This window comes from Streptomyces sp. NPDC020965 (assembly GCF_044333555.1).
Classification (GTDB): Bacteria; Actinomycetota; Actinomycetes; order Streptomycetales; family Streptomycetaceae; genus Streptomyces.
Genome location: NZ_JBIRRE010000004.1, coordinates 500,298 through 613,302, shown reverse-complemented (window position 1 = coordinate 613,302; position 113,005 = coordinate 500,298). Strand labels below are relative to the sequence as shown.

Genomic DNA, 113,005 nt, shown 5'->3' with positions numbered 1-113,005 from the left:
CAGCCGGTCGGCGAGCAGCCGCGTCGAGGACGGTTCGCGCAGTCCACCGCTGACGATCACCAGTGTGGTCATCGCGGCCACCTCCTCACGGTGCTCCCGGTGTTCCCGAGGCTTGCCCGTCGTCGTGCTCCCGCCGCGCCCGCAGCAGCGACTGGTGCGTGGGCGCGGGCACGGCCTCGGGTGAGCGGCCGATCGCGAACTCCTTCCGCAGGACCGGCACCACCTCCTCGCCGAGGAGGTCGAGCTGTTCCAGCACCGTCTTCAGCGGCAGTCCCGCATGGTCGATCACGAAGAGCTGGCGCTGGTAGTCCCCGACGTACTCGCGGAAACCCAGCGTCTTCTCGATGACCTGCTGCGGTGATCCGACGGTCAGTGGTGTCAGCGAGGAGAACTCCTCCAGCGACGGACCGTGCCCGTACACCGGAGCATTGTCGAAGTAGGGCCGGAATTCCCGGACCGCCTGCTGGCTGTCGTGGCGTACGAAGACCTGGCCGCCGAGCCCGACGATGGCGGACGCCGCCGTTCCGTGGCCGTAGTGCTCGTACCGCTGCCGGTACAGCTCCACCATGCGCTGGGTGTGGGCGGGTGGCCAGAAGATGTGGTTCGCGAAGAAGCCGTCCCCGTGGTAGGCGGCCAACTCCGCTATCTCGGGAGTGCGGATGGAGCCGTGCCAGACGAAGGGCGGCACTCCGTCGAGGGGGCGCGGGGCGAGTGTGAACCCCTGGAGGGGGGAGCGCAGCTTGCCTTCCCAGTCGACGACCGTCTCACGCCACAGCCGCCGCAGCAGCCCGTAGTGCTCGATGGTCAGCGGGATGGCCTCGCGGATGTCCTGTCCGAACCAGGGATAGACGGGACCGGTGTTCCCGCGCCCCAGCATCACATCCGTCCGCCCGTCGGACAGGTGCTGGAGCACGCTGAAATCCTCCGCGATCTTCACCGGGTCGTTGGTGGTGATCAGTGTGGTGGAGGTCGACAGGATGATCCGCTCGGTCCGGGCGGCGATATAGCCGAGCAGCGTCGTGGGGGAGGACGGCACGAAGGGCGGGTTGTGGTGCTCGCCGGTGGCGAAGACGTCCAGTCCGACCTCCTCCACCTTCTCGGCGATGGTGAGGGTGGCCCGGATGCGCTCCGCCTCGCTGGGCGTGGCACCGGTGGTCGGATCGGTGGTGACGTCACCGATGGTGAAGATCCCGAACTGCATGTCACTCATCTCGTCCGCTCCCTTCCTGCCGCCGCTCGGGCGCAGGCCCCGCGCGCCGGGCGGATATGGCGGGGATATCGCACGCCCGGCGTCCCTGAGCGGGCCGTCACCTCCATGGAGGGCACGGCATCAGGCATTCGGCCTACTCTCACAGGTTCGAACCGAATGGCACCGTCCGCCACCCGGCCCGTCGATATCGGCGCGGAGACCGGATACCCCGGGGATTCCGTTACGGATACGGATACGGATACGGATACGGATACGGATACGGGCGCGGGGACGCGGGCTCTTGCATCCGCCAGTCAGGGCATTTCCACCGCCGCACCGGCGTTTCCCGCCTCCCTTTTCGCTATCCCGTGCATTTCTAGGACGGTCGCTTGATTAGTACGACAATCATCCCGGCTTGAAGGAGCCCGCATGCCCATCTCCGCCCTCGTCCGCCCCCGCAGCGCCCGCACGGGCGCCGCGGTAGCCGCCGCCCTCGTGGGCGGTCTCGCCCTGGCCGACGCTCCCGCCGCGTTCGCGGCCCCCGGGGACAGCGGTGACCTCACCGTCCTGTCGTCCGGCCCCTTGCACGGCAACAGCAACCGCGGGGGACCCGTCTGCAAGTTCAGGCTTGCCGCGGACAACTTCGACACGCTCCCCGCCATCCCGTGGACCATCACGTCCCGGCCACCCACGGTGCCTCCAGGAGACACCCTGACCGGGACCCTCCCGCTGTCGCAGGGCCGGGCCCGCAGCGCCGAGTACCGGCTTCCCGACGGCACCTACGAGCTCCAGTGGGTGGTCCCCGGCGGTGTGACGAAGCAGAAGACGTTCGTGGTCCGCTGCGACGAGGGCAAGAACCCCGGCCGGGCGGCCCACCACCGACCGTCCGGGCCCGTCCCCGCGGGCGGCGGCGGCGTCCCGACCACGGAGACCGTCGCGGCGTCCGGCGATTCCCACGCCGGAACCACCGCGGCGCTGGCGGTCGGTGCGGCCGGTATCGCCGGACTCCTCCTGGCCCGCAGGGCAGCACGCCGCCGCGCCCGTGGCGAGGCATAACGGACCCTGCCGGCCGCGGCGTCGGGGACCGAGCCGCGCATGTCGTCTCACCATGACGCTGTGCGCGGCCACGTCTCTGGTGGCGGGCGTCCTCTGGGCGGGCGGGGACTCGTCCGAGCAGGAGCCATCGGCCACCGTCGCCCGCAGCTCCGACGCTGCGGGCGGCGCGCCGCCGCCGTTTCGAAGGGCCCCGCAGGCGACGCCGGAGAACATTCCGGCGTCCCACGCACCGCTGTCGCCCTCCCGGGCCGTGAAGCTGGTCATCCCCGCCATCGTGATCGAGGCGCCGCTCATGGGCGTCGGACTGGACTCCCGAGGCCGCCTCGGCGCGCCGCCGCTGAACATGCCCAAGGTCGCGGGGTGGTACCAGGACGGACCCTCACCCGGCGAGGTCGGCACCTCCCTGATCGTCGGCCACCGGGACACCACGAAAGGGGTCGCCATCTTCCTCAACCTCAATGCCCTGCGACGCGGTGACACCGTGAAGGTCCGGCGCGCGGATCGGCAGACGGCGGTCTTCACCGTCGACGCCGTCAGAACCTACAAGAAGAGCGAATTCCCGGACGACAAGGTCTACGGGCCGGCAAAGCGACCGGAACTCCGGCTGCTGACCTGCGGCGGACGCTTCGACAAGAAGACCGGCTACTCCGCCAACGTCGTTGTCTTCGCCCACCTCACCGCCCTCAGGAAAGCGCTGTAGCACGCTCGACGAGACCCTCGGGCGACCCCACCACTCCTCAGAGCCAGCCCCGCCGCTTGAACACCACGTACAGACCGGTACACACCATGGCCATCAGCAGGACCGCGAAGGGATAGCCGAACGCCCAGCCCAGTTCCGGCATCCGCTCGAAGTTCATCCCGTACACCGTCCCCACCAGCGTCGGCGCGAAGAGGATCGCCGCCCAAGACGAGATCTTCTTGACCTCCTCGTTCTGCTCGAACCCCGCCTCCGCCAGCGCCCGCATCTCCGCGTTCTGCTGCTGGGTCACCAGCGTCGCGTTCACCGTCAGGATGTCCGCGAGGGCCTGGCGGAAGCCGTCGACCCGCTCGCTCGTATGCGTCACATGGTCGGCGACGTCCCGCAGGTACCGCTGGAGCTCGTCGTCCGTGTCGTACTTGGAGAACCCCGCCATCAGTCCGTGCAACATCCCCACCAGGGGCCGGGTCGCGCGCTGGAACTCGACCATCTCGCGGGACAGCTCATAGATCCGGCGCGGTACCGCGGGGTCCCCGCCGAAGACCTGGGTCTCGATCTCGTCGATGTCGTTCTGCACCCCGGCGACCACCGGTGCGTACCCGTCGACCACCGCGTCCAGGATCGCGTACAGCACCGCCTCCGGACCGAGCGCGAGTAGCTCCGGAGTCTCCTCCATCCGGTGGCGGACCGCCGACAGATCGGGGGCCGCGCCGTGGCGGACCGTGATCAGGAAGTCCTTGCCGATGAAGACATGCAGTTCGCCGAAGTCGACCTGCTCGCGGGCGTCGAGGTACCGCGCCGCCCGCAGGACGACGAAGAGCGTGTCGCCGTACCGCTCCAGCTTCGGGCGCTGGTGCGCCTCCATCGCATCCTCGACCGCCAGCTCATGGAGGTCGAACTCCGCCGCCAGCGAGAGCAGCTCCGCCTCCGTCGGGCGGTGCAGCCCGATCCACGCCATCCCGTCGGGGTACGCGCGCAGCTCGCGATAGGTCTCGGCGAGCGAATCGGGTACGGAGACCCGGCGCCCGTCGCGGTAGAGCGCCGCCTCGACCACACTCTCCTCGTCCCGGTGGTCGCGTTGGGCGAGCGGCGAGCGCGGTACGGGAGAGGGCGCGGCGGGTATGTCCTCCGGGGGTGGCGCGCCCCCGGGAGCCCGGTCGCGCTTCGGGTACAGCGGCATCGCTCATCTCACCTTTCCGAGGGCGGCGGGTCCGCCCGGGGCAGCGTATCCGGGGCGTGTGAACCCGGTACGACGAGCCGGCGAACGCTGTGAACACCCTGTGTCGCGGGTGTCACGCCCATCCCGCCCCGCCACCGCGCCCCTTCGGAGGAGTGTCCCCACACCGGGCCGGGAAGAGGACAGAAGTTGTCCGCGACTCTCCGTATCGTGTGCCCATGGCCACCAGAACGACACCTCCTGTGCTCGGCGCCCGCGCCCTGAACCGCGCCACGCTGGACCGTCAGCTCCTGCTGCGCCGCGCGCCCCGCGCCACCCTGTCGGTCCTGGCCGCCGTCGAACACGTCGTGGGCCTCCAGGCGCAGAACGTGAAGCCGCCCTACTTCGCGCTCGCCGCCCGGCTGGCGGCCTTCGACCCGGCGGAACTCTCCGGACTGATGGCCTCCCGCCAGGTCGCGCGGCTGGTCACCATGCGCTCCACCATCCACACCCACACCGCCGACGACTGCCTCACCCTCCGGCCCCTGATGCAGAGCGGCGGACCCGAACGCGAGTTGCGGGCGTTCCGCGCCGGGCTCGCCGGAGTCGACCTCGACCGGCTCCGGCGGACGACCCGCGAACTGGTCGAGGAGGAACCGCGGACCATGCGGCAGCTCCGGGACGCGCTGCTGCTCCAGTGGCCGGAGGCCGACCCCTTCTCGCTCTCCGTGGCCGCCCGCTGTGTCCTGCCCCTGGTGCAGGTCACCCCGCGCGGACTCTGGGGCGGCAGCGGACAGGTCGCGCTGACCACCGCCGAGCACTGGTTCGGCCGGGGACCGATGGCGGCGGCGACGGCCGACGCCGCCGTCCTGCGCTACCTCGCGGCGTTCGGTCCCGCCTCCGTCAAGGACATGCAGACGTGGTCCGGGCTGACCCGGATGCGGGAGGTCTTCGCCCGACTACGGCCCCAGCTCGCCGTGTTCCAGGACGACAGGGGCGGCGAACTCTTCGACCTCCCCGACGCCCCCCGGCCCGACGAGGACACCCCCGCCCCGCCCCGCTTCCTCCCTGAGTACGACAATCTGCTGCTCTCCCACGCCGACCGGCGCCGGGTCGTGGCCCGGGACGAACACCGGGCGCTCACCTGGCGCGGCAACCAGTCCTATCCCACCCTCCTGGTGGACGGATTCCTCGCCGGCATCTGGCGGCTGACCGATGAGGGGGAGCGGACGGCCCTGACCGTGCAGCCGTTCGGCGAACTGACCCCGGCGCAGCGGGACGAGGTCGCGGCGGAGGGAGAGCTGACGCTCACGGCGATGTCCGCGAACACCTCGTACGACATCCGCTTCGAGACCTTCCTCGACTGAGTCCTGGCCGGGCGGTCCCCCGGCCAGGACCCGGAGACCGCCCGTACCTGAGCCCCGGTGGTCGGATGCGGCTCAGAGACCGACGTCCCGGCCGCGGTGGTCGTCGAAGGTCTCTCGCCGCAGCAGCAGTCGGGACCGCCCCTCCGACACCGCCACCACCGGCGGCCGGCCCGTCATGTCGTACCCCGACGCCATCGACACGTGGTACGCGCCCGACGCCGGTACCGCCAGGACGTCTCCGGGCCGGACGTCCTCCGGTAGTTCCACCGACTCCGCGAGCACATCGCGCGCCTCGCCGTGCCTGCCGACGACCGTCGTCGCCCGCGCCGGTGCCGGCGACCGGCGGCCCACCAGCCGGGCCGTGTACCGCGCCCCGTACAGCGCGGGCCGGGGGTTGTCGCTCATCCCGCCGTCCACGGCGACCACGAGCCGCCCGGCCGTCCGCTTGACCGAGAGCACCCGGTAGAGGGCGATCCCGGCCGTCGCCATGATCGAGCGGCCCGGCTCCACCGTCAGCCGCGGCTGCGGGAAGTCGAACTCCGCGCAGCTCCGCACCAGTTCGTCATGGATGCGGCGCCCGTACGCGGCCGGGGACGGGGCCGGATCGCCCGGCAGATACGCCACGGCGAACCCGCCACCCAGATCGAGTTCGGGCAGGGTGACCCCGTACCGCTCCCGAATCCCCGCCATGAACGCGATCACCCGCCGTACGCTCCGCGCGTACGGTTCCGGGGAGGCGATCTGCGACCCCAGATGAATGTGCGGGCCGACCAGTTCGAGACAGGGCTGCCCCAGGATCCGGGCCACGGCGTCCGCCGCGTCCCCGTTGGCGATGGAGAGACCGAACCGCTGACCCGCCGCGCCGGTACGGCACCCCGCCGCGCTGCCCGCCATCACATCGGGCAGCACCCGCACCATCACCTGCTGCGGCTCGGGACCCGGCACCTGGGCCGCGATCCGGGCTATCTCGCAGTCCGAGTCGATGACGATCCGGCCGACGCCGAACCGCAGTGCGGTCCGCAGGTCACCGGGCGATTTGGCGTTGCCGTGCAGCACCATCCGCTCGGTGGGGAAGCCGCGGGTGGCCGCCAGCTCCAGCTCGCCCGCGGAGCGCACGTCGAGGCCGAGACCCTCCTGCGCCATCCAGTCCACGACGGCCCGGGAGAGGAACGCCTTGGCCGCGTACACCACATCGGCATCGGGCAGGGCGCGCCGCCAGGCGCGGGCACGGGCGCGGACCTCGCCCTCGTCGAGGACATAGGCGGGGGTCCCGTGCCGGTCGGCGATCTCGCTGAGCGGCACGCCGCCCACCGTCACATCCCCGTCCGCCGTCGGCACGGCGGATGCCGGCCACACCGACGGAGCGGCGAGGGCGGGTGTCGACACCGGGGCCACTGATACAACCGTCATCCGTACTCCCCTGTCCATGAGCCTGTTCCAGCCTGTCTGTCGGGGGCCGTCCGAGCCGGTCCGGACTCACACCGGGGCCCTGCCGAACCGGCTCCGGGCGCGTCCGGGCCCGTCCGAGCCTTTCCACCCGCCGAACGCTTCAGTCCCGAAAGGCGGCGGGCGTGATCGCCGCCCGCCCGCCGCCCGTCGCCTCCACCGCCGCGATCTACCCTTCGACGCCGCGCCGCGCGCACGGCTGTCCCGGCGCCGGGAACCCGCCCGCGGTGGGTACGGGGGCGGTGACCGAGCTGGCCGGGGGATCCACCGTCACCGTCGTCACGCCGAGCGGTTCGGCGAGGGTGCGCAGGGCGGGTTCGGCGAGCCTGATCCACGGCTGCCGGTCACCGAGCGCGGCGGTCAGCCGCGCGGCGCCGGTGAATCCGACGGCGGTTCGCACACCCAGCGGGGTTCGCATGAAGCGCAGGTGACACCCTCCGGCGGAGCCGAGCCGAACCGGCACGTAGAGCACCCCCGCCGGGCGGGGTTCGTCGGGGTCGGCGCTGTCCGCGCCTGCACGGGTGAGCGTTTCCATGGTGTCCTCCACCGGGGAGTCGAGCGTGGTGCTGACCATCCGAAGCTATGCCCCGGCCGGAGGGGGAGCGAGCCCTCCTGACGCGTCGTTTATCGTCCGGGGCAGGTCCTTGACGCGATCCTTGCGGGGTGCGGGGTGCGGGGTGCGGGGTGCGGGGTGCGGGGTGCGGGGTGCGGGGTGCGGGGTGCGGGGTGCGGGGTGCGGGGTGCGGGCCCTGGCTCGGTCAGGGTGGCCGGTCTCGCATGTACGACGACTGGTGTACGGGGGTCACGCGCGGCCGGCCGCGCGCGGCCCCCGTACCTCTGGGCGCTCCTGCGGGAGAAGGCCGACAGGGCCGACAGGGCCGCCTCGGCGGCGCCCAGTCCGTGCCCGTCGAGATCCGTATCACCGGCTGACGCATGCGGCGCACCAGGCTGGAGGCAGTGGCGGCGGCTTCGCCGTGTGGGGTCGGTGCGGCACCCCGGGGCGGGTCGCGCTACGGCAGCAGCCCCGCCCGCCGCGCCGCCACCACCGCCTCCAGCCTGGTGTGCGCGCCCAACTTCCGCATCGCCGCGCGCAGATACCCCTTCACCGTCTCCGGCCGCAGCCCCAGCCGCTCCGCGGCCCCCGCATTGGTCGAACCGGCCGCCACGCACGCCAGCACATCCACCTCGCGCGGCGCCAGCGCCACCGCCCCGCCCGCAGGGGCGCCCCGCACCGGCGCCCCGCCCCCCCCGGCCGCCGCCAGCCGGCCGCAGGCCGCGAGCAGTTGCTCCCGTAGGACCGGGTCGGTCACCCGGGGGGCGAGCGCCCGCAGCTCGCCGTGCACCTCGCGGACCTCCTCCCACGCCCCGGGGCCCGTCACCGGATCCCGCGCGATCGTCAGCAGGCCCTGCACCTCGTCCCGTACGACCAGTGCCTGTTCGACATCGCGCGCCGCCGCGACCGCCGCATCGAAGGTGCGGTCACCCAGCGGCACCGCGCGGCGCAGCGCCCCGTACAGCACCCCCCGCACCTTGCGTCGCACGACCACCGGCACGGCGAGCACCGAGCGCAGCCCTTCCCGCGAGACGGCCGCGTCGTACTCATGGCTGATGTGCCGCGCCTCCGGGTAGTTGGTCACCGCACAGGGTCGGGAGAGCGCGATCGATTTGCCGCCCAGTCCGTTCCCCGTGCAGATCGTCAGCCCGAAGAGCGCACTCGTCTGCGCCCCGCTGAGCTGGGCGATCCGCAGTCGCTGGGGGTCCTGGAGCAGCCCCCCGAAGGCGATGGGCACCCCGCTCGCCAGCCGGAGCCGCAGCAGCGCCGCCCGCATCTCCACCGCTTCGCCAGGCTCGGCCACGGCTGCACTCCCTCTGCTCTCCCGACCTGCGGGGGGCCACCCCCGAACGGGGGTGGTGAGACGTAGGTCACTGACTCCACGATGCTACTGAGCGAGGGCGGCAATGAGGAGGGCATATGACGGCAAGCGGCACGAACGAGGAGTTCCGGTCGGCGCGGGACTTCTTGCTGCGACACCGGGAGGAGTACGAACGCGCGTACGACGGGTTCGTCTGGCCCCGGCCGGAGTGGTTCAACTGGGCCCTCGACTGGTTCGACGTGATCGCCGACGGCAATGAACGGACCGCCCTCCACATCGTCGAGGAGGACGGATCCGAGCTGCGGCTCACCTTCGCCGAACTCGCCGCCCGTTCGAACAGGGTGGCCAACTACCTTCGTGACCAGGGCGTTCGCGCTGGTGACCGGATGATCGTCATGCTCGGCAATCAGCACGAGCTGTGGGAGATCGCCCTCGCCGCGATGAAGCTGCGCGCCGTCGTCATCCCCGCGACACCGCTGCTGCCACCCGCCGATCTGCGCGACCGGGTCGAGCGCGGCCGCGCGGCGCATGTGCTCGTACGTTCGACGGACACGGTCAAGTTCGCCGAGGTCCCCGGCGACTACACCCGGATCGCGGTGGGCGACGCGGTCGACGGCTGGCTCCGGTACGCCGACACCGGCACCGCCGACGCCCGCTTCCGGCCCGACGGCGTCACCCGATCCGACGACCCCCTGATGCTCTACTTCACCTCCGGCACCACCGATCGGCCCAAGCTCGTCGAGCACACCCACACCTCGTACCCCATCGGCCATCTCGCGACGATGTACTGGATCGGTCTCCAGCCCGGCGATGTGCACCTCAACATCTCCTCGCCCGGTTGGGCCAAGCACGCCTGGTCCAATCTCTTCGCCCCCTGGAACGCCGAGGCCACCGTCTTCGTCCTCAACTACGACCGGTTCGACGCCGGTCGGCTGATGGCGGAGATGGACCGGGTGGGCGTGACCAGCTTCTGCGCCCCGCCCACGGTGTGGCGGATGCTGATCCAGGCGGACCTCACCCAGCTCCGCACCCCACCGCGCGAGGTGGTCGCGGCGGGCGAGCCGCTCAATCCGGAGGTCATCGAGACCGTGCGCCGGGAGTGGGGCGTCACCATCCGGGACGGCTTCGGCCAGACCGAGACCGCCGTCCAGGTCGCCAACACTCCGGGCCAACTGCTGAAGGCCGGTTCGATGGGCCGCCCGAGCCCCGGATTCCGCGTCGAACTGCTCGACCCGGTCACCGGCGCGCCCGGCGCCGCGGAGGGGGAGATCGCGCTCGATCTGTCGGTCCGGCCGGTCGGGCTGATGACCGGCTACCAGGGCGATCCGGAGCGTACGGCCCTGTGCACGGCCGACGGCTACTACCGCACCGGAGACATCGGCTCCCGCGACGCCGACGGATACATCACCTATATCGGCAGGTCGGACGATGTCTTCAAGGCATCCGACTACAAGATCTCGCCGTTCGAGCTGGAGAGCGCGCTGCTGGAGCACGAGGCGGTGGCGGAGGCGGCGGTCGTCCCCGCCCCCGACCCGCTGCGGCTCGCCGTCCCGAAGGCGTACATCGTGCTGGCGGCGGGCTGGGAGCCCGGGCCGGACACCGCGAAGGTCCTCTTCGCGCACTCCCGTTCCGTCCTCGCCCCGTACAAACGCGTCCGCCGACTGGAGTTCGCCGAACTGCCCAAGACCGTCTCCGGCAAGATCCGTCGGGTCGAGCTGCGCGAGCGCGCGGCCTTGCCTCCGATGGGGTCCGGCACCGAGTACGACGAGGGAGAGCTGGGATGAGCCTTTCGTACGAACACGGCACCGGGGGCACGGCGCTGCTCGGCGACACCATCGGCCGCAACCTCGACCGGGCGGTCGCCGCGTACCCGGACCGGGAGGCACTGATCGACCTGGGCTCCGGCGACCGCTACACCTACGCCGCGTTCGGCGCCGCCGTCGACCGGCTCGCCCGGGGCTTCCTGGGCGTCGGTGTCGCCAAGGGCGACCGGGTCGGCGTCTGGGCCGTCAACCGGGCGGAGTGGGTGCTCACCCAGTACGCCACCGCCCGGATCGGCGCGATCCTGGTCAACATCAACCCGGCGTACCGCGCGCATGAACTGCGTTACGTCCTCGACCAGGCCGGGGTATCCGTGCTCTGTGCCTCCCAGCGCCACAAGACCAGCGATTACCGCGCCATGGTCGATGAGGTGCGGGCCGACTGCCCGTCGCTGCGGTCCGTGCACTACTTCGGGGACGAATCCTGGGAGCTGTTGCTGGCCGCCGCAGCCGGCGTCACCGGCGGCGAGCTGTCGGCGCGCGGGGCGGAGCTGTCGTGCGACGATCCGGTCAACATCCAGTACACCTCCGGCACCACGGGTTTCCCCAAGGGCGCCACCCTCTCGCACCACAACATCCTCAACAACGGCTACTTCGTGGGCGAGGCGCTCGGCTACACCGAACGCGACCGGATATGCATACCCGTGCCCTTCTACCACTGCTTCGGCATGGTGATGGGCAATCTCGCGGCCACCTCGCACGGCGCCTGCGTGGTCATCCCGGCGCCGTCGTTCGACCCGGTGGCGACCCTGCGCGCCGTCGCGGATGAGCGCTGCACCTCGCTCTACGGCGTGCCGACGATGTTCATCGCCGAACTGGGCCTGCCGGACTTCGCCTCGTACGACCTCGGCTCGCTCCGCACCGGCATCATGGCGGGCTCCCCCTGCCCGGTGGAGGTGATGAAGCGGGTCGTCGCCGAGATGCACATGGCGGAGGTGTCGATCTGCTACGGAATGACGGAGACCTCCCCCGTCTCCACCCAGACCCGCCGCGACGACGACGTGGAGCGGCGCACCGGCACGGTCGGCCGGGCGCTGCCGCATGTCGAGGTGAAGGTGGTGGACCCGGTCACCGGTGTGACGCTGCCCCGGGGTGAGCCCGGTGAACTGCGCACCCGTGGCTACGGGGTGATGCTCGGCTACTGGGGCGAGCCGGAGCGGACCGCCGAGGCCGTCGACGCCGGCCGCTGGATGCACACCGGCGACCTCGCGGAGATGCGCGACGACGGCTATGTGCGGATCGTCGGACGGATCAAGGACATGGTCATCAGGGGTGGCGAGAACGTCTATCCCCGCGAGATCGAGGAGTTCCTGTACGCCCACCCGAAGGTGCTGGACGTCCAGGTGGTCGGCGTCCCGGACCGGGTGTACGGGGAGGAGATCCTCGCCTGCGTCATTCCCCGCGACCCGGCCGACCCGCCGACGCTGGAGGACATCGCCGCCTTCTGCCGCGAACAGCTTGCGCACTACAAGATTCCACGCCGGTTGGAGATCCTGGACGGCTTTCCGATGACCGTGAGCGGCAAGGTGCGGAAGGTGGAGCTGCGGGAGCGGTACGGATCGTCCTGATCCGGGCGGCGGCGAGCGGGAGAGCGGGCGAGTGCGTACGGGAGCGGCGGCCGGAGCGGGGGCGGGCTCGGCAGCGAGCTCAGTAGGGGGGAACGGATCCGGAGCGGGGGCCCCGGCCGGTCGCGGTCACAGCTCCCGGCGCATACAGACCCGGGGCCAGTGGTCCAGGCCGATCTTCCCTTCCTGGCGTCTGATCTCCCGCAGACCCTCGGTGAGTTCGGCGTCGGCGAGGGTACGGAAACCCAGTCGGGCGTAGTACGGGGCGTTCCACGGGACCTCCGCGAACGTCGTCAGCGTGAGCGCCGGGAGCCCATCGGCGGCGGCGCGGACGGCGAGCTGGTCGATCAGTCTGCTGCCCAGTCGCCGGCGGGCGGCGGCCGGATGCACCGTGACCTGCTCGATGTGCGCGGCTCCGTCGACCTCTTCGTGGATCAGATAGGCGAGCGGCTGGCCGGCGCCGTCCACGGAGACCCAGACCTGGTCCGCACGGCGGTGGCGTTCCAGCAGATCGAGCGACGGCGGTTCGTCGTCGGCGACCGCCGCCATGCCGAGTGCACGGAACGGCTCCCCGGCCGCCCGCTCGATGTCCTGGAGGCGGGGCAGCTCGGCTGCGGTGGCGAGTCGCACAGTCATACGGGAAGTATCGCGCGGGGGCCGTGCGCGGTCCGGGCGGGGTGGGCCCCGAGCCGGGCGGGGCCACAGGGCCGGCTGGGGCTGGGGCTCGGTGGTTGCGGGCCGGGTGGGGCTACGGGCCGGTGGCGAACAGGTCCTCCGCCGGGCGGTTCACCGGCTGGGGCGTGCCCGTGAGGTCCATGACGAAGAGCGGGACACCCAGCTCGGCCGCGCGTGCCCTGGCGTCGTCGGAGTATCCGGCGAGGGAGAAGTGGACGGTCGGCACCGAGGCGCTCAGGCCGTTCAGCCAGAGGCATTCGATATCGCGCGGGGTCACCTGCCGGGTGGAGGGATCGACCTGGGCGATCAGTCCGGGCCCGCGCAGACTGACGGCGGACGTGTCCGGAGGTACGGCGGCTGCCAGCGGCCGTACCTCCGGCGGGTGGATCTCCCGCTGCACCACATCGCGGAAGCCGAGCCAGGTGAGGTAGAGCAGCGCGGTGGTGATGGCGTCCGCGGCCGTACGGATGGTGAGGGGGCGGAACGAGGGGCGCGGGGTGCTCGCGGTGCGGGGGAGCGGAATGCGTGGCTGCCGGAGCGGCGGCGCGTCCCCGGCGCCCGGTGTCTGTCCCGTACTCGTCGGGATCCCGCTGTCCAGGGCGTGTTCCGTACTCAACGCGTGTTCCGTGGCCGGTGTGTGTCCGCTGTCCGGTGTGAGTCCCGCGCCGGGCGGGTTCCCGGAGCCCGGAGCGTGTCCCCTACGGTCCGGGTGGCCCGTGCCCGGGGGGCGACCGGCGGCGGGGGCAGCGCCCGCGACCGCCTCATCCGGTGTGGCGCTTCCCGTGCGTTCGTCCGCCCGCCCGGTGGTACCGCTCGGTGCCGCGCCCGCCGAGCGCACGGGTATGCGCAGCAAGGTGCCGCACGGGCAGCCCAGTTCCGGCTGGGGCCAGTGGTCCCGTCGGCCGCACCTGAGGCAGCGGACCAGCACCCAGTCGTCGTCCCAGGTGCGGCGGACGAATCGCTCGGGCGGGGCGGTGAGCAGCGGCGGAGCCAGTGGCGCGCCGCAGGCGCAGGGATAGACCGGGGCGGCGTACAGGTGCTCGCGAAGGCAGGACGGACAGCGCACCGACACGGCTTCGGCCATCGCTCATCCCCTTCGGGCCCCTCGGGCGTGGATTCGCTCCCCATCGTCCACCACCGGCCGGGGGGTTGGCGAGGGAGTGTCCGTCATCCCTTGACGCCGTCCGACCCGACTCCTACATTGCTTCCATATAGCAGAACTAATATTCCACATTGCGGAATTGCTGCTCTGGAGTCCGGAGCCCGATCCGCCCGGTCGAAGCAGGAGCACCCATGGCTCGAATGACGGCTGCCCGAGCGGCGGTGGAGATCCTCCAGCGCGAGGGAGTCACCCAGGCGTTCGGCGTGCCCGGCGCGGCGATCAACCCCTTCTACAAGGCGCTGAAGGAAGGCGGCGGCATCGCGCACACGCTGGCCCGCCATGTCGAGGGCGCCTCACACATGGCCGAGGGCTACACCCGCGCCGCTCCGGGCAACATCGGAGTCTGCGTCGGCACATCGGGACCGGCCGGCACCGACATGATCACCGGCCTCTACTCGGCCATCGGCGACTCGATCCCGATCCTCTGCATCACCGGCCAGGCGCCGACCGCCGTCATACACAAGGAGGACTTCCAGGCCGTCGACATCGCCTCCATCGCACGGCCCGTCACCAAGGCCGCGACCACCGTCCTGGAGGCCGCGCAGGTCCCCGGCGTCTTCCAACAGGCGTTCCATCTGATGCGCTCCGGCCGCCCGGGGCCCGTACTGATCGATCTGCCGATCGACGTCCAGCTCACCGAGATCGAGTTCGACCCGGAGACCTACACCCCGCTGCCCGTCTACCGGCCGACGGCCAGCCGGGCCCAGATCGAGAAGGCGCTCTCCCTGCTGCTGGCGTCCGAGCGCCCGTTGATCGTGGCCGGGGGCGGGGTGGTCAACGCCGATGCCGCCGCGTCGCTGGTCGAGTTCGCCGAACTGACCGGGACCCCGGTCGTCCCCACCCTGATGGGCTGGGGCACCATCCCCGACGACCACGAGCTGAACGCGGGCATGGTCGGCCTCCAGACCTCGCACCGGTACGGCAACGCGACCTTCCTGGAGTCCGACTTCGTCCTCGGTATCGGCAACCGCTGGGCCAACCGGCACACCGGTGGCCTGGAGGTCTACACCCGGGGCCGTACCTTCGTCCACGTCGATATCGAGCCCACCCAGATCGGCAAGATCTTCGCCCCCGACTACGGCATCGCGTCCGACGCCGGCGCGGCCCTGGACCTCTTCGTGGAGGTCGCCAGGGAGCTGAAGGCGGCCGGCCGGCTCCCCGACCGTACGGCGTGGGCCGCGGCGGCACAGGAGCGCAGGGCCACGCTCCAGCGCCGTACCCACTTCGACCAGGTCCCGATGAAACCGCAGCGCGTGTACGAGGAGATGAACCGGGCCTTCGGTCCCGAGACGCGCTATGTCACCACCATCGGCCTCTCGCAGATCGCCGGCGCGCAGATGTTGAACGTCTACCGACCGCGCCACTGGATCAACTGCGGCCAGGCCGGGCCGCTCGGCTGGACCATCCCCGCCGCGCTCGGCGTCGCCACCGCCGATCCCGATTCCCCGGTCGTCGCGCTCTCGGGCGACTACGACTTCCAGTTCATGCTGGAGGAGTTGGCGGTCGGCGCGCAGCACCGGATTCCGTACATCCACGTCCTGGTGAACAACGCCTACCTCGGGCTGATCCGGCAGGCCCAGCGCCAGTTGGACATCGACTTCCAGGTCAATCTGGAGTTCGAGAACATCAACTCCCCGGAGCTGGGGGTCTACGGCGTCGACCATGTGAAGGTCGTCGAGGGTCTGGGCTGCAAGGCGATCCGGGTCACCGATCCGGACCAGCTCCTCCCGGCGTTCGATGAGGCGAAGAAACTGGCGGCCGAGTACCGGGTGCCGGTGGTCGTGGAGGCGATCCTGGAGCGGGTCACCCATATCTCCATGGGCGCGCAGATCGACGCGGTCAACGAGTGGGAGGACGTGGCGAGCGAGCCGGGCCACGCCCCGACGTCCATCAGGCCGCTGAGGGTCTGACCCGCGCTCTCCCACGACGGCCGCCGTCCCGAACCGGGTCCACCGGTACGGGACGGCGGCCGTCGGCGTCGTGCCCATGGGGTTCAGGGGTCCGGGGGTGGAGGCTGCCGGGGGCGGGGCGCGGGTCCGGGTCGGGGGCTGCCGGTGTCGGGTTCGCGGGTCCGGGGGCGGGGGGCGATGACGAGGGCGGGCCGGTGGCCGGGGCCGGCCGGATATGCCACAGGGGTGGGGTACGGAGGTTCCGTACCCCACCCCTGTGAGGGTGGTGCCCCGGACGGCGTCCACGCCTTGGCGCGACCGGAAGAGTCGGCGTGGACGCCGCCCGGAGAGTGGGGGCCGCTCAGACCTGCCGGCCGGCGAGGCGCTCGACGGACCGCAGCAGCGCGGAGTGGTCGAGCCCGCCGTCGCCCTGTGCGCGCAGGGACGCCACGAGTTGGGTGACGACCGCACCGACCGGCAGCGGGGCGCCGACCGCACGGGCGGCGTCGGTGACGATGCCCAGGTCCTTGTGGTGCAGATCGATGCGGAAGCCGGGGCCGAAGTCCCGGTTCAGAAAGTTGTCCTTCTTCCTGGTCAGCACCGTGGAGCCGGCCAGACCGCCGTTGAGGACGTCGAGCGCGGCCCGGAGGTCGACCCCGGACCGCTCCAGGAAGACGACGGCCTCCGCGCACGCCTGGATGTTGATGGCCACGATGAGCTGGTTGGCGGCCTTGACCGTCTGGCCGGAGCCGTGCGGACCACACCGGACGATCGTCCGGCCGACTGCCTCCAGCAGGGGCAACGCGCTGTCGAAGTCGGCCTGTTCGCCACCGACCATGATCGAGAGTGCGGCCTCGACGGCGCCCGCCTCACCGCCGGAGACGGGCGCGTCGAGTACCCGTAGCCCCTTCTCCAGCCCGGCCGCGGCCAGCTCGATCGAGGTCCGCGGGGTGATCGAGGACATATCGATGAGCAGGGTGCCGGGGCGGGCGTGCGCCAGAATGCCGTCGGGGCCGTAGGCGATGGCCTCGACCTGCGGGGACGCGGGCACCATCGTGATGACGACATCGGCGTCCCGGACCGCGTCGGCGATCGAGTCGGCGGCCCGGCCGCCGGCCGCCGTGAGCCGGTCCAATTTGGCCCGCTCCAGTGTGAATCCACTGACGGAATAGCCTGCTTTGAGCAGATTCTCGGCCATGGGGGAGCCCATGATGCCGAGCCCGATCCACGCGACTGTGGGAAGTGTGCTCATCAGGTGCCTTTCGTCATGGTGGTGCGGGGTGCGGGGTGCGGGGTGCGGGGCGGTGGCGGTCGGTACGGAGTGCGGGGGCGGCGGTGGTCGGTACGGAGTGGCGGGAGGCGTGCGTACGGGGAGGGGTGGCGGTACGGGTGGCCCCTCGGCGGTGCATCGGATCCGGCGCCCGGGGCCGTGGCGGCGCATCGCGGGCCTGGTGGATACCGGGTGCCGGATGCAGGCTTCCGGTCGTTCAGTGCGCCGGGCGGGGCGCGCGCGCCTCGGACGGGAGCCAGTCGAAGGCCGCCGCGCTCGGCCGGTCGCCCGGTTTGTACTCCAGACCGACCCAGCCCTCGTAACCCGCCGCCGTCAGCTCGTCCAGCAGCCGTTCCAGCGGGAGCGAACCGGTGCCGGGAGCGCCGCGGCCGGGGTTGTCGGCGATCTGGACGTGGCCGGTCGTCTCCGCGTGCTTCGCGATGATCCCGCTGACGTCCTCGCCGTTCATCGACAGGTGGTAGATGTCGAGCAGGAACCGCGCGTTGTCGAGGCCGGTCGCCTCGTTCACCCGGTGGACGACGTCGAGCGCGGCCGGGGCGCTCACCAGGGGGTAGCGCGGTGACTCCGGCTCATTGAGGGTCTCGATGAGCAGGGTCGCCCCGGCGTGGTCGGCGGCCCGCGCCGCCAGCGCCAGATTCTCCAGCGCCAGCGCGTCCTGGGTCATCGGATCGACGCCGTCGACGCGGTTTCCATACAGCGCGTTGAGCGCCCGACAGCCCACCGACGCCGCGAACTCCGCGGCCACCTCGACATTGGCGCGGAAGCGGTCGGACTCGGCGCCGGGGAGGGAGAGCGCGCCCCGGTCGGCGCCCGGCAGCCGGCCGGCGTAGAAGTTCAGCCCCACCAGGTGGGTGCCCGCGTCGTCGAGCGCCTTCTTGAGGTCGGTGAGTTCGGCCGGCGCCGGAGTGGGGGCCGCGATCCACGGCCACCACAGCTCGACCGCGCGGAACCCCGCCGCAGCGGCGGCGGCCGGGCGCTCCAGGAGGGGCAGCTCGGTGAAGAGGATCGAGAGATTCACATCGAAGCGCTGGTCGGTGTAGCCCATATGATGACTGCGTCCCTTCCGTATACCGGAAGTAAGTTTCTGCTTAGCGGAAGCCTGCTGGCAGGGCTTCGTACTTGTCAAGAGGCCGCCCCTCGATTCCGCTCGCCCCGATTCCGATCCCCCCGATTTCGGTCCCTTTGATCCCCGGCCGCACGCCCCGCCGCCCGATGGGCGTCCGGTCCGTACCGGGTCGACGGTCCGGTACGGATTGGATGCCCCAGTTGATACACAACCGACGCACGGCGGACGGATGCCCGTCGCACAGTGGGCACCCCCCGGGGCGCACCGGGACGACCGTGGCGGCCGGCCGGCCCCGCAGCAGGGAGAATCGATGGCGAACGTCGTACAGGTGGAAGGCGCCGGAGTGATCGCGGAACCGCAGGAGAACGGCGTGCCCGGCCACCAGGGCGGTGCGGAACCGCCCGATCGGGCCCCGGTGATCGTCCTGGTCGAGGACGACGAGGTGATCCGTACCGCCGTCTCCATCGCCCTGGGGCGCTACGGCTACCGGATGCGGTCGGCGGCCGACGGACTCACCGGGCTTGAGATGTTCCGGGAGCACGCCCCCGACCTGCTGCTGCTCGATGTGATGCTGCCGGAGCTGGACGGTATCGGCCTCTGCCGGAAGGTGCGGGAGACCAGCCAGGTCCCCATCCTGATGATGTCCGCCCGGGGCGATTCGCTGGACGTGGTGTTCGGGCTCGAAGCCGGCGCCGACGACTATGTGGTGAAACCCGTCGACACCCCCGTGCTGGTGGCCCGCATCCGTGCCCTGCTCCGCCGGACCACCTTCACCCCCGACCCGGCCGGCACGGACCGGGCGACCCCGGCACCGGATCGGGATCGGGACCGGGATCGGGACCGGCTCGTCTTCGGCGATCTGACGGTGGACACCCGCGGGCTCGACGTGTTCCGGGACGGTGAGCGGATCGCGCTCACCCCCACGGAGCTTCGGCTGCTGCTGGAGTTCGCGGCGAACCCCGGGATCGTCCTGGACCGGCAGACGCTGCTGCGCAACGTATGGGACTACGGCTGGGACGGCGACAGCCGGGTGGTCGACCTGTGCGTGCAGCGGCTCCGCCGGAAGATCGGCGCGGACCGCGTTGAAACGGTCCGCGGCTTCGGCTACAAACTGCGGCGCACCCCGTGACGGCCGCGCGCTCCACCTTCGCCACGGCGTGGCGGAGCCTGGGCAACTGGAGATCGCTGCGGTGGAAGATCGCCGCCCTGGTGGTCGCGGCGTCCTGCGCCGTGGCCGTGTCCGTGGGCGTCATCGTGCACCAGTCCACCGCCTACCAGCTCCAGGGAGACGCGGCGGGGCGGGCCCACCTGGAGCTGCAGTACGCCGTGGCCGACTACGAGACCGGCCGGGAGTCCAGGGGGGAGCCCGTGCTGGACCCGGAGATGATGCCGGCCGAACTGCTCCACCGCGTTGAGCGGGACGGGGAGTCCGTCTGGCTCGACACCGAGAGCAGAACCGGCCCGTGGATGTGGGCGGCCCAGCCTTACGACGGCGGCGTGTTCGCCGTCAAGATACATACATACCCGGAAGAGGCGCGGCTGGCCGCCCTGGACCGCACCATCGTGAAGGCATCGGCGGCGACCCTCCTGGTGATCGTCCCGCTCTCCCTCGCTGTCACCGCACTGCTCAACCGCCGGCTCCGCCGCGTCGCGCGGACCGCCCGGGTCATCGCGGACGGCGATCTCGACGCCCGTACCGGAGCGGACGGGCGGCGCGGGGACGAGATCACCGACATCGCCGGGGCGGTCGACTCGATGGCCAACTCCCTCCAGGAACGACTGCTCGGCGAACAGCGCTTCACCGCCGATGTCGCGCATGAACTGCGGACACCGCTGATGGGCCTGGTCACCTCCACCGAGCTGCTGCCCGACGGGCAGGCGACCGATCTCGTACGGAACCGGGTGCGCGTCCTGCGCGGACTGGTCGAGGACCTGCTGGAGATCTCCCGCCTCGACGCGGGGGCGGAGGCGGCCGACGCCCGATTCGTGCCGGTGGGCAGCGTCGTCGAGGCATCGGTGACCCGGACCGGGGAGCCGACCCGGACGGTGATCGTCCACAACCAGCAGATCTCGACCGACCCGCGCCGACTGGACCGCATCATCGCCAACCTGGTGCTCAACGCGCACCGCCACGGCCGTGAGCCCGTCGAGGTCCGGGTGGACGGCACGACCGTGACCGTACGCGACCACGGGCCCGGCTTCCCCGCCGCCCTGCTGGCCGACGGGCCGCAGCGGTTCCGCACCGGCGCGGCGGAACGCGGCCACGGCCACGGTCTGGGGCTGACCATCGCAGGGGGGCAGGCCCGGGTGATCGGGGCGACGCTCCACTTCGCCAACGCGGACGACGGCGGCGCGGTCGCCGTACTCCGGCTTCCCGAAGGGGACCAGGCCGGTGTACCCCGGCCTCCCGATGAGTGACCGGACCGCCGTCCGACGCACCCCTGCCCGACGCACCGCCGTCCAACGCACCCCTGCCCGACGCACCGCCGTTCGAACGTCGATATCCGATATGCACCGACACGTCGATTCACGTCGATACACGGCGGAGACACGGCCGCGCCGTGATCGACAACCCGCCTCCACGGTGTGGACACACCCGCCTCACAGAGTGGCTGACGTGCGCGATTCCCGCGTACTCGTCCTCCGGAGGCAGTCTTGTACGCGGATTCCCACCACGCCCCGACCCCTGATCCGCGGCCACGGCGTCGGGTGCCCGCACTCGTGCTCTGGGGCACGGTGGCGGCGCTGCTCCTCACCGTCCTGGGCGGCTGGGTCATCGGCACGGAGAGGGACCGGGCCGCGGCGGGGGAGCCGCCGCCGGTCACCGCCGGGGGGACCGGCACCCTGTCCCTGCCGTGGCCGAAGAGCGGCCAGGCGAGCGTGACCTACACGGGAAGCGGCAGGTCCGGATCGAGCGGTGCGCAGAAACCCGTCCCCATCGCCAGTGTCACCAAGGTCATGACCGCGCATGTGATCCTCGCGGACCATCCGCTCCGGGACGGGGAGACCGGACCGCTCATCACCGTCGACCAGCAGGCGGCGGACGAGTCCTTCTCCGGCGTGGAGTCGACCGTCCCCGTCGAGGCGGGCCGACAGCTCAGCCAGCGTCAGCTCCTGGAGATGCTGCTCCTTCCTTCCGGGAACAACGTCGCCCGACTGCTCGCCCGGTGGGACGCGGGCAGCGAGAGCGCCTTCGTCGCGAAGATGAACCGCGCCGCGGCCGACCTCGGCATGAAGAACACCACCTACAGCGACGCGAGCGGCTTCGCACCCACCACCACGAGCACCTCCGACGACCAGCTCCGGCTGGCCCGGCAGGTCATGCGCGACAAGGCATTCCGAGCGATCGTCGCCACCCGCGAGGTTGCCATCGGGGGTGTCACGGGCACCATCGCCAACACCAACAAGCTGCTCGGCACCTCCGGTGTCATCGGCGGCAAGACCGGATCGAGCACGCCGGCGGGCGGCGCCCTCATGTGGGCCGCCACGGACGGACAGGGCGCGAAGGCGGGGTTGATCCTCGGGGTCGTTCTGCACCAGAGGCCGAACACCACCCCCGCCGAGGGGCTGGGGGCCGCCTTCGATGCCACGGAGGTACTCGTCACCGCGGCACGGCGGGGTGGCCACTGATGACCACCGGCGACATGCTCCCCACGACCGGCGACCGCACGGAACAGCTCCCGGAGTGGCGCTCGGATGAGGGGACGAACCACACCCCGGACCCGAGCCCGGACGACGACCACCACCACTACCTGGTCCCGGACCAGGACCTCGACCACGCTCCGGACCAGGACCTGGACCCGGAATGGCGGACGGGGCGGTGGGCATCCGGTGGGGCACGGCGATGGGTCGGCCGGCGCGGTGGCGGCTGGATCGCCACGGCGGGCGCCCTCTATGCGGCGGCCCTGCTCGCCCACCCCCTCGTACCCAACGGCGCCAGAAACTCCGGCAGCCTCATCGAGACGTTCCTGCCCTGGTCGGCGCTGGCGATCCCGCCGCTGTTCCTCCTCGCGCTGTACCGGCGCTCGCTCCTGGCCGTCGCCGCCGCGCTGCTCCCCGCGCTGGTCTGGCTCGCCCTGTTCGGCGGTTCGCTCACCGACAAACGGAGTGGGGGCGGGGAGCTGATCGTGGTCAGTCACAATGTCGGCGCGGACAACCCCGACCCCGGGGGCACCGCCCGCGAGTTGGCCGACACCGGCGCCCAGGTGATCGCGGTCCAGGAACTCGCCGCCACGGCGAAGGACGCGTTCCACCGGGCACTGCCGCCCCGGTACCGACACCACACGGTCCAGGGCGGAGTGGGCCTGTGGAGCACGTACCCGATGTCCGCGCCCGAACCGGTGAACATCATGCCGTGGCCCCGGGCCCTGCGCGCCACGCTCACCACGCCGAAGGGCGAAGTCACCGTCTATGTGGCCCATTTGGCATCGGTCCGCGTCACCGCGGAATCCGGCTTCACCACCGACCGCCGTGACGCCGCCGCACGACTCCTCACCGAGGTCGTCGGCCGGGACTCTTCGGCGAAGACCCTCGTCGTCGGGGACTTCAACGGCACGACGGACGATCCCGGTCTGGACCCGCTGCTGCGCGGAATGACATCCGCGCAGGAGGTGGCGGGGGAAGGGTTCGGTTTCAGTTGGCCCGCCCCGTTCCCTCTGGCCCGCATCGACCACATCCTGGCGCGGGGAATCCAGCCGGTCTCCGCGCGGACGCTGCCCGCCACCGGAAGCGACCACCTGCCCGTGACCGCCTCCTTCAGGCTGTGAATCCGGGCGGCGAATCCGGGCCGTGAATCCGGGCTGTGGATCCAGGTTCTGGATCCGGGCCGTGAATCCAGGTCTTGAAGCCAGGCGCTGAATCCCCGCCGCGAACGATCGGAGGCGCGTGCTCCGCCGATCGCCGCCCGGGTGTCCACTAGGGTCGTGTCGGAGTCGACGTGATGGGGGCACCGTGCGGTTGAGAGTGGAATTCACGACCGAGCCCTTCAACCTGGACGAGGCACCCGCCCATGCGCTGGTCGGGCGCGAGGTCATACGAACCGCCGAGCTGGACGCCGTGGATGTCGGTCCGTTCGGCAACACGGCCGAAGGCGGTGCGGACGCCGTACTGGCCGCCGTCGAGGCACTGTTGCACCGCACCCTGGGTGCCGGTGCGACCCGGGTCACCCTCCAGATCAATGTGATCGAGGAGGCCGGCGAATGACCCCACCGGAGACGGGCCGGCCCGTGGACCATCCCCTCGCGCACGCGGTCGGGCCGCTGATCGAGGCGCTGGGTGCCGAGGTCATCGCTCCCGCACAGGCGGGGCCCGACGACGTGGTGCTCGCCTGGGAGGGGGAGAACGTCATCGCCGTACGGCTTCCGCAGCTCTCCGAGTCACTGGACCGCATACTTGCCGCGCTGGAGCGCCGCCACGGGATGCCGTTGTCCGCCCTGGACCGCAAGACGAAACAGCAGGTCGTGCGGGCCTTGGAGGCGCGTGGCGCGTTCTCCGTGCGGCATGGGGTGGAGACGGTCGCCGGGGCGTTGGGCGTCAGCCGGTTCACCGTCTACAACTATCTGAACAGGGCGAACGCGGCGAACGGCGGCTGAGGCGAGTCGGCAGGGCAGCAGCCCGTAACACGGATTCTTCAACAAACTGTTGACGCCGGGTTGGTCAGCGGGTTGGCTAGGCGTACCCGTCCCGACCCGCAGCCCGTCCGGACCCGCAGCCTTTCGCGGCGCGGTCCGTTCGACACACAGCGTTCGACACGCCGCGAGCGACACCACGGAGGCCGCCGTGACTTCGAGCCCGGAGAGCCTCTCAGACAAGCCATCCGACCCGGCCGGTACCCCGTACGACGTCCCCGGCACCTCCCGCGTCGCCACCGCCACCGGCTCCACCACTTCCCGTACGGAACCCGGCACCGGCCTCGACCGGTTCAACGGCTCCGCCGACAGTGCCGCCGTCGCCGCGCTCCACGAGGTGTGTGCCAGTGCGGCCTGGGGGCGTGAACTCCTCGCTCGGCGCCCCTATCCCACCGCCGAAGCTCTCCTTGCCACCAGCGACGCCGCCGTGGCACGGCTTACCGAAGAGGATCTGGCCGAGGCGGTGGCGGGTCACCCGCCCATCGGCCGGCCGAGGCCCGGGGACCCGACAGCCGCCCGTGAACAGCGCGGTATGGCCGCGGCTGACAGCGCGCTCAAGGCCGAGATGCTGGAGCTGAACCTCGCCTACCAGGCCAGATTCGGTCATGTCTTTCTGATCTGTGCCACCGGCCTCAGTGGTGCGCAGATGCGTGACGCGGTACGGGCCCGGCTCGCGAACCCGCCTCGACGGGAGCGCGCGATCGTCCGTACCGAGCTGGGCCGGATCAACCGCATCCGGCTGACCCGCCTCCTCGCCACCGAGACCACCGAGACCACCGAGACCACCGTCGTCACCGGGGTCACCGAGGTCATCCGGACCAACCAGGCCACCGAGTTCACAGGGGCCACCAGGGTCACCGAGGCCACCGAGGAGAGGCCCCGACCACCCCGACAGGAGTGAGCGCATGAGCACGGAACCGACCACCTCGGTGTCCACGCACGTCCTGGACACCGCCATCGGCCGCCCGGCCGGAGGAGTCACCGTCTCCCTGTCGGCCCGGGCCGGGACCGACGCCCCCTGGGTGCCGCTGGGCGACGCCACGACCGACCCGGACGGGCGGTGCGCGGAGCTGCCGGCGCTGCCCGACGGCACCACCCGGGCCCGGCTCGACTTCGGGACCGGGGCGTACCTCGCACCGGACCTGCACCCCGGGGACCGTCCGGTCGCCGGGACGGCACCCGACCCGGACGCGTTCTTCCCCGAGGTGTCGATCACATTCGCCGTCGTACCGGGTGAGCACTACCACGTACCGCTGCTGCTCAGCCCATTCGGATACTCCGTATACCGAGGGAGTTAGCAGAGCCCATGACAGCCGAAAGCCGCCCAGCCCCCACCGTGATCCTCGGTCAGAACCAGTACGGGAAAGCGGAGAACCGTGTCGTCCGGATCACCCGCGACGGCGCCACCCACCACATCAAGGACCTGAACGTCTCCATCGCCCTCTCCGGGGACATGGCCGAGGTCCATCATTCCGGTGCCAATACGAACGTCCTGCCGACCGACACCACCAAGAACACGGTGTACGCGTTCGCCAAGGAGTACGGAATCGAATCCGCCGAGCAGTTCGGCATTCGGCTGGCCCGGCACTTCGTCACCTCCCAGGAGTCGATTCACCGGGCCCGGATCCGTATCGAGGAGTACGCCTGGGATCGGATAGCGACCTCCGGAGGCACCGGTGGCGAGCACTCCTTCGTCCGCAAGGGGCGGGAGACCAGGGTCAGTGAGATCGACTACGACGGAGAGCGCTGGCAGATCATCTCCGGTCTCAAGGACCTCACGGTCCTGAACTCCACCGACTCCGAGTTCTGGGGCTATGCGAAGGACCGGTACACCACCCTCCAGGAGGCGTACGACCGTATCCTCGCCACCGACGTCAGCGCCCGCTGGCGGTACACCTGGAGTGCGGACGATATGCCCGCGCCCGCGTGGGACAGCGTCTGGGAACAGGCCAGGACGGCACTTATCGAGGCATTTGCCGACACCTATTCGCTCTCCCTCCAGCAGACCCTGTACCGCATGGGCGCACGGGTCGTCGAACGCGTCGATGAGATAGCGGAGATCCGGTTCGCGCTGCCGAACAACCATCATTTCCTGGTGGATCTCACGCCGTTCGGACTCACCAATGACAACGAGGTCTACCTCGCCGCCGACCGGCCCTACGGACTGATCGAAGCCACCGTTCTGCGGGACGGCGCGGATCAACGAATTCCGGCCGATCTGACCCTTCTCTGACGTTCGGTGCACCTTCCCTGAAATCCAGCGAACTCCGGTACCCCTGAAACGAGGTCCTCGCCATGGCGGCTTCGCGCATCGTCATCGAGAACTGCGCCATTGCGACCGTGGACGCGCACGACACCGAGTACCCCACCGGCCATGTGGTCGTCGCGGACCACCTCATCGAATCGGTCGGCCCCGGCCGCGCGCCGGCCGGACTGGCGGATGTGGTCCGCCGGATCGACGGCACCGGCCATCTCGCCACCCCCGGACTGGTCAACACCCATCACCACTTCTACCAGTGGATCACTCGGGGGCTCGCCACCGATCACCACCTCTTCGACTGGCTGGTGGCGCTCTATCCGACCTGGGCCCGGCTGGACGAACAGATGGTGCGCGCCGCGGCCCGGGGCTCCCTCGCCATGATGGCGCGCGGCGGAGTCACCACCGCGATGGACCACCACTACGTCTATCCGCGCGGATCCGGCGATCTGAGCGGCGCGATCATCGGCGCCGCTGGCGATATGGGCGTGCGGTTCACCCTCGCGCGCGGCTCCATGGACCGGGGGCGATCGGACGGCGGACTGCCACCGGACTTCGCCGTCGAGACCCTCGACGGCGCGCTCGCCGCCACCGAGGAGACCATCGACACGCACCACGACCCGTCGTTCGACGCGATGACACAGATCGCCGTCGCGCCCTGCTCCCCGTTCTCCGTCTCCACCCAACTGCTCCGGCAGGGAGCAGAACTGGCGCGCCGCAAAGGGGTGCGGCTCCACACGCACGGTTCGGAGACCGTCGAGGAGGAACAGTTCTGCCGAGAGCTGTTCGGCCTGGGGCCGACCGACTACCTGGAGTCCACCGGCTGGCTCGGGCCGGACGTGTGGATGGCGCACTGTATCCACATGGACGACGCCGACATCGCCGCCTTCGCCCGTACGGGCACGGGTGTCGCCCACTGCCCCTCCTCCAACGCCCGGCTCGGGGCCGGTATCGCCCGGGTCCCCGATCTGCTGGCGGCGGGCGTTCCGGTCGGCCTCGGGGTCGACGGGACCGCCTCCAACGAGGCCGGTGAACTCCACACCGAACTGCGGAACGCCCTGCTCGTCAACCGGCTGGGACCGCGTCGCGAGGCCGCTCTCACCGCACGGCAGGCACTGCGTCTCGGCACCTACGGCGGCGCCCAGGTCCTCGGGCGGGCCGATGGGATCGGTTCGCTGGAGGCCGGGAAGCTCGCCGATCTGGTGCTTTGGAGACTCGACACCCTCGCCCACGCCTCCATCGCCGACCCGGTGGCCGCGCTGGTGCTCGGCGCCGCGGCTCCCGTGACGCTCTCCCTGGTCAACGGCCGGCCGATCGTCGAGGACAACCGACTGACCACGGTGGACGAGGACGCCATCGCCCGCGAGACCCGAACCGAGGCACAGCGCTTGGCGCGGGCCGACTCCCGTACGTCGTGAGCCTGTTCCTCATCGTCGGATGACGCCTTAGCCGGCACCCATGACGGCGCCCTCCCCCGGCCCGGGGGAGGGGCGGCCTCCCCCTGACTGATGGGGTTTCCGGGTCCGGCTGCTTTCACGATCGCACAAGCGTTCAACGCGTTCACGCTTCGGGTGCCGCCCGTGGGCTTGCCGCGCCGTATCGCGGCAAGGCGCCTGTCACGAAGAACGGTCCCCGGGCCGGAAGCACCGGCCGGGCGGAGGGCGTCGACGGAGGAGGTCCGTCACGCCCCCCCCGCCAGGGGTGGCGGCGAACCGGCCTCGGGAGCGAGCGTTCCCATGGCCCGCGGACGACATCTCACGCCCCCACGTGCCCGATGGCACCTGTCCGACACCCGGCGTGCCTGCGCACACCGGGCCGGCGTCACCCGCTCCCCCGAGACCTTCACGGGCGGGAGCACGGGTCCCGGGGCCGGACGCGACACATGGGCGTGACACATGGACGTGACACATGGACGTGACACAGAGGCGTGCCACACAACAGTGAGGAGACGGCGATGGATTCCCAGTTCGACACGACGGTGGCGGCGTACGAGCGGAGCATGGAGGCGATGCCCTTCCGGGAGCACGTCGAGGCGCACAGCTTCCTGAACGCGGTCGGTGACATCGAGGGGCGTGATGTCCTCGACCTGGGGTGCGGCAGCGGGCTGTACGCCCGTCTGCTGCGCCGTGCGGGGGCGGCCCGGGTGGCGGGGATGGACGAGTCGGCCGCGATGGTGGACCACGCACGCCGGCGCGAGGCGCGCGAGGGGCTGGGCGTGGAGTATCTGGCCGCGGACCTTGCCGACCCGGCCGCGGGTGATCTGCCGGGCATCGCCGGTGCGTTCGACCTGGTCACGGCCGTGTACGTGCTGCCCTACGCCCCCAGCCGAGAGGCGTTGGAGGGGTTCTGTGCCACGGCGCGGCGGGCGTTGCGCCCGACCGGCGGGCGGTTCGTGGCCGCGGTCCTCAACCCCGAGTTCTGCACGGATCCGGAGTGGTACCGCGGCTACGGGATGCTCCTGAGTGCACGGCAGGCACCGGCGGAGGGCACCCCGGGGCACATGCGGGCCTGGGTCGGACCTGACGTGCTGGACCTGGACTTCTTCCGTTGGTCCGCGGCGGCGCATGAGCGGGCTCTGGAGTCGGCCGGCTTCGACCGCGTCTCGTGGATCCGGCCGACCGTCTCCGAGCAGGGCCGCGCCAGGTACGGGGACGAGTTCTGGGCGAACTACCTGAGCTGCCCGCACGCGCTGATCGTCGATGCGCAGGCCGGCCCCCGGGCGGAACTCGGCGACTGAGCACTTCCGGTGGAGTTTGCCGCCCCGCCCCGCCCGGGCCGGGCCCGATCCGCCCCGCCCCGGCCCGGAGGAGTGAGGCCCCCGCTCCGAATGAGCCGGCCCTCCGTACTTCCCGGCCCTCCGCACTTCCCGGCCCTCCGCACTTCCCGACCCCGTCGGACCGACCAGCAGAGAAATGAGGTCACTCCCATGAATCGAGTCACCACAGCCCACGCACCCGGCACCGACAGGAACGCCCCGCGCGACAGCGCCACGGCACGGGACCCCGTAGCGCCCAGCGGGTTCCGGGTGGAGGGGCTCGACCTCCACAGTCCCCGCCTGTCCGAGCGGTACGGCACCGTGGTGCTGGGCCTGTCACCGTTCAACTCCTTCTACTCCACGGAGACCGTGACCGCGTTGTGCCGCAGCGCCGCGGTGTCCTTCCGCGATGTGCACGTGGTCCTTCCGGGAGCACCCGAGTCGGCGTTGCGGCACATCTCCGCGGGTAAGGCGCCACGGCCCGCGGTCCAGCGGTCCAAGCGCGTCATCCACAACATGCGCAACGTGGCACGGCGCACCCTGGCCGACTGCGGGGTGCCCGATACGGACTCTCGCGTCCATGTGCTGACCCGCTTCGCCGCCCATCCGCGCTACCAGGAGGTCCGGGCACGCATCGAGACCGCATACCGCACACAGGCCCCGATGCGTGAGGCGGTGCGCGCTATGACGCGTACGGCCCTGGCCGCCTCCATCGACTCCGAGCCCACACCGGCCCAGATCGACGACAACACGCGCTACATCTTCGCCGAGTCCCCGCTGCTGCTGGATTCGACCGGAGTGCTCGCACGACCCCGCGCACTGTTCGTGTACCACCGCCGGGTGCCCGTCTACGACGTGGTGGCCGCCGGCCGGGTACCCGGCCTCACGGTCGGGGCCGGCCACGTCCTGTCCGTGCTCACAGACGAGAGGAACAACCGTGATGACGACGATTCCCGATGAACTGAGCTGGCCCGACTCCTTCCCCACCCGGGGGCACGGCCTGCCCCCGGAGATGTTCGACCTCTTGCGGCGCGAGCGGCCGGTGGCCCGGGTGGCGTTCCCCTCCGGCCACCAGGCGTGGCTCGTGACCCGACGTACCGACATCACCGCGATCGGATCGAGCCGCAGCTTCTCCCGCAACCTCACCTGCCCCGGTGGGCAGCGCATCGCCGGCGAGGACTTCAACAGCGTGCCCGGCGGCATCTTCAACCTCGATCCCCCCACGCACACTGTCGTGCGGCGCGTGGTCCAGCCGTTCTTCAATCCGGCCGCGGCGACCGCGCTCAAACCCGCGGTCGCGCTGGCCGCCGCCGATCTGGTGACGACGGTGCACGACGGCCCCAACCCCGCTGACCTGCACCGCTCATACGCGCACCCGCTCGCCGCGACACTGGCCTGCGACCTCATGCGCGTGGCACCCCGCCAACGCCGCAAGATCGTGCCCCGATTGCGCTCGCAGGTCGACTACACGACACCGGCCGCCAAGATCGATACTTCCACCCGGTGGATGCTCGACTTCGCCGACGAGGTCATCGACGCCAAGACGGCCGACCACGACGACGCACGCGAACCGCGCGACCCGGTCGAGGCGCTGATCCAGGCCCACCACCGCGGGACCATCACCCGGGAGCAGTTGCACGCGACGGTGATGTACCTGTTCGTCACCTCCGCCGAGCCGGTCACCGGCCCGGTCACCACCGGCGTCTACACCCTGCTGCGGCACGGCGACCAACTCGCCCGAATACTGCGCGACCCCAGTCTGTGGCCCACGGCGGTCGCCGAACTCCTGCGCCTGCACCACAACGGCATGACCTCCATGCCCCGGGTCGCGCTGACCGACACCGAACTGCACGGGGTGCTCATCCGGGCCGGTGACGCCGTCGTCACCCCCTGGGTCGCGGCGACCTGGGACCCGGAGCACTTCAAGCAGCCGGAGCGATTCCGCCTCGACCGCAGCGCACAGGAAGACCCGGCCCTCACCTTCGGCACCGGCCCCCATTTCTGCCTGGGCGTCAATATCGCCCGCATGTATCTGGAGACGGCGCTCTCGACCCTCTTCGAACACCTGCCGGAGCTGGCACTGGCGGCCAAACACGAGGACATCGCCTGGGAGCCGGACACCTACCTGTTCACCCGGCCGGTGGAGCTGCCCGTCACCTGGTCCCGCCAGTGAACGGCAAGAAGCGGATCACGTTCGGGACGCGCGCGCTCCGCGATCCGGCTGCCCGGCCATCGAGTGAAGCGGTGCGAACTCATCAGCGATCATGCTCGTCATGACGAGATCGTGCTACCGGCCGGCGAAGAACACATGATCGCGGAGGCGGCCGTCCTCGATGAAGCCGAGCCGACGGTGCAGGGCCAGTGATGCTTCGTTGTGCGCGAGGATCCGCGCCTGGCACTTGGCACAGCGGCGCTCGGCGAACACCCACCCCTGAACGTCCCGCCGTTGAGCTCGCACATCAACGCCGCCGAACAGGCCGAGGAGCGAACGCGGCTGCCGTCGCCGGATGTTAAACGACAAGCCAAAGCCGTTCACCGTCCGCCCGATGTCCCAGGCGGGATGTCAGACCCCCGTGCCATGCTCGGAAGCATGGATCTTGAACAGGCTTTCGCCGATCTGGACAGCGTGCGCTGGGCCGACCTGGAGCACGCCTACGGTGAGGCGGGAGACCTGCCGGGCATACTGCGCGCGCTGGCGGGCGACGAGCCCGCGGCGGCCGAGGCGTTCGACGAGCTGTGGGGCAGCATCCTCCACCAGGGCACGGTGTATTCGGCGACCGTGGCCGCCGTGCCCTTCCTCGCGCGCGCGGCGACGGCCGGGGTCCGGACGGTGGAGCTGCTGCTCCTGCTCGGCGGCATGGCCCAGAGCGAGGACGAGTACGGGATAGCGGAGCCAGGAGCCTGCCGGGCCGCGGTCGTCGCCGAACTACCCCTGATACTCCCGATGATGGACTCCGCCGATGGCGCGGTGCGCCAGGCCGCCGCGTGGGCGGCGGGGCGCTCCGGCGCCGCCGCCGCGCTGCCCTTCCTGCGCCGGCGGTGGGCGCGGGAGGGGGAGCCGAGCGTGCGGGCCGAGTTGCTCGCCGCGCTGGCCCACCTCGACGCGGCGGGCAGCGCCCCGACCGTGCTGGCCTCGATCTCCCCCGGCGAGCCCGCCGAACTACGCGTGGAAGCCCTGCTGGCCGGAGTGGACATCGGCCTGCCCTGGTCGCCCGCGCACCGGGACACCCTGCTGTCCCTCCTGCCCGCCGACCCCTATCTGGCGGACCGTTTCGACCAGGAGCGGACCGAGCCGCTGCGCTATGTCGTGGACGCGCTGCTCCGCCGCGACACGGACGCCGACCGCGCCTTCGCGTACGAGTTGATCGAGGCCGGACTGCGGCTGCGGGACCCCGAGGCGCGGGAAGAGGCGCTGTGGGCCGCCGAGCACGCGTGCGTGCTCTCGCGGAGCGCCCCGGCGCGGCTGGCGTCGGCGCTGCTCGCGCTGCTGGCCGAGCCGTCGTTCCCGCACACCGCTTCGCTGCTGCCGATCCTCGACCTGCTGGGCACACATGCCGCCCCGGCCGCGCCCGCCATCGCCCGCCTCGCGACCGACGGCGGCGAGCTGGCCGATCGGGCGCTCGAAGTGCTGGTCAGGGTGGCGCCGGAGCAGGCCGCCCCACTGCTCGCACGAGACCTGGGCCACCGGACCCGGGCGCTCGCCGCGGCGGTGGGCGGGCCGGGCGCCCGGCCCGCCCGACCGATCCCCTACGCGCCGGAGCTGCTGAACGCCATTCGCATCCGGCTCTCCGGCACCGGCGCCGACGAACTCACCGGCCCCGAGCCGTCGCAGCTCACCGGGCTGCTGACGGGCTGGGGCGGCCTGGCCGCGGCGGCCCTGCCCGAACTGACCGCCGCGCTGGACCGTTTCCCGACGCTCGTCCCGGCCGCGCTCACGGCCGTCTGTCCGGACGAGAGCCGGGAGGCGACGGCGGCGCTGCTGCGCCGGGCGGCGGGCCCCGCGGTGGCGCCCGACCCGTCCGAACCGCCGTCGGACACGGACGCCGACGCGTACACGGCAGCCGCCGAGTGTCGCTACGCGGCGGCTGAGGCGCTCCACGGACTGACCGGCGAAACCGGTCCGCTGGTCGACGCGGTGGCGGAGGCGCTGCTCGGGGACGTGTCCGCGGGGGTGCCCCGGACCGCCGGGGAGCTCGGCCCCGCCGGGGTGGTGCTCGTGCCCCGGTTGCGGGCCGCCCTGACCGCGCCGGGCGGGCGTCGTACCGTCCCCGAGATGAACACGGACATCCAGATAGCGGTGGCGCTCTGGCGGCTCACGGGTGACGCGGAGGAGCCGGTACGGGTGCTCCGCGGAGTCCTGGCGGAAGCCGCGGACGGCATGTGGACCAGTTGGCCCCTGCGGAACGTGGCCCGCGCGGCGGCCCGGCTCGGCCCCGTGGCGAGCCCGCTGGCCCCCGGGCTCCGGGCGCTGCTCGACGACCCGGACCAGGTTCCGACGGCGATCCCGGCCCTGCACTCCATGGAATGCGCGATCGACCGCTCCCTGGCGGTGGACCTGCTGCTCACCTCGGCCGAACGGAGTGCGGACCCCGAGGCGGCGCTCGCATCACTGGCCGCGCTGGGTTCGGAGGCCCTGACCCCGGAGACGCGTTCCCGGCTGACGGCGCTGGCGGAGCGTGATCTGCGGCTGGCGATCCCGGGTGTGGATCGGGAGACGGTCGCGGCGGACGAGCGGCTGCGGGGGATGGCGCGGGAGATCCTGCGCGGTTGAACCAGGGCTGGAGCCGGTCCGCCCCCTTGAATCCGGGGGATCGGCGGCGGGAGTGGTGGCAGGGCTGATCCCGGGCCCTTCCCTCGGTCCCGGGCCGCCGCTTCGATCCGGGCCGCTCCGGGGTTGAACCAGCGCGGCCCTCGGGTGGGGCCGGGGCCCCCTGCCGGCCAGCCGGCAGGGACGGTGCCCGCCGCCCCCGCCCGCCGTCCCCCGCCCCCGCCTCCGCCGACCGACATGCGGTCACCGCCCCCCTGTGATCCATTGTTTCCAGCCACGCACAGCGCACGGCGGACAGGGGTTCGACGATGGATTTGGCATCGAGGATCGACGGTGCGACGGGCGGTCTCCGCGCGGACCTGGAGCGGCTCGCCCGGATCCCCCCGATCGTCCTGCCGCGCGAGCCCGCCGCCGGGAGCTCGCCCACGGCCCGGGCCGACCTCCCGGTCCAAGCCGATCTCCCGGCCGGAGCCGATGCTGCCTTCCGGGCCACGCCCGCCTGGGGAGCCGTATGACGACGGCCGCACCGGAGCGGGCCCCCGAGGGGCCCCCGGCGAAGAAGGGCTTCACCTTCCCCAGCGCGCTGACGATCCTGGCGCTCGTCACCGTCGCGGTGTGGGCGCTGGCCTTCCTCATTCCCCCGGGGGAGTACGAGCGCAACGCCAACGGCGCGCCCCTACAGGGCACGTACCACCGCGTCGACAGCGGACAGAGCTTCGTCGACCGGCTCAACGATCTCTTCCTCGCCCCCGTGAACGGCCTCTACGGCATCCAGGACGTCAAGACCGGCACCGTCGGCCCCGAACTGGCCGGTGAGCTGTACGGCAGTGCGGGTGTCTTCCTCTTCGTCCTCGCGATCGGTGCCTTCATCACGGTCGTCTTCGCCACGGGCGCCCTGGACCGGGGGATCGCCCGCCTCGCCCACCGGCTGCGTGACCGGGGCGCACTGCTGATCGCGGGCGTGATGCTGGTCTTCGCCCTCCTCGGCACGGTGGAGGGCTTCGCCGAGGAGACGCTGGGCTTCTACGGTCTGATCGTGCCGCTCATGCTCGCCCTCGGCTACGACCGGATGGTGGCGACGGGCACGATCATCCTCGGTGCGGGTATCGGCGTGCTCTGCTCCACCGTCAATCCGTTCGCGACGGGCGTCGCCTCCTCCGCGGCCGATATCTCGCTCGGCGACGGCATCGCGCTGCGGGCGGTGATGTGGGTGGTGCTGACGACCGTGACCATCGCCTATGTCGTCCACTACGCGGGCCGGGTCCGGAAGAACCCGGCCCGCTCGATCTCGGGCTTCCTCCCCGGGGACCGCGACCACACCACGGCGGAGACCACCGACCCCCCGGAGCTGACCGGTCTGCACCGGACCGTCCTGATCCTGGTGACGCTCGTCTTCACCTTCATGATCTTCTCGGTCGTGCCCTGGTCGAGCGCGCTGACGGGCGACGCGGACGCCATTCCCTACGGGTTCGAACTCGGCTGGTCCTTCCCCGAGCTGGCGGCACTGTTCCTGGTCGCGGCGGTCCTGGTCGGGGTGGTGGCCCGCTTCGGCGAACAGCGGCTGAGCGCCACGATCATCCAGGGGGCCGCGGACTTCATCTCCCCGGCGCTGGTGATCGTGCTGGCCCGGGGCGTCACCGTGATCATGAACAACTCGCAGGTGACGGACACGGTTCTGCATGCCGTCGAGGGTGTGGTGCAGGGCACGTCGTCGGGCTTCTTCGCCATCAGCGTCTTCCTGGTGAACCTCCCCCTGGCGTTTCTGATCCCCTCCAGCTCGGGCCATGCCACCCTGGCGATGCCCATCCTGGCCCCGTTGGCGGACTTCGCCGGGGTCTCCCGCGCCGTGGTGGTGACGGCCTGGCAGTCGGCGAGCGGCTGGATGAACCTCTGGGTCCCCACCACGGCGGTCACCATCGGCGGCGTGGCACTGGCGAAGGTCGGCTACGACAAATACCTGCGGTTCGTATGGCCGTTGCTGGCGATTCTGGCGGTGCTGATCTGCGGCTTCCTGGCGGCGGGCGCGGCACTGACCTGAACACGCCCACGGAGCCACGGACAGAGCAGCGTGCAGAAATTACAGAAATGCTTGCAACTGTATGAATAGGTGTGCTATCGTCGGCTGCTCTCGAATGGATGAGGAGAGGTGGCTGGGGAAGATGGACATCAGGCTCGGCAAGGAGGCCGGCTCGCAGGTGGCGCTGCTGGCGAAGGCGTGGGGGGTGGATGGGGAGGAGGTGATCCTCCGGCTGCTCAGGCACTTCCAGGGCGAGGGCGGCACGGGAGCGCCGGAGGCGCGGCCCGAGGTGGCCCCCGGGCTGGTCCCGGTTCATGTGCGCTATGCGGGCCAGCGGATCGCGGGGATGTATGACCCGGGGGCGGAGAGCCTGACGATCTCTTCCGGGCCCGCCCAGGGGCACTACAAGTCGCCGAGCGGTGCCGCGACGGCCGTCCTCCAAGCGCTGCGGCCGGGGGTGGCGCCGCACCGGAACGGCTGGTCCTTCTGGGTCGTGGACGAGACCGGGAATCGGCTCCAGACCCTCCGCGACAAGCGCACCACCGGTCTGTAAGTATAGGGAAATGGAGGAGAATGAGAAGAATGAGCAATCCATCGGGGGGTCAGTCGGAGATCCAGTCGGAGAGTTCGAGTGACGACGGCCCGCTGATCAGTCAGCACGCGGCGATCGTCTTCCTCTTCGCCGTCGTCCTGGGCCTGGTCTTCGGGGGGCTGGCCCGCGCGGCGGGGAAGCCCTGGCCGGAGGCGGTGATGACGGGACTCGCCGCCGCGGGCGTCACCGTCGTCGCGCACCGGCTCATCGCCCGGTCATAGCCGTTCCGATATCCCCCCAACACCACTGGATACGGGTGGTCTTCCGCTCCCTCGACCTCTGGGGGCTTGAAGTCGACGTGCACACATGCAATACAGGTCTGGACCAATCCATCCGTTCGCGGAGGTTAGACCGTGCAACGTCCCCCCACATCCCTCGCGTTGGTCTGCGCGGCCGCACTCCTCCTCACCGCCTGCGGCGGAGAGGACAAGGACTCCGAGGCCCCCACCACTCCCACCGGAGTGACCGTGCAGACCAGCAGCGCCACTTCCGTACATGTCATGTGGAAACAGGCGTCCGACAATGAGGCGGTCACCGGCTACGAGGTGTACCAGAAGGGCACCAAGGTCAAGTCCGTGCCCGGCACCAAGAGCATGATCGACGTCGAGCAGCTCACCCCCAAGACCGCGTACAGCTTCACCGTCCGGGCCCGGGACGCCGAGGGCAATCTCTCCAAGCCCAGCCCCGCGATAACCGTCACCACCCCCGTGCCGACCCCTGACGACAAGAAGGCGCCCACCCGCCCGGCCGGTCTGCGGGGCAAGGTCGAGGGCGGCAAGGCCGTCAGCCTCAGTTGGCAGAAGTCCACCGACAACGTCGGCGTGACCTCCTACGACATCTACCAGGAGGACTCCCGTATCCACAGCGTCTCCGGCACCGAGACGGCCGCCCGGGTCACCGGACTGCGCCCCGGCACCGTCTACACCTTCACCGTGCGCGCCCGGGACGCCTCCGAGAACTCCTCACCGGACAGCACCGCCGTCGATCTGACCACCCCGGCCGCCGCCGGCGAGGGCGCCAGCACGGCCCCCACCGATCTGACGGCCAAGGCTCGTAAGGGCTTTGTCGATCTGAGCTGGACACCCCCGAAGGCGGACGGTGCGATCGAGACCCATGAGTTGTACGTCAACGGGAAGTTCGCCACCACCCTCGTCTGGAGCAATATGCCGGCGAAGAAGAGGATGACCTACGCGATGGAGGTCACCGATCCCGCGGGCACCCGCTACAGCCTGAAGATCCGGTCCAAGCTCCCGGACGGCAAGTGGGGCGACTTCTCGGCCCAGCGCACCGTCGTGCTGGTCGACTGAGCCCGGCGCACCATAGCCGCGCCCCCCGGAACCGTACGGTTCCGGGGGGCGCGGCGGCCGGAATCAGCCGGTCAGTCGTTCGTACGCGGGGAGCGTCAGGAAGTCCTCGTACGTCTCGTCCAGCGCCACCTTCAACAGCAGGTCGTGCGCCTCCCCCCAACTACCGGCCGCGAACGCCTCGTCGCCGACCTCCGCGCGGATCGCCGCGAGTTCGTCGGTGGCCAGGGAACGGACCAGTTCCGGAGTGGCGCGTTCGCCGTTCTCGAAGACCACCCCCGCGTTGATCCACTGCCAGATCTGGGAGCGGGATATCTCGGCCGTGGCCGCGTCCTCCATCAGATGGAAGATCGCGACCGCGCCGTGCCCGCGCAGCCACGCCTCGATGTAGCGGATGCCCACCTGTACGGCGTTGTGGATCCCGTCGTATGTCGGCCTGGCGTCCAGTGAGTCGACGGCGATCAGTTCGCCGGCCGTGACCGTGACGTCTTCCCGCAGCCGGTGCTTCTGGTGCGGGCGGGTGCCGAGGACCGCGTCGAAGGACGCCATCGCGATGGGCACCAGATCGGGGTGAGCCACCCAGGAGCCGTCGAAACCGTCGCCGGCCTCGCGGTCCTTGTCCGCCTTGACCTTCGCGAAGGCGGTCTCGTTGACCGCGGGGTCACGCCGGGAGGGGATGAAGGCCGCCATGCCGCCGATGGCGTGGGCGCCGCGTCGATGGCAGGTGCGGACCAGGAGTTCGGTGTACGCGCGCATGAAGGGCGCGGTCATCGTCACCGCGTTGCGGTCCGGGAGCACGAACTTCGCCCCGGCGTCCCGGAAGTTCTTGATGATGGAGAAGAGGTAGTCCCAGCGGCCGGCGTTGAGCCCGGACGCGTGGTCGCGGAGTTCGTAGAGGATCTCGTCCATCTCGTACGCGGCGGTGATCGTCTCGATCAGGACGGTGGCGCGGACGGTGCCGTGCGGGATGCCCAGATACTCCTGGGCGAAGACGAAGACGTCGTTCCAGAGGCGGGCCTCCAGATATGACTCCGTCTTCGGGAGGTAGAAGTAGGGGCCCTTGCCGAGGTCGAGCAGCCGGCGTGCGTTGTGGAAGAAGTAGAGGCCGAAGTCGACGAGGGCGCCGGGGACGGCGCTGCCGTCGGCGGCACGGAGATGGCGCTCCGTCAGATGCCAGCCGCGCGGGCGGGCCACGACCGTCGCCAGTTCCTCGGCGGGCCCGAGGGCGTAGGACTTCCCGGTGCGCTCGTCGGTGAAGTCGATACGGCGCGTGTAGGCGTCGATCAGATTGAGCTGCCCCAGAATGACGTTCTCCCAGGTGGGGGCCGACGCGTCTTCGAAGTCGGCCAGCCAGATCCGGGCGCCCGAGTTGAGGGCGTTGACCGTCATCTTGCGATCGGTCGGACCGGTGATCTCCACTCGACGGTCGTCGAGGGCCGGGGGAGCCGGCGCCACCCGCCAGGAGTCGTCCGCCCGTATCGCGGCGGTCTCCGGCGGGAAGTCGAGGGTGGCGGTACGGGCGATCTCGGCCCGTCGCTCGGCGCGGCGGCTGAGCAGCTCGTCCCGGCGTGGTGTGAAGCGCCGGTGCAGTTCGGCGAGGAAGACGAGGGCCGCCTCGGTGAGGACCTCGTCCTGCCGGGGCAGGGGCGCGGCTTCGACGATGGCCAGCGGGGACGGCGCTGGTGCGGACATCAGCTGTCACTTCCTTCAGCGGCGGTGCCTGGGTCTCAGAGGCTTCCGATCATGCTTCTGGTCGATGGATAGTAGTTTCCTCATCGTGGAAGTACAAGGTGTGTTGACGTCGAGACACCGATCAGTGGGGAGGGTGTCGGTCCAGGTGTACGAGATCCTCCGGGGTGTCGATGTCGTACCCCTCGGCGATGTCTCCGCACTCGACGAGTGTGAGCGCCGATGCGTGCCCGGCCAGATAGGCGCGGGCGCCCCGATCGCCCACCGCGCTCGCCGCCACGGCCCGCCAGTGGTCGGCACCGAGGAGGACGGGGTGCCCGCGCTCCCCGTCGTACGAGGCCGCGATCAGTGCAGCCGGGACCCCGTCGGTCGGGCCGGGGTCGCCCTCCCGGTCGTGCCGGCCTTCCCGCCCGGCCCATCCGTGGCGCTCGTACCGGCTCTCCCTGTCATATCGGGAGAGGAGGGTGGAGCGGATGCGCGCCACCGCGGGGGCGCCGATCCCCGGCTGGTCGACCAGGCAGACGAGCGCCGCGTCGGCCGCCGTCCCGGCCAGCGACTCCAGCCCCGCGCGCAGCGATGAGCCCATCCCGTCCGCCCAGTGGGGGTTGTCCACCAGTACGGCTCCGGGGAGATCGGCCTCCGTCCGGACCCGATCGGCGGCGGCGCCCAGGACGATGTGCACCGGGCCGCAGCCGCCCTCGTGGAGGGCGCGCAGGGCGTGCTCGATCAGGGGCCGCCCGTGATGGCTCAGCAGTGCCTTGGGCCTGCCGCCCAGCCGGCGCCCACCCCCGGCGGCCAGGAGGAGTCCGGCCACGATCGGTTCTGTCGTTGAATGCGTCATACGGCTTCCTGTCCCGGCCGCAATGTGACCGTTTGGCGCCATGTGATGGACGTCGTACAGCCATTGTCCTGAATTCGGTCATCTGAGTGGCGCGTATGGCACCCAGTGGCGTTAACTTGCCCGCAACTCAGGGTGGTTGAGCGTCGACTGACGGTCGTTGAATTCGGCCCGGGGTGAGTGTGAGGGGGAGTGCTTTGTTGCGCAGCGTGGGGCAGACGCCGGTGACAGGGAGCGGGAAGGACCCGAGGACGACGGCGCTCGGGGTGGCGGTATCCCGGTTACGCCGAGAACTGGCCGGGCATCCGGGGCACCTGCCCGATCAGGGCATCGCCGAGGACGAACTCTCGGTGCTGGCGGGGATGGTGGCGGCCGGGCGGCCCGAGGTGCCGCGCATGAGGCGCTCGCTACTGCTCATCGCGGGCGCGATCGGGTCGGTGAGCGCACTGGCTCCCGCCCTGATGCAGGTGCGCAATGCGGTGGATCTCTTCGGCGAGGTGCCCCGACAGCCGAGATGAGGCGCTCTGGGGGGCGGGGGCGGGGGCGGGGGCGGTCCAGGCGGTTGCGGCTCATCGCGGCTGTCGGGGCGCTCCGCCCGCCAGGGACGGCGCCCGCACCCGCTGCGGTGGCACGGCCGCCGGAGCCGTCTTAGCGTGAGGAGGAAAGTGTCGAAATCACCTTCGAGCGCTCAGAGGAAGTCACCATGGCCAGCAAGCCCGCAATCGTTCTGGTTCACGGATTCTGGGGCGGCGCCGCCCACTGGGGGAAGGTCATCCTCGAACTCCGGAGCCGTGGCTACGATTCTCTCCACGCGGTGGAGAACCCCCTGACCTCGCTGGCCGAGGACGCCGAACGCACCCGGAAGATGGTCAAGCAGATCGACGGGCCGGTCGTCCTGGTCGGTCACTCCTACGGTGGTGCGGTCATCACCGAGATGGGCGATCTGCCGAACGTCACCGGGCTCGTCTACATCGCGGCCTTCGCGCCGGACGCGGGGGAGAGTCCGGGGCAGATCAGCCAGGAGCTGGCGCCCGCCGCGTTCGAGAACCTGGCCCCCGACTCCGACGGGTTCCTCTGGATCAAGCAGGACAAATTCCAGTGGAGCTTCGGTCAGGACCTGGACGACGACGAAGCGCTGGTGATGGCCGTCACCCAGAAGGCCCCGCTCGCCTCGACGTTCGGGGACAACGTGACCGCTCCGGCCTGGCGGAACAAGCCCGTCTGGTACCAGGTGTCGAGCGACGACCGCATGATCCACCCGGACAACGAGCGGCGGATGGCGAAGCGGATGTCACCCCGCAACACCATCGAACTCGCCGCGAGCCACGCTTCGCTGGCGTCCCACCCGAAGGAAGTGACGGATCTGATCGAGGAGGCGGCGGGCGCGACCTCCTGACGACGTCCGGGAGCCGGGCACCCCGAGCCGACCGGCTCGGGGTGCCCGGCCCGCTGTCCCGGGTCGGGGAGCCGCGCCGCCGCCCGTCAGCCGTGTCCGCCCGTCGTGGCGAGAGCCGTCGAGAGCTGCTGGGCGACCTCCTGGAGGATCGGGACGATCCGCTCCGTCGCCACCTCGGTCACCCGCCCGGCCGGACCCGAGATCGAAATCGCCGCGGCCGTCGGTGAATTGGGGACCGGGACCGCCAGACAGCGCACCCCGATCTCCTGCTCGTTGTCGTCCACCGCGTAGCCGCTGAGCCGCACCTGCTCCAGCGCCGCCAGGAAACCGTCGGGCGTGGTGATCGTCTTCTCGGTGGCGGCGGGCATCCCGGTCCGCGCCAGCAGAGCCCGTACCTCGTCGGCGGGTGTGTTCGCCAGCAGTGCCTTGCCCACCCCGGTGGAGTGCGGCAGCACCCGCCGGCCGACCTCGGTGAACATCCGCATCGAGTGCTTGGACGGCACCTGGGCCACATAGACGATCTCGTCGCCGTCGAGCAGCGCCATGTTCGCCGTCTCGCCGGTCTCCTCGACCAGCCGGGCGAGATAGGGGCGCGCCCAGGTCCCGAGCAGCCGGGCGGCGGATTCGCCCAGACGGATCAGCCGGGGGCCGAGCGCATACCGGCGGTTGGGTTGCTGACGTACGTAGCCGCAGGCCACCAGGGTGCGCATCAGCCGGTGGATGGTGGGCAGCGGCAGTCCGCTGCTGGCGGACAGCTCACTCAGGCCGACCTCGCCCCCGGCGTCGGCCATTCTTTCGAGCAGGTCGAAGGCGCGCTCCAAGGACTGGACGCCACCGCTGTTCGCGGACTTGGCGGCCTCGGAGGTGCTGGCACTGGACGTCGGCACGCTGGCGGGTCCTTTCGGGCAGGCGGGCGAGTGTGCAGCCTACCGGGCGGTTGTCTTCGGTACGGGGGCGTCGGCCCGGAGTCAGCCCCGGTCAGAAGGGCTTCCTCCGGCCGCGGGCGGCGGGGGACCCGGGCGGAGCCTTGACGAGCCCGGCCGGCCGGGGGAAGACTCCTTCAACAGTTCGTTGAATCCATGCGACCGGGGAGGGGCAGGGGTGGTCGGCGACCGAGTGGATCTGGTGCTGCGCTCGACATGCGTGATCACTCCGCAGGGCGCGCGGCCCGCATCGGTCGCCGTCGCCGGGGGAGAGATCGCCGCGGTCCTCCCGTACGACCACGACCCCCCGCCGGGCGCCCGGATCGAGGACTTCGGCGACGACGCCGTACTCCCCGGCTTGGTCGACACCCATGTCCATGTGAACGATCCCGGACGCACGGAGTGGGAGGGCTTCCGCACCGCCACCCGCGCGGCGGCGGCCGGTGGCGTCACCACCCTCGTCGATATGCCCCTCAACTCCCTGCCCCCCACCACCACCGTCGCCCACCTCCGCACCAAACAAGAGGCGGCGCGGTCCGGTGTCCAGGTCGACACCGGCTTCTGGGGTGGGGCGGTCCCGGACAACGTCCGGGAGCTGCGACCGCTGCACGACGCCGGAGTCCTCGGTTTCAAGTGCTTCCTGTCGCCGTCGGGTGTCGAGGAGTTCCCGGAACTCGACCGGGAGCAGCTCGCCCGCTCGATGGCGGAGATCGCCGGCTTCGGCGGACTGCTGATCGTGCACGCGGAGGACCCGGCCGAACTGCTCCCCCAGCGGGCCGGTCCCGACTACGCGGACTTCCTCGCCTCCCGACCCCGGGGCGCCGAGAACGCCGCCGTGGCGGGGCTGATCACGCTGGCCCGAAGGCTGCACGCCCGGGTGCACGTGCTGCATCTCTCGTCCGGCGACGCGCTGCCGATGATCGCGGCGGCGAAGGCCGACGGCGTACGGATCACGGTCGAGACCTGTCCGCACTTCCTCACCCTCACCGCCGAGGAGATACCCGGCGGGGGGACCGAGTTCAAGTGCTGTCCCCCGATACGCGAGGCGGTGAACCGGGACGCGCTCTGGGCGGGCCTGGCGGACGGCACGATCGACTCCGTCGTCTCCGACCACTCGCCCTGCGCCACCGAGCTGAAGACCCCGGACTTCGCCACCGCGTGGGGCGGCATCTCCTCCCTCCAACTCGGCCTCCCGGTGGTCTGGACCGAGGCGCGTGCACGCGGGCGGACCCTGGCGGAGGTCGCCCACTGGATGGCCACCGCCCCCGCCCGGCTGGCCGGCCTCCACCGCAAGGGCGCGATCGAGGCCGGGCGCGACGCGGACTTCGCCGTCCTGGCGCCCGATGAGACCTTCACCGTCGACCCGGCCCGGCTCCACCACCGCAACCGGATCACCGCGTACGCGGGCCGGACGCTGTACGGCACGGTTCGTTCGACCTGGCTGCGCGGCCGTCGGATCGCGGTGGACGGCGTCCCCGGCGGCCGACTGATCGAAAGGGACGACTGAACATGCCGCACCCCTCCCGGCCCGGCTTCACCGGCCCCGCGCGCCCGTACGGCGGCGGCGACCCGTACGCCGACTACCGCACCGCCGACTTTCCCTTCGCCCACCACACCGACCTCGCCGACCGGCGCCTCGGCGCCGGTGTCATCGCCGCGAACGACGAGTTCTTCGCTGAGCGCGAGAATCTGCTGAAGCGGGAGCGCGCCGTGTTCGACCCGGAGCGCTTCGGCCACAAGGGCAAGATCATGGACGGCTGGGAGACCCGCCGCCGCCGAGGTGCGTCGGACGAACGGCCGCATCCGGCCGGGGACGACCACGACTGGGCGCTGATCCGGCTCGGTGCCCCCGGGATCGTGTACGGAATCGTCGTCGACACCGCGCACTTCCGCGGCAACCACCCCCGGGCGGTGTCGATCGAGGCCACCCATGCGGCCGGCACTCCCTCGCCGGAGGAACTCCTCACGGACGGGATGGCCTGGACGACACTCGTCCCGCCCACGGAGATCGGCGGCCACGCGGCGAACGGCTTCACGGTCGACGCCGAACGACGCTTCACCCATCTGCGGGTGAACCAGCATCCCGACGGGGGCATCGCCCGGCTCCGGGTGCACGGAGAGGTCGTACCCGACCCCGGCTGGCTCGGCGCGCTGGGCACCTTCGACGTCGTCGCCCTGGCGAACGGCGGGCAAGTGGTGGACGCGTCCGACCGCTTCTACTCCCCGGCGACCAACACCATCCAGCCGGGCAGCTCCCAGCGGATGGACGAGGGCTGGGAGACCCGCCGCCGACGGGACCAGGGCCACGACTGGATCCGGTACCGGCTGGTGGAACGGTCGGAGATCCGGGCGGTGGAGATCGACACGGCCTGTCTGAAGGGGAACAGTGCGGGTTGGGCGACGCTGTCCGTACGGGACGGGGCGGCCGGGGAGTGGGTGGAGACCCTGCCCCGCACCCGGCTGCAACCGGACACCAATCACCGGTTCGCGCTGGCCGCGGGCGTGGTGGCGAGCGAGGCACGGATCGATATCCATCCGGACGGCGGGATCTCACGGCTGCGGCTGTTCGGCGGGCTGACGGCGGACGGGGAGAGCCGGCTGCGGGCGCGGTACGAGCGCTTGGGCGGCTGAGGCCCGCGCCCTCCCGCGTGCGGCCCGCGCTCTCCCGCGTGCGGTGCGTGCGGTGACTTCGCCCGAGCCGCCGTCGGGTGACCATCGGCGAGCGACCGTACGGCGTGGGGCCCGTACGACCTGCTCGTACGGCGAGGGTACGGGTGCGGTCGGGGCGTACGGTCCGCTGACCCGGTTCGTCGCCCGGTCCGGCCCCCCGCCGCGCCGTCGGCGGGGGGGCAGCCCGTCACACCAGCCGGGCCGGTTGATCAGCGCATGAGCCGGGACGACGGATCGACCGGGACGGCGGATCAACCGACTGGTGGATCAACCGGCTGGCGGATCAGTCGGGCTGGTGGATCGCGCACTCACCCACCGTCAGGGGTTTGGCGTCGCCCGCGACCCTGCTGCACACCACCCGCGACCGCGAAGCCCCGTCGGGTGAGCGCCGGACCTCCTTGAGGGCGATGCTGTGACCGGTCCGGTCGGCGTACATCGGGGCGTCCTTGAAGTCGATCGTGCCCGTGGCCATGCCCCCGAGCTTCACCATCCTGAGGTTCACCCAGGTCGCGGCCCGGGTCTGGGCCCCGCCCCGGGTGGCGGCCGAGTACAGCGCCTGGGTCGCGTCATGCGCCAGGGCCGACTGGCCACTCGCTATGGCCGGCGTGTCGAAGGAGAGCCGCCGTCCTGCCATGCCCGGCAGATGTTCTTCGGCGTCCCGGTAGAACTTCGTCAGCACCGCCGCCTTCTCCAACTCCGCCAGGGCGGAGTGGTAGAGCGTGACCTTCGGCGGCACCCCGTGTCCGTTGTCGGCGAAGTTGGCCTTGGACAGATCGTCGCCGGTGATGATGGAGATCCGCCGCTGCGCGCAGCCCGGTTCCGTGCCGAGATGCGCCATCAGCGCGGGGATGTGCTCGACCCGCCCGGCGAAGTAGATCACTGACGGCACGCTGCCGCCCTGACACATCTCCTCCGTGTGCTGCCGGAATTCGGGCTTCCCCCCTCTGATCCTGTACTTCCGCTGGGGGAGGGTGCGGAAGCCGCGCTGTCCGAGCATCCGCTGCCCGTACTTCGCCTGCTCCGTGGTGTAGAGGTCGCGGGTCTCGCCCGCGTCGCCCGCCTCGCCGGTGTCGCCCTTCGCACCGGTGTCGCGGGCGAGGACCAGCGCGTGCTGCACGGTGCCCGGCTTCCGGAGCTGTGCGGCGATCAGCCCCAACTGGTCGACCTGCCATTCGTCGGTCGAGGCCAGCCCGAACCAGTTGGCGAACTGGCGCGGCAGATAGGTGGCGGAGTTCGTCCCGGAGACCACGGGCAGTCCCGCCCTCCGCAGGATCTCCGTCGTCCTGGCGCTGGAGCTGAGATCGCGCCCCATGCCGACCACGCCGACCACCGTCCGGTCGTGGGCGGCGTACTCGGCGACGGCCTCGGCCATCGCCACCTGGTGGAGCATGTCCGCGCCGCCGTTGGCCAGCATGACGCGGAGCCGCACCGAGGAGATGTCGTTGATGACGGACTGCGCCAGATAGACGCCCGCCAACTCCTCGATGCCCTTCAGCGGCGACGGCCCTTCGCTGGGGGTGGCGCTGAGCGGACCGGCGTAGATCACGGTGACGTACTTCTCCCCGCTGTCCAGCACCTCCTCGTTCTCCGTATGGACGCGCTCCTCCAACTGGCGTACGGTCCAGGCCGGTTTCCGGCCCCGGTCGGACGGCTTTCCGTCGCCGGGCCAATCGGCGAACCGCACATCGCCGGTGGCGATCCCTATGCACTCCGTCCCCCCTTCCGATGCGTCCCTGCGTTGGGTGTCCCGGTTGGCCGTCAGCACCGAGGCCGAGCAATAGCGGTCGCTGAGGTCGTCGGCGCGCATTCCGACGCCGACGGCGAGCAGCGCCAGCACCAGGACCAGGGAGTGCAGGGACCACAGCACCCGGACGGGGGTCCGGCGGGTGGTGGCCTTCACACAGCGCGGCTGCCCGTCCGCGTGCTCCACCAGCCTGCGGCCGGGCAGCGGCACCTTCAGCACCCAGGGCAGCTCGGCCAGCTCACGGCTGGGCGACTGCCCGGCCCGCAGATTCCGCGCCCACTCCTGATACCAGATCCACGGCGTCCCGCCGGGGGCCTGGATCCGGCTGCCGCGCTGCAACCGGCCCATATCGGCGATCCGGACCGCGGCGATGATGAGCAGCGGATCGAGTTCGCTGCGCCGGCTGCGGACATCGCTGACCGCTTTGATCAGTTCGATGCCGCCGTTCTCCGCGCCCGCGTACGGGAGGAAGAGGACGGGGGGCCGGGGCCGTTTGAAGCCGCGCAGATCCCAGCTCCAGCGGCGGTGGTTGTCGCGCAGATCCTCCAGCAGCGCCAGTACGTAGAGCTGGAGCTGGAAGTCGTCGCCGGTCTTCAGCGTCTCCGCCACGTCGTAAGCGCGCGCCGCGATGGCGTTCCAGGAGCGCGCCGGGCGCAGCAGGGAGACATCCGTCGGTCGGCCGCGCGAAGCCGCCCGCAGGAAGGTCGTGGTCATGAACCATCGGCTCTCCCGGCGCAGCCAGAGAAAGATCGGCGCCCGGCCGGGCAGCACATTGTCGAGGAGGACCAGCAGCAGCAGGAAGCCGACACCGGCGGCCAGCGCCACCGACCAGTGACTGCGCGCGAGCAGCGCGGCGAGCCCGGCGACCAGACTCGCCGGGAGGACGTGGGCCATGTCGAAGAGGGGCAGTCCGCTGTTCCAGCGGGCGGTGCCCTTCGGGCGCCAGCGCTGTTGCGCCAACTGGTCGAGGAGTCGCTGGGCGGGGTCCCGGGTGCCCGCCGCGGGCGTGGCCCGGGGCCAGTCGGGGCCCAGTTCGCTGACGGCGTCCTCGATGGCGCGGACCAGCCGCAGCCGGGGGAAGGCGTAGCGCCGGTAGATCGAGCGCCGTCCGTCCCACCGTTTCGGGTCGCCCAGATCGCGCACGAGTCCGGCGGCCCGCCGTATCTCCGTCGTCGCCTCCTGCCGCTCCGGGGCGACGGCGCAGCGGGTGCCGTGTGCGTCCTGTCCGGTGTGCAGTTCGTGGACGAGATCGACGACCGCGCGGTCGTCGGCTTCGGCGTCGTCGTCGGCGTGCAGCACGACGACGGGCATGGGTGGATTGCTGGTGCCGAAGTCCCGGATCAGCACTTCGAGCCGGCGCTGGACATCGGCGCCGGCTCCGGTCGACATGCCGGGGTGCCCTCCGGGGCAGTCCGGCGGTTCGTGATCGCCGTAGCGCATGGCCAACCCCCGTTCTCCTTGGCCTGGTTTATGACGCTAGCGGGCCGGGGCGTGTGGAGCGCGGCTTCTACGGCGATTGATTGTCCGGTGTCGCGGGGTGGCCGGAAGCCGACGGTGGCACGGGGGGCGTGGGGGGTGTGAGGGTCTCGATCGGGGCGGGCTCGGCGGATCTGGCGGTGAATGGACAACGAGTCCAGCCGTGTGTCCCCAGCCCGCCTGGGGGGCGGGGGCCGGGAGGTGTCGCCGGGAAACGCGGCTGGCGGCGTGGTATGCAGGAAGCGGTAGCCAGGAGTGGGACCCGTGCCTGTGGCCTGGTCCGGACGGCCGGGTCGGGCCGGGGAAGCCCCAGCCGGACGGGAAGCCGTAGCCGGATGGGACGCGAGGCCCCGGACGGGACGTGCGGCTCCGGACAGGAAGCGTGCTCCCGGCCGCGCACCGATGAGTTCCGGCCGCGCGCCGGGTCGGAACTGATGACCACCGCACCCTGCCCGTCGGGCATCTCCCAGGAAGTAGGCACTTCTCATGGCTCAGCTCTCGATCACCAGCTTCGTCACGCTGGACGGCGTGATGCAGGCCCCCGGAGGCCCGGACGAGGACCCCAGCGGCGGGTTCGACCAGGGCGGCTGGTCCGTTCCGTACGGGGACGAGGACTTCGGCCGGTTCGTCACCGAGGTGTTCGACCGCGCCGGCGCCTTTCTGCTCGGTCGCCGGACGTACGACATCTTCGCCGGGTACTGGCCGGAGAAGGGCGACCCCGCCGATCCGATCGCCTCACGGCTCAACTCACTGCCGAAGTACGTCGCCTCGACCACCCTGAAGACCGCCGACTGGGCGGGCACCACGATCATCGGCGGCGATCTCGTCCAGGAGGTGACCGCGATCAAGGCGCGTACCGACGGGGAGGTGCAGATCCACGGCAGTGGCCGACTCGCCCAGTCCCTCATGGCGCACGATCTGATCGATACCTTCCACCTGCTGGTCTTCCCCGTCGTGCTCGGCAAGGGGCTGCGGCTGTTCGCTGACGGCGCGGTGCCCACCGCCTACCGGCACACGGCGGGCCGCACCACCGGAACCGGCGTGGCGATCCACACATACGAGCGCGCGGGCCGTCCCGAGTACGGCAGCTACTAGACCGGCAGGGCCCCACGGGCCCCCACGGGCCGTGGTCGTGCGGGGGTGGCTCACCGGTGCTGTCTGAGGTTCTCGCCGATCATCACCAGCGCGAAGCCCACCACCGTGATCACGATGTTCGTGAAGAGCGCGCGCTCCTCCAGGAAGCCCACGTGCTCCGTGAGCAGCCGGGTGGCAGCCATGAAGTCGAACCAGCCCGTCAGCTCGCGGAGCACCCCGACCCCGCCCAGAAACACCATCAGCCCGCCGAGGGACTCCAGAATCTTCTTCATCCGCTGATCCTGATCCCACGCCCGCGCGGCCCGCGTCGGTCCTCGGGATGCGCCGCCGCACCGAAAGTCTGCGACACCGCGACTTTGGTAGCTTCCCGGCGGTCGCGGGGCCACCGGGTGCTCACGTCGGCCTAGGTTGGTGAACATGACGCGTACGGAATATCCCTGGCTGCTCCCCTCGGCCATGGCGGACCCCGTCGACCCGGACCTCCCGGTCGACGGCACGGGGGCGGAGGACCCCGATGGCCGGCCCGCCAGCTCCCGTACCCCTGACGGTCGGTCCGCCCGCTTCCGTGACAGCTTCCGTAACATCCGTAACAGAGGGAAAAGGCCCAGCAGGACCGTACGGGACTGGGGCGTCGACACCCTCGTCTTCGTCTTCGCCGCCTTCATCGGACTGGCCGCCGCGGACACCAGCGACCAGCTCAACAACTCCGAGACGGTCGTCCTGGCCGACCAGCTCATCGGTGCCGCCGCTTGCTGCGCGATCTGGCTGCGCCGCCGCTGGCCGGTCCAGCTCGCGGCGGCCCTGGCCGTCGTCACCCTCATCTCACCGGTGACCGCCGGGGCGTTCCTGGTGAGCCTGTTCAGCCTCGCCGTGCACCGGCCGTTCCGGCCCGTCGCCCTCGTCGGACTGCTCTCCGCGGCCGTCGCCGTCGCCCAGCCCTTCCTCCGCCCCGACCCCACCCTCCATGTGCTGGGCTCGATCACCATCGGAGAGGTCTTCGTCCTGCTGGCGACCGGCTGGGGGATGCTCGTCCGCTCGCGGCGGCAGCTCGTCGTGGTCCTGCGCGAACGCGCCCACCGGGCGGAGGCCGAGGCGGAGCTCCGCGCCGAACAGGCGCAGCGGCTCGCCCGGGAGGCCATCGCCCGCGAGATGCACGATGTGCTCGCCCACCGGCTGACCCTGCTCAGCGTCCACGCGGGCGCGCTGGAGTTCCGGCCGGACGCGCCCCCCGAAGTGGTCGCGCGGGCCGCCGGCGTCATCCGGGACAGCGCCCATGAGGCGCTCCAGGACCTCCGGCAGATCATCGGGGTGCTGCGCGCACCGGATGACGGCGAGTACGGCGACCGGCCCCAGCCGACCCTGGCCTCGCTGGACGCGCTGGTCAGCGAGTCCCGGGCGGCCGGTATGCGGGTCACCCTCGACAACCGGGTCGGTGATCCGGCCGATGTCCCCGCGATCCTCGGCCGTACGGTCTACCGCATCGCGCAGGAGGGGCTCACCAACGCCCGGAAGCACGCGCCCGGCGCCGGGGTCACCCTCGCCGTCCACGGCGGGCCGGACGCCGGGGTCACCATCGAGATCGACAATCCGGCCCCCGTCGGTGAGGTCCCGAAGGTGCCCAGCTCCGGCCAGGGCCTGATCGGGCTGACCGAGCGCGCCACCCTCGCTGGCGGCAGGCTCCAGCACGGGCGCACGGGCGCCGGCGGATTCCATGTACGGGCCTGGCTACCGTGGACCGTATGACTATCCGGCTGCTCGTCGTCGACGACGATCCCCTCGTACGCGCGGGACTCTCCTTCATGCTCGGTGGTGCCGACGATCTGGAGATCGTGGCGGAGGGCGCGGACGGCTCCGAGGTCCCGGCGCTGGTGGACCGGTTCCGCCCGGACGTGGTGTTGATGGACATCCGGATGCCGACCGTGGACGGGCTCACCGCCACCGAGGAGTTGCGCCGCCGACCGGATGCGCCCGAGATCGTCGTCCTCACCACCTTCCACGCCGACGAACAGGTCTTGCGGGCGCTGCGCGCGGGTGCGGCGGGGTTCGTCCTCAAGGACACCCCGCCCGCCGAGATCGTCGCCGCCGTCCGTCGGGTCGCGGCGGGCGATCCCGTGCTCTCGCCGGCCGTGACGCGGCAGTTGATGACCCATGTCGCCGATCCGGTCCACGACCGCGCCGCCGATCCGCGCAGACGTACGGCGGTGGCCCGGATCGCCTCGCTCGCGGAGCGGGAGCGGGAGGTCGCGGTCGCCCTCGGCCACGGCCGGTCCAACGCGGAGATCGCCGCGACGCTCTATATGAGCGTCCCGACGGTGAAGACCCATGTCTCCCGCATTCTGGCCAAACTCGATCTCAACAACCGGGTGCAGATCGCCCTGTTGGCCCATGACGCCGGTCTGCTGGACGGGGAATCGTAGCCGGCCCGGAGGAGCGCGGGGCAGGGCCGGGGAATCGTAGGCGGGCCCGGGGGAGCGCGGGGCAGGGCCGGTGAGGCCGGTGGGTCGCGCCGCCGAGGCACTGCCCGCAGCGGGTGCCGCGGTCCGTGTCCCCGGTCGTCGGCCCGGTCGGTGTCCCCGGCCGTCGGATCAGTCGGTGGCGATCTCCGCCGTCCGCACCGGTCGGCGCTCCCGGCGGGACAGTTCGCACGCCTCCGCGATCCGCAGCGCCGCCAGCGCCTCGCGGCCGTCACAGGGGTTCTCCGCCTCCCCCCGCACCACCTGGAGGAAGACGTCCAGCTCCGCCTCGTACGCGGGGGCGAACCGCTCCAGGAAGCCGGTCCACGGCTTATCGGCGGACGGCGGGCCCTGCGGCTCGGTCGAGCCGATCGGCGTACGGTCGTCCAGGCCGACCGCGACCTGGTCCAGCTCGCCCGCCAGTTCCATCCGGACGTCGTACCCCGCGCCGTTGCAGCGCGTCGCCGTCGCCGTCGCCAGCGTGCCGTCGTCCAGGGTGAGCACCGCCGCCGCCGTGTCCACGTCGCCCGCCTCGCGGAACATCGCGCCGCCCGCGTCCGAGCCGGTCGCGTACACCTCCACGACCTCCCGTCCGGTCACCCAGCGCAGGATGTCGAAGTCATGGACCAGACAGTCCCGGTAGAGCCCGCCGGAGAGCGGTAGATACGCGGCGGGCGGCGGCGCCGGGTCCGATGTGATCGCCCGTACGGTGTGGAGCCGGCCCAGCCGGCCCGAGCGCACCAGCTCCCGGGCGGCCGTGTACCCCGCGTCGAACCGGCGCATGAAGCCGAGCTGGAGCAGGGTGCCGGCCGAATCGACCTCGCGCAGTGCGCCGAGCGTCCGCGGCAGATCCACCGCGATCGGCTTCTCACAGAACACCGGGAGTCCCGCGCGGGCCGCCCGGCCGATGAGCTCGGCGTGCGATGCGGTGGCCGAGGCGATCACCACGGCGTCCACGCCCCAGCTGAAGATCTCGTGCACGCTGGGCGCCGCGGTGGACCCCGTACGGTCGGCGACCGCTGCCGCGCGGGCCGGATCGACGTCCGCCACCACCAGGGAACCGACCTCACGGTGGCGGCTGAGCACGCCCGCGTGAAAGGTGCCGATACGTCCCGTCCCGATGAGTCCGATGCGCATGGCCCAAAAATGACCCGGCCCCGCCACCCTGTCAAGACTTTGTCCTGACAACCGAACTTCACGACTTCCCGCCACCATGAGCGGCGACTACGCTCGCCACGTGCCCAAGCAGCCCAGACCAGTGACGGCCTCGTCCCTGTCTCTCCAGCTGAGTGTGGACCGCACCAGTCCGGTTCCGCTCTATTACCAGCTCTCCCAGCAGCTTGAGGCGGCCATCGAGAGAGGGGCGCTCACCCCCGGCAGTCTGCTCGGCAACGAGATAGAGCTGGCAGGGCGGCTCGGGCTGTCCCGTCCCACCGTGCGCCAGGCCATCCAGTCCCTCGTCGACAAGGGCCTGCTGGTCCGCCGCCGCGGCGTCGGCACCCAGGTCGTCCACAGCCAGGTCAAGCGCCCACTGGAGCTGAGCAGCCTCTACGACGATCTGGAGGCGGCCGGTCAGCGCCCCGCCACGGTCGTCCTCCACAATGACGTCGCAACGGCGGACGCGCGGGTCGCCGCCGCCCTCGGGGTCGCTGAGGGCACCGAGGTCCGACTGGTCCAGCGGTTGCGGTACGCCCACGGCGAGCCGATGGCCCTGCTGACCAACCATCTACCGACCGGGCTGTTCGACTGCGACACCACGCGACTGGAGGCCACCGGCCTCTACCGGATGATGCGGGCGGCGGGGATCACCCTGCACAGCGCCCGGCAGTCGGTCGGGGCGCGCGCCGCCGACGCCACCGAGGCCGATCTGCTCGGGGAACCAGTGGGCGGGCCGGTGCTGACCATGGCGCGCACCACCTTCGATGACACGGGACGCGCCGTCGAGTACGGCTCGCACCTCTACCGGGCCTCGCGGTACGCCTTCGAGTTCCAGCTCCTCGTCCGCCCCTGACCGCACTCGCCGCGCCGGCCGCATCGGGCCGCCCCGCACAGGCGTCCGCCGGGGTAAGAATGTTCGGACAAAGTCTTGACGGGGTCCCGTGGCCGTCGTAAACACTCTCCCAGCCGCAACCGGGCGGCCGGGAGAGAAGGCGGAACCACCATGCGTACCCACCGCACGGCAGCGGCGCTGCTCGCCGCGTGTGCCCTGGCCGTCGTCCACAAGGTCGGCGGGACCGCCGTCCCGCCGACCGGGCCCGGGGCGCCCGGCGACACCGTCAAGAAGGCCGCGGCGGACGGCACCGCCGACACCGGGTCCACCACTGCCGGCACCCGCCGATGACCGCGCGCGACCTCCCGGCGTCGGACACCCCGTACCGTCGGACGGGCGCACCGGAGCACCCGGTCCCGGACACCCGGGACCACCCGGCGACGGCGCCCCGGACCTGCCCGGAGTACCCGATGCCGACCCGCCGACCTGCCGTGACTCATACTTGGGCGGCCGGGGCAGGTCGATTCGCCCCCCGGTCGCACCGAGAAGTAGTACGGCAAGAAGGGCACCACGTCGTGGCAAGGACAAGGACAGGGGTACGCGCGCTGGGCGCGTTGCTTGCGGTGGTGCTCGGGGTCTCCGTGGCGGGATGCAGCAGCACCGGCGGCAAGCGGGCCGAGGACGCCCGCAAGGCCGAGGCCGCCGCCGGGAAGGCCGCGGTGAACACGCCCCGCTGGACCTTCGCGATGGTCACCCACTCCGGCGACGGCGACACCTTCTGGGACATCGTCCAGAACGGCGCCGAGCAGGCCGCCGCCAAGGACAACATCAACTTCCTCTACTCCAAGAGCGACGAGGGCCAGCAGCAGGCGCAGCTCGTCCAGGCCGCCATCGACAAGAAGGTCGACGGCCTGATCGTCACGCTCGCCAAGCCGGATGCGATGAAGGCCGTGGTCAAGAAGGCCGTCGCGGCCGGCATCCCGGTGATCACCGTGAACTCGGGCTCCGCGCAGTCCAAGGCGTACGGCGCGCTCACCCACATCGGCCAGGACGAGACCGTCGCCGGTGAGGCCGTCGGCGACGAGCTGGACAAGCGTGGCAAGAAGAAGGCCCTGTGCGTCCTGCACGAGCAGGGCAACGTCGGCCACGAGCAGCGCTGCGCCGGTGCGAAGAAGACCTTCGACGGCACGATGCAGAATCTGTACGTGGACGGCACGAACATGCCCGATGTGCAGGCGTCCATCGAGGCGAAGCTCCAGGCCGACCGCTCCATCGACTCCGTGGTCACCCTCGGCGCGCCCTTCGCGGCCACCGCCGTCAAGGCGAAGAAGAGCGCCGGGAGCAAGGCAGAGATCGACACCTTCGACCTCAATGCCGAGGTCGCGGGCGCGCTCAAGACGGGGACGCTCGGCTTCGCCGTCGACCAGCAGCCCTACCTCCAGGGGTACGAGGCCGTCGACCTGCTCTGGCTGTACCGCTACAACGCCGATGTCCTTGGCGGCGGGCAGCCCGTACTCACCGGACCGCAGATCATCACCCGGGACATGGCCGCCGCGCTGGAGGACTACACCGAGCGGGGTACCCGATGAGCGTCAGTGCCCCACCGGCCGGCTCCCGGCAGCCCGGCGCGTCCGACGAGCGGCTGCTGCGCACCTCGCCGCTGAAGCGGCTGCTGGGCCGGCCCGAGCTGGGCTCGGTCGTCGGCGCCGTCGCCGTCTTCATCTTCTTCTCGATCGTCGCCGATTCGTTCCTCCAGGCGACGAGCTTCTCCACGGTGCTGTACGCGGCGTCCACGATCGGGATCATGGCCGTCCCGGTCGCGCTGCTGATGATCGGCGGCGAGTTCGACCTCTCGGCCGGTGTGCTGGTCACCAGCTCCGCGCTGGTCTCCTCGATGGTCAGCTACCAGCTCACGGCCAATGTCTGGGTCGGCGTGCTGGTGTCCCTGCTGGCCACGCTGGCGGTCGGCGCCTTCAACGGACTGCTGCTCACCCGGACGAAACTGCCGAGCTTCATCATCACGCTCGGCACGTTCCTGATGCTGACCGGACTCAATCTCGGTTTCACCAAACTGATCAGCGGCACGGTCTCCACCAAGTCCATCAGTGACATGGCGGGGTTCGAGTCGGCGCGGAAGGTCTTCGCCTCCGAGCTGACGATCGGCGATGTCACGCTCAAGGTGACGATCCTGTGGTGGTTCGTCCTCATCGCGCTGGCCACCTGGATCCTGCTGCGGACCCGGTTCGGTAACTGGATCTTCGCCGTCGGCGGGGGCATGGACGCCGCCAGGGCGATCGGCGTCCCGGTCGTCAAGACGAAGATCGGCCTTTATCTGGGCGTCGGGTTCGCCGCCTGGATCGCCGGACAGCATCTGCTCTTCTCGTTCGACGTGGTGCAGTCCGGCGAGGGCGTCGGCAATGAGCTGATCTACATCATCGCGGCCGTCATCGGCGGCTGTCTGATCACCGGCGGCTACGGTTCGGCCATCGGTTCGGCGGTCGGCGCGTTCATCTTCGGCATGACCAGCAAGGGCATCGTCTACGCGGAGTGGAACCCCGACTGGTTCAAGTTCTTCCTCGGAGCCATGCTCCTTCTGGCCACCCTGCTCAACGCATGGGTCCGCAAGCGCGCGGAGGCGACACGATGACGGAAGAAGCGACTGCTCTGGTCGAGCTGGACGAGGTCAGTAAGTACTACGGGAACATCCGTGCGCTGGAGGCCGTCTCGCTGGTCGTCCACGCCGGGGAGATCACCTGTGTGCTCGGCGACAACGGCGCCGGCAAATCCACCCTCATCAAGATCATCTCAGGGCTGCACCAGCACGACGCCGGCACCTTCTCGATCGAGGGGGAGGAGACCCGGCTGGCGAACCCCAGGGCGGCGCTGGACCGGGGCATCGCCACGGTCTACCAGGACCTGGCGGTCGTCCCGCTGATGCCGGTCTGGCGGAACTTCTTCCTCGGCTCCGAGCCGACGAAGGGCAAGGGTCCGCTGCGCCGTCTCGATGTCCGGCGGATGCGCGAGACGACCCGGTCCGAGCTGCTGCGGATGGGGATCGACCTGCGCGACGTCGACCAGCCGATCGGCACCCTGTCGGGCGGTGAACGCCAGTGCGTGGCGATCGCGCGGGCCGTCTACTTCGGGGCGAAGGTCCTGGTGCTGGACGAGCCGACGGCGGCGCTCGGCGTCAAGCAGTCGGGCGTCGTGCTGAAGTACGTGGCGGCGGCGCGGGACGCGGGGCTCGGCGTGGTGCTGATCACGCACAACCCGCACCACGCGTACCTCGTGGGGGATCGCTTCGTCCTCCTGAAGCGGGGGACGATGTCGGCGAGCCACACCAAGGACTCCGTGTCGCTGGACGAGCTGACGCGTCAGATGGCGGGTGGCAGCGAGCTGGACGACCTCCGGCATGAACTCGACCGCGCGCCGGCTCCGAAGGGCCTCGGGGGCGCGGAGTAGCCCTGCGGGTGGGGGTGCGTCTGGTGTGTGGGGCGCCCGGTGTCTGAGCTCGTCCTCAAGCGCCGGACGGGCTGGAGTTCTCGGCCTGCTCGGTGTTTGGGGTTGTCCTCAAGCGCCGGACGGGCTGGAGTTCTCGGCCTGCTCGGTGTCTGAGCTCGTCCTCAAGTGCCGGACGGGCTGGAGTTCTCGGCCCGCTCGGTCTCTGGGGTTGTCCTCAGGCGTGGGGCGGGCTGGGATCTCAGGTCGCTCGGTGCCTGCGGTGTCCGAGCGTGTCCTCGATCCTCGGACGGGCTGGAGAATTCAGGCCACCGGAGGGGTCGGCGGAGATTGAGGCGTGGGGCACGGTCAGGCCGGGAGGCGTGCGCCGTGGGCGGGTCGGTGTGGGGTGAGCCGGGGCCCGGGGCGCACGCGCGGGCGCGGCCCCCCGGCATGGATGGCAGAATCAAGGGCCCCCGGACGCGGCCAGCGCCCAGGCCCCCCCGCCCCCGAGACCCCGCAGGGACATGAGCACCTACCGCGACTTCGCGCACCGCGGCTCCGCCCGCGCCACCGTCCTGCGTACCGTCGGCACCCGTGAGCGCCGTTCGCACCTCACCGCCCCCCGTGTCCCCACCGTCGGTATCGACATCGGCGGTACGAAGGTCATGGCCGGTGTCGTGGACGCCGACGGGGTCATCCTGGAGAAGATCCGGGCCGAGACCCCCGACAAGTCCAAGAGCCCCAAGGTCGTCGAGGACACCATCTGTGAGCTGGTGCTCGACCTCTCCGACCGGCACGATGTGCACGCCGTCGGCATCGGCGCGGCGGGCTGGGTGGACGCCGACCGCTCCACGGTCCTCTTCGCGCCCCATCTCGCCTGGCGCAATGAACCCCTCCGGGACGCACTCTCGGCCCGCCTCGCCGTCCCGGTGCTGGTGGACAACGACGCCAACACCGCCGCCTGGGCGGAGTGGCGCTTCGGCGCCGGCCGGGGTGAGGACCATCTGGTGATGATCACCCTCGGCACCGGTATCGGCGGCGCGATCCTGGAGGACGGCCGCGTCAAGCGGGGCAAGTACGGGGTGGCCGGTGAGTTCGGCCATATGCAGGTCGTGCCCGGTGGCCACCGCTGCCCCTGCGGCAACCGCGGCTGCTGGGAGCAGTACAGCTCGGGCAATGCCCTCGTCCGGGAGGCGCGGGAGCTGGCCGCCGCCGAGTCCCCGGTCGCGCACGGCCTGATCGACCGGGTCGGCGGCAGCGTCGGCGACATCACCGGACCGCTGATCACCGAGCTGGCCCGTGAGGGCGACGCGATGTGCGTCGAGCTGTTCCAGGACATCGGGCAGTGGCTCGGCGTCGGTATCGCCAATCTCGCCGCCGCGCTCGACCCCTCGTGCTTCGTGATCGGCGGTGGCGTCAGCGCCGCCGACGATCTCCTGATCGGCCCGGCCCGGGACGCCTTCCGCCGCCATCTCACCGGCCGGGGCTACCGCCCGGAGGCCAGGATCGTCAAGGCCGAGCTGGGGCCGGAGGCCGGTATGGTCGGCGCCGCTGATCTGGCGCGACTGGTGGCCCGCCGCTTCCGCCGGACCAATCGGCGCCGGGTGGAGCGCCACGAGCGGTACGAGCGCTACGCGCAGGCCCTGCGCAACACCACCTCGCCCCGCCCCGCCCAGGAGCCGTAGCCCCCGCCCGGGAGCCGTGGCCCCGCCCGGGAGGTAGCCCCGCCCTGGACCTTGGCCGCCGGGGGGAGCCGTCGCCCCACCGGCAGCGCACCCGGCCCGTACGGGACCCCCGGGGCGGGGCCCCCTCCCGGCCGTCCCGCCCGCGTCCGCCCCGGAACCGTAGACTTCAGTTCCGACCACACCCCCCAGGAACCCCAGCCCCTCCCAGGAACTGCAGTCAATGACCGTGCCCCGCCAGTCCGCGTCCCCGGACGAGAGTTTCCGTCCCCCCGAGGGCCGGCGCCACATGATCTTCCGTCGCTGGCTGACGGCGATCACCATCGTGCTGCTCGTCGGCATCCCGGCCGGCTATCTCGTGATCTCCGCCGAGCAGAGCCGGGAGAGCGGTCGCCACAAGGCGGCCGAGGCGTCCGCCAGCGGGCTGCGCGATAGCTGGCCGTCCCAGATGAAGCGCCGGGTCTTCGAGGTACCGATTCCGGCCAAGTCCAAGGACGTCGCCTACTTCGAGACCAGCAACTGGAAGACCAGCAGGCTGTACGTGCAGTTCCGGACCACCCCCAAGGGCCTCGACCGCTTCCTGAAGGGCGTCGGCACCAGCCGGAACGCCCTGCGGGACGACGCGGTGACGATCGGGGCGCGCGAGGCCCGCACCGTCGGCTGGGACTTCACCGAGCCGCGCGACTGGGCCGGGACCACCCATTCCCAGAAGCACCCCCGGCCGACCCAGGACATCACCGTCGATCTGACCGATACGGACCGCCCTGTGGTGTATGTGGTGTCGGTCGTCAACCCCTGACGGGACCAAGTCGGACCAAGTCGAGGGGGGCCCGCCCACGCGCACCCCGTCGTCAGTACCGTGGAGCGGGTGAGTGAGACGCAGACGCCCCCCACGCAGACGCCCCCCGAGACCCCGCTGGCCGCGCGGGATCCGCAGACTCTTCAGTACCGTGTGGACGGCCCGGACGACGCACCCGTACTCGTCCTCGGACCCTCCCTCGGCACGACCTGGCACATGTGGGACCGGCAGATCGCCGATCTGTCCCCCGAGTGGCGGATAGTCCGCTACGACCTGCCGGGCCACGGCGGCGCCCCGGCCCACCCCGCCGCCTCGGTCGGTGAACTCGCCGACCGGTTGCTGGCCACCCTGGACGAGCTGGGCATCCAGCGCTTCGGCTACGCGGGCTGCTCGATAGCCGGCGCGGTCGGTGTCGAGCTGGCCCTGCGCCATCCGCACCGGCTGGCCTCGCTGGCGCTGGTCGCCGCCTCGCCCCGGTTCGGGACCGCCGACGAGTTCCGGCAGCGCGGCGTGATCGTCCGGACGAACGGCCTCGAACCGGTGGCCCGCAGCGCCCCGGAGCACTGGTTCACCCAGGGCTTCGCCGCCACCCAGCCCGCCATCGTCGAATGGGCGGTCCAGATGGTGCGCACCACCGACCCGGGCTGCTACATCGCCGCCTGCGAGGCGCTCGCGGCCTTCGACGTCCGGGCGGACCTCGGCAGCGTCGGCGTGCCCACACTGGTGCTCGTGGGCTCCGACGACCAGGTCACCGGACCGGCCGAGGCCCGTACCCTCGTCGCCGGCATCCCGGACGCCCGGCTCGCGCTGGTGCCCGGCGCCTCCCACCTCGCCCCCGTCGAACAGCCGGCCGCCGTCACCGATCTGCTCGTACGCCACTTCGCGGGTGTCGCGCAGGACACCCAGTCGGCGATACCCGCCCCACCGGCCCTCCAGGCCCCCCAGGCCGCGCAGACCCCGCCGGTGCCCGCGATCTCCGCGCCGGTGACCCCGATCGCCGAGATCGCCCCCATGGCGCCCGAGCCCGCAGCGCCGGGGCGACCCGATCCGTACGAGGCGGGGATGAAGCTCCGCCGCGAGGTGCTCGGCGACGCGCACATGGACCGGGTGACGGCCGCCGCCGACGGATTCACCACCGACTTCCAGGAGCTGGTCACCCGCTACGCCTGGGGCGAGGTCTGGTCCAGGGAGGGCCTCGACCGGCGCACCCGCAGCGTGGTCACGCTGACCGCGCTGGTCGCCGGCGGCCACCGGGAGGAGCTGGCGACGCACACCCGGGCCGCGCTGCGCAACGGCCTCACCCCCGACGAGATCGGCGAGGTCCTGATCCACACGGCCGTGTACTGCGGCGTTCCGGCCGTGAACGCGGCCTTCGAGGTGGTGCGGGCCGTCGTCCGGGAGGAGACCACGCCCCGCTCGTAGCAGGATGGGGGGATGAGGCTCACCAAGAAGCGGCACGCCTGCGTCCGGCTGGAGAAGGACGGGGCCGTCCTGGTCGTCGATCCCGGTGGATTCAGCGAGGAGGACGCGGCCGTCGGCGCGGACGCCGTCCTCGTCACCCATGAGCACCCGGACCACTACGACGAGGGCAGGTTGCGCGCCGCCCTGGCCGCCGGTGCCGAGGTGTGGGCCCCGCGGAGCGTCGCCGAGCAGATCTCGGCGGCGTTCCCGGGCCGGGTTCACACGGTGGGGCACGGTGACACCTTCGCGGCGGCCGGTTTCGGGGTCCAGGTCCACGGCGAACTGCACGCGGTGATACATCCGGACCTGCCCCGCGTCACCAACGTCGGATTCCTCGTGGACGGTTCGGTCTTCCACCCGGGCGACGCCCTCACCGTGCCGGGCGCGCCGGTCGACACCCTGCTGCTGCCGGTGCAGGCGCCGTGGAGCAAGATCTCCGAGGTCATCGACTATGTGCGCGAGGTGGCGCCGCGGCGGGCCATCGATGTCCACGACGCCCTGCTCACCGATCTCGCCCGGCCGATCTACGACACGCATCTGGGCAATCTCGGCGGCGCGGAGCACCTCCGGCTGGCCCCGGGCGAGAGCGCCGATCGGTGACTGTCGTACCCCGGCATTAGGCTTCTCCCCATGCGTATCGCGACGTGGAACGTCAACTCGATCACCGCCCGGCTGCCCCGGCTGCTGGCCTGGCTGGAGGCCAGCGGCACCGACGTGCTCTGCGTCCAGGAGACCAAGTGCACCGAGGAGCAGTTCCCCGCCGCCGAGCTGCGGGAGATCGGTTACGAGTCCGCGATCCACGCCGACGGCCGGTGGAACGGCGTGGCGCTGATCTCCCGTGTGGGCCTGGCCGACGTGGTCAAGGGACTGCCCGGCGGCCCGGAGTACGGGGGAGTGCAGGAGCCCCGGTCGATCGCCGCGACCTGCGGCCCGGTCCGCGTCTGGTCGGTCTACGTGCCCAACGGCCGGGAGATCACCCACGATCACTACGCCTACAAGCTGGGCTGGCTCGGCGCGCTGCGGACGGCAGTCGCCGATGACGCGGCCGGCGGCCGTCCGTTCGCGGTGCTCGGCGACTACAACATCGCACCGACCGACGACGATGTGTGGGACCGTTCCCTCTTCGAGGGCAGCACCCATGTCACCGAGCCCGAGCGGGCGGCGCTGGCGGCGCTGCGGGAGACGGGCCTGACCGATGTGGTGCCGCGCCCGCTGAAGTACGATCACCCGTTCACCTACTGGGACTACCGTCAGCTCGGTTTCCCGAAGAACCGTGGGATGCGCATCGATCTCGTCTACGGCAACGCCCCGTTCGCCGCGGCGGTCAAGGACAGTTATGTCGACCGCGAGGAGCGCAAGGGGAAGGGCGCGTCGGACCACGCCCCGGTCGTCGTGGACCTGGACATCTGATGTGTGTCGGCGCGTGCCGTGTGGTGGGTCCGCCCACCAGGATGTGAGGCTGAGTGGTATGAACATCCCGTTCTTGGACAACTGGCTCAAGCGGCACGCCGACCAGGAGGCGGCCGACCCGGCAGCCGAGACCGATCCGGAGCGCGCGGCGGGCATCGCCGAACTGCTGTCGGAGTGCGAGCTGTTGCGCGTCCGGGCGTCGCGCCTCGGGCTCGAACTGGACGACACCCCGGAGTCCCTGGCGGCCCTGGACCAGTTGCCGCCGCGCTGGCGCGACGACCCGGAGGAGCTGCCCTGGGTGGGCAATGACGCGGGCCTCTACCTCGGCACGGTGATCGTACGGACGGTGCCGGGCGCGGTCTGGCACATCTGGCCGGGGGGTCACCCGGTGGTGAGGCTTCCCTCCGGTCGGGAGATCGGTGTGGTGGACGCCGGTCTGGAGTGGGCGGTCAACGGCGCGCCGGAACTCTCCCAGGTCTACGCGGAGGCGGCCGAAGCCTGAGCCGCCGCCGCGCAGCCGCCTCCGTACCCCTCCGGCTCCCTTCCTGCTGCCCCCGCCCCGGGCTCCGTCGTCCCCGCCCGCCCGACGGCTTCGCGCCGCCCGTGCCGTGCCGCGGCGCTCCGTGCCGCGCCGCTCCGTGCCGCGCCGCTCTCTGCCGGGGGCGTGATCCGGGGATGCGCCGGAGTTAGTAAATACGGCTTATGCCCCATTTATGCGTGTCGTGTGTGAAGTGCCTTATCGGACTGGATAGTTTGCGCTGACCGCGACACAGCGATGAGTGGGTAGGGCAGCGTATGGCCGTCGTCGATCCGTTGATCGAGCTGCGGGACGTCAACAAGTTCTACGGACAGTTGCACGTTCTCCAGGACATCAATCTCTCCGTGGGGCGCGGGGAGGTGGTGGTGGTCATCGGGCCGTCCGGCTCGGGGAAATCGACCCTCTGCCGGACGATGAACCGGCTGGAGACCATCGAATCGGGCACGATCACCATCGATGGCGAGCCGCTGCCCGAGGAGGGCAAGGGCCTGGCCCGGCTCCGCGCCGATGTCGGCATGGTCTTCCAGTCCTTCAACCTCTTCGCCCATAAGACCGTGCTGGCCAACGTCTCGCTGGCGCCGGTCAAGGTCCGCGGCCGCAAGAAGGACGACGCGGCGCGGCGCTCCCGCGAGCTGCTCGACCGGGTGGGCCTCGCCTCACAGGCCGACAAATACCCCGCCCAGCTCTCCGGAGGCCAGCAGCAGCGGGTGGCCATCGCCCGCGCACTCGCCATGGAACCCAAGGTCATGCTCTTCGACGAGCCGACATCGGCCCTCGACCCCGAGATGATCAACGAGGTCCTGGAGGTGATGCAGCAGCTCGCCCGGGACGGGATGACCATGGTCGTCGTCACCCACGAGATGGGGTTCGCCCGCTCCGCCGCGAACCGGGTCGTCTTCATGGCCGACGGCCGCTGTATCGAGGACCGCGCCCCCGAGGACTTCTTCACCCACCCGGAGAGCGACCGCGCCAAGGACTTCCTCTCCAAGATCCTCAAGCACTGACGGGGGGCGGCACCGATGTCACGTACGACACCACCCGGGTCATCCGGTCCGGCCGCACCCGGGGCGTCGGCGCCCCGGACCCGGCGCGCCGGTACCGCGCTGGCGCTCGCCCTCGCCGCCGTCGCCCTGGCGGCCTGCGGCAAGGAGGGCAGCCCGCCCGTCAAGGGCCCCCAGCCCGAGGAACTCCCGCACTACCAGGTCGCCACCGGCTTCCGGCTGAACGATTCGCCGACCTGGCGCAAGGCGGCGAAACGCGGCCACTTCGTCGTCGGCGCCAAGGAGGACCAGCCCTATCTCGGCGAGAAGGACCCCGCCACCGGCCTCTACTCGGGCTTCGACATCGAGATCGCCCGGATGGTCTCCGCCTCGCTCGGCCTCGACCCCGACGGCATCGTCTTCAAGACGATCGCGTCGGCGAACCGCGAAACCGCCCTGCAGAACGGCCAGATCGACTACTACGTCGGCACCTACACCATCAACGACAACCGCAAGAAGCTCGTCGGCTTCGCCGGCCCCTACTTCCTCGCCGGCCAGGCCCTGCTGGTGCGGGCCGACGACGATGACATCAAGGGGCCCCAGGACCTCGCGGGCAAACGCGTCTGCTCCGCCTCCGGCTCGACCCCGTACCAGCGCATCCAGCAGGACTACCCGAAGGCCGATCTCGTCGGGTACGACACCTACTCGATCTGTGTCGACAACCTCCTCACCTATCAGGTCGACGCCGTCACCACCGACAACGCCATCCTCACCGGCTACGCGGCGAAGGCCCCCGACGAGCTGAAGGTGGTCGGCAAACCCTTCTCCGAGGAGCCGTACGGCATCGGGGTGCCGCGCTCCGACAACGCCCTGCGCTTCGCCATCGACGACGCACTGGAGGCCAATGAGAAGAACGGCGACTGGAAGAAGGCGTACGACGCGACCCTCGGCCTCTCCGGCGTCCCGGCGCCGCAGCCGCCCCCGATCGACCGCTACCCGGCGAGCTGAGGAGTGACGAGGCGGACATGGACGTACTGACCGACAACTTCTCCCTCTACGGCGAGGGCTTCCTCGGCACCGTCGAACTGACGGTCTACTCCTCGCTGCTCGCGCTGGTGCTCGGCTTCCTGATGGCCTCCTTCCGGGTCGCGCCCATCGGCTCCCTCCGGGCGATCGGCACGGTCTGGGTGACCGTGCTCCGCAACACCCCGCTCACCCTGCTGTTCTTCGCCGTCCTGCTGGGACTGCCCCGGTTCGGACTGGTGCTGCCCTTCAAGGTCTTCGCCGTGCTCGCGCTCGGCTGCTACACCTCCGCCTTCATCTGCGAGGCGCTGCGCTCCGGCATCAACACCGTGCCCCGGGGACAGGGCGAGGCGGCCCGCAGCCTCGGGATGACGTTCGGCCAGACGCTGAGCACGGTGGTGCTGCCCCAGGCGTTCCGTACCGTGATCCCCCCGGTCGGCTCCACGATCATCGCGCTGGCCAAGAACTCCGCCATCGCCGGCGCGTTCAGCGTCACCGAGCTGCTGGGGACGTACAAGACCCTGAGCGAGCTGGGTTACAACATCATCTGGACCTTCGTCTGGATCGCCGTCGGCTATCTGATCATCACCCTGACCATCAGTGCGCTGTTCCACGTACTGGAGAAGCACTATGGAGTCGCCCGATGACCGATTCCACAGCCCTCTACGACATCCCGGGCCCCCGCACCCGCCAGCGGCACCGGCTGTACGGGATCATCACCACCCTGGCCATCGTGGCGGTACTCGGCTGGATCCTCTATCTGCTCTTCGACACCGGGCAGTTCACCGCCGCCAAATGGACGCCCTTCGAGTACCAGGGCATCCAGGAGCTGCTGCTGCGCGGCCTGGGCAACACCCTCAAGGCGTTCGCCTACGCCGCGGTGCTCTCCCTGGTGCTCGGCGGAATCCTCGCCTGCGGCCGGCTCTCCGAACACCGGCCGGTGCGTTGGGTGTCGACGCTGCTGGTGGAGTTCTTCCGGGCGATGCCCGTACTGGTGATGATCTTCTTCATCTTCGTGGCGCTGAAGGTCCAACCACTGCCCGCCCTGGTGGCCGGGCTCACCCTCTACAACGGCTCGGTGCTCGCTGAGGTCTTCCGCGCCGGGGTCAACTCCGTGGACCCCGGGCAGCGGGAGGCCGCCTACGCCCTCGGCATGGGCAAGACGCAGGTCATGACCCATGTCCTGGTGCCGCAGGCGGTCCGCGCCATGCTGCCCACGATCATCAGCCAACTGGTGGTCGCCCTGAAGGACACCTCACTCGGCTATCTCATCACCTACGAGGAATTCCTCCACGCCGGCAAGCTCATCGCGTCGAACCTCGACTACGATTTGCCGTTCATCCCCGTGGTGATGGTGATCTCGCCGATCTACATCGGGATGTGCATGTTGCTCTCCTGGTTCGCCAACTGGATCGCCAGAAGACAGCGCCGCAATCCGAAGACCGAGGCCGCGGACATCGCCCCGGCCGAACCAGGGACGCTGCTGCCAGGCGCCCCCACCGTCCCCCGGAGGGGGTAGGGCGCGGGGCAGCAGTTCATGGGGCACGACCCGACTCCAGCGGCGGGGCAGCCGGTGATCACTTCTGGCGCAGCGGGACCGACAGGGTAGGACGAGTCGGTCGCTGTCGAGGAGAAGGTCAGCTCCCCGCCGAACGGGTTGTGCCCGATGGAGAGCGGGTCGACGGTGTCGACCACCACGGCGAGGCGGCGGCCCCCCCGGCGGGGGGACGTCGACGCCGGTGGAGTTCAGCTCCAGGTCGACGACGGACGGCCGGCCCGGCGTCCTGTCGTGGAAGGTGTACGGCGCGTCGCTGACCGGCTTGCCGAGGCCGAGCGGGGCCCCCGTCGCAGAGATGGGCGACGAGGGTGCCGCTCTCCTTGGTGCCGGTGCCGGTGCCGGTGCCGGTGCCGGCCGGTGACCTGGCGGAGTGTCCAGCGGGCTAGCCATTCGCCCGGTGGGAGACGGTCGCCGCGGGCCGTGGCGAGCGTGCCGCGTCGGTCACATCGGCGACCACCTCGACCACATCGGGACCGTACGCCCGCGAATTGACGACCTTCAGCAGCAGGCAGAACGAGTTGGAGCCGTGCTTACGGGCCAGTTGCCGGTGGTTGCGGGCGAGATAGCGGGTGGCCGCCTGGTTGGTGATGGCGCGCTGGCCGCAGAAGAGGAAGACCGGACGGGAGTCCCGTCCGGTCGTGAGCCGGGCCAGCAAGGCATATTCGGCCACCCCTGGCTCCAGCCGGTACCGTTCCGCGCCGATCCGGAAGGAGCCCTGGTCGGGGCCGCGCTCCGGGTCCGTGTTGATCTGACAGCCCGGCAGCATGGAGTGCAGATGGGCGGCCATCCGGCGGTTGGAGAACGGCCCTCCGACGCAGAACTCCGCCCGGTCCCCGATGCCCTGTTGAGCCGTGTCGTGCCAGACGATCTGAGCGTGTGCCCCGCAGTCCTGGATCAAGGCCGAGAGCTCCAGCAGGGCGAAGACGTCGAAGCGGTGCACCGAGCCGTCCCGACCCGCCTCACGGTTGACGACCAGCAGCGATTCCGACCCGGGCGGCAGACCGAAGAACGCCCGTTTGCGGCGCAGCGCACGCCGCCAGAGGTAGGTGCGGGCCACCCAGCCGAGCGCGGCGCTGATGCCCGCCGCCGCCACGCCGAGGACGAGGTTGCGTATGTCGTCGTTCATGGGCGCGCATCGTAGCGGTGTCGTCGGCAGGATGTCCGAGGTGGCCCTGACGGCGGGGACGCGCTGAAGTTACAGTGCGCGGACGTATGTTGACTGGAGGTACGGATGCGTAGTTCAACCGCGCGGAAGGCGTCGGTGCTGGCCGTCGCCGCGGCCATGGTCGCGGTCGGCGCGGCGGCCCCGTCGCCCGCCCATGTCCCACTGCCCGCCGCACCGGCCAAGGTGCCGGGGAAGGTGCCGGTCGCGGTCGGACACGGTGGCGCGGTCGCCAGCGTCGACGCCGACGCATCGGCGGCCGGTATCGAGGTGCTGCGCGACGGCGGCAACGCCGTGGACGCAGCCGTCGCGACCGCCGCCGCCCTGGGCGTGACCGAGCCCTACTCGGCGGGCATCGGCGGTGGCGGATTCTTCGTCCACTACGACGCCAAATCCCGTACGGTGCGCACCATCGACGGCCGGGAGACCGCACCCCGGACCGCCGGCCCCGGGCTCTTCCTGGAGAAGGGCAAGCCGATCCCGTTCAGCGAGGCCCAGACCAGCGGCCTCGGTGTCGGCACCCCCGGCACCCCCGCGACCTGGGAGGCGGCGCTCGACAGTTGGGGCACCAGACCCCTCGGTGAACTCCTCGCGCCGGCCGAACGGCTCGCGAGGAAGGGCTTCACCGTCGATGCCACCTTCCGCGCCCAGACGGAGTCCAACCGGGAGCGGTTCCAGGACTTCCCCGATTCGGCCGAGCTGTTCCTGCCCGACGGCCGGCTGCCGGTCGTCGGTTCCGTCTTCAAGAACCCGGATCTGGCCCGTACGTACAAGCAGATCGGACGCGAGGGGACCGACGCCCTCTACCGGGGCGAGATCGCCCAGGACATCGTCCGTACCGTCCGCACACCGCCGGTGGGCGACGACGTCGACCGCAAGGTACGGGCCGGTGACCTGTCCACCCGGGACCTGCGGTCGTACGAGACGGTACGGCGGGCCCCGACGAAGATCGGCTACCGGGGCCTGGACATCTACGGCATGGCCCCCGCCTCGTCGGGCGGCACCGGCGTGGGCGAGGCGCTGAACATCCTGGAACGCACCGATCTGTCGAAGGCCAGTCAGAAGCGCTATCTGCACCGCTTCATCGAGGCCAGCCGGATCACCTTCGCGGACCGGGGACGCTGGGTGGGCGACCCGGCGTTCGAGGACGTTCCGGTCAAGGGACTGCTCTCGCAGCGGTTCGCCGACTCGCGGGCCTGCCTGATCAAGGACAACGCGGTGCTCACCAGCCCGCTGGCACCGGGGGACCCGCTCAACCCCGTGCCCTGCCGCACCAAGGGGAAGGCCGCCCCGACGACGTACGAGGGCGAGCACACCACCCATCTGACGACCGCCGACAAATGGGGCAACATCGTTGCTTACACCCTGACGATCGAGTCCACCGGGGGCAGCGGGATGACCGTGCCGGGGCGCGGGTTCCTGCTCAACAACGAGCTGACGGACTTCTCCTTCGCGCCGGCCAACCCCGCCGTCCGCGACCCGAACCTGCCGGGTCCCGTCAAGCGGCCCCGCTCGTCCATCACACCGACGATCGTGCTCGACGACGGACGTCCGGTGCTGGCGGTGGGTTCGCCCGGTGGCTCGACCATCATCACCACCGTCCTCCAGGTCCTGACGGGCCGGCTGGATCGTGGTCTGTCCCTGGCGGAGGCCATCGCGGCGCCGCGCGCCAGCCAGCGCAACCAGGCGACCACGGAGCTGGAACCGGGCCTGTGGAACAGCCCGCTCCGGGCCGAACTGGAGAAGATCGGCCATGCCTTCCGGCAGAACCCGGAGATCGGCGCGGCGACCGGCATCGAGCGGCTGGCCGACGGGCGGTGGCTCGCGGCGGCCGAGAAGGTCCGCAGGGGCGGGGGTTCGGCGATGGTCGTACGTCCCAGCGACAAGAAATAGCCCAGGGGCAAGACGTCGTCCGGCGACGAGATGTGGTCCGGCGAAGTGAACTCTTCCGGCGAAGTGGATTCGTCCGGCGACAGGAAGTAGTCCCAGCGGCGAGGAACCGGGGGTTGACGGGCGTACTCCGTCCGGCCCCGTAGGACCGTGGCCCGTCCGGCGTGAAGTGCCGGGCGGGCCACGGTCGTTGTCAGCGGGCCGCGCGGCGCGGCGTGTCGAGGAGCGCGAGGTGGACTTAAGGGAGTAAAGACGCTCTTCCATGCAGAAAGGCGTAAATCACCATGAACCCTCGCACTCTCGTGCTTGCCACGCTCTCCGGCGCGGCCCTCCTCGCCGCCGCCGCGCTCCCCGCGACGGCGACCACGGCCCAGCGCGTCATGGCGCCCGGCGCCGCCTCCGGGAGGGAAGGAACGGTGAGCGCGGACGAACTACTGGCCGAGGTGACGAGCTGTTCCCGCATCTCCAACGGCAGCTACCGCAAGGACGCGGGGGGCTCGGCCACCATCCCGGTCTGCGGAAAGAACGGCGCGGTGTTCTGGCAGGCCGATATGGACATCGACTGCGACGGCCAGGTCACCACCGCGTGCAACGCCACCACCGACCGGACCTTCCTGCCGGACACCTCGTTCCACCAGTCCGACGGCAAACCGCTGAACGCCGAGAGACTGCCGTACGTGGTGGTGCCGATCCCCAGCACCATCTGGAAGTACGCCGACCACGGGATCAGGGGCGGCGGTGTGGTCGCCGTCGTCTACGACGGCAAGGTCCGGTACGGGGTCGTCGGCGACACCGGGCCCGCGGCGATCATCGGTGAGGCGTCCTACGGGATGGCGAAGGCGCTCGGCATCGACCCGAACCCGTCCACCGGAGGGGTGTCGTCGGGGGTGACCTACATCCTCTTCAAGAACTCCAAGGTCACCCCGATCGAGAGCCATAGCGCGGCGGTCGCGCTCGGGGACTCCCTGGCGCGGAAGTTCCTGGACGAGAACTGACGCGCGGGCTGGCGCGGGAGAGCCGGCCCGGGCGGGGCGTGGGCGGGGGCGCCACCGGCCGGACGCGCCGGTGGCACCCCCGCCCACACCCGCCGTGCGGTCAGAGCGCGGTGAGGATGCGGGGCCCGTCGTCCGTGATCGCCACCGTGTGCTCCGCGTGCGCGGCCCGGCTGCCGTCGACCGTCCGGACGGTCCAACCGTCCCGCGCCGTGTAGTGGTCGTCCGAGCCGCTGGCGATCACCATCGGCTCGATGGCCAGCACCATGCCGTGGCGCAGCGCCATACCCCGCCCCGGGCGTCCCTCATTGGGGACGCCCGGGTCCTCGTGCATGCTGCGGCCGATGCCATGGCCGCCGAAGCCGTCCGGGAGGCCGTACCCCGCCGAGCGGCACACCCGCCCGACCGCATGGGCGATATCGCCGATCCGGTTGCCGACGACAGCCGCCGCGATGCCCGCCTCCAGCGCCCGTTCGGCGGTGTCGATCAGTCGGGTGTCCTCCGGGCGGGCGCGCCCCACCGTGAAGCTGACGGCCGCGTCGCCGGCCCAGCCGTTCCGGATCGCGCCGCAGTCCAGGCTGAGCAGATCGCCGTCCCGGAGTCGGTAGTCGTCCGGGATGCCGTGCACGATCGCGTCATTGACGGAGGCGCACAGGACGGCGGGGAACGGGATCGGCGCCCAGTCCGGGTGGTAGTCGAGGAAGGGCGAGCCGGCGCCCGCCTCGTCGAGGACCGCACGGGCGATCCGGTCCAGCTCCCGCAGGCTGACGCCGACGGACGCGGCTTCGCGGGCGGCGGTGAGCGCCTGGGCCACGAGTCGGCCCGCCTCGCGCATCGCCTCTATCGATATATCGGTCTTGATCTCCACCATGCCAATTACTATACCGGTCCAGCCGTTATTCTCATACCGGTCCTGGCGGGATTAGAATAACGGCATGGTGCGCACCCCTCTCACCCCAGAAGAGCGTGAACGCGGCGAACGACTCGGCCGGCTGCTCCGCGTGGCCCGCGGCGAACGCAGCATGGTGGAGGTCGCCGCTGCCGCCGGTCTCTCCGCCGAGACCCTGCGCAAGATCGAGACGGGCCGGGCCCCGACGCCCGCCTTCTTCACCGTGGCCGCGCTCGCCGGCGCCCTCGGGCTCTCCATGGACGAACTCCTGGTGAGCTGCGCCCCGGCGCCCGTGGCCTGACCGGCGCCAGCCGGCAGCAGCGACGGTCGGCGTCGGAGGACGACAGCGACCATTGGCGTCAGTGGGCCACCGCGAGCTGGATGCGGTGGTGGCGCGGTCGCTCGATCTCGTCCAGCAGCGCGACCGCGAGATCCGCGTGCGCGATCCGGCCGCCGCCGTCGATGAGCCGCCCCGGCGCCGTGCGGTAGCGGCCCGTACGCGGCACATCGGCGCCCAGTTCCATCGGCGGGCAGACCATCAGCCAGTCCAGCGGCCCCGCGGTCTCCCGCAGCGTCTCCCATTCCGCCGCGTGCCCCTGCGAGAAGAGCCGGTGGGGCGCCGGGAAGTCCGGCGCGTCCATCACCCGTACCCCGGGGGAGGTCTCCAGCGTCGCGGCGATACCCACGGCGATCAGGCGCGGTACGCCCGCCTCCGTGAGCCCGGCGACCAGGGCCCGCGCCGCCGCGACGAAGAATTCCTCGGACGCCATGTCGAGCCGGGCCGTCGCGTTGATCGCGGCACGGGCACCGACGGCCACCGCGGCGACCGACGCCCGGTCGGTCACATCACCCCGTACGACCGTCACGCCGTCCCCGCCGAGCCGCGGATGCGCCGCCGGGTCGCGCACCACCGCCGTCACCGTGTGGCCGCGTGCCACCGCCTCGGCCACGGCAGCTCTGCCGACCCGTCCACCCGCTCCGAAAATCACGATGTCGTCCATGCCCGGGACGGTACGACGGGCGGTGCCGGTTACCGCAAAGGTACTGGGCGGCCTTCAGGGAGCGGCCGGGGAGAATGGCCGGCATGGAGACCACGCGCGAGCCGCTACGGGCGGATATGTTCGGCCATTCCGACTGTGCGGCGGGGGTGCAGCCGTTCCGCTTCGGCGACAAGTGGTCCGGAAGGGTGCTGCGCTGTCTGGAGCAGGGGCCGCGTCGCTTCTCCGAGCTGCGGATCCCGCTGCACACGGTCACTCCGAAGGTGCTCACCGAGACGCTCCGCGCGATGGAGCGGAAGGGCTTTGTGAGCCGCACCGCGTACGACGAGAACCCGCCACGCGTCGAGTACCGGCTCACCGCGCTCGGCCGGTCGGCGATCGAGCCGATGAATGCGGCGTGCGCGTGGACGGCCGAACATCTGCCCGAGCTGCTGGCGGCGCGCGAGGGGGCCGGAGGGGCTGAGGGGCCCTGAGGTGTCCGGGGCTTACGGGGGTGCGTGAGACGCCCGGGGCCTACCGGGCTTCCAGGGCAGTGGAAGCGGAGCAGGTGACCGGGGCGGGTGAGACGGGTGGTTCCGGTGGGGCGGTCGCAGTGGCCCGGCCGGACACCTCCCACCCGGCCGACGGCACGGCGTAGTCTCGCCCCGTGACCGCCGAGGATTTCGCCACCGCCAAGTACATCAGCCTGACCACCTTCCGGAAGGACGGGACGGGTGTCGCCACGCCCCTGTGGTTCGCCGAGGACGGCGGCAGGCTCTACGCCTGGACCCGTACCGACTCCTGGAAGGTCAAGCGGCTGCGCAAGGACAGCCGGGTGCTGGTGACCGTCTGCGATATGCGCGGCAGGGTCGCCCCCGGCGCGCCGAGCGTGGCGGGCACGGCCGAACTCCTGGCCGACCCGGCCCCCGTCCGCAAGCTGCTGGCCCGCAAGTACACCTGGCAGTTCTGGCTGCTGGACTGGCCGGCCACGGTGGCGCGGCGCGGCAAGCGCCCGCACACCGCCATCGCCGTGACCTTCTGATCCGGGGCGGCGCGGCCCCCCGGCCCGCCGCCCCGTCCGACACCCACGAGCACCGCCCCGCCCGCGCCCTGCGCGTCGCGGGGCGCCTCTCGTGGGGGGTGCGTCGACCGCCCGGGTGAATCAAGATCGACTCAGCGGGTTCACGGCGATGGTCTTGCACCGGTCTGTGGCGGGGCTTACGTTCTCCCTCTACGTACCGCGTCTACGTGCGTAGAGGCTCGCTGACGCCCGGTCGAAGGAGCAGCCATGGCCACTGTCGTACGCGCCGCACTTGTCCAGGCGACCTGGACCGGCGACACCGAATCGATGATCGCCAAACACGAGGAACACGCGCGCGCGGCGGCCCGTCAGGGCGCCAAGGTCATCGGCTTCCAGGAAGTCTTCAACGCGCCCTACTTCTGCCAGGTCCAGGACGCCGAGCACTACCGCTGGGCCGAGCCCGTCCCGGACGGGCCCACCGTGGGCCGGATGCGGGATCTCGCCCGGGAGACCGGCATGGTGATCGTGGTGCCCGTCTTCGAGATCGACGGTGCCGGCTTCTACTACAACACCGCCGCCGTGATCGACGCCGACGGCTCCTACCTCGGCAAGTACCGCAAGCACCACATCCCCCAGGTCAAGGGATTCTGGGAGAAGTTCTACTTCAGGCCGGGCAACGCGGGCTGGCCCGTCTTCGACACGGCCGTCGGCCGGGTCGGCGTCTACATCTGCTACGACCGCCACTTCCCCGAGGGGTGGCGCCAACTCGGTCTCCAGGGAGCCCAGTTGGTCTACAACCCCTCGGCCACCTCGCGGGGCCTCTCCGCCCACCTCTGGCAGTTGGAGCAGCCCGCCGCCGCCGTCGCCAACGAGTACTTCGTCGCCGCCATCAACCGCGTCGGCCAGGAGGAGTACGGCGACAACGACTTCTACGGCACCAGCTACTTCGTCGACCCCCGGGGCCAGTTCGTCGGCGAGGTCGCCAGCGACACGGCGGAGGAACTCGTCGTCCGGGACCTCGACTTCGACCTCATCGACACGGTGCGGCAGCAGTGGGCGTTCTACCGGGACCGACGCCCCGACGCCTACGAGGGGCTGGTGCGACCGTGACCCTGTACGACCGGCACCGGGCCGTCGTCCCCGACTGGGTGACGCTCTACTACCGGTCGCCCATCGAACTCACCCACGGCGAGGGCCGCCATGTGTGGGACGCGGACGGCAACCGCTATCTCGACTTCTTCGGCGGCATCCTCACCACCATGACCGCCCACGCCCTCCCGGAGGTCACCCGGGCCGTCGCCGAGCAGGCCGGGCGGATCGTCCACTCGTCCACGCTCTACCTCAACCGTCCCATGATCGAACTGGCCGAGCGGGTCGCGGTCCTCTCCGGCATCCCCGACGCCCGGGTCTTCTTCACCACCTCGGGCACCGAGGCCAATGACACCGCCCTGCTGCTGGCGACCGGCCACCGCCGCACCCATCAGATACTGGCGATGCGCAACAGCTACCACGGCCGGTCCTTCTCGACCGTCGCCATCACCGGCAACCGGGCCTGGTCGCCCAGTACGCTGTCGCCGCTCCAGACGCTGTACGTGCACGGCGGGGTCCGCACCCGCGGCCCGTACGCCGAGCTCTCCGACGGCGAGTACATCGCGGCCTGCGTCGCCGATCTGGAGGACCTGCTCGGACACACTCGCGATGTCGCCGCACTGATCGCCGAACCGATCCAGGGCGTCGGCGGCTTCACCTCGCCGCCGGACGGTCTGTACGCCGCGTTCCGTGAAGTCCTGAACCGGCACGGCATCCTCTGGATCTCCGACGAGGTGCAGACCGGCTGGGGCCGCACCGGCGACCACTTCTGGGGCTGGCAGGCCCATGCCGGAAACGGGCCGCCGGACATCCTCACCTTCGCCAAGGGCATCGGCAACGGCATGTCCATCGGCGGCGTCGTCGCCCCCGCCGAGATCATGAACTCGCTGGACGCCAACTCCATCTCCACCTTCGGCGGCTCCCCGGTCACCATGGCCGCGGGCCTCGCCAACCTCACGTACCTGCTGGAGCACGACCTCCAGGGCAATGCCCGCCGCGTCGGTGGGCTGCTGCTGGAACGGCTGCGGGCGATCGGCGAGCGAGTGCCCGCCGTACGGGAAGTACGCGGCCGGGGGCTGATGATCGGGATCGAACTGACCTGGCCGGGCACCGACGAGGCCGATCCGGCGGCGGCGTCCGCCGTGCTGGAGGCCGCCCGGGAGGGTGGACTGCTGCTCGGCAAGGGCGGCGGCCACAACACGAGCGCCCTGCGCGTGGCCCCACCGCTCTCGCTGACGGTCGCGGAGGCGGAGGAGGGCGCGGCGATCCTGGAACGGGCGCTGCGGAGCCTTCCGTAGCGCGGAGCCCGCCAGCACGGGCGGAAAGCCGATACCCGACACGCAAGGGAGCGCATCAGCGATGAGCACCACCCGCACCCTGATCCGCGGCGGTCTGGTCGTCACCGCGGCGGACGAGATCCACGCGGACGTACTGATCGAGGACGGCAGGATCGTCGCGCTCGCCGCGCATGACACCGCCGTCGCCGAGTCGTGGACCGCCGGGCACGTCATCGACGCGACGGGCAAGTACGTCATCCCCGGCGGCGTCGACGCCCACACGCATATGGAACTGCCGTTCGGCGGCACCTTCGCCTCCGACACCTTCGAGACCGGAACCCGGGCCGCCGCCTGGGGCGGCACCACCACCATCATCGACTTCGCCGTGCAGAGCATCGGCCAGAGCCCGCGCGAGGGGCTCGCCGCCTGGTACGCCAAGGCGGACGGCAACTGCGTGATCGACTACGCCTTCCACATGATCCTCTCCGATGTCAACGAGTCGTCGCTGCGGCAACTGGATCTGCTGGTGGAGGAGGGAATCACCTCCTTCAAGCTCTTCATGGCGTACCCCGGCGTCTTCTACAGCGACGACGGCCAGATCCTGCGCGCCATGCAGCGCTCCGCCACCAACGGCGGGCTGATCATGATGCACGCCGAGAACGGGATCGCCATCGACGTCCTGGTGGAGCAGGCGCTCGCCGAGGGCCGGACCGATCCGCGCTACCACGGGGAGGTGCGCCGGGCGCTGCTGGAGGCCGAGGCCACGCACCGGGCGATCCAGCTCGCGCGGGTCGCGGGCGCGCCGCTCTACGTCGTCCATGTCTCGGCGGCGGAGGCGCTCGCCGAGCTCGTCACCGCCCGCGACAACGGGCTGCCGGTCTTCGGCGAGACCTGTCCGCAGTACCTCTTCCTCTCCACCGACAACCTCGCCGAGCCGGACTTCGAGGGCGCGAAGTACGTGTGCAGTACGCCCCTTCGGCCCAAGGAGCACCAGGAGGCGCTCTGGCGGGGGCTGCGGACCAATGACCTCCAGGTGGTCTCCACCGACCACTGTCCGTTCTGTTTCACCGGTCAGAAGGAGCTGGGCCGGGGCGACTTCTCCAAGATCCCCAACGGTATGCCGGGTGTGGAGCACCGGATGGACCTGCTGCACCAGGGTGTTGTGGAGGGCCGGATCAGTCGCCGCCGCTGGATCGAGATCGCCTGTGCGACCCCCGCCCGGATGTTCGGTCTCTATCCGCAGAAGGGCACCATCGCCCCGGGCGCGGACGCCGACGTCGTCATCTACGACCCGCACGCCGAACAGGTCCTGTCGGTCGAGACCCACCATATGAACGTGGACTACTCGGCGTACGAGGGGAAGCGGGTCACCGGCCGGGTGGAGACCGTCCTCTCGCGCGGCGAGGTCGTCATCGACCGGGGCACCTTCACCGGCCGGGCCGGACACGGGCGGTACACCCCGCGCGGCATCTGTCAGTACCTCGGCTGAGCGTCCCCGAACTCGAACCTTTGATCACTCGGATCACGGATCACGGAGTGGAGCGGCTCATGGACTTCGGACTCGTCCTCCAGACGGACCCGCCGGCCTCCGCCGTCGTCGAACTGATGCGGCGCGCGGAACGCAACGGCTTCCGTTACGGCTGGACCTTCGACTCGGCGGTGCTCTGGCAGGAGCCCTTCGTCATCTACAGCCAGATCCTGGCCAACACGGAGAAGCTCACCGTGGGCCCGATGGTGACCAACCCCGGCACCAGGACCTGGGAGGTCACCGCCTCCACCTTCGCCACCCTCAACGACATGTACGGCAACCGCACGGTCTGCGGCATCGGGCGAGGCGACTCGGCGATGCGGGTCGCCGGCCGCGCGCCCAACACCCTCGCCCGGCTCGGCGAGGCGATGGACGTCATCCGCGACCTCGCGGAGGGCCGGGAGGCCGAGGTCGGGGGAGTGCCGCTGCGGATCCCCTGGATCAACGACGGGAAGCTGCCGGTGTGGATGGCGGCGTACGGGCCGAAGGCCCTGGCTCTGACCGGGCAGAAGGCGGACGGGTTCATCCTCCAGCTCGCCGACCCGTATCTGACGGAGTCGATGGTCACGGCGGTGCGCACCGCCGCGTCGGACGCCGGACGCGACCCGGACGCGATCACCATCTGTGTCGCGGCCCCCGCCTATGTGGGCGACGATCTCACCCACGCCCGGAACCAGTGCCGTTGGTTCGGCGGCATGGTCGGCAACCACGTCGCCGACCTCGTGAGCCGCTACGGCGAGCACTCCACGGCCGTACCGGAGGCCCTCACCTCGTACATCAAGGCCCGCGACGGTTATGACTACAGCCACCACGGGCGGGCCGGGAATCCGTCGGCGGACTTCGTGCCGGACGACATCGTGGACCGCTTCTGTCTGCTCGGGCCCGCGTCGGCGCACATCGAGAAGCTCATGGCCCTGCGGGAGGTGGGCGTCGACCAGTTCGCGCTCTATGCAATGCACGACGCCAAGGAGACGACGATCGACGCGTACGGCTCCGAGATCATCCCGCCGCTGACCCGCTGACCCGCTGACCCGCTGACCCGCTGACCCGCTGACCCGCTGACCCGCTGACCCGCTGACCCGCTGACCCGCTCCGCCTTGGGCACGCACCGGCCCGGCCGACTCCGGCCGGGGGGCACGCGCACCGGCCAGGGACGGCTCGGCCAGGTCCGGTGCGTCCGCTACGGCACCCGCGCGGTCCACTCATGCGTACCGAACTTCCGCTCGGCCAACTCCCGGGCCCGTGCCATCTCCTGGTCCGTGATCTCGCCGTCCGAGAGCCCGTAGCGGCCGCGGAACGAGTCGATCATCCGCTCGATGACCGCCTCCCGGGGCAGCCCCGTCTGCCGCCGCAGCGGGTCCACCCGCTTCTTCGCGCTCTTGGTGCCCTTGTCGGACAGCTTCTCCCGCCCGATGCGCAGCACATCGAGCATCTTGTCCGCGTCGATGTCGTACGCCATCGTCACGTGGTGCAGCACGGCCCCCCGCCCCTGGCCGACCATCCGCTTCTGCGCCGCGCCCGCGATCTTCCCGGCGTCCGTCGCGATGTCGTTGAGCGGCTGGTACCACGCCTTGACACCCATATCACCGAGCGCACCGAGCACCCAGTCGTCCAGATAGGCGTAGCTGTCGGTGAAGGAGAGCCCCGAGACCAGCGCGTCAGGGACCGAGAGGGAGTACGTGATGGTGTTACCGGGTTCGATGAACATGGCGCCGCCGCCGCTGATCCGGCGGACCACCTGGATGCCGTGGCGCTCGGCGCCCTCCAGATCCACCTCATTGCGCAGCGACTGGAAGCTCCCGATCACGACGGCCGGCGCGCCCCACTCCCACACCCGCAGCGTCGGCGGCCGGACACCGGCCGCCACCTCGGCGGTGATGACCTCGTCCAGCGCCATGTGCAGCTCCGGCGACTGCGGACCCTCGTGGACGAGCTGCCAGTCGTAGTCGGTCCAGTCGGTGGCGTGGGCCAGTGCCCGGCGCACGGCCACCCCGATGCCCTCGGAGGTCAGCCCGAACATCTCGGTGCCCGGCGGCAGGGCCGCATCGATACGGGCGGCGAGGCCCGAGGCGTCCGTGTCCACCGGAGCACCCTCCAGCGCGCCGTCGATCGCCTCGATCGCCTCGTCCGGCTCCAGGAAGAAATCACCCGCGACCCGGACATCGCGCAGCACGCCGTCCGCCGTGTCGAGATCGACGACCACGAGCTTGCCGCCCGGGACCTTGTACTCACCGTGCATCCTGGAGCCTCCGGTTCGACCTGCCCGCATACCTGCGGTGAACAGGCAAATCGTACTCCCGAGCGATGGGGAACGGCGTCCGGCGCCCGGCTCCGCGCGACCGCGCGGGGGGTCCAGTGGCCACCATCGTCCAGGGGGCACGCGGCCCCGGCAGTGACCCGGCGGTCTCCTGTCACCGGCCCGTGCTTAGCTGGTCATATGATCGAAGACTTTCTGGCCGGCGACCTGTCCAACGTCGCGGAGGCGATCCGCAAGGCCGCAGCCGCCGAGATCCTGCCCCGGCACCGTCAGCTCGCCGCGCACGAGATCGTCGAGAAGACCGGCCCGCACGATCTGGTGACGACGGCCGACCGCCTCGCCGAGGAACACCTCACCGCGTCCCTCACCGCGCTGCTGCCCGGGTCGGTCGTGGTCGGCGAGGAAGCGGTGCACGCGGACCCCTCGGTCTGCGAGGCGCTGCGTGGGCGGGCGCCCGTCTGGATCGTCGACCCCGTGGACGGGACCCGACAGTTCGTCCGGGGCGAGGACGGCTTCTGCACGCTGGTCGCCCTCGCCCTCGAAGGGGAGGTGCTGGCGTCCTGGACCTACGCGCCGGTCCACGACCAGATGGCGACGGCGATCCGCGGCCGGGGTGCCTGGCTCGAAGGCGAGCGGCTGCTCGCGGGGGAGCCGGCGCCCGGAGCCGAGCTGCGGGTGGCCACGTCCCACCCCGACTACACGACCCCCGAGCAGAAGCACGCCCTGCTCGGTCTGAACACGGAGGGCGTGCGCGCCCGGCCGTGTGGTTCGGCGGGCCTGGAGTACCTGGCCGTGGCGCGCGGTGAGTTGGACGCGGTGGCGTTCTCCTGGGAGGCGGCCTGGGACCACGCGGCCGGTCTGCTACTGGTGACGGAGGCCGGGGGAGCGCACACGACGGTGGCGGGGGACGGGTTCCGGATCGCCGGTGACAACGCCCTGCCGTTCACGGCGGCGCGGTCGGCCACGACAGCCGAACGAATCCGGGGTTTGCTTACCTAGCCCAGTCATCACCTCGGCGCGCGGGGGTCGGATTCGGTCCCCGGGGCCGTGGTGTCGGTGGCCGGGAATATCCTGGAGACCTTGGCCGTCGGCTGACGAAGGAGTCCAAGGTGCCGTCGATGCTCGATGCCGTCGTCGTGGGGGCGGGCCCCAACGGACTGACCGCCGCCGTCGAACTCGCCCGCAGGGGCTTCTCCGTCGAGGTCTTCGAGGCCAAGGAGACCATCGGTGGCGGCGCGCGGACCGAGGAGTTGACGCTCCCCGGCTTCCGCCACGACCCGTGTGCCGCCGTGCATCCGCTCGGTATCGGCTCTCCCGCCTTCGGTCAGATGCCGCTCGACCGGTACGGACTGGAGTGGCTGCACCCCGAGCTGCCGATGGCGCACCCCTTCGACGACGGCACGGCGGCGGTGCTCTCCCGCTCGGTCGCCGAGACCGCCGCGTCACTCGGCGCGCGCGACGCGGGCACCTACCGCCGTCTCCTCGCCCCTTACCTCGGTTCCTGGGACGTCCTGGTGCGGGACTTCATGTCCCTGCCGCTGACGGCCCTGCCGCGTGACCCCGTGGGCCTCGCCCGGTTCGGGAGCGTCGGCCTCCCCCCGTACAACTGGATGATGCGGCGGTTCCGCGACGACCGGGCGCGGGCCATGATCGCTGGGCTGGTGGGGCATGTCATGGCGCCGCTGAGCGGCATCGCCACCAGCGGTGTCGGCCTGCTCTTCGCCCTCGCCGCGCACGAGAAGGGCTGGCCCCTGCCGCGCGGCGGATCGCAGTCGATCTCGGACGCCCTGGCCGCGTACCTACGGGAGCTCGGCGGGGTGGTGCACACCGGCTTCGAGGTCAAGCGGCTCGACGACCTCCCCCCGGCGCGCGCGTATGTCTTCGACACCTCGCCCACCGCGCTCGCCCGGATCGCCGGCCTCGGCCGCGCGTACGAGCACTACCGTTACGGTGCCGCCGCCTTCAAGATCGATTACGCCCTGGACGGGCCGGTGCCGTGGACGGCGAAGGAGCCCCAGGTCGCGGGCACGGTCCAGATCGGCCCCTCCAGTCAGGAGATCGGCACCGCACTGAGCCAGGCGGCGGGCGGCACCGCACCCGACACCCCCTTCCTGATCACCGCCCAGCCCAGCCTGGTCGATCCCTCCCGGGCGCCGGAGGGCAAGCACGTCTTCTGGGCCTACGGCCATGTGCCCAACGGCTGGGACGGCGATCTCACCGATGCCGTCGAACGACAGATCGAGCGCTTCGCGCCCGGCTTCCGTGACCGGGTGCTGGCCCGGGCCATCGCCGGACCGGCGCAGCTCGCCGCCCGTAACGCCAACTACGTCGGCGGCGACATCGCATGCGGCGCGGCCAGCGGGCTCCAACTGCTGCTCCGGCCCCGGATCTCCCTCTTCCCCTACACGACCCGGCATCCTTCGGTCTTCCTCTGCTCGTCCGCCGCCTGGCCCGGGCCCGGTGTCCATGGCATGTCGGGCCACAATGCGGCGAAGGCGGTCTGGCGGTCGCTGCGCCGGGCCGATCGGCGGTGAACAGCACTGAACGGCGCTGACCTGCGGAAACTCATGACGGATGGCGCGGGCTGATCCTCGAAGATCGCCCGGACGGTCCTGAGCCGCGCACGTTCCGCCGACCCGGCCGCAGCGGCGGGGGAATATGCCATACCGGTGCCATGTTGTTGTTTGCGCAACGAACAGTAACTCTGGAGAGGCTCCGTCATGGCCTTTGAACTCGGCATCTACCACTTCGGTGAGCTCACGCCGGACCCGACCACCGGGCAGCCACCCGCCCCGGGCGCCCGGCTGCGGGAGCTGGTCGAACAGGCGACGGCGGCGGACGAGGCGGGCCTCGACATTTTCGCGGTCGGCGAGCACCACCGTACGGACTTCGCCGTCTCCACCCCCGCCGTCCTGCTCGCCGCGATGGCGGAGCAGACCCGGGACATCAAGCTCTCCAGCGCCGTCACCGTCCTCAGCTCGGACGACCCGGTACGGGTGTTCCAGCAGTTCGCCACCCTCGATCTGCTCTCCGGCGGCCGGGCGGAGATCATCGCGGGCCGTGGCTCGTACATCGAGTCGTTCCCGGTCTTCGGCTACGACCTCAACGACTACGCCGGGCTGTTCGCCGAGAAGCTCGACCTGCTGCTCAAGCTGCGCGCGGAGAACCCGATCAACTGGCAGGGTTCGCTGCGGCCGTCGTTGACCGACGGCGACATCACTCCGCGCCCCGACCGCGAACTCCCGGTCTGGGTCGCCGTCGGCGGTACCCCTGCCTCGGTCGTACGGGCCGGCCGGCTCGGGCTGCCGCTCTCACTGGCGATCATCGGGGGTGGCTACCGTCAGTTCGCCCCGTTCGTGGACCTCTACCGGCAGGCCGGGGCCGAGGCGGGGCACGCGCCCGAGAAGCTGAAGGTGTCGATCAACTCGCCGGGCTTCGTCGCTGCCACTCACGAGGAGGCCATCGAGGTCTCGCACCCGTACTTCCAGGCGGGCTGGATGGCCAACCACCACCAGCGCGGCCAGGGCGTCCCGATGCCCCGGCGTGCCTATGAGGCCCAGGCCACCCCCGGGGGCGCCTTCTTCCTCGGTAGTCCCCAGGAGATCATCGACAAGATCATGGCGCAGTACCGGCTCTTCGGGCACGACCGGATGATGATCCAGCTCGGCTTCGGCAATGTGCCCCAGCGGGAGGCGATGAAGGCCATCGAACTCCTCGGTACCGAGGTCGCGCCCGTCGTCCGCGCGGAGATCGCCGCCCTGGCCGCGACGGAGGTGACCGCATGACCGGGCCCCTGCGCGTGGTGGCGGTGGTCGGCAGCGTCCGGGCCCCGTCAAAGACCACGGCCCTGGTGGAGCTCATGCTCCAGACCCTGGCGGCGCGCACCGAGACCGACGCGCGACTCATCGAACTGCACACCCTGGGCCCCGCCTTCGCCGGCGTCGCGGAGCGCGACCAGGTCGGCGCCGAGGTCGAAGACGCGCTGCGCGCCGTGGCGGAGGCCGACCTCGTGATCGCGGCGACCCCGGTGTTCCGGGGTTCTTACACCGGTCTGTTCAAGCACTTCTTCGACCTGGTCGACCAGTACGGACTGGCCGCCAAGCCGGTACTGCTGGCGGCCACCGGGGGCAGTGACCGGCACGCCCTGGTGATCGACCACGCGATGCGTCCGCTCTTCGCGTTCCTCCAGGCGTGGACCGCACCGGCCGGGATCTATCTCAGCTCGGGCGACTTCGACGGCACCACGATCCTCAACCCAGAGGTGTATGAACGGGTGGAGATGGCGGTGGGGGATGTCGTACCGGTGGCACTCGCGCTGAGCGCCGCGCGACGGGTGCCCGTGGCGTCCTGAACCCGTCCTGTCCCGCCCGGTGGCGGCTACTTGAACGCGCACCCGCTCCATGCGGTGGCGGCCGCCTGAACTCGGCTCTGTCGCACCGGGTGGCCGCTTAGCCCATCCGGTGCCCGCCGCCGGGGGGTGCGGCGGGCACCTCCGGGGGCACCGTTCAGAGCCAGCCCGGTGCGACGAAGAGCAGCCAGGTCACCGGGGGTGCGATGGCGGCCATGCTGAGCCCCCAGACCATGAGTCGCCGGAAGACCGCGTCCCGTTGCTCCTCCGGCGCGTTGGCGGTGACCAGGGCGCCGCTGGTGGAGATGGGTGAGGAGTCCACCACCGACGCCGAGATCGCCAGGGCGATGACCAGGCCGACCGCACCGATCTCCCCACCGAGCAGGAAGGGCACGGCGAGCGGGATGAGCGCGCCGAGGATGCCCGTGGTCGAGGCGAACGCGGAGACCACCGAGCCGATGAGGCAGATCAGCAGCGCGCCGAGCAAGGGCGCGCCGATGTCGGCCACGCTGGTCCCGAGGTAGTCGATGGTACCGATGCGCTCCATCATGCCGACGAAGGTCACGATCCCGCAGACCAGCAGGACCGTGGACCAGGCGCAGCGGTCCACGGCCCCCTTCGCCGACTCCGGGGAGAGGAGGGAGAGCACGACGGTCACGGTGAGCGCCAGCAGACCGACGTTGAGGTCGAAGAAGAGCGCGCCGACGACGAGACTGAGCAGTCCCAACAGGGTGAGCAGCCGAACCCGGTTGAGGCGCAGCGGCGGTGCGTCGGCGGGGTCGACGTCAGCCGGGGGCGTCGGTCCGGGCGCGGGGCCGGTGAGTGTCGATGCGGCCGTACGGCCGGGGGAGTGCACCGCCACCCCGCCGCCACCCGACGGGGACGGTACGGAGCCGCCGAGTCCACCGCCCGAGCGTCCGCCGTGGCCCTTCGCTCGCTCCGGGGGTGTCGTGGTGCCGCCCAGATCGTCGGCGCGCCGCCCGATCAACTGTCGTCCGCCGAAGAGAAAGAAGACGACGACGCTGATCGCGACATTGAAGACGAAGGAAGTGGTGAAGAGCAGGGTGGGGTTGCCCGGCAGGTCGTTGCGGGCGACCACGCCATTGGTGATGCTGCCGAAGACGCTGATCGGCGAGAATCCTCCGGCACTGGCTCCGTTGATGATGAAGAGCCCCAGCAGGACGGGGTTGATCCGATAGCGTGCGGCGAACCCCATGCCGATGGGCGCGATGATGGCCACGGCTGCCGGGACGACCGCCCCGACAGCCGTGAGTACCGCGGTGACCAGGAACATCACCCAGGGGATGAGGGCGATCCTGCCGCGTACGGCCCGTGTTGACGCGTGGACCAGCCAGTCCACCGTTCCGTTGTTCTTGGCGATGGCGAAGAGAAAGGTGACCCCGACGAGGACGACGAACAGGTCGCCGGGGAATCCACCGAAGATGTCGTCCGCCGTCTGGTCGACGAACACGGTGCCGACGACGAAGGCGGCGACGATGGCCAGCGCTCCCATATGGACGGCTGTGAAGGTGGCGATGGTGAACACCAACACCAGTGCGATGATCGAAATGACATGATCTGACACGAGGCTTCCTCGCCTTCGGTCGATGGTCAGTCAGGCGTGCGTACCGGCGCCGACCACTCTCGCGCCGTCCACCCCGGAGAGCCCGGTGCGGTGGACGGCGCACTGCTGTCCGGCGTGGCGAGGGATACGACCCTCGGCGCAATTGTTTCCGCCATGCGAAATTTGGATTTCGCAATGGGGAGTATGGAAGCCTCGGGGGAGTGAACTCGTCAAGGGTCGCGACATGATTGACGTGTCGGCCGATTGGGAAGTCGGGCCGGGAGCCCGGGTTGTCCGCCGGGAGGTCAGGCGCCGCCCGCCCGCCCCAGCGCCTCGCCGACCGTCCGCGCCGCCTCGCACACCGCGATTCCGTACGCCGACCGGGACTCATCGGTCAGCCGGCTGGTCGGGACGTTGATGCTGATGCTCGCGACCGGTGAGCCGCCGAGCGGGGTCACCGCGGCGGCGACCGCCGAGACGTCCGGCCGCCACTCGCCCGAGTTGGTGGCGTAACCGCGGGCCCGGATCTCGGCCAGCTCGGCCCGGAGCAGGTCCGGGTCGGTGATCGAGGCGTCGGTGAACCGCGCGAGCCCCTCGGTGAGATAGTGCTCGACGGTCTCGGCGGGGCTCGCCGCGAGCACCGCCTTGCCGTTCGCCGAGGCGTGCGGGGGCAGGTTCTGGCCGAGCGGCAGGATGATCCGGACCGCCTTGCTCGTCTCCAGCCGTTCGATCAGCACGATCTTGCCGGCCTCGGGCACCGCGAGATGGACCGTCTCGTCCGTCCGTCGCCGCAACTCCTCCATCACCGGCACCGCGATATCGCGCAGCCCCAGCTCACCGGTGGCCGCCCGACCCACATGCAGCGCCTTGGTGGTGACCAGCCATCGGGTGGGGGCCTGCGCGGTGGGGCGGATCCATCCGGCCTCGTGCAGCGTGACCAGCGAGCGCTGCACCGAACTCTTCGGCAGATCCATGGCGCGGGCGAGGTCGGCGACCCCGATCGGCTGCCGTGCCGCGACCTCTTCGAGCGCGCGCAGCGCATTGAGGACGTTCTGCATCCATTGACTCCCTCGCTCAGCGCTGTCTATGCTCCGCCGTGCCATCTTACGGTACATCGTGCCGTGTCACGGCACAACACTCCGGAGGAGCCCGTCCATGACGTCCCGCACCGGCCGCCACTTCCTTCAGATACCCGGCCCCACCAACGTCCCCGACCAGGTGCTGCGCGCCATGTCCGCGCCGACCATCGACCACCGCGGACCGGAGTTCGCCGCACTGACGGTCCGTCTCCTCGACCTGATCAAGCCCGTCTTCGCCACCTCGGGCCCGGTCGTGATCTACCCCGCCTCCGGTACCGGCGCCTGGGAGGCGGCCCTCGTCAACACCCTCAGCCCGGGGGACCGGGTGCTGGCCTTCGAGACCGGGCACTTCGCCACGCTCTGGCGGGAGATGGCCGGCGCCCTCGGTCTGAAGGTCGACTTCGTGCCGGGCGACTGGCGCCACGGCGCCGACCCCGAAGAGCTGGCGCGGCGCCTCGCGGCGGACACCAAGCGGGTGATCAAGGCGGTCTGTGTGGTCCACAACGAGACCTCCACCGGTGTCACCAGCCGTATCGCCGACATCCGCCGGGCCATCGACGCGGCCGACCACCCGGCCCTGCTGCTCGTCGACACGATCTCCTCGCTCGGCTCCATCGACTACCGCCACGACGAGTGGGGCGTCGATGTCACCGTCGCCGGATCGCAGAAGGGTCTGATGCTGCCGCCCGGTCTGAGCTTCAACGCGGTCAGCGAGAAGGCGCTCGTCGCGTCGAAGAGCGCCCGACTGAAGAAATCCTTCTGGGACTGGGCACCGATCATCGAGGCCAACAAGCGCGGCTTCTTCCCCTACACCCCCGCCACCAACCTGCTCTACGGCCTCTCCGAAGCGCTGGAGATGCTCTACGCCGAAGGGCTCCCCGAGGTGTACGCCCGGCACACGCGGCACTCCGCCGCCACCCGCGCCGCCGTCGTCGGCTGGGGTCTCGAAGTCCTCTGCGCCGACGAGCGCGAACACTCCGGATCGCTCACCGCGGTCCTGCTGCCCGACGGCCACGACGCCGACCACGTCCGGAAGATCATTCTGGAGCGGTTCGACATGTCGCTGGGCGCGGGGCTCGGCCGGCTCAGTGGGCGGATCTTCCGCATCGGGCATCTGGGCCACTTCAACGATCTCACCCTCGCGGGCACCCTCGCGGGGGTGCGGATGGGGCTCGATCTCGCCGGGGTGCGGGTCGAGCCGGGCGGGCTCGGGGCGGCGCTGGAGGTGCTGCGGGACGCCTGACATCTGGCACGCGCCTGAATCCGGCACCCCGGCACCCCGGCACCCCGGCACCCCGGCACCTGACGGGTCGACAGCCGGGCCGTGGGCCCCTGTCGAGTCCGGCTTCCAGGGCTGGAGGGTCCGTCCTCAAACGCCGGACGGGCTGAATTTTCCGGCCCTTGGTCTGGGCTGGTCCGTCCTCAAACGCCGGACGGGCTGGAATTTCCGCACCCCCGTCAGCACACCCGCACCCTTGGAGTCCGCGCCCATGACAGCGTTCAGCAGCGAAGCCCCCGCCGTCGGCGGGTCGGCCGACCGCGATCTGGAGCGACGCCTCCGCCGTGATCTCGACGGCGAGGTCGCTTTCGACGACTACACCCGCCATCTCTTCTCCCGCGACGCCAGCATGTACGCGATCACCCCGCGCGGCGTCGTCTTCCCCCGTCACGCCGACGACGTCCGGGCCGCCGTGGCCGCCGCGATCGAGTACGGGATCCCGCTGCTGCCGCGCGGCGCGGGCACCAGCCTCGCCGGTCAGACCGTCGGCCCCGGGCTCGTCCTGGATCTCTCCCGCCATATGAACCGCATCCTGGAGCTGGACCCCGACGGCCGTACGGCGCTGGTGGAGACCGGTGTCGTACAGGACCAGCTCAACCAAGCGGCGGCCCCCTTCGGGCTGATGTTCGGCCCGGACACCTCCACCAGCAACCGGGCCACCGTCGGCGGAATGATCGGCAACAACTCGGCCGGCAGCGGATCACTGCGGTACGGAATGACCATCGACCATGTCCGCGCGCTCGATGTGGTCCTCTCCGACGCCAGCGCGGTCCGGCTGGAGCCGGTCGACGAGGCCGAACGGAAGCGCCGGGCCGATCTGCCGACCCTGGAGGGCCGGCTCTACCGGGACCTCCCCCTGATCGTCCGCTCCAACACCGAGGCCATCGCCGACGGCTTCCCCGAGTTCTGGCGCCGCGCCTGCGGCTACCGCCTGGACCGGCTGGCCCGCGACGACACCCCCTTCGACCTGGCGAAGTTCGTCGTCGGTTCCGAAGGCACCCTGGTCATCGCCACCCGGGCGCTGGTCGATCTGGTGCCCAAGCCCAGCCGTACGGTCATCGCCGTCGGCCACTTCTCCTCCGTCGCCGGGGCCATCGAGGCCACCGAGACCGCCCTGTCCTGCGACCCCGCCGCCGTCGAACTCATGGACCGGACGATCCTCGACCTCTCCCGGCAGAAGATCGAGTACGCCTCGCTCGGCACCATCCTCCAGGGCGACCCGGAGGCACTGCTCTTCGTCTCCTTCACCGGCGACGACCAGGACGACCTCATCGAACGGCTGAACCGGCTGACGGACCTGTGGAAGCGGCACCACCACGGCTACCACACCCTCCGCGCCATCACCCCGGCCCAACAGTCGTCCCTGCTCAAGGTCCGCAAGTCCAGTCTCGGGCTGCTGATGGCCGCGGGAGAGGGCACCCGCCGCCCGCTCGCCTTCGTGGAGGACACCGCGGTCGACCCCGTCCACCTCGCCGAATACACCCGCCGCTTCAAGGGCGTGCTGGACCGGCACGGACTCGAAGCGGGCTTCTACGGGCACTGCTCCGTCGGCTGTCTGCACATCCGGCCCTTCGTCGATCTGACCGACCCCGGGCAGGTCGCCACCATGCGGACCGTCGCCGAGGAGATCAAGGACCTCGTCACCGAGTACGGCGGGGTCAACTCCAGCGAGCACGGTGACGGACTGGCCCGCAGCGAGTTCAACCGGGAGATCTTCGGGGACGAGCTGTACGAGGCGATGCGCGCGGTCAAGGGCGTCTTCGACCCCCACGACCGGATGAACCCCGGCAAGATCGTGGACGCGCCCGCCATGACCGAGAACCTCCGGGACGTGGCCCTGACCCCGGCTCCCGAACTCCGCACCCGGCTGGACTTCGAGGTGATCGGCGGAATGCGGGCCGCCGCCGACCGCTGTATGAACATCGGGCTCTGCCGCAAGAGCGGCACCGGCGCCATGTGCCCGTCCTACATGGCCACCCGCAATGAACAGGACTCCACCCGCGGCCGGGCCAACGCCCTGGTCAAGGCGTTGTCGGAGCCCGACCCGCGGGCGGCGCTCGGGGACGAGAAGCTCCATGAGGTCCTCGACCTCTGTCTGATGTGCAAGGCGTGCAAGAGCGAGTGCCCGCTCGGGGTGGACATGGCGACCCTCAAGGCCGAGGCGCTCTCCCACCACCATGACCAGCACGGCATCCCCTTCCGGTCGCGGATCTTCGGTTCGATCCGCTTCCTCAACCGGCTCGGCTCGGCCACCGCGCCGCTCTCCAACCTCCCCGGCCGCATCGGACCGCTGCGCGGACTGCTGCGCCGCTGGCCGGGGATCGCCCGGGAACGGCCGCTGCCCCGTTTCACCCGCGGCAATCTGGTCCGCTGGTTCCGGGGCCACTCCAAGGAGCTGCGGAAGAACGCCGTCCGGCCCGCGAGCCAGGGCACGCTGACCTACCTCGCCGACTCGTTCACCACCTACACCGAGCCCGCGATCGGCCGGGCCGCCATCGAACTCCTCGAACACGCCGGCTGGGAGGTGCGACTGGAGAGCCGGGGCTGCTGCGGCCGGTCCAGCCTCTCCAAGGGCATGGTGGACGACGCCACCGACAAGGCGTTCAAACTGGCCCATCTGCTGAGCGAGACCACCCCGCCCGACTCGCCGATCGTCGGCTGCGAACCCTCCTGCCTGATGACCCTGCGGGACGAGCACCGGGCGATGCTGCCCGATGACACGGCGGTCAAGGACATCTCCGGACGCGTCCGCCAGGTGGAGGAACTCCTGGTGGAGGCCATCGACGACGGACGGCTGAAGCTGCGCGACGACGCCTGGCCGGCCGGCAAGCGACTCCTCTACCACGGTCACTGCCACCAGAAGGCGGAAGTGGGCACCGCGGCCACCATCGCCCTGCTGAAGCGCATCCCGGGCGCCGACGTGGTGGAGCTGGACGCGGGCTGCTGCGGGATGGCCGGCTCCTTCGGCTTCGAGGCGGAGCACTACGACGTCTCGATGACGGTGGGGGAGGACCGGCTCTTCCCCGCGGTCAGGGCCGAGTCCGCCGAGACCGTGATCGTCGCCACCGGGGTCTCCTGCCGGCAGCAGATCTTCCACGGCACGGAGCGGGACGCCTGGCACCCGGTCCAACTGATCCGAGAGGCGTACACACAGTCCTGACGGGAGCAGGCGGAGTGGAGGGTGAGAGAGGGGGCTACTGGCAGCGGAAGGCTGATGTCGTTTTCTCGCCAGCCCGCACCCCGTCGGTGCACGATGCTTGAACCATGCACACCGACACCGAGCGCTGCGTACGCGCCGTCCAGTCGAAGGACGCCCGATTCGACGGCTGGTTCTTCACGGCCGTGCTGACCACGCGGATCTACTGCCGCCCGAGCTGCCCGGTCGTGCCCCCGAAGGTCCAGAACATGACCTTCTACCCGAGTGCGGCGGCCTGCCAGCAGGCCGGCTTCCGCGCCTGCAAACGCTGCCGCCCCGACACCAGCCCCGGCTCCCCCGAGTGGAACGCGCGCGCCGACACCGTCGCCCGCGCCATGCGGCTGATCAGCGACGGAGTCGTCGACCGGGAAGGCGTCCCCGGCCTCGCCGGCCGCCTCGGCTACTCCACCCGTCAGATCGAGCGCCAGCTCCTCGCCGAGCTGGGCGCGGGCCCCCTGGCCCTGGCCCGCGCCCAGCGCGCGCAGACCGCGCGGCTCCTCATCGAGACGACCGCCCTGCCGATGGCGGAGATCGCCTTCGCCGCCGGCTTCTCCTCCATCCGCACTTTCAACGACACCGTCCGCGAGGTCTTCGCCCTCGCCCCCGGCGAACTGCGCAGCCGGGCCGCCAGGGGCGCCGGCGCCCCCGTACTGACCCCCGGTGTGATCGCCCTGCGCCTGCCGTACCGCGCACCGCTCAACCCGAGCAACCTCTTCGGTCATCTCGCCGCGACCGGCGTCCCCGGCGTCGAGGAGTGGCGGGACGGCGCCTACCGGCGCACCCTCACCCTCCCGCACGGCCACGGCATCGCCGCCCTCTCGCCCCGCCCCGACCACATCGCCTGCCGGCTCTCCCTCACCGACCCGCGCGATCTCACCATCGCCATCAGCCGCTGCCGCTGGCTGCTCGACCTGGACGCCGACCCTGTCGCGATCGACGACCGGCTCCGTACGGACCCGTCCCTGCGTCCCCATGTCGACATCGCCCCCGGCCGCCGGGTGCCGCGCACGGTCGACGCCGCCGAATTCGCCGTACGGGCGGTCCTGGGCCAGCAGGTCTCCACCGCCGCCGCGCGCACCCACGCGGCCCGACTGGTCACCGCGCACGGAACACCGGTCGAGGACCCCGAGGGCGGCCTCACCCATCTCTTCCCCACCCCCGAGGCGCTCGCGGGTCTCGACCCCGAGGCGCTGGCCCTGCCCCGCAGCCGCCGCACCACCCTGACGACCCTGGTCACCGCGCTCGCCGACGGCTCCCTGCGCCTCGGCATCGACAGCGACTGGGAGGACGCCCGTGCCCGGCTCGGCGCACTGCCCGGCTTCGGCCCCTGGACGATCGAGGTCATCGCCATGCGCGCGCTCGGCGACCCCGACGCCTTCCTCCCGACCGACCTCGGCATCCGCCGCGCCGCCGCCGCACTCGGCCTGCCCGCCACCCCGGCCGCGCTGACCGCCCACGCGGCGGCCTGGCGCCCCTGGCGGGCCTATGCGGTCCAGTACCTCTGGGCCACCGACGAGCACCCCATCAACCACATCCCGGGATAAGGACCACCACCATGACCAGGCAGTACACCGTCGTCGACAGCCCCTACGGCGCGCTGACGCTCGTCGCGACGGACGGCGTCCTGAGCGGCCTCTACATGACCGACCAGCGCCACCGCCCGGACGAGGAGACCTTCGGCGTCCCCGACACCACCCCGTTCACCGAGACGGTCCGGCAACTGACCGCCTACTTCGCCCGCGAACTCACCGCGTTCGACGTGCCGATGAGCCTGGCGGGCACGGCCTTCCAGCGGAGCGTGTGGGAGCGGCTGCTCGCCATCCCGTACGGCGAGACGCGGACGTACGGAGAGCTCGCGGAGGAACTCGGCAACCCGAACGCCTCCCGCGCGGTCGGCCTCGCCAACGGCAAGAACCCGGTGTCGATCATCGTCCCGTGCCACCGGGTGATCGGCTCGACCGGCAGCCTGATCGGGTACGGGGGCGGCCTCGACCGCAAACAGCGGCTGCTGGCGTTCGAGTCGGGCGCCGGCCCGGACCAGGCGCTGTTCTGAGCCCCCGGACGAGGCGGACCAGGCGCTGTTCTGAGCCCCCGGACGAGGCGGACCAGGCGCTGTTCTGAGCCTCCCCGGCGGGGGGAGCGCGTTACAGCTCGGCCAGCAGGGCCGGCAGCGCCGTGCCGATCGGCTCGCGGACCACCGTGTCCGCGAGTTCGTCGTACGGCGTCGGCTCCGCGTTCACGATCGCCAGCCGGGCCCCGTGCTCCGCCGCCAGCCCGGCCAGCGACGCGGCCGGCTGCACCCGCAGGCTCGTCCCCACCGCGATGAACACCTCGCTCGCCCGCGCCACGGCCACCGCCTCCGCCAACACCACCGGGTCCAGCGGCTGCCCGAACATCACCGTCGCCGATTTGAGGATCCCGCCGCACACCCGGCACGGCGGATCCTCCTCACCCGCGTCGACCCGGGCCAGCGCCGCCGCCATCGAGGACCGTGCGTCACACCCCGTACAGACGACCGCGCGGGCCGTGCCGTGCAGTTCGAGCACCTTGCGCGCGGGCATCCCCGCGAGCTGGTGCAGACCGTCCACATTCTGGGTGATCACCCGGAGGGCGACCCCGGGACGCCGTTCCAGCTCGGCGACGGCGCGATGGGCCGCGTTCGGCTCGGCGCCCCAGGTCGAGCTGGTGCGCCGCATCCGCCAGGAACGGCGGCGGATCTCCGGATCGTTCATGTAGTAGTCGTAGGTGACGAGCTTCTCGGCCTCCGGGTCCCGCCGCCACAGGCCGTTCGGGCCCCGGTAGTCGGGAATGCCGGAGTCCGTGGAGATACCGGCGCCGCTGAGGATCGAGACGAGGGTCATACCGCCGGGAGCCTATCCAGCCTCTCCGGTCCCCGCGAACGGAATTTCACCCGGTGGGCAGCCCGTCCACCAGCTCCACCGGCCCCGTACCCGCGTCCAGCGCGTCGTACGCCGCGGTGATCCGGTGCCCGAGCGACCCCAGCAGATACCCGCACAGCTCGTCGCGCGCCACCAGCCGCCAGGACAGCAGTTCCTCCTCCTGGAGCCGGATCGCCGCGAACGCGCTCTCCGGCAGCACCCCGCCGTCGTACACATAGGCGGCGATCGGCGGGCGCTCCGGCCCACGCACCCAGTCGATGGCCAGCAGCGCCCCGGGCGCCACATCGAGCCCGATCTCCTCCAGCGTCTCCCGCCGCGCCGCCTGCCGGGGAGTCTCGCCCGCGTCCGATTCGACCGTACCCCCGGGCAGGGTCCAGCCCTCGCGGTAGTTGGGCTCCACGATCAGGACTTTCCCCGACCGGTCGCGGAAGAGGGTGGCGGCCCCGGCGAGAACCCGGGGGAGGGAGGCGATGTACGTGGCGTAGTCCATGGTCACAGCGCCACCCTAAGCCGCCGGGGGCGGGCCGTGTGGCGGCCGTCGCGGGTGACGCACGGCGCCCTGTCGAGCCTGGTCCGGGGCGTGGAGCGGCCGATAGTGTGGCCGCGGCGCGACTGCCTGTTCGACCGTTTCGACAGTGAGGGATACGAAGTGACGGACGGAGCAGTTATCCAGCCCGCGCGTGTGCTCGTCGCGGCTGACAAGTTCAAGGGCTCGCTCACGGCGGTGCAGGTCGCCGAGCGGGTGACGGCCGGCCTGCGGCGGGTGGTGCCCGATCTGGAGGTCCTGGCCCTGCCCGTCGCGGACGGCGGTGAGGGCACCGTCGCCGCGGCGGTGGCGGCCGGGTTCGCACGGCGCGCGGTGCGGGTGACCGGGCCGCTCGGCGAGCCAGTGACGGCCACGTACGGCCTCCGGGACAGGACGGCGGTGGTGGAGATGGCGGAGGCGTCGGGCCTCCAACTCCTCCCGGACGGGGTCTTCGCCCCGCTCACCGCGACCACCCACGGCTCGGGCGAACTGCTGCGCGCCGCGCTCGACGCCGGGGCGCGGACCATCATCCTCGGCGTCGGCGGCAGCGCCACGACGGACGGCGGCGCGGGGATGCTCACGGCGCTCGGCGCCCGGTTCCTGGACGCGTCGGGTGCCCCCGTCACCCGCGGTGGCGCGGGCCTGCGCGCTCTCGCCACCGCCGATCTGTCCGGACTCGACGCCCGCTTCCGGGACGTGGAGCTGATCCTCGCCAGCGATGTCGGCAACCCGCTGACCGGACCGGAGGGCGCGGCCGCGGTGTACGGGCCGCAGAAGGGGGCGACCGCGGAGCAGGTGGCCGAGCTGGACGCGGCGCTCACCCACTACGCCACCGTCGTCGGCCCCGCCCGCGCCGGAGAACGCGGCGCGGGCGCCGCCGGAGGCGTCGGCTACGGCGCACTGGCCGCGCTCGGCGCCCGCGTCCGCCCCGGCATCGAGGTGGTCCTCGACGTACTCGGCTTCGACTCCGCGCTCTCCGGCGCGACGCTGGTCATCACCGGCGAGGGCTCCCTCGACGACCAGACCCTCCACGGCAAGGCCCCGGCGGGCGTCGCGGCGGCGGCCCGTGCCCGGGGCGTCGACGTGGTCGCGGTCTGCGGCCGACTGGCCCTCACCCCCGAGGCCCTCACCCGGATGGGCATCGCCCGCGCCTACTCCCTGCTGGACCTGGCCCCCGACCCGGCGACCTCCATGACCCAGGCGGGCCCCCTGCTGGAACGGCTCGCGGGCCGGATCGCGAAGGACTGGCTGGCCTGAGCGGTACGGAGCCGGGCGCGGCGCGCCCAATTGATCGGAGCCAGGGCGGCGACACCCCACGGTGGCGGGTCTCCCGTCACGGTGCGCGCCGCCGCCCTGCCCGATGAGTACGAGCCCGGCGAACTGACGGGCCGTGGGCCGCGAAGGGGGTGAGGCGACCGGACCGCCCCCTCCCCCGGGGCGGTCGCGCGGCGCGGCTCCGGGAAGCCGCGCGTGCCCCGGGCACTTCAGACAGACGGGACTCGGAGGACACGACCCAGGGTCTTTTCTTTTGGATCAGACCGGGTCGGTGACCGGGTCTGGCGCATGGGGCCTCCCCGGGCCCGCAGGGGCCGAGGGGACGTGCGGTGCCAGCGCATGCGGGCCCAGCAAGATCCAAAAGAGCGCCCCCTAGGATCACCCCCGTGTGGATACGTGACGCCCGGCCCGACGAGGCCGATGAGCTGACCCGCCTCGTCCTGCGCTCCAAGGCCCACTGGGGATACGACGCCGCCTACATCGCCGCCTGTGCGCCCCAACTCGCCCTCCGGGCAAAGGAGATCGTCCCGCGCCGCACGGTCGTCGCCGAGGACGACACCGGGCTCCTCGGGGTGGCCACCCTCGACGGCGCGCCACCGGACGGCGGTCTCGGGCTGCTCTTCGTCGAGCCCGCCGCGATCCGGCGCGGTGTCGGGCGCACGCTCTACGCGCATGTTCTCGACACCGCCCGCGCCCTGGGGTTCCGGCGGCTCACCCTCGACGCCGATCCCCATGCCGAGGGGTTCTACCGGGAGCTGGGAGCCCGGCCCGGGCCGGTGCGCGGCGGTGTCGGCGCGCAGCCCCGGTTCGAGGTGCCGCTGCCGGTGCGCGCCGGGTGGGCGCAGGCGTGGACGGACGGGAGGCGGGCCGTTCACCTCGGCAATGTGGGCGAGTTCCAGGAGCAGTTCGGCGGTACCACCGAAGAGGGGCGGCGGGCGGCGGGGCACTACTCCTGTCTGGCCGCGTTCGCGAGCCCGCACCCCGCCGTGGTCGTGCTGCCCCGCGCCGTGCCCGACGGCTGGATCGAGCTGGTGGCGCGACAGCTCGGCTGGGCCCGGGTGGAGGTGTACGAGGCGGCCGAGCGGGATCTGTTCGAGCGGCCGGCCCTGGTCGAGCGGCTGCGCGGGGCCGGGCTCCCCTTCGTGCCCTGGGGGCACACCTCCACGGCACAGCGGCTCGCCGCGCGCCCGCTCCCCCCGGACGCCCTGCGGTACGAGTCCAAACGGGCGTCCCACGAGCTGTTCCGGCGGCTCGCCCCCGACCACCCGGGGGTCGTCGTACCGGACCAGTGGTGGCCCGCGACCCGTCGCGCGGCGGCGCGGATCATCGCCGTGCGGGCCCGGACCGGTGCGGCCACGGTGCTCAAGGGGGAGCACGGGGCCGGTGGTTCGGGCGTCCGGGTGCTCACCCGCCGTACGCACGCGCTCGGACTCCCGCGCGGGCCGCTGCTGCTTGAGGAGCACATCGCCGGTGACGGCCGCTGTCCGACGTACGACGGTCTCGTGGACGCCCGGGGCGAGGTCCACGACGTCGGGGTCGCGGCCATGGACATCCGGGGGACCGCCTATCGGGGGGCGACCGTGGGCCCGGGGGCGGTCCCCGCCGGACCCGCCGCGATCGCGCTCCGCTTCGGCCACGCCGTCGGCCGGGAACTCGCCGCCACCGGCTACCGGGGCTGGTACGACGTGGACTTCGTGACCGGCCCCGCCGGAGTCCTCGCGCCGACCGAGACCAATCTGCGGATGACCGGACCGTCCGTCGCGTTCCTGGTCAAGCAGCGGCTGGACGAGACCCGGGGCGGGGACCACCTGGTCCGTACGCTCGACCGGGTCCCCCTCGGGGCCCGGCTCCCCGACGCGGAGGCGATGGCGCTGTGCCGGGAACTCATGGCCAAGTGCGCCGGGATCGACACCGTCCTCTTACCGTCGATCCCGACCGCCGCCTATGAACCGGATCCGTACCTCGGTGTCGTCCTCGCGGCGGCGACGGTCCACCGGCTGGACGCCGCCGACGCGCTGGTGCACGCCGTCTGCCAACGGCTCACCGGTGTCTTCGGCTGATCACTTCCGGTCCTCGGCCCCCGTGGACCAGCCGCCCCACACCGCCCACAGCACCACCACCATCGCCGCGATCATCAGGGGCACGTTGAAGGAGTAGACGAGGGCCGCCTGCCGCTCCCAGTCCTGTTTGGCGGCCAACCGGTAGAAGTTGTCCTGCGGCCACCAGGAGACGAGCAGCCAGCCGATGGCCAGGTGCGCGGCGCTGGTCAGCCCTCTCGGCTTCCCCCGGCTCGACATCAGGGGCCGGCCGCCGACCAGGAACGCCACTCCCACCCCAAACGCCACGCTCTCCACCACGTACAGCCCGCGGAAGAGCGTCGCCCAGGGGTTCGGCACGATCGACAGGTCTGTGGAGCCCGGCCAGATGCTGTCCGTCAGGACCAGGGAGAGGACCGTGGCGAGCAGGAAGGCCATCGCGGCGACCCCGGCCATATCGGCCGGGTCGGAGAAGCCGCCGCCCCCCTTGCCGGGCGGTAGCGAGGTCGGGCGCACCGGGGGCCGGATCAGTTTGCCGCGGTCCACCTTCCCGGCGTCATTGCGCGGCAGGGTGCTGATCGGCACCACGACAGCGGGGATGTCCGCGGTCGGTACGTCGCCGGTGAGATGGCGGCGCACCCCCTCCTTCCCGGGCGGGCTCCCGGAGTCCGGCAGGACGTAGGCGATCAGCGCGCCGCCGTCCTGGCCGACGACGCTCTCCCGGATCCGGGGGTGCGCGGTGAGCGCCGCCTCGATCCGGTACGTGTCCACGGTCCTGCCCTGCACCCGGACCCGGTGGGCGGCCCGGCCGCGGAACTCCAGCGGTCCGGTGCCGTCCCGCCGCCCCAGGTCCCCGGTGAGGACGGCGTCGCCGCCTTCGGGGGGCGTCAGCCAGATCCGGCCCTTGCGGATCTGGGCGTCGCACCCGGGGAAGGGCACTCCGAGATAGGCGTGGCGCGCGGGGTCGTCCACCGGGCCCGGGAGCTGCCCGGTCTCGAACCAGGTGCCGCAGCCGGCGACCTCGGTCGGCCCGTACACCTGGATCACCCGGGTGCCCGGGGGGAGGCTCCGCTCCAGCCGTACCTGTTCGTCCAGCCGGAGCCGTTCGCCGCCCACGGCGAGCAGCCGCAGGGCCGGTGGGGGCCCGGCGCCATCGATGAGGGCCGTCGCGGTCGCCGGATCGGTGTCGGCCACGGTGTACGGCTCGCGCCGGGTCAGCACCAGGGTGGCGCCCGAGCACAGCGTCCGTATCCAGCCCGCCGTGAAGTCGGTGGTGTCGGCCGGGGCGGTCACCAGGACCCGGTCGTCGGGGACCAGCCGGAACACCTCGGACCAGCTCGCGTAGGCGGCCACCAGCCGGTGGTGGCTGGTGGCCACCGGCCGGGGCGGTCCGGTGGTTCCCGCGGTGAGGAGGACGGCGGCCCGGGCTCCGGAGGGGCGGGCCGGGCGGAGCGGATCGGTGGAGTGGGCCTCGATGCCCGCGGCGTCCCCGTCGAGCAGGATGACGGGCCGGTCACCGCCCTCGACCCGGCCGAGGTGTCGCCGGTGGGAGATGACGGCCTTCGCCTCGGCGAGGGCCACCGGCTCGGGCCGGTCGGGGCCGACGACGGCGTACGAACCGCCCGCCTTGAGCACACCCAGGACGGCGACCAGCGCGTCGGGCTGGCGCAGGGTGCGTATCGCGACGAGTCCGCCGGCCGGTAACCGGACGGTTTCGATCAGATGGCGGGCCACCCGGTTGGCCCGCGCGTCGAGCAGGCGATAGCTCAGCCGGATGCGGTCGGTGATCACGGCGGTACGGTCCGGTCCGGTCCGTACCCTGTCCTCGAACAGCTCGTGGAGCGTTCCCCCTGACATGACCGACGATGATTTCAGAAGTCCGGTGGTGTGGCGAGGGGTGGCGGCGAGAAGTGGTCAAGGGCCGGGGATCCGCCCCGCCGCCGGCGGGGGGCCGGATATGACGAGGGCCCGGATGCGGTGTCGCATCCGGGCCCTCGTCCAATCCGTCGATCAGGGCAGCTGAGCCGCCCGCGCCTCCCGGCGATTGTCACGGAAGGTGTTCACCCGCCGCGCCGTGGCGAAGAGCGGTATGACCGCCCCCAGCACCACCTGGAGCGCACAGCCGGTCTGGAGCAGCAACTGACCGCCGGGGGCGTCGAACGCCCACGCCGCCAGCAGGCCCATCGCGGAGACGATCCAGCCGAGCATCGCCACCGCGAGGACACCCCGCGGCTTGGGGTACTCGACCCGGCTCACCATCAGCCACGCCGTACCGATGATGGCCATCAGCGTCGGGATGAACGGCAGCTCCAGCAGCACGATCGAGACGACCGTGAGCGCTCCGAACGGGCTCGGCATCCCCTGGAACATGCCGTCCTTCATGGTCACACAGGAGAATCTGGCCAGCCTGAGGACCACCGCCAGCAGCACCACGATGGCCGCCACCGCCGATACCTGCGGATGGGCGTCGGCGGCGACCATGCCGTAGACCAGGACGAAGTAGGCCGGCGCCAGTCCGAAGCTGATGAGGTCGGAGAGGTTGTCCAGCTCCGCGCCCATCGGCGAGCTGCGCAGCTTGCGCGCCACGAGCCCGTCACAGAGGTCGAAGATCGCCGCCAGCAGCATCAGGATCACGGCGGTCGCGGCACTGTGCCGCGCCATGCCGGACTCCCCGCTGCCGGTGAGGTGCGGGATGAGGATTCCGGTGGTGGTGAAGTACACCGCCATGAATCCGCAGGTCGCGTTGCCGAGAGTGAGTGTGTCCGCTATCGACAACCGCAGAGAGAGAGGCATCTCCTCCGCGTCATCGGCGGCGTCCGCCTCTGCCTCGGCGACCCAGCCGGCCTGAGTCTCTGGATCAATCACGGTCAATGCGAGTCACCCCCGCGGTCGTGGTCTGTCCGACCTCGACCGCGACCTCGACACCTTCCGGGAGGTAGATGTCGACGCGCGAGCCGAAGCGGATCAGACCGATGCGGTCGCCCTGCTCCACCTTCGTGCCCTGGGGCACATAGGGAACGATACGGCGGGCGACGGCACCTGCGATCTGCACCATCTCGATATCACCGAGCTCGGTGTCGAAGTGCCAGACAACGCGCTCGTTGTTCTCGCTCTCCTTGTTGAACGCCGGAACGAAGCCACCGGGGATGTGCTCCACGGAGGTCACCGTGCCCGCCAGGGGCGCGCGGTTGACATGGACGTTCAGCGGGCTCATGAAGATCGCTACGCGGGTGCGCCCGTCCTTCCACGGCATGATGCTCTGCACCACACCGTCGGCGGGCGAGATGACCCTTCCCTGGGTGATCTCGCGCTCGGGGTCGCGGAAGAACCACAACATGCCCGCCGCGAGTGCGGTGGCGGGCACGGCGATGGCCGCGGCACGCCGGGAGTGGCGGGCGCGGGCAAGGCTGAGTGCGGCGGTGGCGACGGTCGGCAGAAGCCACGGCGATGCTCCGCGCGCGAGGCGGACACTGCCGCGAGGTGCAGAGGTTTGGCTGTGGGGCATGGATGACCTTCGTTGCGGATGATGCCGCGCTGGCAACGGGGACGGCGGCTTTCCGTCGATGCTATCGGGTGCGGGCCGCAACTGGGAAAGCCAGAAGCCGAGTCGGCGGCCGGAAGCGGATAACAGGGTGTGATCTTCTTCGCGGTTTAACCAACCCAAAACCGACAATCAACCCTGGAACCTGTACTCCTCCAGCAGGCGACGACCAATGATCATTTTCTGGATCTCGGCGGTACCCTCACCGATCAACAGCATCGGAGCCTCCCGGTAGAGGCGCTCGATCTCGTACTCCTTGGAGAAGCCGTAGCCGCCGTGGATCCGGAAGGCGTCCTCGACGACTTCCTTGCAGTATTCGGAGGCGAGGTACTTCGCCATCCCTGCCTCCAGGTCGTTTCGCTCCCCAGAGTCCTTTTTGCGTGCCGCGTTCACCATCATCGCATGGGCGGCCTCGACCTTGGTAGCCATTTCGGCGAGTTTGAACTGAATGGCCTGGTGCTGGGCTATGGGCTTGCCGAACGTGTGGCGCTGCTGGGCGTAGGAGACCCCCAGCTCGAAAGCGCGCTGCGCGACACCGCAACCACGGGCGGCGACATTGACCCGGCCGACCTCGACACCGTCCATCATTTGGTAAAAACCTCGGCCGGTGTCCCCGCCGAGCACCCGATCGGCGGGCACCCGGAGCCCGTCCATGATCATTTCGGTGGTGTCGACCCCCTTGTAGCCCATCTTGTCGATCTTCCCGGGGATGGTGAGGCCCGGACGGACCTCACCGAAGCCGGGCTCCTTCTCGACCAGGAAGGTCGTCATCGACTTATGGGGGGCGGTGCCCTCGGGGTGTCCTTCGTCACTGCGCACCAGAACGGCGACCAGCTGGGCGGTCCCGCCGTTCGTCAGCCACATCTTCTGGCCGTTCAGTACGTACGCGTCCCCGTCCCGGACCGCCTTCGACGTGATCGCCGCCACGTCCGAGCCGAGCGCCGGCTCCGACATCGAGAACGCGCCCCGCACCTCGCCCCGCGCCATCCGGGGCAGGAAGGTCTCCCGCTGCTCCCCGGTGCCGTGCTGCTTGATCATGTACGCGACGATGAAGTGGGTGTTGATGATCCCGGAGACCGACATCCAGCCCCGCGCGATCTCCTCGACACAGAGCGCGTAGGTGAGCAGCGACTCGCCCAGACCGCCGTACTCCTCCGGGATCATCAACCCGAAGAGGCCCAGCTCCGTCAGGCCCTCGACGATCCGCGTCGGGTACTCGTCGCGGTGCTCCAGCTCCGTCGCGACCGGGATGATCTCCTTGTCCACGAAGTCCCGTACCGTCGCCAGGATCTCCCGCTGGACGTCGGTCAGCCCGTGCGTCTGGGCGAGTCGGCTCATGGCGTCACTTCTCCTGCGTCAGGGGCGGCCGGGTCGGCTGGGAGGACCGGGAGGACCGGGCGGGCTGAGGTGCGGGGGATGGCACAGGACTGGGTACGGGCTCCGGGCGGCCCGGCTGCTCACCGCCGCGCGCCGCGACGTACGCCCCGGTCGGGACCATCACCTTGCGCCGGAAGACACAGACCAGCGTCCCGTCCTGCTTGACGCCCCGGGTCTCGACCTCGACGATCCCGCGGTCCGACTTGGACCGGGAGGGCGTCTTGCCGAGCACCGTCGTCTCGCCGTACAGGGTGTCGCCGTGGAACGTCGGGGCGACGTGCCGGAGCGATTCGATCTCCAGATTGGCGATGGCCTTCCCGGAGACGTCCGGCACGGACATGCCCAGCAGCAGCGAGTACACGTAGTTGCCGACGACGACGTTCCTGCCGAAGTCGGTCGACCCCTCGGCGTAGTGGGCGTCCACGTGGAGCGGATGGTGGTTCATCGTGAGCAGACAGAAGAGGTGGTCGTCGTACTCGGTGATCGTCTTTCCCGGCCAGTGCTTGTAGACGTCCCCGACGGTGAATTCTTCATAGGTGCGGCCGAATTGCATGACGGTCACGCCTCCGGGGCTTCGAACACGGACGTACGGGTCAGTCCGGCCGCGCGGCCCTTGCCGGAGATGACCAGCGCCATCTTCCGGCTGGCCTCGTCGATCATCTCGTCGCCGAGCATCGCCGAACCCTTCCGGCCGCCCGCGTCGGAGGTGTGGTGGTCGTACGCGTCCAGAATCAGCTCGGCGTGGTCGAAGTCCTCCTGCGACGGTGAGAACACCTCGTTGGCGGCGTCCACCTGGCCGGGGTGCAGCACCCACTTGCCGTCGTAGCCGAGCGCGGCGGCCCGGCCCGCGACCTCGCGGAACCCGTCCACGTTCCTGATCTGGAGGTAGGGGCCGTCGATCGCCTGGAGGTCGTGCATTCGGGCGGCCATCAGAATGCGCATCAGGATGTAGTGGTAGGCGTCCGCGCCGTACCCCGGCGGCTGCTCGCCGACGACCAGCGTCCGCATGTTGATGGACGCCATGAAGTCGGCCGGGCCGAAGACGATCGTCTCGGTACGGGGTGAGGCGGCGGCGATGGCGTCGACGTTCACCAGGCCCCGGGCGTTCTCGATCTGCGCCTCGATACCGATCCGGCCCACCTCGAAGCCCATGGTCTTCTCGATCTGGGTCAGCAGCAGGTCGAGCGCCACGATCTGCTGGGCGTCCTGCACCTTCGGCAGCATCACGCAGTCCAGGTTCTGGCCCGCGCCCTCCACGACGGTGACCACATCGCGGTAGGTCCACTCGGTGGTCCAGTCGTTGACCCGGACGACCCTGGTCTTACCGGTCCAGTCGCCCTCGTTGAGGAACTTCACGATGGTGTGCCGGGCGTCCGGCTTGGCGAGCGGCGCGCAGGCGTCCTCCAGATCGAGGAAGACCTGGTCCGCGGGGAGGCCCTGGGCCTTCTCCAAGAACCGGGGGTTGGAACCCGGGACCGCCAGGCACGAGCGGCGCGGACGCGTCGGGCGTGCGGCGGTCCCGTCGGCGGCGCGGGGGGCGGGAGTCATACGGGGACCTCCAGAGGGTCGAGCCTGTTCGCTTTGCGGATCTCGTCGACGATACGGCCGATGATCTCGGTGATACCGAAGTCCTTCGGGGTGAAGACGGCGGCCACCCCCGCCGCCTTGAGCGCGGTGGCGTCGGCGTTCGGGATGATCCCGCCGACGATCACCGGGATGGGGCTCTCGCCCGGGGCGCCGGAGGGCGCCGCACCGGCCCGGCCGAGCCGCTCCAGCACATCGGGGACCAGCTCGGCGTGCGAGCCGGAGAGGATGGAGAGGCCCACACAGTGCACGTCCTCCGCGAGCGCGGCGGAGACGATCTGTTCCGGGGTGAGCCGGATGCCCTGGTAGACCACCTCGAAGCCGGCGTCCCTGGCCCGCACCGCGATCTGCTCGGCGCCGTTGGAGTGCCCGTCCAGACCCGGCTTGCCGACCAGCAGCCGCAGCCGCCCGCAGCCCAGCTCGGCGGCGGTACGGGACACCTTGGCGCGCACGGCGGCCAGCGGAGTGCCCGGTTCGGCGGCGACGGCGACGGGGGCGCTGGACACCCCGGTCGGCGCGCGGAACTCGCCGAACACATCGCGCAGCGCCCAGGACCACTCGCCGGTGGTGACCCCGGCACGGGCGCACTCGACGGTGGCGGCCATCAGGTTCCCGGTCCCGGCCGCCGTCTTCTTGAGGGCGGTGAGGGCGTCGGTCGCCCGGATCTCGTCGCGGTCGGCCCGCCACTCGTGGAGCTTGGCCACCACCCGGGCCTCGTTCGCCGGGTCGACCGTCATGATCGCCGTGTCGAGGTCGGCGGTGAGCGGGTTCTCCTCCGTCGACTGGAAGATATTGACCCCGATGATCTTCTCTTCGCCCGCCTCGATCCTGGCCCGCCGTTCGGCGTGCGACGAGACCAGCCGCGATTTGAGGTAGCCGGATTCGACGGCCGCCATCGCGCCGCCCATCTCCTCGATCCGGTCCATCTCGGCGAGGGATTCCTTGACCAGGCCGGCCACCGTGGCCTCGATGACATGGGAGCCCGCGAAGATGTCCTCGTACTCCAGCAGGTCCGACTCGTGCGCGAGGACCTGCTGGATGCGCAGGGACCACTGCTGGTCCCAGGGCCGGGGGAGCCCGAGCGCCTCGTTCCAGGCCGGCAGTTGTACGGCGCGGGCGCGCGCGTCCTTGGAGAGGGTGACGGCCAGCATCTCCAGCACGATCCGCTGGACGTTGTTCTCCGGCTGGGCCTCGGTCAGACCGAGGGAGTTGACCTGGACGCCGTAGCGGAAGCGGCGCTGCTTGGGGTTGTCGATGCCGTACCGCTCCCGGGTGACCTGGTCCCAGATCCGGGAGAAGGCCCGCATCTTGCACATCTCCTCGATGAACCGGACACCCGCGTTCACGAAGAAGGAGATCCGGCCGACCACATCGCCCCTGCGGTCGTCCGGGATCTGACCCGACGCGAACACCGCGTCCAGCACGGCGATGGCGGTGGACATCGCGTACGAGATCTCCTGGACCGGGGTGGCCCCCGCCTCCTGGAGGTGGTAGCTACAGATGTTGATCGGGTTCCACTTGGGGATGTGGTTCACCGTGTAGGTGATCATGTCCGTCGTCAGCCGCAGCGACGGCACCGGCGGGAAGACATGGGTCCCGCGCGACAGGTACTCCTTGACGATGTCGTTCTGGGTGGTGCCCTGGAGCTGCCCCAGGTCGACCCCCTGCTCCTCCGCGACGACCTGGTACAGCGCCAGCAGCCACATCGCGGTGGCGTTGATCGTCATCGAGGTGTTCATCCGGTCCAGCGGGATGTCCTGGAACAGCCGCCGCATGTCCCCGAGGTGCGAGACGGGGACCCCGACCCGGCCCACCTCGCCGCGGGCGAGGATGTGATCGGGGTCGTACCCCGTCTGGGTCGGCAGGTCGAAGGCGACCGACAGCCCGGTCTGACCCTTGGCGAGGTTGCGCCGGTACAGCTCGTTGGAGGCTTCGGCCGTCGAATGGCCCGCGTAGGTGCGCATCAGCCACGGCCGGTCCTTCTGGCGTTCGGTCATTTACCGGCCTCGGCCAGGTGCGTGGCGGGGCGGTCCGCCGGTGCCGGACGGAAGCGGTTGATGGCGTCGAGGTGGCGGGCGCGTTTGTCGGGGTCACGGACGCCGAGCCCCTCCTGGGGCGCGAGGGCGAGGACGCCGACCTTGCCCTGGTGGAGGTTGCGGTGCACGTCGTACGCGGCCTGGCCGGTCTCCGCCAGCGGATACACCGTGGAGAGGGTGGGATGGATCAGCCCCTTGTCGATCAGCCGGTTCGCCTCCCACGCCTCGCGGTAGTTGGCGAAGTGGGAACCGATGATCCGCTTCAGCGACATCCACAGATAGCGGTTGTCGTACTCGTGGGTGTAGCCGGAGGTGGAGGCGCAGGTGACGATGGTGCCGCCCTTGCGGGTGACGTAGACCGAAGCGCCGAAGGTGTCCCGGCCGGGGTGCTCGAAGACGATGTCCACGTCCTCACCACCGGTCAGTTCCCGTATCCGGGCGCCGAACCGCTTCCACTCCCGGGGGTCCTGCGTCCGCTCGTCCCGCCAGAACCGGAAGCCCTCCGCGCTGCGGTCGATGACCGCGTCGGCGCCCATGGCCCGGCAGATCTCGGCCTTGCGGGGACTGGAGACGACACAGATCGGGTTGGCGCCACCGGCCAGTGCGAGCTGGGTGGCGTACGAGCCGAGGCCGCCGCTGGCGCCCCAGATCAGCACATTGTCGCCCTGCTTCATGCCCGCCCCGTTCCGCGAGACGAGTTGGCGGTACGCGGTCGAGTTCACCAGCCCCGGCGCCGCCGCCTCCTCCCAGCTCAGATGGCCGGGCTTGGGCATCAGCTGATTCGACTTCACCAGCGCGATCTCCGCCAGTCCGCCGAAGTTGGTCTCGAAGCCCCAGATCCGCTGCTCCGGATCGAGCATGGTGTCGTTGTGCCCGTCGGACGATTCCAGTTCGACGGAGAGGCAGTGGGCGACGACTTCGTCACCGGGCCGCCAGGCGTTGACCCCGGGGCCGGTGCGCAGGACGACGCCGGCCAGATCGGAGCCGATGACGTGGTACGGGAGGTCGTGCCGCCGGGCCAGCTCGCTCTGGCGGGCGTACCGCTCCAGGAACCCGAAGGTGGAGAGCGGTTCGAAGATCGAGGTCCAGACGGAGTTGTAATTGACGGAGCTGGCCATCACGGCGATCAGCGCCTCGCCGGGGCCCAGTTCGGGCACGGCCACGTCCTCGACGTGGAGGGATCGGCGGGGGTCCTTCTCCCGTGACTCCAGTCCGTCGAACATCCCGGCCTCGTCCTTGTGCACGGTCACCGCGCGGTAGGACTCGGGGACGGGCAGCGCGGCGAAGTCGGCGGGGGTGCTGTCCGGCGATTGGATCGCGTCCAGGATTTCCTTCACGGTGTTGCCTCCGGCGAAGCGCGGCGGGGGAATCCCGGGGGATCCCCCGCGGAGAGTGAGGGGGCGGTGCTGTGGAGGTGTGCCGTCGGTTCGGCGGGGGTGCTGGTGGCAGCGCTGGTGGGCGCGGTCGGGAGCCTGTGACGCAGGCGTCCGGGCTCGCGAACACGGATGGTTCGCGGGGACAGCCGGCGTACGAGTGATCTCTGCACGCCGGCCGCCCGGACGACTTCACGCTATGGCACGCCGTGCCAAGTGACAAGACACTAAGTGCCATGATTTTCTCTCGGCTGTCGTACGTACGGCGCATCTGAGCGGTGGGGGATGTGTCGACCCGCGCCGGGGGGGCGGGGGGTGCCCGGGGTGTCGGGATGTCGGAGGTGCCGGGCATTCGCAGGGATGAGGCGGCCGGCAGCGGGAACCCGGGGAGGGAGAGCGCGACACGTGATCTGACGGACGACGGGAGAAAGGCCATGTTCAGTTCCGACGGCACCTACGGAACCGGCACCCGCTCACATACGCGGGGTCAGGCACTGGCGATCGGCAGCCTGGTCTGTGGAATCCTCGGGCTCTTCCTCTTCAGCCTGATCCTGGGGCCGCTCGCCATTCTGGCCGGCTACCTGGCCCGCCGTCAGGTGACCGGGAACGGTGTGGGAATCGCGAAGGCCGGTATCGCACTCGGCATCGCGGACCTGACGCTCGTGGCGATCCTGCTGGCCGCGGCGGCCTGACGGCGGCCGGTTTCGCGAGCTGCTCCGCGGGTGCGAGCCGCGTGCGGAGCCCCGGGGCTAGCAGGGCTCCGGTCGGCTCGGGCGGGTCAGCGTTCCGGTCGGCTCGGGCGTGCCGGACTCCTCAGGGGCTCGATCCTCGGACGGGCCGGATTCCTCGGACGGGCCTGAGTCTTCGGGCGGTTCGATTCCTCAGGCGGCCTGACTCTTCGGGCGGTTGGATCCTTCAGCGGTTGGACCCGTCGGGCCCCGTACCTTCAGGCGGTGGGGCTCCTCAGGCCCGCGGTCCCTCCAGGCGGCAGGAACCTTCGGACGGGCGGTCCCTTCAGGCGACCGGTGCCGTCGGCCCGTGGTCGGCCCCGGACGGGCGCCCCCGCAGCGCCCGCTCGATGGTCCGCATCACCTCGTCCAGCGGCGCGTCCGTACGGGCCACCGCCACCAGCACCTCGTCGTGCGCCTCCACCAGGGCCGGCGTGGTCACGGTCGGCCCGTCGGACCGACCGCCGAGCGGGGACGATTCGCCGCCCAGCGAGCGGCCCGCGCCGATCCCCGTACCGAAGGTCTCCCGCACGATCGCGAACGCGTGGTCGAGCCGCCCCTCCACATCACCCTCGCCGCCCGCCCGCAGCCATCGGCGCAGCACATGGTTGTGCGCGGTGACCACGGCGGACGCGGCCACCTCCGCCAGCAGCGGATCGTCGTTGCCTTCGTGGTGGTCGCGCTCGTCGAAGTGCCCCAGCAGATAGCGGGTGAAGAGCCGTTCGTAGCGGGCGACCGAGGCGATCTCCCGCTCCCGCAGGGTCGGCACCTCGCGGGTCAGCCGGTAGCGCGCCACGGACACCGCGGGCGCCGCCGCGTACATCCGCATGACTTCCTTGATGCCCCGGCAGACGGTGTCGAGCGGGTGCTCATGGGCCGGTGCGGCGTTGAGCACGGCCTCGGCGCGTACGAGGGTGTCGTCGTGGTCCGGGAAGATCGCCTCTTCCTTGGAGCGGAAGTGGCGGAAGAAGGTCCGCCGCGCCACTCCGGCGGTGGCCGCGATCTCGTCCACGGTCGTCGCCTCGTACCCCTTGGTCGCGAACAGCTCCATGGCCGCCGTCGCCAGCTCGCGGCGCATCTTGAGCCGCTGCGCGGCCGCGCGGTTGCCCGCGGCACTCTCCGGGGCGTCGGCGGTGGTCTTCGGGCGGGTGGCCTTGGCGGGCTGGGGCATGACCCGAACGTACTGCATTCGCGCAGGAGAGCGCGCCTGTGGGTGGGGCCCGTCCCGGGTGGGGTCGGGCTCCGGACCGGCCCGGGACGGTGCCCCCGGCGCGGGGCCCCGGTCGGTTCCGGGAGCCCCACGCCGGGGTCGAGCAGTCCGCCCCAGTCGGCCGCGCGGTCAGCGCCGGGCATGTTCGCGGAAGCCCCGACCCGTCTTGCGGCCGAGACAGCCCGCGGTGACCAGTTGCTCCAGCAGGGCCGCGGGCGCCAGTCCCGGATCACGGAACTCGCGGTGCAGCACGGTCTCGATCGCGAGCGAGACATCGAGCCCGACGACATCGAGGAGTTCGAACGGCCCCATCGGGTAGCCGCCGCCCAGCCGCATCGCCGCGTCGATGTCGTCGAGGGTCGCGTAGTGCTCCTCGACCATCTTGATCGCGTTGTTGAGGTACGGGAAGAGCAGCGCGTTCACGATGAATCCGGCCCGGTCGCCGCAGTCGACCGGGTGCTTCCCGAGCCGCGCGGTGACCGCCCTGACCGTGGCGTGTGCCTCGTCCGAGGTCAGGACCGTACGGACGATCTCGACCAGCTTCATCGCCGGGGCGGGGTTGAAGAAGTGCATCCCGATGACGTCCCGGGGGCGCGAGGTGGCGCGCGCACAGGCCACCACCGGCAGCGAGGAGGTGGTGGTGGCGAGCACCGCGCCCGGTTTGCAGATCTTGTCGAGGGCGGCGAAGAGCTGCCGTTTGACGTCCAGGTCCTCGGCGACGGCCTCCAGCGCGAGATCCACGCCGCCGAAGGAGTCGAGCGAACCGGCCGGGGTGATCCGGTCCAGGGCCTCGTCCCGGGCGGCGGCCGTGAGCCGGCCCCGGTCGACGGAACGGGCCAGGGAAGCCGCGGCACGGGCCTTCGCCGCCACCGCCTTCTCCAGGGAGCGGGCGGCGAGCACCACGTCGTAACCGGCCTTGGCGAAGACCTCCGCGATCCCGCTCGCCATGGTCCCGGAGCCGGCGACACCGACGGAACGTATCTCCGGCGCGGCCGTCTCCCGCGCGGCCGTCCCCGGCGCGGCGGAAGCGGGGGTGAGGGCGTCCGCGACCAGGGCCGGAGCACCCGGTGCCGCATAGGTGTAGAAGCCCCGGCCCGCCTTGCGACCGGTCAGCCCGGCCTCGCCGAGCTGCCGCAGGATCGGCGCCGGGGCGTGCAGCCGGTCGTGGGACTCGGCGTACATCGCGTCCAGCACCGTGCGGGCGGTGTCGATCCCGATCAGATCGAGCAGCGCGAGCGGGCCCATCGGGAGTCCGCAGCCGAGCCGCATCGCCGCGTCGATGTCCTCGCGGGAGGCGTACTTGGCCTCGTACATCGCGGCGGCCTGATTGAGATAGCCGAAGAGCAGTCCGTCCGCGACGCCGCCGGGCCGGTCCCTGGCTTCGACGGGTTCCTTGCCCAGGTCCTGGGCGAAGGCGGTGACCGCGGCGACAGCGGCCGGCGCGGTCAGCACCGAGGAGACGATCTCGACCAGCCTCATCGCGGGGGCGGGGTTGAAGAAGCGGAGCCCGAGCACCCGCTCGGGGTGTGCGGACTCGGCCGCGAGCCGGGTCACGGAGAGGGCGTTGGTACCTGTGGCGAGGATGGCGCTGGGGCGGACGACACCATCGAGTTCCCGGATGACCTCCTGTTTGACCTCGTACGACTCGGGCACGACCTCGATCACGAGATCCGCGTCGGCGGCGGCCCGGAGTTCGGTGTGGGTACGGAAGCGGGCCAGGGCCAGCCGGCGCTCCTCCTCGGTGATCCGCTCACGCGCCACCGCGCGGGCGGTGGCGTCCGCCAGCGAGGTCACGGCCCGGCGGGCGGCCGGGTCGCTGATGTCGATGCCGATGACCTCATGTCCGCCAAGGACGAGGACCTCGGCGATGCCGGTGCCCATGGTGCCGAGGCCGATGACGGCGATGGTGTGGAGTGGGATGTCCATCGGGGGACTCCAGGTGAGTGACGACTGAAACGACTGAGACGGCTGGGACAGCTGATCGGGGCGTACGTGTGCGTACGGGGCGCGCCCGCGAGGTGGGGTGCGCGTGGGCGGCGAGCGCGTCCAAAGGCTCCCGAAGGGGCCGAGAAGAATGCGGACGACCGCGGCCGGGAAGGCGCACGGCGGACCGGTCTCGTGGTGCGGGGCCAACGGGCCCTGTCCCGGAGCCACGTCGTACCGGGCGCGGCACCGACCGCTGCGCCAGGGAGAATTGCCGAACCGACAGCACTCGCGGTGGCTGCGTCACCAGGCCACCGTGAGCTGTGTACGGGGGTTACCCGCTCACTTGAGGTTAACTCGCGAGTAACGAGCGCACCAGGGTCTGAACGGGATGTGATCTGGATCGCCGAAGGTGCGCGGTCCGTCGATACGCTGACGGTCATGGACGACGAGTTACGGTCACTGGCCCGGCGACTGCGGGGTGAGTCAGGCGGCACGGTGGCGTACGAGCGGCTGCTGACCACGGAGGACGCGGAGGAATTGGCGGGCGCCCTGATCGAACGGGAACGCCCGCTGTGGGCCCGGGAGATGGCGGCCTTCCGGCTCGGCTGCGCGGGGGACCGCAGGGCGTTCGAAGCACTGGTGCTGCTGCTCAACCACCGCGATCCCGCGCGCTGCGTCTCGGCGGCCCACGCGCTGGCCCTCCTGGGCGACCCCCGTACACCACGGGCCGCGGCGGCGCTCGCCACCAACGAACTGCGGGTCGCCTACGCGCTCGTGCCCGTCCGGCTGCTCACCCGGCTGCGCGCTCCGGAGTCCGTGCCGGCCCTGATCACCGTGCTTCGGCGAAGACTCGCGCCGGGCGATCCCCACTGGCGGCTCGCGCTGGCCTGTGTGGAGGGGCTCGGCGCGCTCGGTGACGGCCGGTCGGGCGACATCCTGACGGCGGCGCGCGCCCACCCCCGGCTCTCAGCGGCGGCGGAAGCGGCGCTCGCACGACTGGGCGGCTGAGGCGTGGGCGGTCGACGCCCTTCGACGGTCAGCCGCTGCTCCGGACCGGCAGTGCGCGCGAGGTCCCGGCCCGCGCCGGTGGGGGGCGCCACGCTCCCGCCGGGACGCCGGGACGCCGGGACGCCGGGACGCCGGGACGCCGGGACGCCGGGACGCCGGGACGCCGGGACGCCGGGACGCCGGGACGCCGGGACGCCGGGA

The 113,005-nt window shown here is 71.2% G+C and carries 102 protein-coding genes and 2 pseudogenes (1 of these 104 running past the window's edge); 68 read left to right on the top strand and 36 right to left on the bottom strand.

What is annotated here, in order from left to right; translation table 11 throughout:
* Nucleotides 1-72, bottom strand: the beginning of a protein-coding gene (locus ACH4S7_RS16505; RefSeq protein ID WP_398521855.1) for a CE1759 family FMN reductase. It extends 543 nt beyond the left edge of the window; 72 of the gene's 615 nt are visible here — the first part of the coding sequence; its start codon is at nt 70-72; the stop codon falls past the left edge of the window.
* 13 nt (nt 73-85) lie between these two features.
* Nucleotides 86-1,201: a CE1758 family FMN-dependent luciferase-like monooxygenase gene (locus ACH4S7_RS16500; protein WP_398521899.1), complete on the bottom strand. Its 1,116-nt coding sequence runs from the start codon at nt 1,199-1,201 to the stop codon at nt 86-88.
* Between the two features lie 417 nt (nt 1,202-1,618).
* On the opposite strand from ACH4S7_RS16500, the gene ACH4S7_RS16495 reads away from it, so the two are divergent.
* Together ACH4S7_RS16495 and ACH4S7_RS16490 are read left to right on the top strand one after the other, a co-directional pair.
* Nucleotides 1,619-2,245, top strand: coding sequence for a hypothetical protein (locus ACH4S7_RS16495; RefSeq protein ID WP_398521854.1), 627 nt, complete (start codon nt 1,619-1,621; stop codon nt 2,243-2,245).
* Nucleotides 2,246-2,297: 52 nt separating this feature from the next.
* Complete coding sequence (locus ACH4S7_RS16490; protein WP_398521853.1) at nt 2,298-2,945, top strand: class F sortase; 648 nt, start codon at nt 2,298-2,300, stop codon at nt 2,943-2,945.
* A 37-nt stretch (nt 2,946-2,982) separates the two neighbouring features.
* Here ACH4S7_RS16490 and ACH4S7_RS16485 read toward each other — a convergent pair whose 3' ends face one another.
* The gene (locus ACH4S7_RS16485; protein ID WP_398521852.1) at nt 2,983-4,122 is read right to left on the bottom strand and encodes a magnesium and cobalt transport protein CorA; all 1,140 of its coding nucleotides are present in this window, start codon (nt 4,120-4,122) and stop codon (nt 2,983-2,985) included.
* A 215-nt stretch (nt 4,123-4,337) separates the two neighbouring features.
* On the opposite strand from ACH4S7_RS16485, the gene ACH4S7_RS16480 reads away from it, so the two are divergent.
* Nucleotides 4,338-5,465 carry a winged helix DNA-binding domain-containing protein gene (locus ACH4S7_RS16480; RefSeq protein WP_398521851.1) on the top strand — a complete coding sequence of 376 codons (1,128 nt, stop codon included), beginning with the start codon at nt 4,338-4,340 and terminating at the stop codon, nt 5,463-5,465.
* Between the two features lie 72 nt (nt 5,466-5,537).
* On the opposite strand, the gene lysA is transcribed toward ACH4S7_RS16480, so the two are convergent.
* The 3 genes from lysA to ACH4S7_RS16465 all read right to left on the bottom strand — a co-directional run bounded on the left by lysA (nt 5,538) and on the right by ACH4S7_RS16465 (nt 8,767).
* Nucleotides 5,538-6,875: a diaminopimelate decarboxylase gene (lysA, locus tag ACH4S7_RS16475; RefSeq protein ID WP_398521850.1), complete on the bottom strand. Its 1,338-nt coding sequence runs from the start codon at nt 6,873-6,875 to the stop codon at nt 5,538-5,540.
* 205 nt (nt 6,876-7,080) lie between these two features.
* Complete coding sequence (locus ACH4S7_RS16470; protein ID WP_398521898.1) at nt 7,081-7,446, bottom strand: SAV_915 family protein; 366 nt, start codon at nt 7,444-7,446, stop codon at nt 7,081-7,083.
* A gap of 475 nt (nt 7,447-7,921) precedes the next feature.
* Complete coding sequence (locus ACH4S7_RS16465) at nt 7,922-8,767, bottom strand: response regulator transcription factor (RefSeq protein WP_398521849.1); 846 nt, start codon at nt 8,765-8,767, stop codon at nt 7,922-7,924.
* A 116-nt stretch (nt 8,768-8,883) separates the two neighbouring features.
* Between ACH4S7_RS16465 and ACH4S7_RS16460 the strand changes: the two genes are divergently transcribed.
* Entirely contained in the window at nt 8,884-10,569 is a 1,686-nt protein-coding gene (locus tag ACH4S7_RS16460) for an AMP-binding protein (RefSeq protein ID WP_398521848.1), read from the top strand.
* A complete protein-coding gene (locus ACH4S7_RS16455; RefSeq protein WP_398521847.1) occupies nt 10,566-12,173 on the top strand; it encodes an AMP-binding protein in 1,608 nt (535 codons plus the stop codon). Before ACH4S7_RS16460 ends, ACH4S7_RS16455 begins: the two co-directional genes overlap by 4 nt.
* A 126-nt stretch (nt 12,174-12,299) precedes the next feature.
* Here ACH4S7_RS16455 and ACH4S7_RS16450 read toward each other — a convergent pair whose 3' ends face one another.
* Both ACH4S7_RS16450 and ACH4S7_RS16445 read right to left on the bottom strand, forming a co-directional pair.
* A complete protein-coding gene (locus tag ACH4S7_RS16450; protein WP_398521846.1) occupies nt 12,300-12,806 on the bottom strand; it encodes a GNAT family N-acetyltransferase in 507 nt (168 codons plus the stop codon).
* A 112-nt stretch (nt 12,807-12,918) separates the two neighbouring features.
* A complete protein-coding gene (locus ACH4S7_RS16445) occupies nt 12,919-13,929 on the bottom strand; it encodes a hypothetical protein (RefSeq protein WP_398521845.1) in 1,011 nt (336 codons plus the stop codon).
* A gap of 209 nt (nt 13,930-14,138) precedes the next feature.
* Between ACH4S7_RS16445 and gcl the strand changes: the two genes are divergently transcribed.
* Nucleotides 14,139-15,917 (top strand): glyoxylate carboligase, encoded by a 1,779-nt coding sequence (gcl, locus tag ACH4S7_RS16440; protein ID WP_398521844.1) that lies wholly within the window; start codon nt 14,139-14,141, stop codon nt 15,915-15,917.
* Between the two features lie 340 nt (nt 15,918-16,257).
* On the opposite strand, the gene ACH4S7_RS16435 is transcribed toward gcl, so the two are convergent.
* Both ACH4S7_RS16435 and ACH4S7_RS16430 read right to left on the bottom strand, forming a co-directional pair.
* A complete protein-coding gene (locus ACH4S7_RS16435) occupies nt 16,258-17,148 on the bottom strand; it encodes a 2-hydroxy-3-oxopropionate reductase (protein WP_398521843.1) in 891 nt (296 codons plus the stop codon).
* Between the two features lie 235 nt (nt 17,149-17,383).
* The gene (locus ACH4S7_RS16430; RefSeq protein ID WP_398521842.1) at nt 17,384-18,232 is read right to left on the bottom strand and encodes a TIM barrel protein; all 849 of its coding nucleotides are present in this window, start codon (nt 18,230-18,232) and stop codon (nt 17,384-17,386) included.
* A gap of 331 nt (nt 18,233-18,563) precedes the next feature.
* Here ACH4S7_RS16430 and cseB point away from each other — a divergent pair, with 331 nt between their 5' ends.
* The 13 genes and pseudogenes from cseB (at nt 18,564) to ACH4S7_RS16365 (ending at nt 31,065) form a co-directional block, all read left to right on the top strand.
* Nucleotides 18,564-19,382, top strand: coding sequence for a two-component system response regulator CseB (gene cseB / locus ACH4S7_RS16425; protein ID WP_398521841.1), 819 nt, complete (start codon nt 18,564-18,566; stop codon nt 19,380-19,382).
* On the top strand, nt 19,379-20,671 hold the full coding sequence (locus tag ACH4S7_RS16420) for an ATP-binding protein (protein ID WP_398521840.1): 1,293 nt from the start codon (nt 19,379-19,381) through the stop codon (nt 20,669-20,671). The genes cseB and ACH4S7_RS16420 overlap by 4 nt, the downstream gene beginning before the upstream one ends.
* 291 nt (nt 20,672-20,962) lie before the next feature.
* On the top strand, nt 20,963-21,883 hold the full coding sequence (locus tag ACH4S7_RS16415; protein ID WP_398521839.1) for a D-alanyl-D-alanine carboxypeptidase family protein: 921 nt from the start codon (nt 20,963-20,965) through the stop codon (nt 21,881-21,883).
* A complete protein-coding gene (locus ACH4S7_RS16410; RefSeq protein WP_398521838.1) occupies nt 21,883-23,019 on the top strand; it encodes an endonuclease/exonuclease/phosphatase family protein in 1,137 nt (378 codons plus the stop codon). The genes ACH4S7_RS16415 and ACH4S7_RS16410 overlap by 1 nt, the downstream gene beginning before the upstream one ends.
* Before the next feature lie 184 nt (nt 23,020-23,203).
* Complete coding sequence (locus ACH4S7_RS16405) at nt 23,204-23,455, top strand: hypothetical protein (protein ID WP_398521837.1); 252 nt, start codon at nt 23,204-23,206, stop codon at nt 23,453-23,455.
* Nucleotides 23,452-23,844, top strand: a complete 393-nt coding sequence (locus tag ACH4S7_RS16400; RefSeq protein ID WP_398521836.1) for a helix-turn-helix domain-containing protein — start codon at nt 23,452-23,454, stop codon at nt 23,842-23,844. Before ACH4S7_RS16405 ends, ACH4S7_RS16400 begins: the two co-directional genes overlap by 4 nt.
* 187 nt (nt 23,845-24,031) lie before the next feature.
* Nucleotides 24,032-24,643, top strand: a pseudogene (gene uraD, locus ACH4S7_RS16395) (2-oxo-4-hydroxy-4-carboxy-5-ureidoimidazoline decarboxylase); the annotation flags it as partial.
* Nucleotides 24,644-24,785: 142 nt separating this feature from the next.
* Nucleotides 24,786-25,178 carry a hydroxyisourate hydrolase gene (gene uraH / locus ACH4S7_RS16390; protein ID WP_398521835.1) on the top strand — a complete coding sequence of 131 codons (393 nt, stop codon included), beginning with the start codon at nt 24,786-24,788 and terminating at the stop codon, nt 25,176-25,178.
* Nucleotides 25,179-25,186: 8 nt separating this feature from the next.
* Entirely contained in the window at nt 25,187-26,113 is a 927-nt protein-coding gene (gene pucL / locus ACH4S7_RS16385; RefSeq protein WP_398521834.1) for a factor-independent urate hydroxylase, read from the top strand.
* Nucleotides 26,114-26,175: 62 nt separating this feature from the next.
* Nucleotides 26,176-27,555, top strand: a complete 1,380-nt coding sequence (locus tag ACH4S7_RS16380) for an 8-oxoguanine deaminase (protein ID WP_398521833.1) — start codon at nt 26,176-26,178, stop codon at nt 27,553-27,555.
* 536 nt (nt 27,556-28,091) lie between these two features.
* Nucleotides 28,092-28,874, top strand: a complete 783-nt coding sequence (locus ACH4S7_RS16375; RefSeq protein ID WP_398521832.1) for a class I SAM-dependent methyltransferase — start codon at nt 28,092-28,094, stop codon at nt 28,872-28,874.
* Between the two features lie 189 nt (nt 28,875-29,063).
* Nucleotides 29,064-29,852 carry a tRNA-dependent cyclodipeptide synthase gene (locus tag ACH4S7_RS16370; RefSeq protein ID WP_398521831.1) on the top strand — a complete coding sequence of 263 codons (789 nt, stop codon included), beginning with the start codon at nt 29,064-29,066 and terminating at the stop codon, nt 29,850-29,852.
* A complete protein-coding gene (locus ACH4S7_RS16365) occupies nt 29,833-31,065 on the top strand; it encodes a cytochrome P450 (RefSeq protein WP_398521830.1) in 1,233 nt (410 codons plus the stop codon). Before ACH4S7_RS16370 ends, ACH4S7_RS16365 begins: the two co-directional genes overlap by 20 nt.
* Nucleotides 31,066-31,179: 114 nt before the next feature.
* On the opposite strand, the gene ACH4S7_RS16360 is transcribed toward ACH4S7_RS16365, so the two are convergent.
* A complete protein-coding gene (locus tag ACH4S7_RS16360) occupies nt 31,180-31,413 on the bottom strand; it encodes a GNAT family N-acetyltransferase (protein ID WP_398521829.1) in 234 nt (77 codons plus the stop codon).
* 69 nt (nt 31,414-31,482) lie between these two features.
* On the opposite strand from ACH4S7_RS16360, the gene ACH4S7_RS16355 reads away from it, so the two are divergent.
* The 6 genes from ACH4S7_RS16355 to ACH4S7_RS16330 all read left to right on the top strand — a co-directional run bounded on the left by ACH4S7_RS16355 (nt 31,483) and on the right by ACH4S7_RS16330 (nt 37,576).
* On the top strand, nt 31,483-33,663 hold the full coding sequence (locus tag ACH4S7_RS16355; protein WP_398521828.1) for a HEAT repeat domain-containing protein: 2,181 nt from the start codon (nt 31,483-31,485) through the stop codon (nt 33,661-33,663).
* A 305-nt stretch (nt 33,664-33,968) separates the two neighbouring features.
* Entirely contained in the window at nt 33,969-34,175 is a 207-nt protein-coding gene (locus ACH4S7_RS16350) for a hypothetical protein (RefSeq protein ID WP_398521827.1), read from the top strand.
* Nucleotides 34,172-35,698, top strand: a complete 1,527-nt coding sequence (locus ACH4S7_RS16345; RefSeq protein WP_398521826.1) for a YfcC family protein — start codon at nt 34,172-34,174, stop codon at nt 35,696-35,698. Before ACH4S7_RS16350 ends, ACH4S7_RS16345 begins: the two co-directional genes overlap by 4 nt.
* Before the next feature lie 121 nt (nt 35,699-35,819).
* A complete protein-coding gene (locus tag ACH4S7_RS16340) occupies nt 35,820-36,230 on the top strand; it encodes a hypothetical protein (protein WP_398521825.1) in 411 nt (136 codons plus the stop codon).
* Between the two features lie 29 nt (nt 36,231-36,259).
* The gene (locus ACH4S7_RS16335) at nt 36,260-36,490 is read left to right on the top strand and encodes a hypothetical protein (RefSeq protein WP_398521824.1); all 231 of its coding nucleotides are present in this window, start codon (nt 36,260-36,262) and stop codon (nt 36,488-36,490) included.
* Nucleotides 36,491-36,622: 132 nt separating this feature from the next.
* On the top strand, nt 36,623-37,576 hold the full coding sequence (locus ACH4S7_RS16330; RefSeq protein WP_398521823.1) for a fibronectin type III domain-containing protein: 954 nt from the start codon (nt 36,623-36,625) through the stop codon (nt 37,574-37,576).
* A 63-nt stretch (nt 37,577-37,639) separates the two neighbouring features.
* Here ACH4S7_RS16330 and aceB read toward each other — a convergent pair whose 3' ends face one another.
* Nucleotides 37,640-39,265: a malate synthase A gene (aceB, locus tag ACH4S7_RS16325; protein WP_398521822.1), complete on the bottom strand. Its 1,626-nt coding sequence runs from the start codon at nt 39,263-39,265 to the stop codon at nt 37,640-37,642.
* A gap of 121 nt (nt 39,266-39,386) precedes the next feature.
* Nucleotides 39,387-40,103 (bottom strand): NTP transferase domain-containing protein, encoded by a 717-nt coding sequence (locus ACH4S7_RS16320; protein WP_398521821.1) that lies wholly within the window; start codon nt 40,101-40,103, stop codon nt 39,387-39,389.
* A gap of 194 nt (nt 40,104-40,297) precedes the next feature.
* Between ACH4S7_RS16320 and ACH4S7_RS16315 the strand changes: the two genes are divergently transcribed.
* Nucleotides 40,298-40,618: a DUF5955 family protein gene (locus ACH4S7_RS16315; RefSeq protein WP_398521820.1), complete on the top strand. Its 321-nt coding sequence runs from the start codon at nt 40,298-40,300 to the stop codon at nt 40,616-40,618.
* A 185-nt stretch (nt 40,619-40,803) separates the two neighbouring features.
* Nucleotides 40,804-41,496: an alpha/beta hydrolase gene (locus tag ACH4S7_RS16310; protein ID WP_398521819.1), complete on the top strand. Its 693-nt coding sequence runs from the start codon at nt 40,804-40,806 to the stop codon at nt 41,494-41,496.
* Nucleotides 41,497-41,582: 86 nt separating this feature from the next.
* Here the strand turns inward: ACH4S7_RS16310 and ACH4S7_RS16305 are convergent, their stop codons facing one another.
* Entirely contained in the window at nt 41,583-42,383 is an 801-nt protein-coding gene (locus ACH4S7_RS16305) for an IclR family transcriptional regulator (RefSeq protein ID WP_398521818.1), read from the bottom strand.
* 214 nt (nt 42,384-42,597) lie between these two features.
* On the opposite strand from ACH4S7_RS16305, the gene allB reads away from it, so the two are divergent.
* Nucleotides 42,598-43,926 (top strand): allantoinase AllB, encoded by a 1,329-nt coding sequence (gene allB / locus ACH4S7_RS16300; RefSeq protein WP_398521817.1) that lies wholly within the window; start codon nt 42,598-42,600, stop codon nt 43,924-43,926.
* A 2-nt stretch (nt 43,927-43,928) separates the two neighbouring features.
* Nucleotides 43,929-45,050: an allantoicase gene (gene alc, locus ACH4S7_RS16295; protein WP_398521816.1), complete on the top strand. Its 1,122-nt coding sequence runs from the start codon at nt 43,929-43,931 to the stop codon at nt 45,048-45,050.
* A 322-nt stretch (nt 45,051-45,372) separates the two neighbouring features.
* On the opposite strand, the gene ACH4S7_RS16290 is transcribed toward alc, so the two are convergent.
* Nucleotides 45,373-48,273 carry an ABC transporter substrate-binding protein gene (locus tag ACH4S7_RS16290; protein ID WP_398521897.1) on the bottom strand — a complete coding sequence of 967 codons (2,901 nt, stop codon included), beginning with the start codon at nt 48,271-48,273 and terminating at the stop codon, nt 45,373-45,375.
* 522 nt (nt 48,274-48,795) lie between these two features.
* Here ACH4S7_RS16290 and ACH4S7_RS16285 point away from each other — a divergent pair.
* Complete coding sequence (locus ACH4S7_RS16285; protein ID WP_398521815.1) at nt 48,796-49,404, top strand: dihydrofolate reductase family protein; 609 nt, start codon at nt 48,796-48,798, stop codon at nt 49,402-49,404.
* Nucleotides 49,405-49,454: 50 nt separating this feature from the next.
* On the opposite strand, the gene ACH4S7_RS16280 is transcribed toward ACH4S7_RS16285, so the two are convergent.
* A complete protein-coding gene (locus ACH4S7_RS16280; protein WP_398521814.1) occupies nt 49,455-49,676 on the bottom strand; it encodes a hypothetical protein in 222 nt (73 codons plus the stop codon).
* A 145-nt stretch (nt 49,677-49,821) separates the two neighbouring features.
* On the opposite strand from ACH4S7_RS16280, the gene ACH4S7_RS16275 reads away from it, so the two are divergent.
* Together ACH4S7_RS16275 and ACH4S7_RS16270 are read left to right on the top strand one after the other, a co-directional pair.
* Nucleotides 49,822-51,147, top strand: coding sequence for a sensor histidine kinase (locus tag ACH4S7_RS16275; RefSeq protein ID WP_398521813.1), 1,326 nt, complete (start codon nt 49,822-49,824; stop codon nt 51,145-51,147).
* On the top strand, nt 51,144-51,821 hold the full coding sequence (locus tag ACH4S7_RS16270; RefSeq protein WP_398521812.1) for a response regulator: 678 nt from the start codon (nt 51,144-51,146) through the stop codon (nt 51,819-51,821). The genes ACH4S7_RS16275 and ACH4S7_RS16270 overlap by 4 nt, the downstream gene beginning before the upstream one ends.
* A 168-nt stretch (nt 51,822-51,989) precedes the next feature.
* On the opposite strand, the gene ACH4S7_RS16265 is transcribed toward ACH4S7_RS16270, so the two are convergent.
* On the bottom strand, nt 51,990-52,994 hold the full coding sequence (locus ACH4S7_RS16265; protein WP_398521811.1) for a Gfo/Idh/MocA family oxidoreductase: 1,005 nt from the start codon (nt 52,992-52,994) through the stop codon (nt 51,990-51,992).
* Nucleotides 52,995-53,094: 100 nt separating this feature from the next.
* On the opposite strand from ACH4S7_RS16265, the gene ACH4S7_RS16260 reads away from it, so the two are divergent.
* The 15 genes from ACH4S7_RS16260 (at nt 53,095) to ACH4S7_RS16190 (ending at nt 66,697) form a co-directional block, all read left to right on the top strand.
* Nucleotides 53,095-53,868, top strand: a complete 774-nt coding sequence (locus ACH4S7_RS16260) for a GntR family transcriptional regulator (RefSeq protein WP_398521810.1) — start codon at nt 53,095-53,097, stop codon at nt 53,866-53,868.
* 150 nt (nt 53,869-54,018) lie between these two features.
* Nucleotides 54,019-54,198 (top strand): hypothetical protein, encoded by a 180-nt coding sequence (locus ACH4S7_RS16255; RefSeq protein WP_398521809.1) that lies wholly within the window; start codon nt 54,019-54,021, stop codon nt 54,196-54,198.
* Between the two features lie 224 nt (nt 54,199-54,422).
* A complete protein-coding gene (locus tag ACH4S7_RS16250) occupies nt 54,423-55,436 on the top strand; it encodes a substrate-binding domain-containing protein (protein ID WP_398521808.1) in 1,014 nt (337 codons plus the stop codon).
* Nucleotides 55,433-56,494, top strand: coding sequence for an ABC transporter permease (locus ACH4S7_RS16245; protein WP_398521807.1), 1,062 nt, complete (start codon nt 55,433-55,435; stop codon nt 56,492-56,494). Before ACH4S7_RS16250 ends, ACH4S7_RS16245 begins: the two co-directional genes overlap by 4 nt.
* Nucleotides 56,491-57,306 carry an ATP-binding cassette domain-containing protein gene (locus ACH4S7_RS16240; protein ID WP_398521806.1) on the top strand — a complete coding sequence of 272 codons (816 nt, stop codon included), beginning with the start codon at nt 56,491-56,493 and terminating at the stop codon, nt 57,304-57,306. The genes ACH4S7_RS16245 and ACH4S7_RS16240 overlap by 4 nt, the downstream gene beginning before the upstream one ends.
* A gap of 503 nt (nt 57,307-57,809) precedes the next feature.
* Nucleotides 57,810-58,970, top strand: coding sequence for an ROK family glucokinase (locus ACH4S7_RS16235; protein ID WP_398521805.1), 1,161 nt, complete (start codon nt 57,810-57,812; stop codon nt 58,968-58,970).
* Between the two features lie 220 nt (nt 58,971-59,190).
* Nucleotides 59,191-59,766 carry a hypothetical protein gene (locus ACH4S7_RS16230; RefSeq protein ID WP_398521804.1) on the top strand — a complete coding sequence of 192 codons (576 nt, stop codon included), beginning with the start codon at nt 59,191-59,193 and terminating at the stop codon, nt 59,764-59,766.
* A 60-nt stretch (nt 59,767-59,826) separates the two neighbouring features.
* Nucleotides 59,827-61,188: an alpha/beta fold hydrolase gene (locus ACH4S7_RS16225; RefSeq protein ID WP_398521803.1), complete on the top strand. Its 1,362-nt coding sequence runs from the start codon at nt 59,827-59,829 to the stop codon at nt 61,186-61,188.
* 12 nt (nt 61,189-61,200) lie between these two features.
* Complete coding sequence (locus ACH4S7_RS16220; RefSeq protein WP_398521802.1) at nt 61,201-61,827, top strand: MBL fold metallo-hydrolase; 627 nt, start codon at nt 61,201-61,203, stop codon at nt 61,825-61,827.
* A gap of 30 nt (nt 61,828-61,857) precedes the next feature.
* Nucleotides 61,858-62,637, top strand: a complete 780-nt coding sequence (locus ACH4S7_RS16215) for an exodeoxyribonuclease III (RefSeq protein WP_398521801.1) — start codon at nt 61,858-61,860, stop codon at nt 62,635-62,637.
* A 58-nt stretch (nt 62,638-62,695) separates the two neighbouring features.
* Nucleotides 62,696-63,139: a DUF6278 family protein gene (locus ACH4S7_RS16210; RefSeq protein ID WP_398521800.1), complete on the top strand. Its 444-nt coding sequence runs from the start codon at nt 62,696-62,698 to the stop codon at nt 63,137-63,139.
* 293 nt (nt 63,140-63,432) lie between these two features.
* Nucleotides 63,433-64,179: an amino acid ABC transporter ATP-binding protein gene (locus ACH4S7_RS16205; RefSeq protein WP_398521799.1), complete on the top strand. Its 747-nt coding sequence runs from the start codon at nt 63,433-63,435 to the stop codon at nt 64,177-64,179.
* Between the two features lie 15 nt (nt 64,180-64,194).
* On the top strand, nt 64,195-65,163 hold the full coding sequence (locus ACH4S7_RS16200) for a glutamate ABC transporter substrate-binding protein (protein WP_398521798.1): 969 nt from the start codon (nt 64,195-64,197) through the stop codon (nt 65,161-65,163).
* Nucleotides 65,164-65,180: 17 nt separating this feature from the next.
* Nucleotides 65,181-65,825, top strand: a complete 645-nt coding sequence (locus tag ACH4S7_RS16195) for an amino acid ABC transporter permease (RefSeq protein WP_398521797.1) — start codon at nt 65,181-65,183, stop codon at nt 65,823-65,825.
* Nucleotides 65,822-66,697, top strand: a complete 876-nt coding sequence (locus tag ACH4S7_RS16190; protein ID WP_398521796.1) for an amino acid ABC transporter permease — start codon at nt 65,822-65,824, stop codon at nt 66,695-66,697. The genes ACH4S7_RS16195 and ACH4S7_RS16190 overlap by 4 nt, the downstream gene beginning before the upstream one ends.
* 58 nt (nt 66,698-66,755) lie before the next feature.
* On the opposite strand, the pseudogene ACH4S7_RS16185 reads toward ACH4S7_RS16190, so the two are convergent.
* Both ACH4S7_RS16185 and ACH4S7_RS16180 read right to left on the bottom strand, forming a co-directional pair.
* A pseudogene (locus ACH4S7_RS16185) lies at nt 66,756-67,073 on the bottom strand (acyl esterase); the annotation flags it as partial.
* Nucleotides 67,074-67,118: 45 nt separating this feature from the next.
* Nucleotides 67,119-67,862 carry a hypothetical protein gene (locus tag ACH4S7_RS16180; protein WP_398521795.1) on the bottom strand — a complete coding sequence of 248 codons (744 nt, stop codon included), beginning with the start codon at nt 67,860-67,862 and terminating at the stop codon, nt 67,119-67,121.
* Nucleotides 67,863-67,967: 105 nt separating this feature from the next.
* Here ACH4S7_RS16180 and ggt point away from each other — a divergent pair, with 105 nt between their 5' ends.
* Entirely contained in the window at nt 67,968-69,791 is a 1,824-nt protein-coding gene (ggt, locus tag ACH4S7_RS16175) for a gamma-glutamyltransferase (RefSeq protein WP_398521794.1), read from the top strand.
* 281 nt (nt 69,792-70,072) lie between these two features.
* The gene (locus tag ACH4S7_RS16170) at nt 70,073-70,783 is read left to right on the top strand and encodes a glycoside hydrolase family 75 protein (protein WP_398521793.1); all 711 of its coding nucleotides are present in this window, start codon (nt 70,073-70,075) and stop codon (nt 70,781-70,783) included.
* Between the two features lie 100 nt (nt 70,784-70,883).
* On the opposite strand, the gene map is transcribed toward ACH4S7_RS16170, so the two are convergent.
* The gene (map, locus tag ACH4S7_RS16165; RefSeq protein ID WP_398521792.1) at nt 70,884-71,651 is read right to left on the bottom strand and encodes a type I methionyl aminopeptidase; all 768 of its coding nucleotides are present in this window, start codon (nt 71,649-71,651) and stop codon (nt 70,884-70,886) included.
* A 64-nt stretch (nt 71,652-71,715) separates the two neighbouring features.
* On the opposite strand from map, the gene ACH4S7_RS16160 reads away from it, so the two are divergent.
* Nucleotides 71,716-71,970 (top strand): helix-turn-helix domain-containing protein, encoded by a 255-nt coding sequence (locus tag ACH4S7_RS16160; RefSeq protein ID WP_398521791.1) that lies wholly within the window; start codon nt 71,716-71,718, stop codon nt 71,968-71,970.
* Between the two features lie 58 nt (nt 71,971-72,028).
* Here ACH4S7_RS16160 and ACH4S7_RS16155 read toward each other — a convergent pair whose 3' ends face one another.
* Complete coding sequence (locus tag ACH4S7_RS16155; RefSeq protein ID WP_398521790.1) at nt 72,029-72,670, bottom strand: NAD(P)-dependent oxidoreductase; 642 nt, start codon at nt 72,668-72,670, stop codon at nt 72,029-72,031.
* Between the two features lie 83 nt (nt 72,671-72,753).
* Between ACH4S7_RS16155 and ACH4S7_RS16150 the strand changes: the two genes are divergently transcribed.
* The 6 genes from ACH4S7_RS16150 (at nt 72,754) to ACH4S7_RS16125 (ending at nt 78,583) form a co-directional block, all read left to right on the top strand.
* On the top strand, nt 72,754-73,140 hold the full coding sequence (locus ACH4S7_RS16150) for a winged helix-turn-helix transcriptional regulator (protein ID WP_398521789.1): 387 nt from the start codon (nt 72,754-72,756) through the stop codon (nt 73,138-73,140).
* A gap of 173 nt (nt 73,141-73,313) precedes the next feature.
* The gene (locus ACH4S7_RS16145; RefSeq protein ID WP_398521788.1) at nt 73,314-73,688 is read left to right on the top strand and encodes a PPOX class F420-dependent oxidoreductase; all 375 of its coding nucleotides are present in this window, start codon (nt 73,314-73,316) and stop codon (nt 73,686-73,688) included.
* Between the two features lie 246 nt (nt 73,689-73,934).
* A complete protein-coding gene (locus ACH4S7_RS16140; RefSeq protein ID WP_398521787.1) occupies nt 73,935-74,777 on the top strand; it encodes a nitrilase-related carbon-nitrogen hydrolase in 843 nt (280 codons plus the stop codon).
* A complete protein-coding gene (locus ACH4S7_RS16135) occupies nt 74,774-76,054 on the top strand; it encodes an aspartate aminotransferase family protein (protein ID WP_398521786.1) in 1,281 nt (426 codons plus the stop codon). Before ACH4S7_RS16140 ends, ACH4S7_RS16135 begins: the two co-directional genes overlap by 4 nt.
* 61 nt (nt 76,055-76,115) lie before the next feature.
* On the top strand, nt 76,116-77,522 hold the full coding sequence (hydA, locus tag ACH4S7_RS16130; RefSeq protein ID WP_398521785.1) for a dihydropyrimidinase: 1,407 nt from the start codon (nt 76,116-76,118) through the stop codon (nt 77,520-77,522).
* A gap of 59 nt (nt 77,523-77,581) precedes the next feature.
* The gene (locus ACH4S7_RS16125; protein ID WP_398521784.1) at nt 77,582-78,583 is read left to right on the top strand and encodes a TIGR03842 family LLM class F420-dependent oxidoreductase; all 1,002 of its coding nucleotides are present in this window, start codon (nt 77,582-77,584) and stop codon (nt 78,581-78,583) included.
* 158 nt (nt 78,584-78,741) lie between these two features.
* Here the strand turns inward: ACH4S7_RS16125 and ACH4S7_RS16120 are convergent, their stop codons facing one another.
* Nucleotides 78,742-79,800 carry a biotin/lipoate A/B protein ligase family protein gene (locus ACH4S7_RS16120; RefSeq protein WP_398521783.1) on the bottom strand — a complete coding sequence of 353 codons (1,059 nt, stop codon included), beginning with the start codon at nt 79,798-79,800 and terminating at the stop codon, nt 78,742-78,744.
* A gap of 198 nt (nt 79,801-79,998) precedes the next feature.
* On the opposite strand from ACH4S7_RS16120, the gene ACH4S7_RS16115 reads away from it, so the two are divergent.
* From ACH4S7_RS16115 to msuE, 4 genes are all read left to right on the top strand, one after another.
* Nucleotides 79,999-80,817 (top strand): inositol monophosphatase family protein, encoded by an 819-nt coding sequence (locus ACH4S7_RS16115; RefSeq protein WP_398521782.1) that lies wholly within the window; start codon nt 79,999-80,001, stop codon nt 80,815-80,817.
* Nucleotides 80,818-80,936: 119 nt separating this feature from the next.
* Complete coding sequence (locus tag ACH4S7_RS16110) at nt 80,937-82,352, top strand: phytoene desaturase family protein (RefSeq protein ID WP_398521896.1); 1,416 nt, start codon at nt 80,937-80,939, stop codon at nt 82,350-82,352.
* A gap of 186 nt (nt 82,353-82,538) precedes the next feature.
* Nucleotides 82,539-83,603, top strand: a complete 1,065-nt coding sequence (locus tag ACH4S7_RS16105; RefSeq protein ID WP_398521781.1) for an LLM class flavin-dependent oxidoreductase — start codon at nt 82,539-82,541, stop codon at nt 83,601-83,603.
* The gene (msuE, locus tag ACH4S7_RS16100) at nt 83,600-84,169 is read left to right on the top strand and encodes an FMN reductase (protein WP_398521780.1); all 570 of its coding nucleotides are present in this window, start codon (nt 83,600-83,602) and stop codon (nt 84,167-84,169) included. Before ACH4S7_RS16105 ends, msuE begins: the two co-directional genes overlap by 4 nt.
* Nucleotides 84,170-84,323: 154 nt before the next feature.
* Here the strand turns inward: msuE and ACH4S7_RS16095 are convergent, their stop codons facing one another.
* Together ACH4S7_RS16095 and ACH4S7_RS16090 are read right to left on the bottom strand one after the other, a co-directional pair.
* On the bottom strand, nt 84,324-85,751 hold the full coding sequence (locus tag ACH4S7_RS16095) for an SLC13 family permease (protein ID WP_398521779.1): 1,428 nt from the start codon (nt 85,749-85,751) through the stop codon (nt 84,324-84,326).
* A 284-nt stretch (nt 85,752-86,035) separates the two neighbouring features.
* On the bottom strand, nt 86,036-86,788 hold the full coding sequence (locus tag ACH4S7_RS16090) for an IclR family transcriptional regulator (protein WP_398521778.1): 753 nt from the start codon (nt 86,786-86,788) through the stop codon (nt 86,036-86,038).
* Between the two features lie 97 nt (nt 86,789-86,885).
* Here ACH4S7_RS16090 and ACH4S7_RS16085 point away from each other — a divergent pair, with 97 nt between their 5' ends.
* The 4 genes from ACH4S7_RS16085 to ACH4S7_RS16070 all read left to right on the top strand — a co-directional run bounded on the left by ACH4S7_RS16085 (nt 86,886) and on the right by ACH4S7_RS16070 (nt 93,337).
* The gene (locus ACH4S7_RS16085; RefSeq protein ID WP_398521777.1) at nt 86,886-88,052 is read left to right on the top strand and encodes a pyridoxal-phosphate-dependent aminotransferase family protein; all 1,167 of its coding nucleotides are present in this window, start codon (nt 86,886-86,888) and stop codon (nt 88,050-88,052) included.
* Nucleotides 88,053-88,299: 247 nt separating this feature from the next.
* The gene (locus tag ACH4S7_RS16080; protein ID WP_398521776.1) at nt 88,300-91,248 is read left to right on the top strand and encodes an FAD-binding and (Fe-S)-binding domain-containing protein; all 2,949 of its coding nucleotides are present in this window, start codon (nt 88,300-88,302) and stop codon (nt 91,246-91,248) included.
* A 104-nt stretch (nt 91,249-91,352) separates the two neighbouring features.
* A complete protein-coding gene (locus tag ACH4S7_RS16075; protein WP_398521775.1) occupies nt 91,353-92,828 on the top strand; it encodes an AlkA N-terminal domain-containing protein in 1,476 nt (491 codons plus the stop codon).
* A gap of 11 nt (nt 92,829-92,839) precedes the next feature.
* Nucleotides 92,840-93,337 (top strand): methylated-DNA--[protein]-cysteine S-methyltransferase, encoded by a 498-nt coding sequence (locus ACH4S7_RS16070; protein ID WP_398521774.1) that lies wholly within the window; start codon nt 92,840-92,842, stop codon nt 93,335-93,337.
* A gap of 91 nt (nt 93,338-93,428) precedes the next feature.
* On the opposite strand, the gene ACH4S7_RS16065 is transcribed toward ACH4S7_RS16070, so the two are convergent.
* Complete coding sequence (locus tag ACH4S7_RS16065; RefSeq protein ID WP_398521773.1) at nt 93,429-94,145, bottom strand: SIR2 family NAD-dependent protein deacylase; 717 nt, start codon at nt 94,143-94,145, stop codon at nt 93,429-93,431.
* A 46-nt stretch (nt 94,146-94,191) separates the two neighbouring features.
* Nucleotides 94,192-94,674: an NUDIX domain-containing protein gene (locus ACH4S7_RS16060; RefSeq protein WP_398521895.1), complete on the bottom strand. Its 483-nt coding sequence runs from the start codon at nt 94,672-94,674 to the stop codon at nt 94,192-94,194.
* Between the two features lie 177 nt (nt 94,675-94,851).
* Here ACH4S7_RS16060 and ACH4S7_RS16055 point away from each other — a divergent pair, with 177 nt between their 5' ends.
* Together ACH4S7_RS16055 and ACH4S7_RS16050 are read left to right on the top strand one after the other, a co-directional pair.
* Nucleotides 94,852-95,967, top strand: coding sequence for a glycerate kinase (locus tag ACH4S7_RS16055; protein ID WP_398521894.1), 1,116 nt, complete (start codon nt 94,852-94,854; stop codon nt 95,965-95,967).
* Between the two features lie 404 nt (nt 95,968-96,371).
* Nucleotides 96,372-98,045 carry a GNAT family N-acetyltransferase gene (locus tag ACH4S7_RS16050; protein ID WP_398521772.1) on the top strand — a complete coding sequence of 558 codons (1,674 nt, stop codon included), beginning with the start codon at nt 96,372-96,374 and terminating at the stop codon, nt 98,043-98,045.
* Here the strand turns inward: ACH4S7_RS16050 and ACH4S7_RS16045 are convergent, their stop codons facing one another.
* The 8 genes from ACH4S7_RS16045 to ccrA form a co-directional block, all read right to left on the bottom strand.
* Entirely contained in the window at nt 98,046-99,878 is a 1,833-nt protein-coding gene (locus ACH4S7_RS16045) for an AMP-binding protein (RefSeq protein ID WP_398521771.1), read from the bottom strand.
* Between the two features lie 153 nt (nt 99,879-100,031).
* On the bottom strand, nt 100,032-100,892 hold the full coding sequence (gene pssA, locus ACH4S7_RS16040; RefSeq protein WP_398521770.1) for a CDP-diacylglycerol--serine O-phosphatidyltransferase: 861 nt from the start codon (nt 100,890-100,892) through the stop codon (nt 100,032-100,034).
* Nucleotides 100,879-101,526: a phosphatidylserine decarboxylase gene (locus ACH4S7_RS16035; RefSeq protein ID WP_398521769.1), complete on the bottom strand. Its 648-nt coding sequence runs from the start codon at nt 101,524-101,526 to the stop codon at nt 100,879-100,881. Before ACH4S7_RS16035 ends, pssA begins: the two co-directional genes overlap by 14 nt.
* A 168-nt stretch (nt 101,527-101,694) precedes the next feature.
* On the bottom strand, nt 101,695-102,900 hold the full coding sequence (locus tag ACH4S7_RS16030; protein ID WP_398521768.1) for an acyl-CoA dehydrogenase family protein: 1,206 nt from the start codon (nt 102,898-102,900) through the stop codon (nt 101,695-101,697).
* Between the two features lie 4 nt (nt 102,901-102,904).
* Nucleotides 102,905-103,492: a MaoC family dehydratase gene (locus tag ACH4S7_RS16025; RefSeq protein ID WP_398521893.1), complete on the bottom strand. Its 588-nt coding sequence runs from the start codon at nt 103,490-103,492 to the stop codon at nt 102,905-102,907.
* Nucleotides 103,493-103,497: 5 nt separating this feature from the next.
* Complete coding sequence (locus ACH4S7_RS16020) at nt 103,498-104,487, bottom strand: HpcH/HpaI aldolase/citrate lyase family protein (RefSeq protein ID WP_398521767.1); 990 nt, start codon at nt 104,485-104,487, stop codon at nt 103,498-103,500.
* Nucleotides 104,484-106,520 carry a protein meaA gene (locus ACH4S7_RS16015; protein WP_398521766.1) on the bottom strand — a complete coding sequence of 679 codons (2,037 nt, stop codon included), beginning with the start codon at nt 106,518-106,520 and terminating at the stop codon, nt 104,484-104,486. Before ACH4S7_RS16015 ends, ACH4S7_RS16020 begins: the two co-directional genes overlap by 4 nt.
* Nucleotides 106,517-107,896 (bottom strand): crotonyl-CoA carboxylase/reductase, encoded by a 1,380-nt coding sequence (gene ccrA / locus ACH4S7_RS16010; protein WP_398521765.1) that lies wholly within the window; start codon nt 107,894-107,896, stop codon nt 106,517-106,519. The genes ACH4S7_RS16015 and ccrA overlap by 4 nt, the downstream gene beginning before the upstream one ends.
* Nucleotides 107,897-108,366: 470 nt before the next feature.
* Here ccrA and ACH4S7_RS16005 point away from each other — a divergent pair, with 470 nt between their 5' ends.
* Complete coding sequence (locus tag ACH4S7_RS16005; RefSeq protein WP_398521764.1) at nt 108,367-108,624, top strand: DUF4190 domain-containing protein; 258 nt, start codon at nt 108,367-108,369, stop codon at nt 108,622-108,624.
* A gap of 322 nt (nt 108,625-108,946) precedes the next feature.
* Here the strand turns inward: ACH4S7_RS16005 and ACH4S7_RS16000 are convergent, their stop codons facing one another.
* Together ACH4S7_RS16000 and ACH4S7_RS15995 are read right to left on the bottom strand one after the other, a co-directional pair.
* Nucleotides 108,947-109,849 (bottom strand): TetR family transcriptional regulator, encoded by a 903-nt coding sequence (locus ACH4S7_RS16000; protein ID WP_398521763.1) that lies wholly within the window; start codon nt 109,847-109,849, stop codon nt 108,947-108,949.
* 150 nt (nt 109,850-109,999) lie between these two features.
* Nucleotides 110,000-111,796: a 3-hydroxyacyl-CoA dehydrogenase family protein gene (locus tag ACH4S7_RS15995; RefSeq protein ID WP_398521762.1), complete on the bottom strand. Its 1,797-nt coding sequence runs from the start codon at nt 111,794-111,796 to the stop codon at nt 110,000-110,002.
* Between the two features lie 438 nt (nt 111,797-112,234).
* Here ACH4S7_RS15995 and ACH4S7_RS15990 point away from each other — a divergent pair, with 438 nt between their 5' ends.
* Nucleotides 112,235-112,804, top strand: coding sequence for an adenylosuccinate lyase (locus ACH4S7_RS15990; RefSeq protein WP_398521761.1), 570 nt, complete (start codon nt 112,235-112,237; stop codon nt 112,802-112,804).
* Nucleotides 112,805-113,005 lie beyond the last annotated feature (201 nt).

Bases quoted from the DNA above. Each gene is read 5' to 3' on its own strand.
- ACH4S7_RS16500 (WP_398521899.1), bottom strand. From the start codon at position 1,201: ATGCAGTTCGGGATCTTCACCATCGGTGACGTCACCACCGATCCGACC.
- ACH4S7_RS16495 (WP_398521854.1), top strand. From the start codon at position 1,619: ATGCCCATCTCCGCCCTCGTCCGCCCCCGCAGCGCCCGCACGGGCGCC.
- ACH4S7_RS16490 (WP_398521853.1), top strand. From the start codon at position 2,298: ATGACGCTGTGCGCGGCCACGTCTCTGGTGGCGGGCGTCCTCTGGGCG.
- ACH4S7_RS16485 (WP_398521852.1), bottom strand. From the start codon at position 4,122: ATGCCGCTGTACCCGAAGCGCGACCGGGCTCCCGGGGGCGCGCCACCC.
- ACH4S7_RS16480 (WP_398521851.1), top strand. From the start codon at position 4,338: ATGGCCACCAGAACGACACCTCCTGTGCTCGGCGCCCGCGCCCTGAAC.
- lysA (WP_398521850.1), bottom strand. From the start codon at position 6,875: ATGACGGTTGTATCAGTGGCCCCGGTGTCGACACCCGCCCTCGCCGCT.
- ACH4S7_RS16470 (WP_398521898.1), bottom strand. From the start codon at position 7,446: ATGGAAACGCTCACCCGTGCAGGCGCGGACAGCGCCGACCCCGACGAA.
- ACH4S7_RS16460 (WP_398521848.1), top strand. From the start codon at position 8,884: ATGACGGCAAGCGGCACGAACGAGGAGTTCCGGTCGGCGCGGGACTTC.
- ACH4S7_RS16455 (WP_398521847.1), top strand. From the start codon at position 10,566: ATGAGCCTTTCGTACGAACACGGCACCGGGGGCACGGCGCTGCTCGGC.
- ACH4S7_RS16450 (WP_398521846.1), bottom strand. From the start codon at position 12,806: ATGACTGTGCGACTCGCCACCGCAGCCGAGCTGCCCCGCCTCCAGGAC.
- ACH4S7_RS16445 (WP_398521845.1), bottom strand. From the start codon at position 13,929: ATGGCCGAAGCCGTGTCGGTGCGCTGTCCGTCCTGCCTTCGCGAGCAC.
- gcl (WP_398521844.1), top strand. From the start codon at position 14,139: ATGGCTCGAATGACGGCTGCCCGAGCGGCGGTGGAGATCCTCCAGCGC.
- ACH4S7_RS16435 (WP_398521843.1), bottom strand. From the start codon at position 17,148: ATGAGCACACTTCCCACAGTCGCGTGGATCGGGCTCGGCATCATGGGC.
- ACH4S7_RS16430 (WP_398521842.1), bottom strand. From the start codon at position 18,232: ATGGGCTACACCGACCAGCGCTTCGATGTGAATCTCTCGATCCTCTTC.
- cseB (WP_398521841.1), top strand. From the start codon at position 18,564: ATGGCGAACGTCGTACAGGTGGAAGGCGCCGGAGTGATCGCGGAACCG.
- ACH4S7_RS16410 (WP_398521838.1), top strand. From the start codon at position 21,883: ATGACCACCGGCGACATGCTCCCCACGACCGGCGACCGCACGGAACAG.
- ACH4S7_RS16400 (WP_398521836.1), top strand. From the start codon at position 23,452: ATGACCCCACCGGAGACGGGCCGGCCCGTGGACCATCCCCTCGCGCAC.
- uraH (WP_398521835.1), top strand. From the start codon at position 24,786: ATGAGCACGGAACCGACCACCTCGGTGTCCACGCACGTCCTGGACACC.
- pucL (WP_398521834.1), top strand. From the start codon at position 25,187: ATGACAGCCGAAAGCCGCCCAGCCCCCACCGTGATCCTCGGTCAGAAC.
- ACH4S7_RS16380 (WP_398521833.1), top strand. From the start codon at position 26,176: ATGGCGGCTTCGCGCATCGTCATCGAGAACTGCGCCATTGCGACCGTG.
- ACH4S7_RS16375 (WP_398521832.1), top strand. From the start codon at position 28,092: ATGGATTCCCAGTTCGACACGACGGTGGCGGCGTACGAGCGGAGCATG.
- ACH4S7_RS16370 (WP_398521831.1), top strand. From the start codon at position 29,064: ATGAATCGAGTCACCACAGCCCACGCACCCGGCACCGACAGGAACGCC.
- ACH4S7_RS16365 (WP_398521830.1), top strand. From the start codon at position 29,833: ATGACGACGATTCCCGATGAACTGAGCTGGCCCGACTCCTTCCCCACC.
- ACH4S7_RS16355 (WP_398521828.1), top strand. From the start codon at position 31,483: ATGGATCTTGAACAGGCTTTCGCCGATCTGGACAGCGTGCGCTGGGCC.
- ACH4S7_RS16350 (WP_398521827.1), top strand. From the start codon at position 33,969: ATGGATTTGGCATCGAGGATCGACGGTGCGACGGGCGGTCTCCGCGCG.
- ACH4S7_RS16345 (WP_398521826.1), top strand. From the start codon at position 34,172: ATGACGACGGCCGCACCGGAGCGGGCCCCCGAGGGGCCCCCGGCGAAG.
- ACH4S7_RS16340 (WP_398521825.1), top strand. From the start codon at position 35,820: ATGGACATCAGGCTCGGCAAGGAGGCCGGCTCGCAGGTGGCGCTGCTG.
- ACH4S7_RS16335 (WP_398521824.1), top strand. From the start codon at position 36,260: ATGAGCAATCCATCGGGGGGTCAGTCGGAGATCCAGTCGGAGAGTTCG.
- aceB (WP_398521822.1), bottom strand. From the start codon at position 39,265: ATGTCCGCACCAGCGCCGTCCCCGCTGGCCATCGTCGAAGCCGCGCCC.
- ACH4S7_RS16320 (WP_398521821.1), bottom strand. From the start codon at position 40,103: ATGACGCATTCAACGACAGAACCGATCGTGGCCGGACTCCTCCTGGCC.
- ACH4S7_RS16310 (WP_398521819.1), top strand. From the start codon at position 40,804: ATGGCCAGCAAGCCCGCAATCGTTCTGGTTCACGGATTCTGGGGCGGC.
- alc (WP_398521816.1), top strand. From the start codon at position 43,929: ATGCCGCACCCCTCCCGGCCCGGCTTCACCGGCCCCGCGCGCCCGTAC.
- ACH4S7_RS16290 (WP_398521897.1), bottom strand. From the start codon at position 48,273: ATGCGCTACGGCGATCACGAACCGCCGGACTGCCCCGGAGGGCACCCC.
- ACH4S7_RS16285 (WP_398521815.1), top strand. From the start codon at position 48,796: ATGGCTCAGCTCTCGATCACCAGCTTCGTCACGCTGGACGGCGTGATG.
- ACH4S7_RS16280 (WP_398521814.1), bottom strand. From the start codon at position 49,676: ATGAAGAAGATTCTGGAGTCCCTCGGCGGGCTGATGGTGTTTCTGGGC.
- ACH4S7_RS16275 (WP_398521813.1), top strand. From the start codon at position 49,822: ATGACGCGTACGGAATATCCCTGGCTGCTCCCCTCGGCCATGGCGGAC.
- ACH4S7_RS16270 (WP_398521812.1), top strand. From the start codon at position 51,144: ATGACTATCCGGCTGCTCGTCGTCGACGACGATCCCCTCGTACGCGCG.
- ACH4S7_RS16265 (WP_398521811.1), bottom strand. From the start codon at position 52,994: ATGCGCATCGGACTCATCGGGACGGGACGTATCGGCACCTTTCACGCG.
- ACH4S7_RS16255 (WP_398521809.1), top strand. From the start codon at position 54,019: ATGCGTACCCACCGCACGGCAGCGGCGCTGCTCGCCGCGTGTGCCCTG.
- ACH4S7_RS16245 (WP_398521807.1), top strand. From the start codon at position 55,433: ATGAGCGTCAGTGCCCCACCGGCCGGCTCCCGGCAGCCCGGCGCGTCC.
- ACH4S7_RS16240 (WP_398521806.1), top strand. From the start codon at position 56,491: ATGACGGAAGAAGCGACTGCTCTGGTCGAGCTGGACGAGGTCAGTAAG.
- ACH4S7_RS16235 (WP_398521805.1), top strand. From the start codon at position 57,810: ATGAGCACCTACCGCGACTTCGCGCACCGCGGCTCCGCCCGCGCCACC.
- ACH4S7_RS16230 (WP_398521804.1), top strand. From the start codon at position 59,191: ATGACCGTGCCCCGCCAGTCCGCGTCCCCGGACGAGAGTTTCCGTCCC.
- ACH4S7_RS16220 (WP_398521802.1), top strand. From the start codon at position 61,201: ATGAGGCTCACCAAGAAGCGGCACGCCTGCGTCCGGCTGGAGAAGGAC.
- ACH4S7_RS16215 (WP_398521801.1), top strand. From the start codon at position 61,858: ATGCGTATCGCGACGTGGAACGTCAACTCGATCACCGCCCGGCTGCCC.
- ACH4S7_RS16210 (WP_398521800.1), top strand. From the start codon at position 62,696: ATGAACATCCCGTTCTTGGACAACTGGCTCAAGCGGCACGCCGACCAG.
- ACH4S7_RS16205 (WP_398521799.1), top strand. From the start codon at position 63,433: ATGGCCGTCGTCGATCCGTTGATCGAGCTGCGGGACGTCAACAAGTTC.
- ACH4S7_RS16200 (WP_398521798.1), top strand. From the start codon at position 64,195: ATGTCACGTACGACACCACCCGGGTCATCCGGTCCGGCCGCACCCGGG.
- ACH4S7_RS16195 (WP_398521797.1), top strand. From the start codon at position 65,181: ATGGACGTACTGACCGACAACTTCTCCCTCTACGGCGAGGGCTTCCTC.
- ACH4S7_RS16190 (WP_398521796.1), top strand. From the start codon at position 65,822: ATGACCGATTCCACAGCCCTCTACGACATCCCGGGCCCCCGCACCCGC.
- ACH4S7_RS16180 (WP_398521795.1), bottom strand. From the start codon at position 67,862: ATGAACGACGACATACGCAACCTCGTCCTCGGCGTGGCGGCGGCGGGC.
- ggt (WP_398521794.1), top strand. From the start codon at position 67,968: ATGCGTAGTTCAACCGCGCGGAAGGCGTCGGTGCTGGCCGTCGCCGCG.
- ACH4S7_RS16170 (WP_398521793.1), top strand. From the start codon at position 70,073: ATGAACCCTCGCACTCTCGTGCTTGCCACGCTCTCCGGCGCGGCCCTC.
- map (WP_398521792.1), bottom strand. From the start codon at position 71,651: ATGGTGGAGATCAAGACCGATATATCGATAGAGGCGATGCGCGAGGCG.
- ACH4S7_RS16160 (WP_398521791.1), top strand. From the start codon at position 71,716: ATGGTGCGCACCCCTCTCACCCCAGAAGAGCGTGAACGCGGCGAACGA.
- ACH4S7_RS16155 (WP_398521790.1), bottom strand. From the start codon at position 72,670: ATGGACGACATCGTGATTTTCGGAGCGGGTGGACGGGTCGGCAGAGCT.
- ACH4S7_RS16150 (WP_398521789.1), top strand. From the start codon at position 72,754: ATGGAGACCACGCGCGAGCCGCTACGGGCGGATATGTTCGGCCATTCC.
- ACH4S7_RS16140 (WP_398521787.1), top strand. From the start codon at position 73,935: ATGGCCACTGTCGTACGCGCCGCACTTGTCCAGGCGACCTGGACCGGC.
- hydA (WP_398521785.1), top strand. From the start codon at position 76,116: ATGAGCACCACCCGCACCCTGATCCGCGGCGGTCTGGTCGTCACCGCG.
- ACH4S7_RS16125 (WP_398521784.1), top strand. From the start codon at position 77,582: ATGGACTTCGGACTCGTCCTCCAGACGGACCCGCCGGCCTCCGCCGTC.
- ACH4S7_RS16120 (WP_398521783.1), bottom strand. From the start codon at position 79,800: ATGCACGGTGAGTACAAGGTCCCGGGCGGCAAGCTCGTGGTCGTCGAT.
- ACH4S7_RS16115 (WP_398521782.1), top strand. From the start codon at position 79,999: ATGATCGAAGACTTTCTGGCCGGCGACCTGTCCAACGTCGCGGAGGCG.
- ACH4S7_RS16110 (WP_398521896.1), top strand. From the start codon at position 80,937: ATGCTCGATGCCGTCGTCGTGGGGGCGGGCCCCAACGGACTGACCGCC.
- ACH4S7_RS16105 (WP_398521781.1), top strand. From the start codon at position 82,539: ATGGCCTTTGAACTCGGCATCTACCACTTCGGTGAGCTCACGCCGGAC.
- msuE (WP_398521780.1), top strand. From the start codon at position 83,600: ATGACCGGGCCCCTGCGCGTGGTGGCGGTGGTCGGCAGCGTCCGGGCC.
- ACH4S7_RS16090 (WP_398521778.1), bottom strand. From the start codon at position 86,788: ATGCAGAACGTCCTCAATGCGCTGCGCGCGCTCGAAGAGGTCGCGGCA.
- ACH4S7_RS16085 (WP_398521777.1), top strand. From the start codon at position 86,886: ATGACGTCCCGCACCGGCCGCCACTTCCTTCAGATACCCGGCCCCACC.
- ACH4S7_RS16080 (WP_398521776.1), top strand. From the start codon at position 88,300: ATGACAGCGTTCAGCAGCGAAGCCCCCGCCGTCGGCGGGTCGGCCGAC.
- ACH4S7_RS16075 (WP_398521775.1), top strand. From the start codon at position 91,353: ATGCACACCGACACCGAGCGCTGCGTACGCGCCGTCCAGTCGAAGGAC.
- ACH4S7_RS16070 (WP_398521774.1), top strand. From the start codon at position 92,840: ATGACCAGGCAGTACACCGTCGTCGACAGCCCCTACGGCGCGCTGACG.
- ACH4S7_RS16065 (WP_398521773.1), bottom strand. From the start codon at position 94,145: ATGACCCTCGTCTCGATCCTCAGCGGCGCCGGTATCTCCACGGACTCC.
- ACH4S7_RS16060 (WP_398521895.1), bottom strand. From the start codon at position 94,674: ATGGACTACGCCACGTACATCGCCTCCCTCCCCCGGGTTCTCGCCGGG.
- ACH4S7_RS16045 (WP_398521771.1), bottom strand. From the start codon at position 99,878: ATGTCAGGGGGAACGCTCCACGAGCTGTTCGAGGACAGGGTACGGACC.
- ACH4S7_RS16035 (WP_398521769.1), bottom strand. From the start codon at position 101,526: ATGCCCCACAGCCAAACCTCTGCACCTCGCGGCAGTGTCCGCCTCGCG.
- ACH4S7_RS16030 (WP_398521768.1), bottom strand. From the start codon at position 102,900: ATGAGCCGACTCGCCCAGACGCACGGGCTGACCGACGTCCAGCGGGAG.
- ACH4S7_RS16025 (WP_398521893.1), bottom strand. From the start codon at position 103,492: ATGCAATTCGGCCGCACCTATGAAGAATTCACCGTCGGGGACGTCTAC.
- ACH4S7_RS16020 (WP_398521767.1), bottom strand. From the start codon at position 104,487: ATGACTCCCGCCCCCCGCGCCGCCGACGGGACCGCCGCACGCCCGACG.
- ACH4S7_RS16015 (WP_398521766.1), bottom strand. From the start codon at position 106,520: ATGACCGAACGCCAGAAGGACCGGCCGTGGCTGATGCGCACCTACGCG.
- ACH4S7_RS16005 (WP_398521764.1), top strand. From the start codon at position 108,367: ATGTTCAGTTCCGACGGCACCTACGGAACCGGCACCCGCTCACATACG.
- ACH4S7_RS16000 (WP_398521763.1), bottom strand. From the start codon at position 109,849: ATGCAGTACGTTCGGGTCATGCCCCAGCCCGCCAAGGCCACCCGCCCG.
- ACH4S7_RS15995 (WP_398521762.1), bottom strand. From the start codon at position 111,796: ATGGACATCCCACTCCACACCATCGCCGTCATCGGCCTCGGCACCATG.
- ACH4S7_RS15990 (WP_398521761.1), top strand. From the start codon at position 112,235: ATGGACGACGAGTTACGGTCACTGGCCCGGCGACTGCGGGGTGAGTCA.